This window comes from Exiguobacterium flavidum (assembly GCF_003344535.1).
Taxonomy (GTDB): Bacteria; Bacillota; Bacilli; order Exiguobacteriales; family Exiguobacteriaceae; genus Exiguobacterium_A; species Exiguobacterium_A flavidum.
On the sequence record NZ_QPKS01000001.1, the window covers coordinates 230,687 to 344,434 of the forward strand.

The 113,748-nt window shown below is 56.0% G+C and carries 109 protein-coding genes, 1 tRNA gene, 1 other RNA gene, 3 pseudogenes, 1 riboswitch and 3 other annotated features (2 of these 118 only partly in view); of the genes and pseudogenes, 20 read left to right on the forward strand and 94 right to left on the reverse strand.

From position 1 onward, the window contains the following. A protein-coding gene (gene cymR, locus DFG60_RS01140) for a cysteine metabolism transcriptional regulator CymR (RefSeq protein ID WP_157964465.1) crosses the window boundary here: on the reverse strand, window positions 1-16 show its 5' portion. It extends 392 nt beyond the left edge of the window; the window shows 16 of its 408 coding nt (coding positions 1-16); it begins with the start codon at window positions 14-16; its stop codon lies beyond the left edge, outside the window. Window positions 17-84: 68 nt separating this feature from the next. Between cymR and DFG60_RS01145 the strand changes: the two genes are divergently transcribed. Further along, window positions 85-1,398 (forward strand): replication-associated recombination protein A, encoded by a 1,314-nt coding sequence (locus tag DFG60_RS01145; protein WP_114569886.1) that lies wholly within the window; start codon window positions 85-87, stop codon window positions 1,396-1,398. A 33-nt stretch (window positions 1,399-1,431) separates the two neighbouring features. Here the strand turns inward: DFG60_RS01145 and DFG60_RS01150 are convergent, their stop codons facing one another. From DFG60_RS01150 to DFG60_RS01160, 3 genes are all read right to left on the reverse strand, one after another. Beyond that, the gene (locus DFG60_RS01150; RefSeq protein ID WP_114569887.1) at window positions 1,432-2,196 is read right to left on the reverse strand and encodes a tRNA threonylcarbamoyladenosine dehydratase; all 765 of its coding nucleotides are present in this window, start codon (window positions 2,194-2,196) and stop codon (window positions 1,432-1,434) included. A gap of 89 nt (window positions 2,197-2,285) precedes the next feature. Beyond that, window positions 2,286-2,474: non-coding RNA, 6S RNA (gene ssrS / locus DFG60_RS01155), on the reverse strand. Window positions 2,475-2,553: 79 nt separating this feature from the next. Next, a complete protein-coding gene (locus tag DFG60_RS01160) occupies window positions 2,554-3,768 on the reverse strand; it encodes a DASH family cryptochrome (protein ID WP_232818578.1) in 1,215 nt (404 codons plus the stop codon). Window positions 3,769-3,869: 101 nt separating this feature from the next. Here DFG60_RS01160 and DFG60_RS13700 point away from each other — a divergent pair, with 101 nt between their 5' ends. Then, window positions 3,870-4,022 (forward strand): hypothetical protein, encoded by a 153-nt coding sequence (locus DFG60_RS13700; RefSeq protein WP_198661520.1) that lies wholly within the window; start codon window positions 3,870-3,872, stop codon window positions 4,020-4,022. Window positions 4,023-4,030: 8 nt separating this feature from the next. Here DFG60_RS13700 and DFG60_RS01165 read toward each other — a convergent pair whose 3' ends face one another. The 13 genes and pseudogenes from DFG60_RS01165 to ruvA form a co-directional block, all read right to left on the reverse strand. Further along, a complete protein-coding gene (locus DFG60_RS01165; protein WP_114569889.1) occupies window positions 4,031-4,630 on the reverse strand; it encodes a DNA-3-methyladenine glycosylase in 600 nt (199 codons plus the stop codon). Window positions 4,631-4,728: 98 nt separating this feature from the next. Next, complete coding sequence (gene aspS, locus DFG60_RS01170; RefSeq protein WP_114569890.1) at window positions 4,729-6,492, reverse strand: aspartate--tRNA ligase; 1,764 nt, start codon at window positions 6,490-6,492, stop codon at window positions 4,729-4,731. After that, complete coding sequence (gene hisS / locus DFG60_RS01175) at window positions 6,489-7,769, reverse strand: histidine--tRNA ligase (RefSeq protein WP_114569891.1); 1,281 nt, start codon at window positions 7,767-7,769, stop codon at window positions 6,489-6,491. Before hisS ends, aspS begins: the two co-directional genes overlap by 4 nt. 41 nt (window positions 7,770-7,810) lie before the next feature. Next, window positions 7,811-8,034: a binding site (T-box leader), on the reverse strand. A 57-nt stretch (window positions 8,035-8,091) separates the two neighbouring features. Beyond that, window positions 8,092-8,529 carry a D-aminoacyl-tRNA deacylase gene (gene dtd, locus DFG60_RS01180; protein WP_114569892.1) on the reverse strand — a complete coding sequence of 146 codons (438 nt, stop codon included), beginning with the start codon at window positions 8,527-8,529 and terminating at the stop codon, window positions 8,092-8,094. A gap of 12 nt (window positions 8,530-8,541) precedes the next feature. Then, the gene (locus DFG60_RS01185) at window positions 8,542-10,740 is read right to left on the reverse strand and encodes a RelA/SpoT family protein (RefSeq protein ID WP_114569893.1); all 2,199 of its coding nucleotides are present in this window, start codon (window positions 10,738-10,740) and stop codon (window positions 8,542-8,544) included. A gap of 141 nt (window positions 10,741-10,881) precedes the next feature. After that, window positions 10,882-11,400 (reverse strand): adenine phosphoribosyltransferase, encoded by a 519-nt coding sequence (locus tag DFG60_RS01190; protein ID WP_114569894.1) that lies wholly within the window; start codon window positions 11,398-11,400, stop codon window positions 10,882-10,884. Continuing rightward, window positions 11,379-13,688: a single-stranded-DNA-specific exonuclease RecJ gene (gene recJ, locus DFG60_RS01195; protein WP_114569895.1), complete on the reverse strand. Its 2,310-nt coding sequence runs from the start codon at window positions 13,686-13,688 to the stop codon at window positions 11,379-11,381. Before recJ ends, DFG60_RS01190 begins: the two co-directional genes overlap by 22 nt. Before the next feature lie 71 nt (window positions 13,689-13,759). Next, window positions 13,760-15,971: pseudogene (secD, locus tag DFG60_RS13825) on the reverse strand (protein translocase subunit SecD). A 152-nt stretch (window positions 15,972-16,123) separates the two neighbouring features. After that, window positions 16,124-16,417, reverse strand: coding sequence for a preprotein translocase subunit YajC (yajC, locus tag DFG60_RS01205; protein WP_114569896.1), 294 nt, complete (start codon window positions 16,415-16,417; stop codon window positions 16,124-16,126). 60 nt (window positions 16,418-16,477) lie between these two features. Beyond that, window positions 16,478-17,623, reverse strand: coding sequence for a tRNA guanosine(34) transglycosylase Tgt (gene tgt / locus DFG60_RS01210; protein ID WP_114569897.1), 1,146 nt, complete (start codon window positions 17,621-17,623; stop codon window positions 16,478-16,480). A gap of 5 nt (window positions 17,624-17,628) precedes the next feature. Beyond that, window positions 17,629-18,663, reverse strand: coding sequence for a tRNA preQ1(34) S-adenosylmethionine ribosyltransferase-isomerase QueA (gene queA, locus DFG60_RS01215; protein ID WP_114569898.1), 1,035 nt, complete (start codon window positions 18,661-18,663; stop codon window positions 17,629-17,631). Window positions 18,664-18,666: 3 nt separating this feature from the next. Beyond that, complete coding sequence (gene ruvB / locus DFG60_RS01220) at window positions 18,667-19,662, reverse strand: Holliday junction branch migration DNA helicase RuvB (RefSeq protein WP_114569899.1); 996 nt, start codon at window positions 19,660-19,662, stop codon at window positions 18,667-18,669. Window positions 19,663-19,669: 7 nt separating this feature from the next. Beyond that, window positions 19,670-20,263 (reverse strand): Holliday junction branch migration protein RuvA, encoded by a 594-nt coding sequence (ruvA, locus tag DFG60_RS01225; RefSeq protein WP_114570019.1) that lies wholly within the window; start codon window positions 20,261-20,263, stop codon window positions 19,670-19,672. A 164-nt stretch (window positions 20,264-20,427) separates the two neighbouring features. Between ruvA and DFG60_RS01230 the strand changes: the two genes are divergently transcribed. Then, window positions 20,428-20,964, forward strand: a complete 537-nt coding sequence (locus DFG60_RS01230) for a transcription repressor NadR (RefSeq protein ID WP_114569900.1) — start codon at window positions 20,428-20,430, stop codon at window positions 20,962-20,964. Window positions 20,965-21,070: 106 nt separating this feature from the next. Here the strand turns inward: DFG60_RS01230 and DFG60_RS01235 are convergent, their stop codons facing one another. From DFG60_RS01235 to DFG60_RS01350, 24 genes are all read right to left on the reverse strand, one after another. Beyond that, the gene (locus DFG60_RS01235; RefSeq protein ID WP_114569901.1) at window positions 21,071-22,345 is read right to left on the reverse strand and encodes a hemolysin family protein; all 1,275 of its coding nucleotides are present in this window, start codon (window positions 22,343-22,345) and stop codon (window positions 21,071-21,073) included. Between the two features lie 33 nt (window positions 22,346-22,378). Next, a complete protein-coding gene (gene obgE / locus DFG60_RS01240; protein WP_114569902.1) occupies window positions 22,379-23,674 on the reverse strand; it encodes a GTPase ObgE in 1,296 nt (431 codons plus the stop codon). Window positions 23,675-23,689: 15 nt separating this feature from the next. Further along, entirely contained in the window at window positions 23,690-24,181 is a 492-nt protein-coding gene (locus DFG60_RS01245; RefSeq protein ID WP_114569903.1) for a Spo0B domain-containing protein, read from the reverse strand. A 65-nt stretch (window positions 24,182-24,246) separates the two neighbouring features. Beyond that, window positions 24,247-24,525: a 50S ribosomal protein L27 gene (gene rpmA / locus DFG60_RS01250; protein WP_114569904.1), complete on the reverse strand. Its 279-nt coding sequence runs from the start codon at window positions 24,523-24,525 to the stop codon at window positions 24,247-24,249. Between the two features lie 14 nt (window positions 24,526-24,539). Next, entirely contained in the window at window positions 24,540-24,875 is a 336-nt protein-coding gene (locus DFG60_RS01255) for a ribosomal-processing cysteine protease Prp (RefSeq protein ID WP_114569905.1), read from the reverse strand. A gap of 3 nt (window positions 24,876-24,878) precedes the next feature. Continuing rightward, window positions 24,879-25,187 (reverse strand): 50S ribosomal protein L21, encoded by a 309-nt coding sequence (rplU, locus tag DFG60_RS01260; RefSeq protein WP_114569906.1) that lies wholly within the window; start codon window positions 25,185-25,187, stop codon window positions 24,879-24,881. Between the two features lie 15 nt (window positions 25,188-25,202). Beyond that, window positions 25,203-25,273: a sequence feature (ribosomal protein L21 leader region), on the reverse strand. A 55-nt stretch (window positions 25,274-25,328) separates the two neighbouring features. Then, the gene (locus tag DFG60_RS01265; protein ID WP_114569907.1) at window positions 25,329-26,666 is read right to left on the reverse strand and encodes a ribonuclease E/G; all 1,338 of its coding nucleotides are present in this window, start codon (window positions 26,664-26,666) and stop codon (window positions 25,329-25,331) included. Window positions 26,667-26,736: 70 nt separating this feature from the next. After that, window positions 26,737-27,585: a septum site-determining protein MinD gene (gene minD, locus DFG60_RS01270; protein WP_114569908.1), complete on the reverse strand. Its 849-nt coding sequence runs from the start codon at window positions 27,583-27,585 to the stop codon at window positions 26,737-26,739. A 5-nt stretch (window positions 27,586-27,590) separates the two neighbouring features. Then, entirely contained in the window at window positions 27,591-28,265 is a 675-nt protein-coding gene (locus tag DFG60_RS01275) for a septum site-determining protein MinC (protein WP_114569909.1), read from the reverse strand. A gap of 3 nt (window positions 28,266-28,268) precedes the next feature. Next, window positions 28,269-28,772 carry a rod shape-determining protein MreD gene (gene mreD, locus DFG60_RS01280; RefSeq protein WP_114569910.1) on the reverse strand — a complete coding sequence of 168 codons (504 nt, stop codon included), beginning with the start codon at window positions 28,770-28,772 and terminating at the stop codon, window positions 28,269-28,271. Further along, on the reverse strand, window positions 28,765-29,649 hold the full coding sequence (gene mreC / locus DFG60_RS01285; protein WP_114569911.1) for a rod shape-determining protein MreC: 885 nt from the start codon (window positions 29,647-29,649) through the stop codon (window positions 28,765-28,767). Before mreC ends, mreD begins: the two co-directional genes overlap by 8 nt. Before the next feature lie 14 nt (window positions 29,650-29,663). Next, on the reverse strand, window positions 29,664-30,698 hold the full coding sequence (locus tag DFG60_RS01290) for a rod shape-determining protein (RefSeq protein WP_114569912.1): 1,035 nt from the start codon (window positions 30,696-30,698) through the stop codon (window positions 29,664-29,666). A 226-nt stretch (window positions 30,699-30,924) separates the two neighbouring features. Next, window positions 30,925-31,470 carry a GrpB family protein gene (locus DFG60_RS01295; protein ID WP_114569913.1) on the reverse strand — a complete coding sequence of 182 codons (546 nt, stop codon included), beginning with the start codon at window positions 31,468-31,470 and terminating at the stop codon, window positions 30,925-30,927. A gap of 30 nt (window positions 31,471-31,500) precedes the next feature. Continuing rightward, window positions 31,501-32,154, reverse strand: a complete 654-nt coding sequence (gene radC, locus DFG60_RS01300) for a RadC family protein (protein WP_114569914.1) — start codon at window positions 32,152-32,154, stop codon at window positions 31,501-31,503. A gap of 27 nt (window positions 32,155-32,181) precedes the next feature. Beyond that, window positions 32,182-32,757 carry a Maf family protein gene (locus DFG60_RS01305; protein ID WP_114569915.1) on the reverse strand — a complete coding sequence of 192 codons (576 nt, stop codon included), beginning with the start codon at window positions 32,755-32,757 and terminating at the stop codon, window positions 32,182-32,184. Between the two features lie 107 nt (window positions 32,758-32,864). After that, window positions 32,865-33,602, reverse strand: coding sequence for a hypothetical protein (locus DFG60_RS01310; protein ID WP_114569916.1), 738 nt, complete (start codon window positions 33,600-33,602; stop codon window positions 32,865-32,867). Continuing rightward, window positions 33,599-35,371, reverse strand: a complete 1,773-nt coding sequence (locus DFG60_RS01315; RefSeq protein ID WP_114569917.1) for a type IV pilus biogenesis protein PilM — start codon at window positions 35,369-35,371, stop codon at window positions 33,599-33,601. Before DFG60_RS01315 ends, DFG60_RS01310 begins: the two co-directional genes overlap by 4 nt. Window positions 35,372-35,387: 16 nt before the next feature. Beyond that, window positions 35,388-36,143 (reverse strand): prepilin peptidase, encoded by a 756-nt coding sequence (locus DFG60_RS01320; RefSeq protein ID WP_114569918.1) that lies wholly within the window; start codon window positions 36,141-36,143, stop codon window positions 35,388-35,390. A gap of 72 nt (window positions 36,144-36,215) precedes the next feature. Next, a complete protein-coding gene (locus DFG60_RS01325; protein WP_114569919.1) occupies window positions 36,216-36,695 on the reverse strand; it encodes a prepilin-type N-terminal cleavage/methylation domain-containing protein in 480 nt (159 codons plus the stop codon). A 142-nt stretch (window positions 36,696-36,837) separates the two neighbouring features. After that, window positions 36,838-38,052: a type II secretion system F family protein gene (locus tag DFG60_RS01330; protein ID WP_114569920.1), complete on the reverse strand. Its 1,215-nt coding sequence runs from the start codon at window positions 38,050-38,052 to the stop codon at window positions 36,838-36,840. A 4-nt stretch (window positions 38,053-38,056) separates the two neighbouring features. Beyond that, the gene (locus tag DFG60_RS01335) at window positions 38,057-39,091 is read right to left on the reverse strand and encodes a type IV pilus twitching motility protein PilT (RefSeq protein WP_198661524.1); all 1,035 of its coding nucleotides are present in this window, start codon (window positions 39,089-39,091) and stop codon (window positions 38,057-38,059) included. Between the two features lie 5 nt (window positions 39,092-39,096). Further along, window positions 39,097-40,758, reverse strand: coding sequence for a GspE/PulE family protein (locus DFG60_RS01340; RefSeq protein ID WP_114569922.1), 1,662 nt, complete (start codon window positions 40,756-40,758; stop codon window positions 39,097-39,099). A 6-nt stretch (window positions 40,759-40,764) separates the two neighbouring features. Then, on the reverse strand, window positions 40,765-41,079 hold the full coding sequence (locus tag DFG60_RS01345) for a hypothetical protein (RefSeq protein ID WP_114569923.1): 315 nt from the start codon (window positions 41,077-41,079) through the stop codon (window positions 40,765-40,767). Window positions 41,080-41,092: 13 nt separating this feature from the next. After that, window positions 41,093-42,337, reverse strand: coding sequence for a VanW family protein (locus DFG60_RS01350; RefSeq protein WP_157964462.1), 1,245 nt, complete (start codon window positions 42,335-42,337; stop codon window positions 41,093-41,095). A 153-nt stretch (window positions 42,338-42,490) separates the two neighbouring features. Here DFG60_RS01350 and DFG60_RS01355 point away from each other — a divergent pair, with 153 nt between their 5' ends. Genes DFG60_RS01355 through DFG60_RS01365 form a run of 3 tightly spaced genes read left to right on the forward strand, consistent with a single transcriptional unit; the run spans window position 42,491 to window position 45,258 of the window. Continuing rightward, the gene (locus DFG60_RS01355) at window positions 42,491-42,994 is read left to right on the forward strand and encodes a prepilin-type N-terminal cleavage/methylation domain-containing protein (protein WP_157964463.1); all 504 of its coding nucleotides are present in this window, start codon (window positions 42,491-42,493) and stop codon (window positions 42,992-42,994) included. Beyond that, window positions 42,951-43,535 (forward strand): type II secretion system protein, encoded by a 585-nt coding sequence (locus DFG60_RS01360; protein WP_114569925.1) that lies wholly within the window; start codon window positions 42,951-42,953, stop codon window positions 43,533-43,535. The genes DFG60_RS01355 and DFG60_RS01360 overlap by 44 nt, the downstream gene beginning before the upstream one ends. A gap of 13 nt (window positions 43,536-43,548) precedes the next feature. Further along, on the forward strand, window positions 43,549-45,258 hold the full coding sequence (locus DFG60_RS01365; protein WP_114569926.1) for a type II secretion system protein: 1,710 nt from the start codon (window positions 43,549-43,551) through the stop codon (window positions 45,256-45,258). A gap of 35 nt (window positions 45,259-45,293) precedes the next feature. Here the strand turns inward: DFG60_RS01365 and DFG60_RS01370 are convergent, their stop codons facing one another. From DFG60_RS01370 to DFG60_RS01505, 28 genes are all read right to left on the reverse strand, one after another. Next, complete coding sequence (locus DFG60_RS01370) at window positions 45,294-46,991, reverse strand: hypothetical protein (protein WP_114569927.1); 1,698 nt, start codon at window positions 46,989-46,991, stop codon at window positions 45,294-45,296. A 67-nt stretch (window positions 46,992-47,058) separates the two neighbouring features. Further along, the gene (locus tag DFG60_RS01375; RefSeq protein ID WP_114569928.1) at window positions 47,059-48,291 is read right to left on the reverse strand and encodes a bifunctional folylpolyglutamate synthase/dihydrofolate synthase; all 1,233 of its coding nucleotides are present in this window, start codon (window positions 48,289-48,291) and stop codon (window positions 47,059-47,061) included. A gap of 48 nt (window positions 48,292-48,339) precedes the next feature. Continuing rightward, the gene (locus DFG60_RS01380) at window positions 48,340-50,976 is read right to left on the reverse strand and encodes a valine--tRNA ligase (protein WP_114569929.1); all 2,637 of its coding nucleotides are present in this window, start codon (window positions 50,974-50,976) and stop codon (window positions 48,340-48,342) included. A gap of 49 nt (window positions 50,977-51,025) precedes the next feature. After that, window positions 51,026-51,249, reverse strand: a binding site (T-box leader). 49 nt (window positions 51,250-51,298) lie between these two features. Further along, window positions 51,299-52,609 (reverse strand): glutamate-1-semialdehyde 2,1-aminomutase, encoded by a 1,311-nt coding sequence (gene hemL / locus DFG60_RS01385; RefSeq protein ID WP_114569930.1) that lies wholly within the window; start codon window positions 52,607-52,609, stop codon window positions 51,299-51,301. Continuing rightward, complete coding sequence (gene hemB, locus DFG60_RS01390; protein WP_114569931.1) at window positions 52,606-53,595, reverse strand: porphobilinogen synthase; 990 nt, start codon at window positions 53,593-53,595, stop codon at window positions 52,606-52,608. The genes hemL and hemB overlap by 4 nt, the downstream gene beginning before the upstream one ends. Further along, window positions 53,592-54,272 (reverse strand): uroporphyrinogen-III synthase, encoded by a 681-nt coding sequence (locus tag DFG60_RS01395; RefSeq protein WP_114569932.1) that lies wholly within the window; start codon window positions 54,270-54,272, stop codon window positions 53,592-53,594. Before DFG60_RS01395 ends, hemB begins: the two co-directional genes overlap by 4 nt. Next, window positions 54,262-55,188, reverse strand: coding sequence for a hydroxymethylbilane synthase (gene hemC / locus DFG60_RS01400; protein ID WP_114569933.1), 927 nt, complete (start codon window positions 55,186-55,188; stop codon window positions 54,262-54,264). Before hemC ends, DFG60_RS01395 begins: the two co-directional genes overlap by 11 nt. An 85-nt stretch (window positions 55,189-55,273) precedes the next feature. Continuing rightward, window positions 55,274-56,611, reverse strand: a complete 1,338-nt coding sequence (hemA, locus tag DFG60_RS01405) for a glutamyl-tRNA reductase (protein ID WP_114569934.1) — start codon at window positions 56,609-56,611, stop codon at window positions 55,274-55,276. A 196-nt stretch (window positions 56,612-56,807) separates the two neighbouring features. Further along, window positions 56,808-57,956, reverse strand: a complete 1,149-nt coding sequence (locus DFG60_RS01410; protein ID WP_114569935.1) for an AI-2E family transporter — start codon at window positions 57,954-57,956, stop codon at window positions 56,808-56,810. Window positions 57,957-57,970: 14 nt separating this feature from the next. Further along, a complete protein-coding gene (locus DFG60_RS01415) occupies window positions 57,971-58,834 on the reverse strand; it encodes a polysaccharide deacetylase family protein (RefSeq protein ID WP_114569936.1) in 864 nt (287 codons plus the stop codon). Then, the gene (gene pgaD / locus DFG60_RS01420) at window positions 58,831-59,292 is read right to left on the reverse strand and encodes a poly-beta-1,6-N-acetyl-D-glucosamine biosynthesis protein PgaD (protein WP_114569937.1); all 462 of its coding nucleotides are present in this window, start codon (window positions 59,290-59,292) and stop codon (window positions 58,831-58,833) included. Before pgaD ends, DFG60_RS01415 begins: the two co-directional genes overlap by 4 nt. Continuing rightward, window positions 59,253-60,434: a poly-beta-1,6-N-acetyl-D-glucosamine synthase gene (gene pgaC / locus DFG60_RS01425; protein ID WP_232818579.1), complete on the reverse strand. Its 1,182-nt coding sequence runs from the start codon at window positions 60,432-60,434 to the stop codon at window positions 59,253-59,255. The genes pgaD and pgaC overlap by 40 nt, the downstream gene beginning before the upstream one ends. 298 nt (window positions 60,435-60,732) lie before the next feature. Further along, window positions 60,733-61,314, reverse strand: a complete 582-nt coding sequence (gene yihA, locus DFG60_RS01430) for a ribosome biogenesis GTP-binding protein YihA/YsxC (RefSeq protein ID WP_114569938.1) — start codon at window positions 61,312-61,314, stop codon at window positions 60,733-60,735. 1 nt (window position 61,315) lies between these two features. Continuing rightward, complete coding sequence (gene lon / locus DFG60_RS01435) at window positions 61,316-63,625, reverse strand: endopeptidase La (protein WP_114569939.1); 2,310 nt, start codon at window positions 63,623-63,625, stop codon at window positions 61,316-61,318. 71 nt (window positions 63,626-63,696) lie between these two features. Then, window positions 63,697-64,962 carry an ATP-dependent protease ATP-binding subunit ClpX gene (gene clpX, locus DFG60_RS01440; protein ID WP_114569940.1) on the reverse strand — a complete coding sequence of 422 codons (1,266 nt, stop codon included), beginning with the start codon at window positions 64,960-64,962 and terminating at the stop codon, window positions 63,697-63,699. Between the two features lie 225 nt (window positions 64,963-65,187). Further along, window positions 65,188-66,480 carry a trigger factor gene (gene tig, locus DFG60_RS01445; protein WP_114569941.1) on the reverse strand — a complete coding sequence of 431 codons (1,293 nt, stop codon included), beginning with the start codon at window positions 66,478-66,480 and terminating at the stop codon, window positions 65,188-65,190. A gap of 111 nt (window positions 66,481-66,591) precedes the next feature. Then, window positions 66,592-67,695, reverse strand: coding sequence for a hypothetical protein (locus tag DFG60_RS01450; protein WP_114569942.1), 1,104 nt, complete (start codon window positions 67,693-67,695; stop codon window positions 66,592-66,594). Window positions 67,696-67,726: 31 nt separating this feature from the next. Continuing rightward, window positions 67,727-68,254, reverse strand: coding sequence for a hypothetical protein (locus DFG60_RS01455; protein WP_114569943.1), 528 nt, complete (start codon window positions 68,252-68,254; stop codon window positions 67,727-67,729). Window positions 68,255-68,357: 103 nt separating this feature from the next. Next, window positions 68,358-68,431, reverse strand: a tRNA-Arg gene (locus tag DFG60_RS01460). Between the two features lie 55 nt (window positions 68,432-68,486). Continuing rightward, window positions 68,487-69,005 (reverse strand): metallophosphoesterase family protein, encoded by a 519-nt coding sequence (locus DFG60_RS01465; RefSeq protein ID WP_114569944.1) that lies wholly within the window; start codon window positions 69,003-69,005, stop codon window positions 68,487-68,489. A gap of 117 nt (window positions 69,006-69,122) precedes the next feature. Next, window positions 69,123-69,722: an XTP/dITP diphosphatase gene (locus DFG60_RS01470; RefSeq protein ID WP_114569945.1), complete on the reverse strand. Its 600-nt coding sequence runs from the start codon at window positions 69,720-69,722 to the stop codon at window positions 69,123-69,125. Further along, window positions 69,719-70,474, reverse strand: coding sequence for a ribonuclease PH (rph, locus tag DFG60_RS01475; RefSeq protein ID WP_114569946.1), 756 nt, complete (start codon window positions 70,472-70,474; stop codon window positions 69,719-69,721). Before rph ends, DFG60_RS01470 begins: the two co-directional genes overlap by 4 nt. Then, entirely contained in the window at window positions 70,461-71,285 is an 825-nt protein-coding gene (gene racE, locus DFG60_RS01480; protein ID WP_269801280.1) for a glutamate racemase, read from the reverse strand. The genes rph and racE overlap by 14 nt, the downstream gene beginning before the upstream one ends. An 80-nt stretch (window positions 71,286-71,365) precedes the next feature. After that, on the reverse strand, window positions 71,366-71,629 hold the full coding sequence (locus DFG60_RS01485; RefSeq protein ID WP_114569948.1) for a phosphocarrier protein HPr: 264 nt from the start codon (window positions 71,627-71,629) through the stop codon (window positions 71,366-71,368). A gap of 65 nt (window positions 71,630-71,694) precedes the next feature. Then, a complete protein-coding gene (locus tag DFG60_RS01490) occupies window positions 71,695-72,150 on the reverse strand; it encodes an acyl-CoA thioesterase (protein ID WP_114569949.1) in 456 nt (151 codons plus the stop codon). Between the two features lie 63 nt (window positions 72,151-72,213). After that, window positions 72,214-73,020: a succinate dehydrogenase iron-sulfur subunit gene (sdhB, locus tag DFG60_RS01495; RefSeq protein ID WP_114569950.1), complete on the reverse strand. Its 807-nt coding sequence runs from the start codon at window positions 73,018-73,020 to the stop codon at window positions 72,214-72,216. After that, complete coding sequence (gene sdhA / locus DFG60_RS01500; RefSeq protein ID WP_114569951.1) at window positions 73,020-74,783, reverse strand: succinate dehydrogenase flavoprotein subunit; 1,764 nt, start codon at window positions 74,781-74,783, stop codon at window positions 73,020-73,022. The genes sdhB and sdhA overlap by 1 nt, the downstream gene beginning before the upstream one ends. A gap of 19 nt (window positions 74,784-74,802) precedes the next feature. Further along, a complete protein-coding gene (locus DFG60_RS01505) occupies window positions 74,803-75,420 on the reverse strand; it encodes a succinate dehydrogenase cytochrome b558 subunit (RefSeq protein WP_114569952.1) in 618 nt (205 codons plus the stop codon). Between the two features lie 215 nt (window positions 75,421-75,635). On the opposite strand from DFG60_RS01505, the gene DFG60_RS01510 reads away from it, so the two are divergent. The 8 genes from DFG60_RS01510 to DFG60_RS01545 all read left to right on the forward strand — a co-directional run bounded on the left by DFG60_RS01510 (window position 75,636) and on the right by DFG60_RS01545 (window position 81,124). Next, window positions 75,636-76,040, forward strand: a complete 405-nt coding sequence (locus DFG60_RS01510) for a YslB family protein (protein ID WP_114569953.1) — start codon at window positions 75,636-75,638, stop codon at window positions 76,038-76,040. Between the two features lie 47 nt (window positions 76,041-76,087). Further along, window positions 76,088-76,199, forward strand: a riboswitch (TPP riboswitch). A gap of 91 nt (window positions 76,200-76,290) precedes the next feature. Further along, window positions 76,291-77,277 carry an ABC transporter substrate-binding protein gene (locus DFG60_RS01515; RefSeq protein WP_114569954.1) on the forward strand — a complete coding sequence of 329 codons (987 nt, stop codon included), beginning with the start codon at window positions 76,291-76,293 and terminating at the stop codon, window positions 77,275-77,277. A gap of 1 nt (window position 77,278) precedes the next feature. Beyond that, window positions 77,279-77,575 carry a thiamine-binding protein gene (locus DFG60_RS01520; RefSeq protein WP_114569955.1) on the forward strand — a complete coding sequence of 99 codons (297 nt, stop codon included), beginning with the start codon at window positions 77,279-77,281 and terminating at the stop codon, window positions 77,573-77,575. After that, the gene (locus tag DFG60_RS01525; protein WP_157964464.1) at window positions 77,568-78,314 is read left to right on the forward strand and encodes an ABC transporter permease; all 747 of its coding nucleotides are present in this window, start codon (window positions 77,568-77,570) and stop codon (window positions 78,312-78,314) included. The genes DFG60_RS01520 and DFG60_RS01525 overlap by 8 nt, the downstream gene beginning before the upstream one ends. Further along, a complete protein-coding gene (locus DFG60_RS01530; protein WP_114569957.1) occupies window positions 78,298-78,978 on the forward strand; it encodes an ABC transporter ATP-binding protein in 681 nt (226 codons plus the stop codon). The genes DFG60_RS01525 and DFG60_RS01530 overlap by 17 nt, the downstream gene beginning before the upstream one ends. Before the next feature lie 41 nt (window positions 78,979-79,019). Next, window positions 79,020-79,634: a PH domain-containing protein gene (locus DFG60_RS01535; protein ID WP_114569958.1), complete on the forward strand. Its 615-nt coding sequence runs from the start codon at window positions 79,020-79,022 to the stop codon at window positions 79,632-79,634. A gap of 163 nt (window positions 79,635-79,797) precedes the next feature. Next, entirely contained in the window at window positions 79,798-80,400 is a 603-nt protein-coding gene (locus DFG60_RS01540; RefSeq protein WP_114569959.1) for a hypothetical protein, read from the forward strand. Window positions 80,401-80,602: 202 nt separating this feature from the next. Then, window positions 80,603-81,124 (forward strand): DNA topology modulation protein, encoded by a 522-nt coding sequence (locus tag DFG60_RS01545; protein WP_114569960.1) that lies wholly within the window; start codon window positions 80,603-80,605, stop codon window positions 81,122-81,124. A 61-nt stretch (window positions 81,125-81,185) separates the two neighbouring features. Here the strand turns inward: DFG60_RS01545 and uvrC are convergent, their stop codons facing one another. After that, window positions 81,186-82,970 carry an excinuclease ABC subunit UvrC gene (uvrC, locus tag DFG60_RS01550; protein WP_114569961.1) on the reverse strand — a complete coding sequence of 595 codons (1,785 nt, stop codon included), beginning with the start codon at window positions 82,968-82,970 and terminating at the stop codon, window positions 81,186-81,188. A gap of 82 nt (window positions 82,971-83,052) precedes the next feature. Between uvrC and DFG60_RS01555 the strand changes: the two genes are divergently transcribed. The 3 genes from DFG60_RS01555 to DFG60_RS01565 all read left to right on the forward strand — a co-directional run bounded on the left by DFG60_RS01555 (window position 83,053) and on the right by DFG60_RS01565 (window position 85,762). Continuing rightward, a complete protein-coding gene (locus DFG60_RS01555) occupies window positions 83,053-84,381 on the forward strand; it encodes a dihydrolipoyl dehydrogenase family protein (protein ID WP_114569962.1) in 1,329 nt (442 codons plus the stop codon). An 11-nt stretch (window positions 84,382-84,392) separates the two neighbouring features. After that, entirely contained in the window at window positions 84,393-84,764 is a 372-nt protein-coding gene (locus tag DFG60_RS01560) for a VOC family protein (RefSeq protein WP_114569963.1), read from the forward strand. 113 nt (window positions 84,765-84,877) lie between these two features. Then, complete coding sequence (locus tag DFG60_RS01565; protein WP_114569964.1) at window positions 84,878-85,762, forward strand: SDR family oxidoreductase; 885 nt, start codon at window positions 84,878-84,880, stop codon at window positions 85,760-85,762. 96 nt (window positions 85,763-85,858) lie between these two features. On the opposite strand, the gene trxA is transcribed toward DFG60_RS01565, so the two are convergent. The 12 genes from trxA to zapA all read right to left on the reverse strand — a co-directional run bounded on the left by trxA (window position 85,859) and on the right by zapA (window position 97,854). Next, window positions 85,859-86,167 carry a thioredoxin gene (gene trxA / locus DFG60_RS01570; RefSeq protein WP_114569965.1) on the reverse strand — a complete coding sequence of 103 codons (309 nt, stop codon included), beginning with the start codon at window positions 86,165-86,167 and terminating at the stop codon, window positions 85,859-85,861. Between the two features lie 123 nt (window positions 86,168-86,290). After that, window positions 86,291-87,046: a glucose 1-dehydrogenase gene (locus DFG60_RS01575; protein WP_114570022.1), complete on the reverse strand. Its 756-nt coding sequence runs from the start codon at window positions 87,044-87,046 to the stop codon at window positions 86,291-86,293. Between the two features lie 138 nt (window positions 87,047-87,184). Beyond that, window positions 87,185-88,147: an electron transfer flavoprotein subunit alpha/FixB family protein gene (locus DFG60_RS01580; RefSeq protein WP_114569966.1), complete on the reverse strand. Its 963-nt coding sequence runs from the start codon at window positions 88,145-88,147 to the stop codon at window positions 87,185-87,187. A 13-nt stretch (window positions 88,148-88,160) separates the two neighbouring features. Next, complete coding sequence (locus DFG60_RS01585) at window positions 88,161-88,934, reverse strand: electron transfer flavoprotein subunit beta/FixA family protein (protein ID WP_114569967.1); 774 nt, start codon at window positions 88,932-88,934, stop codon at window positions 88,161-88,163. An 82-nt stretch (window positions 88,935-89,016) separates the two neighbouring features. Then, window positions 89,017-89,595, reverse strand: coding sequence for a TetR/AcrR family transcriptional regulator (locus tag DFG60_RS01590; protein WP_114569968.1), 579 nt, complete (start codon window positions 89,593-89,595; stop codon window positions 89,017-89,019). A gap of 71 nt (window positions 89,596-89,666) precedes the next feature. Beyond that, window positions 89,667-91,340, reverse strand: a complete 1,674-nt coding sequence (locus DFG60_RS01595; protein WP_114569969.1) for a long-chain-fatty-acid--CoA ligase — start codon at window positions 91,338-91,340, stop codon at window positions 89,667-89,669. 121 nt (window positions 91,341-91,461) lie between these two features. Next, window positions 91,462-92,358, reverse strand: a complete 897-nt coding sequence (locus DFG60_RS01600) for a YitT family protein (protein ID WP_114569970.1) — start codon at window positions 92,356-92,358, stop codon at window positions 91,462-91,464. Window positions 92,359-92,535: 177 nt separating this feature from the next. Then, a complete protein-coding gene (locus DFG60_RS01605) occupies window positions 92,536-92,943 on the reverse strand; it encodes a DUF350 domain-containing protein (protein ID WP_114569971.1) in 408 nt (135 codons plus the stop codon). 7 nt (window positions 92,944-92,950) lie between these two features. Continuing rightward, complete coding sequence (locus DFG60_RS01610; protein WP_114569972.1) at window positions 92,951-95,308, reverse strand: endonuclease MutS2; 2,358 nt, start codon at window positions 95,306-95,308, stop codon at window positions 92,951-92,953. A 2-nt stretch (window positions 95,309-95,310) separates the two neighbouring features. Further along, window positions 95,311-97,023, reverse strand: coding sequence for a DNA polymerase/3'-5' exonuclease PolX (gene polX, locus DFG60_RS01615; protein WP_114569973.1), 1,713 nt, complete (start codon window positions 97,021-97,023; stop codon window positions 95,311-95,313). 43 nt (window positions 97,024-97,066) lie between these two features. Beyond that, window positions 97,067-97,615, reverse strand: coding sequence for a CvpA family protein (locus tag DFG60_RS01620; RefSeq protein ID WP_114569974.1), 549 nt, complete (start codon window positions 97,613-97,615; stop codon window positions 97,067-97,069). Window positions 97,616-97,617: 2 nt separating this feature from the next. Beyond that, on the reverse strand, window positions 97,618-97,854 hold the full coding sequence (gene zapA, locus DFG60_RS01625) for a cell division protein ZapA (protein WP_114569975.1): 237 nt from the start codon (window positions 97,852-97,854) through the stop codon (window positions 97,618-97,620). Between the two features lie 115 nt (window positions 97,855-97,969). On the opposite strand from zapA, the gene rnhC reads away from it, so the two are divergent. Further along, entirely contained in the window at window positions 97,970-98,884 is a 915-nt protein-coding gene (gene rnhC / locus DFG60_RS01630; protein ID WP_114569976.1) for a ribonuclease HIII, read from the forward strand. Between the two features lie 131 nt (window positions 98,885-99,015). Here rnhC and DFG60_RS01635 read toward each other — a convergent pair whose 3' ends face one another. From DFG60_RS01635 to infC, 9 genes are all read right to left on the reverse strand, one after another. Next, window positions 99,016-100,473 carry a UDP-N-acetylmuramoyl-L-alanyl-D-glutamate--2,6-diaminopimelate ligase gene (locus tag DFG60_RS01635; protein ID WP_114569977.1) on the reverse strand — a complete coding sequence of 486 codons (1,458 nt, stop codon included), beginning with the start codon at window positions 100,471-100,473 and terminating at the stop codon, window positions 99,016-99,018. A 355-nt stretch (window positions 100,474-100,828) separates the two neighbouring features. Continuing rightward, on the reverse strand, window positions 100,829-103,225 hold the full coding sequence (gene pheT, locus DFG60_RS01640; protein WP_114569978.1) for a phenylalanine--tRNA ligase subunit beta: 2,397 nt from the start codon (window positions 103,223-103,225) through the stop codon (window positions 100,829-100,831). A 12-nt stretch (window positions 103,226-103,237) separates the two neighbouring features. Continuing rightward, on the reverse strand, window positions 103,238-104,260 hold the full coding sequence (gene pheS / locus DFG60_RS01645) for a phenylalanine--tRNA ligase subunit alpha (protein WP_114569979.1): 1,023 nt from the start codon (window positions 104,258-104,260) through the stop codon (window positions 103,238-103,240). Window positions 104,261-104,566: 306 nt separating this feature from the next. After that, entirely contained in the window at window positions 104,567-105,319 is a 753-nt protein-coding gene (locus DFG60_RS01650) for a TrmH family RNA methyltransferase (protein ID WP_114569980.1), read from the reverse strand. Window positions 105,320-105,324: 5 nt separating this feature from the next. After that, window positions 105,325-106,407 (reverse strand): M42 family metallopeptidase, encoded by a 1,083-nt coding sequence (locus tag DFG60_RS01655; RefSeq protein WP_114569981.1) that lies wholly within the window; start codon window positions 106,405-106,407, stop codon window positions 105,325-105,327. A gap of 13 nt (window positions 106,408-106,420) precedes the next feature. Continuing rightward, window positions 106,421-106,903 carry a dUTP diphosphatase gene (locus DFG60_RS01660; protein WP_114569982.1) on the reverse strand — a complete coding sequence of 161 codons (483 nt, stop codon included), beginning with the start codon at window positions 106,901-106,903 and terminating at the stop codon, window positions 106,421-106,423. 125 nt (window positions 106,904-107,028) lie between these two features. Beyond that, entirely contained in the window at window positions 107,029-107,388 is a 360-nt protein-coding gene (gene rplT, locus DFG60_RS01665) for a 50S ribosomal protein L20 (protein WP_114569983.1), read from the reverse strand. 29 nt (window positions 107,389-107,417) lie between these two features. Next, entirely contained in the window at window positions 107,418-107,612 is a 195-nt protein-coding gene (rpmI, locus tag DFG60_RS01670; protein WP_114569984.1) for a 50S ribosomal protein L35, read from the reverse strand. Window positions 107,613-107,639: 27 nt separating this feature from the next. Beyond that, window positions 107,640-108,170: a translation initiation factor IF-3 gene (infC, locus tag DFG60_RS01675; protein ID WP_114569985.1), complete on the reverse strand. Its 531-nt coding sequence runs from the start codon at window positions 108,168-108,170 to the stop codon at window positions 107,640-107,642. 458 nt (window positions 108,171-108,628) lie between these two features. On the opposite strand from infC, the pseudogene tnpA reads away from it, so the two are divergent. Both tnpA and DFG60_RS01685 read left to right on the forward strand, forming a co-directional pair. After that, window positions 108,629-109,024: pseudogene (tnpA, locus tag DFG60_RS01680) on the forward strand (IS200/IS605 family transposase). Window positions 109,025-109,029: 5 nt separating this feature from the next. Continuing rightward, window positions 109,030-109,239 (forward strand): annotated as a pseudogene (locus tag DFG60_RS01685) (helix-turn-helix domain-containing protein); the annotation flags it as partial. A 27-nt stretch (window positions 109,240-109,266) separates the two neighbouring features. On the opposite strand, the gene DFG60_RS01690 reads toward DFG60_RS01685, so the two are convergent. The 3 genes from DFG60_RS01690 to dnaI form a co-directional block, all read right to left on the reverse strand. Further along, entirely contained in the window at window positions 109,267-110,457 is a 1,191-nt protein-coding gene (locus DFG60_RS01690; RefSeq protein WP_232818580.1) for a glycoside hydrolase family protein, read from the reverse strand. A 189-nt stretch (window positions 110,458-110,646) separates the two neighbouring features. Beyond that, the gene (thrS, locus tag DFG60_RS01695) at window positions 110,647-112,587 is read right to left on the reverse strand and encodes a threonine--tRNA ligase (RefSeq protein WP_114569987.1); all 1,941 of its coding nucleotides are present in this window, start codon (window positions 112,585-112,587) and stop codon (window positions 110,647-110,649) included. A gap of 316 nt (window positions 112,588-112,903) precedes the next feature. Next, on the reverse strand, window positions 112,904-113,748 hold the 3' portion of the coding sequence (gene dnaI, locus DFG60_RS01700; protein WP_114569988.1) for a primosomal protein DnaI. The gene runs 73 nt beyond the window's last position; the window shows 845 of its 918 coding nt (coding positions 74-918); its start codon lies off the right edge, out of view; its stop codon occupies window positions 112,904-112,906.

Consider the following 113,748-nt stretch of genomic DNA (forward strand, 5'->3'; position numbering starts at 1 on the left):
TCGTCGATATCTTCATCATGCGTAAAAACACCCTTTCTAGTATAGTAGTAGCTGAATCCAACTGGAAGGAAGGAACGCTACGTTATGGCAAATCTATTTGAATCGCGTTACCCGAGCGGACCGCTCGCCAACCGGATGCGTCCGCAGACGCTCGATGAGATCGTCGGACAGCGTCACCTTGTCGGAGAGGGCACCCTTCTTCGTCGCGCCATCGAGGCGGACCGGCTCGGGACGGTCATCTTCTACGGCCCTCCCGGCACTGGAAAGACGACGCTCGCCCGTGTCATCTCGAACTATACGAAGTCTGCCTTCGAACAGCTGAACGCCGTCACGGCGAAGCTCGAACAGCTTCGAGAGGTCCTGAAGGCGGCAGAGTCGCGCCTCCAGTTCGACGACCAGAAAACGATTTTGTTCCTCGATGAGATTCATCGATTCAATAAACTGCAACAGGACGCCCTGCTTCCTGCCCTCGAGGCCGGCACGATCACGCTGATCGGCGCTACGACCGAAAATCCGAGCTTCGAGGTCAACGCCGCCCTGCTCTCCCGGGCGACCGTCTTCCGCTTCGAGCCTCCGACATCTGAAGACCTCCGTGTCGTCCTCGAGCGGACGCTTACCGATAAGGACCGCGGTCTCGGCAAATATCCGGTCGTCGTGACGCCTGAAGCGGCGGACCACTATGTCAAGCTCTCGGATGGCGATTACCGTTCCCTCCTGAATGCGCTCGAACTCGCCGTGCTGACGACCCCTGAAGTCGATGGTGCGATCACGATCGACCTCGCCGTCGCGGAGGAATCGATCCAGCAGAAAGCACTCAAGTATGACAAGGACGGTGACCGGCATTATGACGTCGTCTCCGCGTTCATCAAATCGATTCGCGGTTCTGATCCGGACGCCGCCCTCTACTGGCTCGCCGTCATGATCGAGGCCGGCGAAAGCCCGCGGTTCATCGTCCGGCGCCTCTATGTGCATGCGGCCGAGGACATCGGCCTGTCGGACCCGCAAGCGCTCCTGATCGTAGATGCATGTGCCCGCGCATGCGAGTACGTCGGATTCCCGGAAGCACGGATCCCGCTCGCCGAGACCGTACTTTATCTTGCGACTGCTCCGAAGTCGAACGCCGTCATCACGGCGATCGATGCGGCACTGACGCTCGTCCGGCGCTCGGACGGCGGCCCCGTCCCCCCTCACCTGAGAGACGCCCACCACCCTGGTGCCGCTGCGCTCGGCAACGGGGAGAGCTACCTCTATCCGCACAGTTTCGAGCATGCTTACGTCAAACAGAACTACTGGCCGGAAAACCTCGCCCGCAAGAAGCCTGTCTTCTATGAACCGAGCCCGCGCGGCTTCGAGAAGCAACTGAAGGCCCGTCTTGATTTTTGGAAACAACAGAAATGATAGCAGAAAAGCGACCGGAAACGGTCGCTTTTTTCAGCGAATGCGCTCGATTGCGACGCCGGCCTCCTTGATGATCTCGTTGATGACGTGGCTAGCAGCGATCAGCCCGCCGACCGAAGGTACGAACGCGTTCGAGCTCGGCGGCATCTTCGCCTTGCGGATGACGGCCGCGTCGTTGCCGACGACCTGACGCACTTCCTCGATCGTCTTGACCGGCGGCTCGTCCGAGAAGACGACCGGTACGCCTTTATGGATGCCTTCCTTGCGGAGCTTCGTCCGGATGACCTTCGCGAGCGGATCATATGACGTGTCCTTGATGTCGACGATCTTGATCCGCGTCGGATCCATCTTGTTCGCCATGCCCATGCTCGAGATGATCGGAATCTCACGGCGTTTGCATTCCTTGATCAAATGGATCTTGAACGATACCGTGTCCGATGCGTCTATGACGTAGTCCGGCTTCGCGTCGAAGAATTCCTCGAACGTCTCGTCCGTATAGAACATCTTCAGCTTGACGATCTCGAGTGACTCGTTGACCTGGACGAGACGGTCCGCCATCGCTTCGACCTTCGGCTGTCCGACGGTCGGCAGGAGGGCGTGGATCTGCCGGTTGACGTTAGTGATGTCGATGTCGTCCTTGTCGACGAGGATCAATCGCCCGACTCCGCTCCGCGCGAGGGCCTCTGCTGCGAATGAGCCGACCCCTCCGATTCCGAGGATGGCGACGGATTTACCTGCTAGGGCCTCAAGCCCGACTTGGCCGATGGCAAGTTCATTACGTGAAAATTGATGCAACATCTTATTAACCCCTTCATTTTCATACTGTTTTACTCGGAATTATAGCATAAAAAAAAACGTCAAGCGACGTATGTCTACAAATAATAACGATGGGACCCGAAGTGCCGTGTCGATACCTTATTTTTGAACCTGCTAGGCAGGTGGGTGTTCTGTCCGATTCCTTTTCACACTTCCTCCTGCACGTTGCGAGGCTTGTGCTACTAGTTGGAACGTCGAACTCCCGTTCAAAAAAGAGTGGCTCAAAGAATTAAGGCGGCTCTCGTACATTTCAGGAACCCCATCTGTTGCATTTAATATAGCATCCCTTGACCTGAATTGCAACTGAATCCGGAATCGGCGGAAAGAATTTTTGTCCTTTCAGATTCCCCATTTCCGGATGAATTTTTCTTCCGGATCATAACGTTCCTGCTGCCATACCGGGTCGAACCGCTTCGCCCCGCCCGGATGCAGCACACCTGCGATGTAAGCCCAGTTCCCGTAGTTCGACGCGACGTCGTAATCGACCAGCCGGCTCTCGAAATATTCTGCCCCGATCCGCCAGTCCTGCCCCAGATCATGGACGAGATAGCTTGCTGTGATCTGTCGGCCCCGGTTCGACATCCAGCCGGTCTCCGCAAACTCCCGCATGAAGGCGTCGACGAACGGCTGTCCGGTTCGCCCCTCGATCCAGCGCTCGATGACGGACCAGTCGACGGACCAGTTCCTCTTTTCTTCCAGCAATCCGTTCGAACGGAACAGGCCGTTTCCTGTGCTCCGCATCTTGTGGTGGAAATAGTCGCGCCAAAGCAGTTCTACGTACATCCAGTAGGTCGACGCATTCCCGCCGCGAAGTGTTTCTGCCATCTTGAGCTCCTGCATGACGCGGCGTGGAGAGAGAGAACCGTTCGCGAGCCAGGCGGAGAACTTCGAGGAGTCGTCAACCTGAAAACCGTTTCGCGTCTCCTTATAGCGGAATATGTCGTCCTTCATGTATTCCGCGATGCGCCCCCGTCCTGCCGCCTCACCTCCTGTAAACGGAAAAGCGCTCTTCGAAGAGATACCTTCCTTCCGATTCGGTACCTCTCTGTAGACGATGTGTCCCGGCGGATCGAGCGCTACCGGCACGACCGTTCGTTCAGCATTCTTCCGAAATCCGCTGAATCCCTGTCCGTCCTTCAGCATTCCGGCGTGCAGCGTCTGCGTCTCGAATACCCTCGACTCGAAATCCTCCCTGACCTTTCGTTCCAGATGTCGTTCTTCGACGCCTGTCATCCGGTGGAAATAGACAACATCCCCTTTCTCGTAGTGTTTCCCGATCCATTCTGCGGCGTCCCCCGTCACCCGGATCAGCGGGATGCTGAGCTGTCCGAGATTGTACTGAAGTTCGTCGAGCGTCTCCCGTTGAAATTCCAAGCGCTCTTTACCGGGTTCGAACAGTCTGTTCATCCTCGATTCAGGTGCAGCGTAAATCGCGATCACTTCGTCGTAAGTCCGACAGGCAGCTTGAAGCGCTTCGTGATCGTCCACTCGCAGGTCACTTCGAAACCAGACGATTCCTTTCACATTCACCACTCCTCCATTGAACTTTCTCATGTGGCGACATTCCTGGCAACGCCTCGATGTGTGCGAAATGTTTCAGTTTTTATTTTCGTGGAATATATTTATTAACACATCATTAAGGAGTGAATGAATCCATGGTCAAAAAAGGTAAATTCGGTTCGCTCGTCACGATTTTGACGACGGTCGGTCCAATCGCGTATAAATTCTATAAGCAACAGCAGGCGAAGAAAGCCGCTGCATCGAACCAAACAGTCAATCAACCGAATAAAAATAAGGGACTGCGCTAAGCAATCCCTTATTTTTTTGCCTTTTTACTCACCCCGATGCTGTCGCCATCATAGTATCGCCATGGGTAATGGGTCGCCTCTCCTGCGTTCGGGATACCGATCCGCGCGGCATGGACGACGTTCGCAGGAATCTCTCCGCGGTGTAGCTGGAACGGCGGATGATAGAGATCTTTTCCTGAGTCAGCTGTCGTCAAGCCGAACCCCTTACAGAGCTTTGCCGGACCGTTGACGAGATTTTTTTGCTCCGTCTTCGTCAATTCCGCATACGGTTTTCCGAAACGCCGCTCTGCGACGAGATCATGGCCCTCGACGACTTCAGCCCCACGCAAGAGCAGCGCGAATCCTTCCCCGACATCCCCGCAGACGATGTTCATGCAATGATGCATCCCGTAGGTGAAGTAGACATAGAGCAGTCCGGCCTCGCCGAACATCGGTGCCGTCCGTTTCGTCGGCACCCCGCTGTAGGAATGCGCCGCCCGGTCGAACGGCCCGAGATACGCTTCCGTCTCGACGATTCGCATCTTCACGTCACCGACCGTGACATAGCTACCTAGAAACTCCGGTCCTACCTCGAGCGGGGAACGTTTGAAAAAATCACGTTCTAGCATACTTCTCCTCCTAGTCAAAAGACGGACCTTCTCATCAGTGAGAAGATCCGTCTGTTTTGTTCATTCCATATTACCCCGAAACGCGTATTTTGTAACGTTTACTGTTTGACGGCTGTCTTGATCGACAACTCGACAAGCTGGTTGTCTGCGACCGGGCTCGGTGCTGACGTCAGCAAACAGCTCGCTGAAGCAGTTTTCGGGAACGCGATCGTGTCACGCAAGTTAGAGCGTCCCGCAAGCAACATGATCAGACGGTCGAGGCCGAGCGCGATACCGGCGTGCGGCGGCGTGCCGTATTCGAACGCTTCCATCAGGAAACCGAACTGGGCGTTCGCTTCCTCTTCCGTGAAGCCGAGCAGCTTGAACATGCGCTCCTGAATGTCACGTTCGTAGATCCGTTGCGATCCGCCGCCGAGCTCGTAACCGTTCAAGACGAGGTCATATGCGACGGCGAGCACGCTGCCCGGATCCGTCTCGAGCTTGTCGAGGTCTTCACGGCGCGGCATCGTGAACGGATGGTGGTTCGCGTAGAAACGGCCATCCTCTTCCTCGAACGTCACGAGCGGGAAGTCCGTCACCCAGAGGAAGTTGAATTGTGACTCGTCGATCAGACCGAGTTCCTTGCCGAGCTTCTGGCGGAGCGCACCGAGGCTGTCGGCGACGACTTGGGCTTTAGCCGCGACGAACAGGAGCAGGTCGCCCGCTTCCGCGCCAGTCGCAGCAAGCAGTTTCGCAGCGGCTGTCTCGTCGAAGAACTTCGCGATCGGTCCGTTCAAGCCTTCAGAAGTCACCTTGAGCCAAGCGAGGCCTTTCGCACCGTAGATCGCCGTGAACTCCTGCAGCTTGTCGATGTCCTTGCGCGAGAAGTTCTCGGCAGCTCCCTTGACGTTGAGCGCCTTGACTTCGCCGCCTGATTCGATCGCCATGTCGAACACTTTGAACCCTGCGCCAGTGACGGCTTCTGCGACGTTGATCAACTCGAGGCCGAAACGTGTGTCCGGCTTGTCCGAACCGAACCGGTCCATCGCTTCAGCGTACGGCATGCGCGGGAACGGCGTCGTGATCTCCTTGCCGAGCGTCTCTTTCATGACACGCGCCATCATCGCCTCCATCATCGCATAGAGGTCTTCGACGTCCATGAAGCTCGTCTCGATGTCGACTTGCGTGAACTCCGGCTGACGGTCAGCGCGCAAGTCCTCGTCACGGAAGCAGCGGGCGATTTGGAAGTAGCGCTCGAATCCGGATACCATCAGAAGCTGTTTGAACAGCTGCGGCGACTGCGGGAGGGCATAGAACTCACCTGGGTGGACACGGCTCGGGACGAGATAGTCGCGTGCGCCTTCCGGTGTCGATTTCGTCAGGATCGGTGTCTCGACTTCGAGGAAGTCCCACTCGTCGAGGAAGTTACGCATGATGTTCGAGGCTTTCGAACGAAGGCGGAACGTTTCTTGGAGCGACGGACGACGCAAGTCGAGATAACGGTATTTGAGGCGGAGATCTTCCGACGTGTTCTCCGCTTCCTCACTGATTGGGAACGGCGTCATCTTCGCCGCGTTCAGGATGTTGACTTCGTCCGCGACGACTTCGACTTGACCTGTCGGGATGTTCGGGTTCGGATTCTCACGCGTGACGACCTTCCCTTTGATGTCGAGCACGTACTCCGAGCGGATCGATTCAGCTGTCTTATGCGCCGTCTCGTTCTCCGGTTGGAAGACGACTTGGACGATCCCTGTCCGGTCACGGAGATCGAGGAAGATGAGTCCGCCGAGGTCACGGCGTTTCTGGACCCATCCTTTCAATTGCACTTCTTGGCCGACGAGTTCTTCCGTCACATGGCCGTTCATATGGGTACGTCCGATCATTTCGTTTCCTCCTTCAATTTTTCGACGATCGTGTCAGCGACGGCCGAGAGCGGCACGTCGATCTGTTCACCTGTCGTCATGTCCTTCAGTGCAGCTGCGCCGCGCTCGACCTCCTCGTCGCCGAGGATGACCGTGTATTTCGCCTTCAGGCGGTCGGCCGCCTTGAACTGGCCTTTGAACTTCCGACCGAGGTAGTCGCGGTCCGCGACGAGACCTTCGAGTCGCATCAGCTGCAACAGGCGCGTCGCAGTCTTTTCGACTTCGAGGCTTCCTTGGGCGACGATGAAGACGTCGAGCGAGTCGTCGACTTCAGGCAGCACACCTTCGTTCTCGAGCGCCATCAGGAGACGTTCGATGCCGATGCCGAACCCGATGCCCGGCGTCGTCGGTCCGCCGATCGCCTCGACGAGACCGTTGTAGCGTCCTCCGCCGCAAAGCGTCGTGATCGCGCCGAAACCTTCCGCTTCCGACATGATTTCGAATGCCGTGTGGTTGTAGTAGTCTAGTCCTCGCACGAGCGTCGGGTCGACGACGTACTCGATTCCGAGGGCGTCGAGGTGGAGCAGGACGTCCTCGAAGTACGCCTTCGATTCCGCGTTCAGGAAGTCGAGGATCGACGGCGCCGTCTTCATGCTCGGGTGGTCACGGTCGACCTTGCAGTCGAGGACGCGGAGCGGGTTCGTCTCGAGGCGGTTCTGGCAATCCTGGCACAACTCGCCCTTGACCGGCGTGAAGTGCGCGACGAGAGCGTCGCGGTGCGCCTGGCGGCTGTCCGCGTCGCCGAGTGAGTTGATGACAAGCTTGATTTTCTTCAGTCCGAAGCCGCGGTAGATGCTCATCGCGAGACTGATCACCTCGGCATCGATCGCCGGGTCCTCGCTGCCGAGCGCCTCGACCCCGTATTGGTGAAGCTGACGGAAGCGCCCGGCCTGCGGACGTTCGTAGCGGAACATCGGTCCGATGTAGAAGAGCTTCGTCGGCTGGTTCGGCAGACCGAACAGCTTGTTCGTCACGAACGAACGGACGACGGCAGCCGTCCCTTCCGGCCGGAGCGTGTACTGCTCCTTGCCGCGCTTCTCGAGCATGAACATCTCTTTTTGGACGATGTCGGTCGTTTCGCCGACGCCGCGTTTGAACAGTTCCGTCTCCTCGAAGATCGGTGTCCGGATCTCCTTGTAGTTATACCGCTTGCTGATCGCGCGAAGTTCCTGCTCGACGAACTGCCAGTTCTCGACCGTCCCGGGCAGGATATCAAAGGTGCCGCGTGGTAATTTCATGTTCATTCCTCCTTAATTGAATACAAAAAGGCCCTCGTCCGCAAAGGGACGAGAGCCTGAAGTTCCCGTGGTACCACCCTGGTTGCTGAAAACTGCTCAGCCACTCAACGCGGTTAACGCCCGCCTACGGCTTCCCCTACTGCATGCTTCAGGAAAGCACCTCGGAAGTGTCTTTCGAAAAGTTCGTCCGACCGCCCTTTCAGCCTATGGGGCGACTCTCTTGGCAGACGATGCCTCTCCTACTCCTCTTCGTCTCTGGTGTTCAATCGTTCTGTTACGTTTTATGATGCCCTGCCCCCGTCTTGATGTCAAGCCTTTGCTGTCACTTTTCGAGGATGAGCGTGACCGGTCCGTCGTTGACGAGCGCTACATCCATCATCGCGCCGAACGTTCCCGTCTCGACGTTCAGGCCGTGCGTCCGCAGGCGCTCATTGAACGCCTCGTACAGCTCGTTCGCATGAACCGGTTTCGCCGCGTCCGTGAAGGCCGGACGACGGCCCTTCTTGACGTCCCCGTAAAGGGTGAACTGGGAGACGGACAGGATCTCGCCGTCGACATCCGCAAGCGAACGGTTCATCCGTTCCTCGTCGTCCTCGAAGACGCGAAGACCGGCGATCTTGTCCGCGAGCCAGTTGACTTCATCGTTCGTATCCTCATGCGTCACGCCGACGAGAAGCATGAACCCTTTGCCGATCCGCCCGACGATTTTCCCTTCGACCGTGACGCTCGCTTCCTTGACACGCTGTAATACGACTTTCAAAACAATCGCTCCTTACGTCATCATGACGCGGTGGACCGCGTACACGTCTGAGATTTGCTTGATTTTATCGACGACCTTCTGGAGGTGGTTGACGTTGTTGATGGCGATCGTCATCGTGATCTTCGCCTGCTTGCTGTCGTCACCCTTCCCGCTGACCGCGACGATGTTCGTGTTCGTCGCGGAGACGGACTGGAGGACGTCGTTCAAGAGACCGGCTCGGTCGAATCCCGAGATCTCGATTTCGACGTTGTAGCTCTTGACCGTCTTCCCTTCATGCTCCCATTCGACTTCGAGCAGCCGTTCCGGGTTCTGTTCGTGGATGACGTTCAGGCAATCCGTCCGGTGAATCGAGACGCCGCGTCCGCGCGTGATATAGCCGATGATGTCGTCGCCCGGGACCGGGTTGCAGCAACGGCTCATCCGGACGAGCATGTTGTCGACACCTTTGACGCGGACACCTTCAGGGTTCGGCTTCGTCGGCTTGTCGAGCGTCTTCATGCCGCTGATCGCCTCGTTCAGCTCGAGATTCTTCGTCTCCTTGTCCTTGCGCAACTTCTCCGTCAGCTTGTGGGCGACCTGTGCCGCCGTCAGCCCATGGTACCCGACTGCCGCGTACATGTCTTCCTCATGACCGAAGTTGAACTTGCGCGTAACGTCCTCGAGCGTCTTCTCGTTGATGACTTCTTTCGGCTCGAAACCGAGCTTCTTCACTTCCGCCTCGATCAGCTCGCGCCCTTTCGTGACGTTCTCTTCCCGTTGCTGACGCTTGAACCATTGGCGAATCTTGTTCTTCGCCTGGCTCGAGACGCAGATCTTCAACCAGTCCTTACTCGGACCGTAGCTGTGCTTCGACGTGACGATCTCGATGATGTCGCCTGTCTTCAGCTTGTAGTCGATCGGGACCATCCGTCCGTTGACCTTCGCACCGATCGTCCGGTGACCGATCTCGGTATGGATCCGGTAGGCATAGTCGATCGGGACGGATCCCTTCGGCAACTCGATGACGTCGCCTTTAGGCGTGAAGACGTAGAGCATGTCGCTGAAGAAGTCGACCTTGACCGATTCCATGAACTCCTCGGCGTCCGCCGTATCCTTCTGCAACTCGAGGATCTCCCGGAAGTGCGCGATCTTCTCTTCGAAGCCGGACTTCGCCTCCGCCTCTTTCCCTTCCTTGTACGCCCAGTGTGCGGCGATTCCGTACTCGGCGATGAAGTGCATGTCACGGGTCCGGATCTGGACCTCGAGCGGCTCCCCCTTCGGACCGATCACGGTCGTGTGGAGTGACTGGTACATGTTCGGTTTCGGCATCGCGATATAGTCCTTGAAGCGTCCAGGCATCGGCTTGTACTGGGTGTGGATGATGCCGAGGACGGCGTAGCAATCCTTGATCGAATCGACGATGATCCGGACCGCCATCAAATCGTAGATTTCGCTGAAATCCTTCTTCGAGTTCTCCATCTTCCGGTAGATCGAATAGATGTGTTTCGGACGGCCGTCGACGTCCGCTGCGATCTCGACCTCGTCGAGGACCTCGTTCATCTCACTGATGACCGAGTTGACGAGCGCTTCCCGCTCCGTCCGCTTCTGCTTCATCATCGAGACGATCCGGTAATATTGCTGCGGATTGATGTAACGAAGGCTGATGTCCTCAAGCTCCCACTTGATCGTCGAGATACCGAGACGGTGCGCGAGAGGGGCGAAAATCTCGAGCGTCTCTTCCGCCTTTTGCACCTGTTTCTCCTTGACCATGTGCTGGAGTGTCCGCATGTTGTGAAGACGGTCCGCGAGCTTGATCAGGATGACCCGGATGTCCTCCGCCATCGCGATGAACATCTTGCGGTGGTTCTCAGCAAGTTCTTCCCGTTTCGACTTGTATTTGATTTTACCGAGCTTCGTCACGCCATCGACGAGCATGGCGACGTCTGCGCCAAACTTCTCTGCGAGTTCCTCGAGCGTGATGTCCGTGTCTTCTACGACATCGTGAAGAAGCGCGGCAACGATCGTCGTCGCGTCAAGGCCGATATCGACCAGGATTCCGGCGACCTGCACGGGATGGATGATATACGGCTCGCCCGAACGGCGAAATTGCCCGTCGTGCTCATCCTTCGCGAATTGATACGCCGCTTCGATTGATTGCACCTCGGCCGCGGTCATGTATTCCGCGCAGCGAGCGAGAAGGTCCTCTACGTTTACGATTTGTTTGTTGGTCATACCTCTTCCTCACCCAGTCCCCGGGATTTTTATACGCTCAATCCCTAAAATATATATCTTCTATTATCTTAAAATCTGAATGATATGTCAAAATAAAAAGCCAGCCGACAGGACCTATGTCCTATCGACCGGCTTAGCCGTTCAGTCTTCGTAACGGATGAGGGAAAGGATATCATACCCTTCGAGCTTCTCGCGACCACCGAGGCCATCGAGCTCGATCAGGAATCCGATTCCTGCGACCGTTCCGCCGAGCTTCTCGATCATTTCGATCGTCGCTTCGATCGTTCCGCCTGTCGCGAGCAAATCGTCGAGGATGACGACTTTCTGCCCCGGCTTGATCGCATCGTTGTGCATCGTCAGGACGTCCTTGCCGTATTCAAGACCGTACTCGACACGGACCGTTTCACGCGGGAGTTTCCCTTCTTTACGGACCGGCACGAAACCGACCTCGAGGGCATATGCCGCCGGACAACCGACGACGAATCCACGTGCTTCCGGTCCAGCGATGACGTCAGCACCGCGTTCGCGTGCGTACTCGACCAGTGCATCGATCGATTGTTTGTAGACCGGACCGTTCTGCATCAATGACGTGATGTCCTTGAAGCTGATTCCTTCTTTCGGCCAGTTCTCGACCTCTTTTATATGCTGTTTGAACTCCATGTCGTTTCCTCCTGCTTCGCCGCTTCCACTAAAGCATCGAATCGCTCCTTCAGCTGAGCGAGTGACGAATAAATGTATTGTTGCTCAAGACGCTGACGTTCCTCGTGACGCTTATACGTCGCTGCTTCCGTCAGGTCTCTTTTCGCAGCTTCCGGATTCACACCAGGAAGCCCGTCCTCCATTGTAACAAGAAAATCAAGTTCGGAAAATACCGAATGCATAAAGTTTATTGAACGTTTCGACCACTTCCGTTCCTTCGAAAGCCGAACGAGACCGATCCGCATGTCAGAACGTTCGCATGTAGCGAAATAATTGAAGTAGTGTTTGAAGTCCTCACGGCTCGGGATCGCCTCGAAATAATATCCCTCGTCCTTGAATGCGCAGTAGATGCGCTCGGCCTTGGCGATGTAAGGATAGAACGCCCCTTCCTCATCCGGCAGGTCGAGGAGGACGACGTTTTTCTTTCCATGCTCGTTCAATTTCCGTTCAGCGTAAGCATCTCGCGTCTTCTCGTTGAAAGCCACATAAGCTGTCGACTCCGCTTCCAAGGCGAACAGTTCGCTGATCGGTCTCTTGCCGCCCCGGTAGTCGAACAGTTGATAGTCGCTTACCGACAGATCCTGGATCATCAGTTGAGGTTTACGGAAACCGTTCCATTCGTTGACGTTCAGGCTGCCCATGATCGAGACGTCAGATAAAGTCGACAGCTCGTCGACCGCATCGCCGAAGCCGAAGCCGATCGCGTCAAGCTCCGTCTTGCCGTCCGAGAGCAGTGCCTTGAAATGTGTCAAGTCGCGCCCGATTCGTTTCATGTCGCGGATCCTGGCCGATTCGACGACGATGCGCGGAGCCGGGTTGCCCATCCCGAACGGCGACAGCTTGCCAATCTGTTCGATCAGCTTCAAATCGACGTCCGATACCTTCAGGCGCAGGTCGACCTCGATCGTCGGGATGAACGCATCGTCCGGCAAGGTGGCCGCCTGCTCGTTCAACCTCCGCCGCAACTCCTCGACGTCTGACGATGCGAGCGTCATTCCGGCAGCTGCCGGATGCCCGCCGAAGTGCGGCAGGATGTCCGCGCATTTGTTCAATTCATGGAACAGGTCGAACGCGGCGATTGACCGGCCGGACCCTTTCGCCGTCCCCTTCTCAACATCATGGCAGAGCATGATGACGGGACGGTAGTACTTCTCGACGAGACGTGAGGCGACGATTCCGACGACACCGGGGTTCCAGCCTTCGGCGTCGACGACGAGGACCCGGTCGTCCATGTGGTCGGATTCGACCTGCAGCGTCGCCTCCTCGGCGATTTGCTTGACGATATCTTGGCGTTCCTTATTTTGCTTGTCGAGCTGCTTCGCAAGCTGTTCCGCCTCTTCGAATGAATCGGACAGCAACATCTCGAGCGCAGGCATCGCCGAGTCGAGCCGACCTGCCGCGTTGATCCGCGGACCGAACGCGAAGCCGACCGACTCCTCGTTCAATTCGTCTTCCGCAAGGCTGCATACCTTGCGAAGGGCAAGAATCCCGGGACGTTCGCTCGCGTTCAGCGCCTCGATCCCCTTGACGGCGAGCAGGCGGTTCTCGTCGACGAGCGGCACGAGGTCCGCGATCGTCCCGAGGACGGCGAGGTCGAGCAGCTCTGCCGGGACACGTCCGAGCAAGGCATGCGCCACCTTGAAGGCGACGCCAGCGCCTGCGAGCTTCGAGAACGGATACTGTTCATCGATACCGGGATGAATCAACGCGAACGCATCCGGCAGTTCTTCCTTCGGTTCGTGGTGATCCGTGATGATCAAGTCGACACCGAGTTCCTTCAGCACTTGCGCTTCATGAATTCCCGAAATGCCGCAGTCGACCGTGATGACGAGGCTGAAACCCTCTTCAGCCGCCCAGCGGAAGGCAGACTCGTTAGGTCCATATCCTTCCGTGAATCGGTTCGGGATATAGCATTCCGCCATCGCCCCGATCTCCATCAATGCATTCCAAAGGATCGCCGACGCACTGACGCCATCGACGTCATAGTCGCCGTAGATCAGGATCATCTCACCTTGTTCGGCGGCACGCATGATCCGCTCGACGACTCTCTCCATGTCCTTGAACAAGAACGGATCGTGATAGTCCATCTTGTCCGCTTCAAGGAACGCCTTTGCCGCCTCAGGCGTGTCGAGACCACGCTGGACGAGCAGCCTTGCGACGAACGGAGACGTCGCCGCCTCCTTCTCGAGCACTTCTACTTTATGGTCATCAATGGGCTTGTCGACCCATGTTTTTTTCGAGTGATACATCGAACCCCTCCAATCAACTTTCTCATTATAAACAAATTCCGCGTTAGTGTCATAACTAACGCGGAACTTGATCAAGATGCCTGTTTAGTTTTCGAGAGGGTCTTCCCCTTCATGACGAGCCAGAGCTGAGCCGCGATGAAGATCGAAGAATACATGCCCATGACGAGTCCGACGAGAAGCGCGAGGCTGAACCCGCGAATCGATTCGCTTCCAAAAACGTAGAGCGCGATCGCCGTCATCAAGACCGTCACGACGGTGTTGATCGAGCGGACGATCGTCTGCTGGAGCGAGGCGTTGACGATTCTTCCGAGCTCCTCGAATCCGACTTTGCGTCCGCCCTTCTCGGCGAGTGCCAAGTTCTCCCGCACCCGGTCGAACGTGACGATCGTGTCGTTGACGGAATAACCGATGATCGTCAAGACGGCTGCGATGAAGTACAGGTTCACCTCGATCTGCAGCAGCGAGAAGAACGCGATGATCATCAGCACGTCATGCAGCAAGGCGACGACCGTCGCGATCCCGTAGAGGGGCTGGAAACGTACCGAGACGTAGAGGACGATCCCGAGCGATGCGAGCATCACCGCATAGATGGCGTTCCGCGCGATCTCGCGCCCGACTTGTGCCGATACGGTCGAGACACTCGGCTCCTTGCCGTACTTATCCTCGATGACCTGCTTCGTCTTCGCGATCTGTTCCTTCTCGAACACACCGACGAACGTCACGTTCGCAAGCTTTCCGCCCTGCGCGAACTGGATGCCGTCGATCTCATCCGCATCCAGACCGGACTGTTCGATGACGTCACGGACTTCCTGCTCTTTGAGCACCTGTTCCGACGCGATCTCGACACGTGTACCGGCAGCGAAGTCGATACCGAGGTTCAATCCGCGGAAGGTGATCAGCAAGACCGACACGAGCACGAGAGCGATCGTGATCGTGAAATAGAGTTTGCGGTGTTTAATATAATCGAACTTCGTTGGATTAAAGCTCACGGATTTCACTCTCCTTTACTCCGAACCAGCTCTTCTTCTTATCAAAGAGACGGCTTTCGACGAGCTGGCCTAAGAAGAAGCGTGAGACGAAGACGTTCGTGATGAATGTAACGAGGATCGACACCATCAACATGATGGCGAATCCTTTGACCGTGCTCGTCCCGAAGTAGTAGAGAACTCCTGCTGAGATGAGCGTCGTCAAGTTGGCATCAAGGATCGTTCCGAACGAACGGCGATTCCCTGCCTTGAACGAAGAAAGCACCGATTTCCCGCTGCGGAGCTCATCCTTGATCCGTTCCGCCGTGATGATGTTCGCATCGACGGCCATACCGACACCGAGGACGAGTGCCGCGATACCAGGCAGCGTCAAGACTGCGTTGATCCCGTTGAAGAAGATCATGACGAGATAGATATAGAAGAGAAGCGTAACGACCGCTACGACCCCGGACAAGCGATAGAACACGAGCATGAAGAGGGAGACGGCCGCGATCCCGATCATCGACGCGAAGAGCGTCTGATCGAGCGCATCCTTACCGAACGCCGCCGAGACGGACGTCGAATAGATCTCATCGAGCTTGACCGGGAGAGCTCCTGCATTCAAGATCGACGAGAGCTGCTTGCCATACTCGGCATCGATGCTTCCGCCTGAGATGATGGCTTTGTCCGAGTTGATCGGCTGGGAGACGAACGCGTCAGAGACGATCTTCGAGTTCTCCTTGCCCATCTCTTTTTCGTACGTGTCACCTTCCTCGTAATCGAGCCAGATGACGAGGCGATTCGTCGGCTCCGGCATCTGCGAGATTTGCTGCGTCACTTCGTAGAACTTCTCTTGCGATTTCATTGTCAGTTCGACGAGCGGCTCGTTCGTCTGCGGGTCATACCCGAGCTTAGCGCCTTTCGCCTTCAAATCCGCCCCATCGAGTAGCAGCTTGTCATTGACGTCACGGAACGAGAGTTGTGCCGTCGAGGAAAGAATCTGTCGTGCCTCGTTCTGGTCCTTGACTCCTGCGAGCTGGACGCGAATCCGATTTCCGCCCTCGATCCGGATGTCCGGTTCCGAGACGCCAAGTACGTTGACCCGGTTCTCGATTGCCGTAAGCGTCGCGCTCATGGCCGTTTCATCGATTTTGTCACCTTTTTTGAGCGGCTGTACTTCATACAGCACCTCGAATCCGCCCTTCAAGTCGAGTCCGAGCTTCGTGTCTTTGAAGAGCCACGAAGACGTCGTCCCGATCAAGATGAGCAGCGCGATGACCGTGATGAAGAATGTTGCGATTTTACCTTTCTTGATCATGGTGCACTGTCCTTTCTCTAGTTGTCGATATATTTTCAGACAACTTTCTTATCCTCCATTAGCTTACATAAGAAATGGTAAAATAAGCAATCACTTTTCTTATATAAAAAAAGAAAAGACGCTTTCCGATTGGAAAACGTCTTATTTCTGCCTTACTCGACGATTTCGTCGTCAGTCGTCACAGTCGTCGATTTCTTGACGACTTCTGCAACCGCGCTGCGGTTGAACGTGAGTTGCGCGTTTCCGCTCTTGAGCGTGACCGTCGTGTCATCGACCTTTTGGACCGTCCCGTGAAGACCGCCGATCGTCACGATGCTGTCACCGCGCGAAAGTTGGCTCTGCATCTCGCGTACTTGCTTCTGGCGCTTGTTCTGCGGACGAATCAACAAGAAGTAGAACACCACGAAGATCAAGATCATCGGGAGAAGTGTGTAAAGTTGCTCCATTCTTTCTCAACTCCTTTTCCATTCAAATCACGTTCATTATACCTTGAAATCGATGATTTGTCAGAAATTTTTCGCGTTTGGCAGGTTATACCCATAGTTTTCAAAGAATTCGTCCTTGAAATCGAGCAGGCGGTCCTCGCGAATCGCTTGACGGACCTGCTCCATCAGTTTGACGAGGAAGTGCAGGTTATGCGTCGAGCAGAGGTGGAGACCGAACGTCTCCTGCGCACGGATCAAGTGGTGGATGTAGGCGCGGCTGTAGTTCTTACACGCGTAGCAATCACACTTCTCGTCGAGCGGGCGGAAGTCGCGCGCATATTTCGCGTTGCGGACGACGAGGCGTCCGGCAGACGTCATGAGTGTACCATTCCGTGCGATTCGCGTCGGCAGGACACAGTCGAACATGTCGATTCCGCGGATCGCCCCTTCGATCAGAGCGTCAGGAGAGCCGACACCCATCAGGTAACGCGGCTTATTCTCCGGCATGAGCGGCGTCGTGAAATCGAGTGCCCGATACATGACATCCTTCGGCTCTCCGACCGACAGACCGCCGACCGCATAACCCGGGAAGTCGAGTGACGCGAGATCGCGTGCGCTTTGACGGCGCAGGTCCTCGTATTCCCCGCCTTGGATGATGCCGAACAGTGCCTGGTCCTCCGGACGCTCGTGCGCCTCGAGGCAGCGTTCCGCCCAGCGGCTCGTCCGTTCGACAGATGCCTTCATGTACTCGTGCGAAGCCGGATACGGCGGGCACTCATCAAACGCCATCATGATGTCTGAGCCGAGAGCGTTCTGGATCTCCATCGCCTTCTCAGGCGAGAGGAAGAGCTTGTCGCCGTTCAAGTGGTTGCGGAAGTGGACGCCCTCTTCCGTGATATTACGCAGGTCAGCAAGCGAGAAGACCTGGAAGCCGCCTGAATCGGTCAGGATCGCCCCGTCCCAGTTCATGAACTTATGAAGACCGCCTGCCTCCTTGATGACGTCGTGGCCCGGACGGACCCAGAGGTGGTACGTGTTCGCGAGGATGATGTTCGCGTTCATGTCCTTGATCTGTTCTGGCGCCATCGTCTTGACCGTCGCCTGTGTCCCGACAGGCATGAAGACCGGCGTCTCGAAACTGCCGTGCGGCGTATGGACGATTCCTAGCCGCGCCCCGGATTGTTTACATGTTTTGATGTGTTCGTATGTGACTGCATGTTTCGTCATGGTTCTTAGTCCTCTCTCGTCAAGAACATCGCGTCACCGAAACTGAAGAAACGGTAGTCGTTCGCGACGGCTTGTTCATATGCGTTCAAAATATGTTCCCGGCTCGACAATGCCGAGACGAGCATGATCAGTGTCGATTTCGGCAGATGGAAGTTCGTGATCAATCCGTCGATCGCCTTCACTTCCTGGCCCGGGTAGATGAAGATGTCCGTCCATCCGCTTGCCTCGACGAAGTCGCCATGATCGCGGATGACCGTCTCGAGCGTCCGGGTCGACGTCGTACCGACGGCGATGATCCGCCCGCCGTTCGCCCGTGTCTCGCGAAGCGTCTGCGCGGAAGATTCCGGCAACTCATAGTATTCACTGTGCATCTTGTGGCTGTCGACATCGTCGACGGACACCGGACGGAACGTCCCGAGTCCGACGTGGAGCGTCAGCGGCGCGATTCTGACGCCCTTCTCCTTCAGTGCCGCGAGCAGCTCCGGCGTGAAGTGCAGTCCGGCAGTCGGTGCCGCGGCACTTCCGCGTTCGCGGGCGTAGACCGTCTGATAGCGGTCCTTATCCTCGAGCTGTTCGTGGATGTACGGAGGCAGCGGCATCGTGCCGAGCTGGTCGAGCACCTCATAGAAGATTCCGTCATAACGGAACTTGAGGATCCGTCCGCCGTCCTCGAGCGACTCGAGGCATTCCGCGCGGAGCAACCCGTCACCGAACGTCAGGACGGTTCCCGGCTTGACGCGTTTCGCCGGTTTCGCGAGCGTCTCCCAGACGTCGTCCTCGGTTTGCTTGAGGAGGAGCAGCTCGATCTTGCCGCCCGTCTCCTCCTTGACGCCGAACAGGCGTGCCGGAAGGACTTTCGTGTCGTTGACGACGAGCGTGTCGCCTTCCTTGAAGTAATCCAATATGTCACGGAAATGGCCATGCGTCAGCTCTCCCGTATCACGGTTGACGACCATCAGCTTCGAGCTCGTCCGGTCTTCGAGCGGGACTTGTGCGATTTGTTCTTCTGGTAAATGAAAATCGAATAAGTTTACATCCATCGGTCAGTTTCCTTCTTTCAATCCTAAATGCTGCCGCGCGAACGGTGTCAGGACACGGCCGCGCGGTGTACGTTGTAGAAATCCTTGCTGCAGTAAGTACGGCTCATAGACGTCCTCGATCGTCTGGGCATCCTCGCCGATCGTCGCAGCAATCGTCTCGAGTCCGACCGGTCCGCCGGCGAAACGCTCAGCAAGCGAGCGGAGCAGACGATGGTCGACTTCATCGAGTCCGAGTGCATCGACATGCAGCCGGTCGAGCGCACTCGTCGCGAGCACGGCGTCGATCTCGGTCTGGTGGGCGACTTGCGCGAAGTCGCGAACACGCCGGAGCAGCCGGTTCGCGACTCGCGGCGTCCCGCGGGAACGAAGGGCGATCGCCTCTGCCGCCTGCCGGTCCGCCTCGAAACCGAACAGCCGGGATGTCCGCGAAACGATCGCTGATAGCTCGGGCGTCGTGTAATACTCAAGCTTGAGCGTGACGCCGAACCGGTCCCGCAGCGGTGCCGAAAGCATCCCTGCACGGGTCGTCGCTCCGACGAGCGTGAACGGCGGCAAATCGATCCGGACGCTTCGTGCGAGTTCTCCCTGGCCAATGACGATATCGAGGCAATAATCCTCCATCGCCGGATAGAGGATTTCCTCGATCGAGCGGCTCAGGCGGTGTATCTCGTCGATGAAGAGGACATCTCCCGGCTCGAGTGAGGACAGGATCGCCGCCAGGTCACCCGGCCGTTCGATCGCGGGGCCGGCCGTCGTCTTGATGCCGACCCCCATCTCGTTCGCGACGATCTGTGCGAGCGTCGTCTTCCCGAGACCAGGGGGACCATAGAGCAGGACATGGTCGAGCGTCTCGCGCCGGATCTTCGCCGCTTGGATGAAGACGCTCAGATTGCTCTTTGCCTTCTCTTGTCCGATATATTGGTCGAGGGTCTGTGGACGCAAGCTCCATTCTTCCTGGTCCTCGACTCCTGCTGCTTCCGATAGTAAGCGTTCATCCACTTTCCTGTCACCTCACATTCAATAACAACTGCAGTGCCCGTTTGACGTAAGCGTCGGTCGAAAGCACTTCGCCTTGAAGCGCCTTGCGCACCTTCTCGACCTCACGTTCGCTGTAGCCTAGTGCAGTCAGTGCTTCACATGCCTCGTTCAACTCGGCGTTTCCTTGCGCGAACAGTCCTTCGCTCGGTACATAGTCCGGCGCGAGTTCGGCAAGCTTGCCCTTCAGGTCGAGCGTCATCTGTTTCGCCGTCTTCTTCCCGACACCCGGGAACTTGACGAGGTAGCTTTCCTTCTCACCCTCGATCGCATCGACGAGCGCATCGACGTTTCCGGAAGCGACGATTGCGAGCGCTCCCTTCGGTCCGATTCCGGTCACACCGAGCAATTTCGTGAACAATGCGCGCTCGCGCCTTGATTTGAAACCATAGAGGATTTCCTGGTCTTCTCTTACATAATGGTACGTATATACGATGGTCTGTTCGTCTCCCGTCCGATAAAAAAACGGGTTCGGTGCTACGATCTTGTAGCCGATTCCCCCGACTTCCACCGTGACGAACTCCGCACAGACATAAGCGACTTGGCCGCGAATGAATTCTATCACTTTGAAACGCTCCTCACTATTTGCGAACTCTTGTGCCATTGTAGCATATTTCGATTCTGCCCGCACGGAGCTTTATGGGCCGTGAGGCGCCCTTCTCACCTGCTCTGATCCTTCCCGATTCATGTTATGCTAGGACAAACGAGAACAGAGAGGCCAGGGATACGATGGAACGAAAAAACACCGGCGAGGAGCGGCGAAAACAACTCCTCGGCTTACTGAAAAATAGTACTGCACCAATCACCGGAGCAGACCTCGCAGCGAGGAGCGGCGTCAGCAGACAGGTCATCGTCCAAGACCTGTCCCTCCTGAAGGCAGGCGGACAGTCTATCGTCGCAACTCCGCGCGGTTATCTGTATACGGCACACGAAGGTACCAGCTATCGCCGAAAGGTCGTCTGCCGCCATACACCGGACGAACTCGGGGCCGAATGTGACGCGATCGTCGACGAAGGGGTGACGGTTCTCGACGTCATCGTCGAACACCCCGTCTACGGCTTCCTGACCGGCGAGCTCATGCTGAGGAGCCGGCGCGACGTGCGCACGCTCATTGCCCGCCTGCAGGAAACGGATTCGCCCCCGCTGTCGAGCTTGACCGACGGCACCCATATCCATACACTCGAGTCGGACAGCGAGCAGGCACTCGATGCCGCCGTCGCGCGTCTTGCGGCACTCGGTATCCTGATCAGCGAGCTCGAGGCCTGAAAACGGCAGCTCCATTGAAGAGAATAATGATTACAGCGAAAAGGAGGAAGAACGCGAAATGCGGTCTCCCTCCTTTTTCTATGACGTCATCCGGCTTGATGTGCGATCAGCGGATTTCCATCTTCTCTTGCTCTTGTTTTTCCTGGAATATCGCGAGGACGCGGCGTACGCGCCGGTTCTCGACATGCAGGACGGTGAAGGTGACGTGTTCATACGTCATCCGTGCCCCGACCTCTGGAATGCGTCCGATGCCTTCGATGATCCATCCGCCTAGCGTTTGGGCATCCGTATCCGGCATCGTCAGCTCGAACTGCTCACAGAAATCCTCGATATCGTATTCTGCAAGACATTCGTATCGATTCGGTCCGATCTGTTTCGTATAGTCGAGCGACTCATCATGCTCATCCCAAATCTCTCCGACGATCTCCTCGAGGATGTCCTCGAGCGTGATCAATCCGGCCGTTCCTCCAAACTCGTCAAGGACGATCGCCATATGCGATTGCTTGATCCGGAGCTCCGGTAGCAAGTCGATCAGGCGCGTCTGCGGGACGACGAATGAGACCGGACGAATCAACTCGCGGATATCGACCTCGCCATTCTTGACGAGTTCGCGCAGGAAATCCCGCTCCGACAGGACACCGATGACGTGATCAATCGAATCCTTGTAGACAGGAAGACGGGAAAATCCGCCCTTTTGGACTTCCGCCAAAATCTCCTCGAACGTATCATCGATATCGATCGCCTGAATATCCATCCGGGGCGTCAGAGCCTCTTCGACGATCGTGTTTTTGAAGTCGACGGCGCTGTGGACGAGTTCAGCTTCGGACTCACCCATCACACCTTCCTCTTCACTGATGTCGACGAGCGCCTTGAGCTCCTGCTCGGTGACGAGCGGTCCTTTCGGATCCGCTCCGATCATCACGAGGGCAAGGCTTCTGAGCTTCAGGAAAATCCAGACGAGCGGCTTGAACAGCACGATCGCGAGTTGGAGCGGACGGCTGACGGCGAGCGCATATGTCTCCGCGTGTTCCCGAGCATATGACTTCGGCACGAGTTCACCGAAGACGAATATGAGCAGGAACGCCAGGGCGAGCACGAGAGCCTTCATCCAGAAGCTGTCGTATGCGAGAGCGAGCCAACCGCCAATCAGCGCTACGCTCAAGTTCGCGAGCGTATTGCCGATCAAGATCGTCGTCATCGTCTCCTCATACCGTTGTATCTGACGGAACGCCTGTTTCGCACGCCCGCTTCCGCCCTCTGCCTGATGCAGGATGCGGAGACGGTTCGCGCTCGAGAGCGCCGTTTCCGATGAAGAGAAGAAAGCCGATACGAAAAGCAGAATCAAAAACCAAATCAACTGCATCGCGGGAACTGGGTCCACGATATCCTCACACTCCATTTCGTTTGTACAAGTTTAGAATGACGATTCGACGAATTCGAACTCGAAGTCGTTGATGCGGACGACGTCCCCATCGATTGCGCCTTGTCTGCGCAGCTCTTCGTCGACGCCCATCTGACGAAGCGTCCGGGCGAAGCGCTTGATTGACTCTTCACGCATGAAGTTCGTCATCGTGAACAGTTTCTGGATCCGCTCGCCTTTGATGACGAAGCAATCGTCCTCGTCCTTCGTGACCGTGAAGCCGACTTCCGGCGCCTCGTATCCGTAGACGACACGCGGTGTCGCAGCCTTCTCCTCGAGCTCCTCGAGTCCGAACTCAGGAGTCGCGTCGACGAGGTCCGCGATGCGGAACAGCAAGTCACGCAAACCTTGGCGGGTCGCTGCCGAGATGGCGAACACTTCGAGTTCAGGGAACTCTTCCTTGAACTTCGCGAGGTTCTCCTCGGCTTCCGGCATGTCCATCTTGTTCGCGACGACGACTTGCGGACGCTCCGTCAAACGAAGGTTGTAGTCCGCGAGCTCCTTGTTGATGATGTTGTAGTCCTCGATCGGGTCGCGTCCTTCCATGCCGCTCATGTCGATGACGTGGACGATGACTTTCGTCCGCTCGACGTGGCGCAGGAACTGGTGACCGAGACCGACGCCTTCGCTCGCGCCTTCGATCAGACCTGGAAGGTCAGCCATGACGAAGCTGCGGCTGTCTTCCGTCTCGACGACACCGATGTTCGGTGTGATCGTCGTGAAGTGGTACGCTCCGATTTTCGGACGTGCCGATGAGACGATCGAGAGCATCGTCGACTTGCCGACGCTCGGGAAACCGACGAGACCGACATCAGCGAGCATCTTGAGTTCAAGCTTGAGATATTTCTCTTCGCCTGGCTCACCGTTCTCTGCGTGTTCAGGTGCCGGGTTGGCCGGCGTCGCGAAACGCATGTTACCGCGTCCGCCTCGTCCGCCTTTTGCGACGATCGCCTGTTGTCCATGATGGACGAGGTCGGCGACGACCGCGCCTGTGTCGTCGTCATAGACGACCGTACCAGGCGGAACCTTTACGATAAGATGTTCGGCTTTACGGCCGTGCATCCCTTTCGACATTCCGTTCTCACCTTGGATTGCCTTGAAGTGGCGCTTATAACGGAAATCCATCAACGTACGGAGTCCCTCGTCCACTTCGAGGACGACGTTCGCTCCACGACCGCCGTCACCACCTGCCGGACCACCGTCCGGTACGTATTTCTCGCGACGGAACGCTACTTGCCCGCGTCCACCGTCTCCTGCTTTGACATAAATATTTACCTGATCGACAAACATGTCAGATCCCTCCTCTTACTCTTGCCCGGTATCTCTCTTGAGTATACCTTGAATCTCAATCACACACTCACTGCTCGTCTGTGACTCGATCTCCATCGGCGTCACTAGATGGGTGATGCGCGACACATCTAGGTGATCCCGATAGATTTCGATGGTCACGCCCTCATGAAAGGTCAATGATACTTCTCCTTCGCCGATCGCGATCATTTGGATCGCCGCCTCCGTGATTTCCGCGAGACGTTCGTCGATGATGCCTTCCGGTTTGCGGATGACGTCGTAATCGATCGCAAGTCCGCTCCACTCGGCCCGCATCAACAGCAGGGCCGTCTTCGGCAGGTTCATCGTCGACAGAAGGCCTTCACGTGTCGCCTGCTCCCTGTACTTCGCGGAGAGGACGTCGATTGCCGCCTCGTCTCCGATCGCACCGTATGCGCGTACGAGCTGAAGGCGGTTCAACCACTCATGGCGAAGCGTCTTCAACAACTCAAGTACCTGCTCCTCTTCCATAGTCACGCCTCCCTAAAAAAAGAGACCCTAACCCCCGAAAGTGGCTAGAGTCTGCTTCAACGATCTTATACTGGGTAAACGCTGACTTGTTTCTTGTCGCGTCCGAGACGTTCGAAACGAACGACACCAGTTGCAGTTGCGAAGAGTGTATCATCGCCACCACGTCCGACGTTCATACCTGGGTGAATCTTCGTACCGCGTTGGCGGTAGAGGATTGAACCAGCAGAAACAGTTTGACCGTCTGCACGTTTAGCGCCAAGGCGTTTAGAGTGCGAGTCACGACCGTTCTTTGTCGAACCTACCCCTTTTTTCGATGCGAAGAACTGAAGATTAAGTTTCAACATGTGGAATCCACCTCCTATACTTGTTCAAGTTGGATATAATCACCGTAACTTTCGGCGATCGTCGCAAGTTGGACGAGCATCGCCTCAAGTAACAATTGGGTGCGTTCACTGACTTCCGGTGCTAAGTCGGCATACGGTTCTACGTAGAAGTAGCCACCCTCTCGTTTGTCTGCCATTTCAAGTAGAAGGACTTGACCGAGCAGTGATTCCATCGCGTTGTACGCGCCAAAAATCACTGCCGATGCGCCGGCACAGACGAGGTCTGAACCCGGTTCAGCGAATTCGGCATGCCCTGTCACTTCGACGGAGCGCACATGCGCCTCGTCACGTCTGACTTTGACACGAATCATGGCTTACGCTTCGATTTTCTCGATGCGGACCTTCGTGTAAGGCTGACGGTGACCTTGTTTACGACGGTAGTTCTTTTTAGCCTTCATTTTGAAGACAGTGATCTTTTTCGCGCGAGCGTGCTTGATGACCGTTGCTACGACCTTCGCACCTTCTACGAGTGGAGCTCCGACTTTAACGTCGTCGCCGCCTACGATCAAGACTTCACCGAATTCTACTGTGCTGTCGACGTCTGCGTTGAGTTTTTCAACGTAGATCTCTTGGCCAGCTTCAACTTTGACTTGTTTACCACCTGTTTTGATGATTGCGTACATTACGTGCACCTCCTCTTGGGAACTAAGACTCGCCATCGCGGGCAGCTTGCGCTTTAAAAACCCGGTCCGAGCGGTTGTAGTCATTTGGGTGCTTCCAAACGAACTAACGTTATTCAGAATAACAAAGGCGAACCCCATCTGTCAATGACGTTGGATAAAGTTTTTGCACTCCTCCTCCGTCCCCGTAAAGAGCACGCCCGGCTCTCCTTCGATGAGGGTGACGTCGAGCGGCTGGACGTTCGAGAAGTCCTTTCGCATCAAGGACAAGGGTGCCGAAACGACAGCCGCTTCAGCATGTACCGCGGCTTCCTTCAGTGCCGGCTCAAGCAGGCGGTGGACAGCGAGACGGCTCGCGGAGCCGTTCTTCCGCGACCTCTCGAGGAGCGATTTCCCCTGACGCTGGCGCGTCAGTTCGCAGACGCCCATCCGGGTGAATCCGAACACCTCGATCTGTTTCGTCTCCCGTGCGCCCCGCTCCTTCATCAGCTGGGTCACCCGCTTCTGACCGCCTGTCGTCCCGCGCAGGAAGTCGACGATGATCATCCCGCCGATGTTACGGAGGCGAAGCTGGCGCATGATTTCGAGCGCCGCCGCCTCGTTGATCTGGTCGAACGTCCGCTGCTGATCCTTGACTGTGAGCGTCTTCCCGCTGTTGACGTCGATCACGGTCATCGTCTCGACCTCCTCGATCAGCAGATAAGACCCTCCGTCGAGCCAGACGACGCGTTGCAACGCCTTCTCGATCGCCTGGTCGACCCGCTCCATCTCGGGGATCCTGCCTTTGCCGATGAACCGTTCGACACGAAGCCCGAGCTGCTCGAGCCGCCTCTTCTCGTCCGCGTCGCTGACGAGCGCCTCTTCGACATGCGGCAGACGCTTCGCCTCGGTGACGATCAACGGTTCATCCTGAGCCGCCTCTTCACCGCTTGCGGTTGCGGCATGTCTCGCCCGAAGCGTACCGAGTTCTTCCTTCAGCTCCTCCGCATTCGCATGAGCCGCCTCGGTCCGGTAGAGGATCCCTTCCTCGCCTTCGAGCACGAGGACGTTCGCGAGACGCTGCTGCGTCGGTAAGTCGAGCTTCCGGCTGAAGCGGACGCGCCGTCCGAACGGGAAGTAGACGACGTAGCGTCCCCCGTACGTGATGTTCTCCGTCACCTTATGCTGTTTCGGGGCTGCCCCTTCCTTCGTCACTTGGACGAGCAGGCGTTGTCCGACCTGGACGGCCTGCCCGATCGCCGGCTTTTCCGGGTACCGTTTCAGAGCCTCACGCGTCTCGCTGATCGGCAAATAGAGCGGCGTACCGTCGTCAGCCAGCAGAAATGCCGCGCCAAGCGTCGGGTGCAGCCGGTCGACCTTGGCATGGACGAGCGTACCGAGCTGGATTTCGTCGCACATCCGTTCATGATATTCGATGAGCCTTCCGCCCTCGATGAGCGCCACCCGTTCCATCGACGCTGTCTGTTCACTGACCCACTTCATTCGACCATCTCCTCACGACAAAAAAATAGACCGAAGTCGCCAAGCGCTCCCAGTCTATTTTTTCCCCTACTTATTTCAAGCCAAGCATCTTTTTCAGTTTCAAGAAGAATCCTTTTTCCTGCTTCGACGACAAATCGAGCAGCGGCACCGATTCGCCGAGGATCCGGCGCGTGATGTTGCGGTAGCCGAGCCCGGCCCGGTTGTCCGGGTTCATCGTGACCGGCACGCCACGGTGCGAGGCCGCGATGACCTCTTCGTCGTCGACGATCAGACCGAGCAGGTCGATCGACAGGATGCGCATGATCTCATCGATGTCGAGCATGTCGCCTGACTCCATCATGTGCGAACGGACTCGGTTGATGACGAGCTTCGGCGTGATGACACGATCCGAGCGTTCGAGCATGCCGATGATCCGGTCGGCGTCCTGGACGGCCGCCTTCTCAGGCGTCGTCACGACGATCGCCTCGTCCGCTCCGGCGATCGCGTTCATGAAGCCCTGCTCGATGCCGGCCGGGCAATCGATCAGGACGAAGTCATAGTCGCGCTTGAGCGTGTCGATGATCTCCTTCACCTGATCCGGCGTGACCGAGGACTTGTCCTTCGACTGCGCGGCCGGCAGAAGATACATCTCCTCGAAGCGCTTGTCGCGGACGAGCGCCTGGTGCAGCTTGCACTGGCCCGTGACGACGTCGACGATGTTGTAGATGCTGCGGTTATCGAGTCCGAGCACGATGTCGAGGTTCCGAAGTCCGATATCCGTATCGACGAGACAGACGGAATGTCCCATGAGGGCGAGCGCCGTGCCGATGTTCGCGGTCGTCGTCGTCTTGCCGACACCGCCTTTGCCAGACGTCACGACGATGGCACGCCCGACTTTCGTCTTCGCTTCTCTATGTACCTGTTCTTTTACTTGTTCCATATCTGTCACCCTCTTTCACTGTCGATCGCGAACTGATCCATCCTCGCCTGCGGGACGGTTTGCAGCCGTGAAAATTCAAGACCCGATTCTCCCAAGAACGCACAACCCATGTCAAGAGCCTCTGCCGGCTCCTCCTCGATTTCATGATAGACGATATCACAGATCGAGAGCCATTTCGGCTGCAGGATGCTCGCCGCGATGACGGCATCCTGATAGCCGGACTTGCCGGCGTGGACCGTACCGCGTAGCGCGCCGAGGCAGTAGATGCTGCCCGTCGCCCGGACGACCGCACCCGGATTGATGTCGCCGACGACGACGATCGATCCTTCCACGTCGAGCACCTGACCGCTTCGCGCGGTCCCGCCGAAGTAGTGGAACGTCCGGTCACCGTAGAGCGCCTTCGCCTCTTCCTTCGTGATGCAGTCACTCTCATATCCATTATACAAAAAGGAATCATGTCGAGCGACGATCGACTCGAGCGCCGTCAAGACACCTTCATCGACATACCGGCGTCCGAAGAAGAAAGTGATCGGGACGGCACGGCCGTTCTCGACAGACTTCTCTTCAAGCGTCAATTCCAAATCGTCGAGGAACTCTTCCACACTGCACCTTTCGTTGACATGCACCGCGAGACCGGTGCGATGTCCTTTCATCGTTACAAAACGCTTTCGCTCAATCATGATTCATCCTCTTTTCGCATCTAATGATGATTCCACCAAACGGCTCATCGGCCAGTACAGGACGAGTACGCCGATCAGTTGGGCAATCAAGCTTCCCGGAATGATCTGTGTCGCAAGCTCAGCAAGCGTCCGTTCCACTCCGACGACCGCAGACGTGAAGAAGTAGACGTCGAGTTCGAACAGCAACGCGCTGAATGTGAAGGTGACGGCAATCGTGAACACGTTCTCCTTCACATATTTTAGCACGAAGCTACTGAAGAGCGGAATGGCAGATAATGCAAATAAGTAAATGCCGACGATATCCGTATAGACGAGGTCGAACAGCAGTCCGAAGATCAGTCCGAAACCGAGCGCCTGCTCGATTTTCCCGTACCGTCCCAGGTACATCAGCCCGATCAGCGTCAAGTGGATCACGTACGGCGAACCGTCACCGAGCGGCATCGACAGGAGCGTCCCTTCCAGGATAAAAAGAAGGAACACGGCGAAAAACAGCTTGGCGTTATTCACTAGTGTCCCCTCCCGTCACAGATTCAGCGAAAGGTTCCTTCGCTTCCCGTTCGATCACGAAGACGTGACCGAACTGATCGAAGTCCGCTGCCGGTTTGACATATGCGATTTTCGAAGCCCCGTACTTATCCGATTCCAGTTTCTCGATCTTTCCGATGACGATCCCGCTCGGGTACTTCCCGCCGAGACCTGACGTCGTGACCGATTGACCGCGCTTCAGCTTGGCATCGTTCGGAATCTTCGTGAACTTGAGCAGCTTGCGCTCCTCGTCGAACCCTTCGATCGTCCCGAACACGCCTTTGCCCCTCGTGTCGTCCGCGACCGCAGAGACGTTGTTCGTGCGGCTCGTATCGGACAGGAGCTGTACGAGTGACGTATAGGCACTTGTCTGAATCACGCGCCCGATCAAGCCGTCAGCCGTGATCACGGCCATGTCAGCCTTGACGCCCTGTTCCTTGCCGATGTTGACCGTGACGTACCGGTGCCATTCGGATGGATTGCGGCCGATCATCTCGGCCGGCAGTAATGTATAGTCGCGGATCGATCCGTCGAGCCCGATCATATCCTTCAACTCTTCGTTCTCACGCTTCAAGTCCCTTACCTCTACAGCTGTGTCGGCATAGTCGTTGAGACGTGATTTTAAGTACTCATTTTCCTTGTAGACATCCCGGACTTCTTTGATCGAGGTGACCGTGTCATCGACCCAGCCTATCGGTGTCGCGAAGAGGCGCTGACCAACCCCCGCGGTATCGCGAGCGAAGCTCTGATACCAGTGGGACTGGTTGCGCCCCTGCAGCGTAACACCAATCAAAATCACCAAAAGGAGAAAACTAAGGAGTGTGATGAGCAGTTTTCGATTGTTAAGAAATCGTTTCATCGCTCATCCCGTCCTTATCTTTTTTGTGAGATACCCGATTTCGAACGAAGCACGTTCATCATCTCGAGCGATTTCCCTGTCCCGATCGCGACGCAATCGAGCGCATTCTCTGCGACGAGCGTCAGGATGCGTGTCTCGTCCTGGATGACCGCATCGAGATTTTTCAATAGAGCGCCACCGCCAGTGAGGACGATTCCTCGGTCCATGACGTCTGCTGAAAGTTCTGGTGGCGTCTGTTCGAGCGTATGCTTGACGCCTGCGAGAATCGCGTCGACCGTGTCGCTCAGCGCGTCCGAGATCTCGGCTGAAGTGACTTCGATCTGCTTCGGAAGGCCCGTCACGAGATCACGGCCACGGATTTCCATCGTTTCGTTCTCCGCTTCTTCGTCGATGCGGGCGTAGCCGATCGTCATCTTGAGCGTCTCAGCCGTCCGTTCCCCGATCATCAGGTTGTACTTCGACTTGATGTAGCGGATGATCGACTCGTCCATCTCGTCCCCGCCGACGCGGATCGATTGACTCGTGACGATGCCGCCGAGTGAGATGACTGCTACTTCCGTCGTACCGCCGCCGATGTCGACGACCATCGAACCAGTCGGCTCAGATACCGGAAGACCGGCTCCGATCGCTGCCGCGAACGGTTCTTCGATCGTATACGCTTCACGCGCGCCGGCGAGTTTCGCCGCGTCTTCGACCGCACGCTTCTCGACCGACGTGATGCCGCTCGGTACGCAGATCATGACGTTCGTCTTCGAGGAGAACAATCCTTTTTTCTTTGATGCCTGGTCCATGAAGTATTTGATCATCGTTGCAGTCGTCTCGTAATCCGCGATGACGCCGTCTTTCATCGGGCGTCGTGCCGTGACGTTGCCGGGCGTACGCCCGATCATATTCTTCGCCGCATTACCGACGGCCTCGATTTTTCCTGTATCTGTACGGAAAGCGACGACCGACGGCTCACGCACGACGATTCCTTGCCCCTTCACATATACGAGTGTATTAGCTGTACCTAAGTCAATGCCGATTTCACGGCTAAATGATCCAAACATGTTTCATAAACCCCTCTCTGAGAATGCACTTCACTAATTATAACGGAAAAGCACCTTTTGAAAACCGTTAAAACGTTACAGCTTGTTTACAGTGTTCCCCATTCGTTCAAAACAGGACGGATTTAGAAAATGCGAAAAAACGCCTGAAGAGGGATTTCCTCTCAGACGTTATTCTCACATACATCCTGACGTTTTCATAATGAAATCTTGCGTCAGGCTGGCGACTTCACCGTTCGACGTCCGCCCGGTTGTCGCTCTCACGGTCTTCCGCCCACTTCAGCGCCCTGCTTTCAAGCTCTGCTGCGAACCGTTCCTTCCCTGCGATATAGGCACCTACGTCGAAGGGATGGCGTGCGGACAGACTCATCTTCAAGTCTCCGTACTGCTTCGCCTCTTCCGGTTGATGACGGAGAAAATCCCGGAACGCGAGATGCCGCTTGATCTCCGGGCTATTCTTACCGTAGACATGGACGTGATGCGTCCTTGCGTCGCCGCCCTTTTGGAAATACCTGCGCCCGGGGATACCGTTCTCACCTTTAGGAGTGTATCCGGCCGCGCGCATCATCTCGTCGAAGCGATTGATTCGCTCGATGTCCTTGACGATCGGCAGGATGTCGATGACCGGCTTCGCGGCGAGTCCTGCGATCGACGTGCTGCCGATGTGGTGGATGTCTACCAGCTCTTCACCGAAAATCGAACGGAGCAGTCGTGCCTCCTCCTCGTAGCGCCGGTCCCATTGGGCGTCATATGGTATTAAGACCACCTTTCGCATGTCGTTCCCTCCATTCCCTGTCACGGACGTTCACATGAATCCGCGTTGTTTCATACTGATGAATTGGCCGTGTCCGATGATGATGTGATCGATGCAGCTGATCCCGATAAAGCGTCCTGCCTCGACCATCCGCTCCGACACCTCGATGTCCTCCCGGCTCGGCGTCGGATCGCCGGACGGATGGTTGTGGACGGCGATGAAGCTCGCCGCCGAGCAACGGATCGCCTCGCGGAAGATATCGCGCGGATGGACGATCGACGTGTTCAGCCCGCCGATGAAGAGCGTCTTCTTCGAGATGACCTCGTTCTTCGTATTGAGATAGAGACAGACGAAATGTTCTTGCTGGAACAAGCGCATCTCTTCGAGCAGCAATTCTGCCGCGTCGTCCGGCGAACGGACGACCGGGCGGACCCACTTCGGTTCCGTCACGAGCCGGCGTCCGAGTTCGAGACCGGCAAGTATTTGGAGCGCTTTCGCCTTGCCGACGCCGGGTGTCTTCTCGAGGCCCCCGACGCCTGCCTGTTCAAGCTCGATCAATGTCGGATAGGCGGCCATCAGCGACTCGCCGATATCAAGCGGGGTCTTGTCTCGCGTCCCTGTCCTGACGAGACAGGCGAGCAGTTCGACCGTCGTCGCCTCTGCCAGCCCCTTCAATTGGATGCGATCCTTCGGCAATTCGATCACTCACATCATACCTCTCCGCGTACTGTATTACGCAAACACCGGGTGGATCCCGAACGACTCGAGATACCGCGCTACGGGATGAATCGGCAGACCGACGACGTTGTAATAGTCACCGTCGATCGCTTCGACGAACAATCCGCCGAGCGACTGGATTCCATACCCGCCCGCCTTGTCATACGGCTCGCTCGTCTTGACGTATTGATCGATCCAGGCAGCCGGCAAATCGCCGAACCGGACCTTCGTCGTGACGGCGAACGTCTCCGTCCGCCCCTGATCCATCAGCGTCACACCGGTGATGACGAAATGCGTCCGACCGGACAGGAGGGCGAGCATTCGCCGTGCGTCCTCCTCGTCCGCCGGTTTTTCGAGGATATGTTCGTCGATCGCGACGACGGTGTCGGCCGCGAGGACGAGCGTCCCGTCGAAAACGGTCTTCGCCTTCTCCTCTGACAGATAGGTCACATATTCAGCCGGTGTCATGACGAACGGTGCCGCCTCCTCGATCGAAGCCGGGACGACTTCGTGCGGGATGCCGATTTGTGTCAATAGGGCCGTCCGCCTCGGAGAGGCCGAAGCGAGGACGAGCCGGGGTTGCGTTACCATCAGTATCACGTTCTTTCCTTATATTTTCGAATCCGCTTGGTTCGGACATTCCGTATTATAACGCAAAGAAGGGCGTCCTTCCCTGTCCGGAAGACGCCCCTCAAACTTCAGTTCGTTGCCGCATCGACAAAAGGATCCGACTTCGGCGTCGTCTCCTTGACCGGCGTCTTCTTCTCCTCTTGCAGCTGCGCGAGGTCCGGCCGGTAGTAGGACTCGATCTCGACCGTGAAGGCGAGCGGCTCGTCGAGCGTCACGAGCGCCTCGTTCGGTCCCGGTTCCTCCGGTCCGGTCAGCTGGATCTGACGCAGCACCGAGATCCGGTCCGTCCGCTCAAGCTGCTTCAAGAAGGCGAGCAGTTCAGCGTACGATGGCGCCTCGACCTGCAGCGACGCAGGAAGCGGCGTCGCGTCAGCGATCGGCATGTTCGGTGTCGCCGGCGGTGCTCCTTCCGTCTGGACGGCATCGATCGCAGGGGTCGTCGTCACGTCGCTGGCCGGTTCAACCGGCGCGACCGGAGTGACTGGCGTCTGCGCTGCGCTTCCCGTGAAGTTGACGCCCTTGAGCGTCACGCCGGCGATCTGGCTCGCGGCATCGATGCTGTCGACGATGTCGTCGATCGCCGGGATGACCGGCACCTTCTTCTGGAGGAAGCTCGATTCCGCGACGTCGACCTTGTTCTCGCTCGCCTTCGAAGCCTCGAGCGCCGTCTGTTCGCGTTCGAGAGTCTTCGCAGAAGCATCGAGCTGCTTTTTCGTGTCATAAGCCGTGTAGCCGAGATAGCCGAGCCCGCCAGCGACGAGCAGAATCGTCAAGAGGAGGAGGAGCGTCCCGAGTCGTCTTTTCAATTCGATTCTCCCCCTTCTTCTATCTCTTCCGTCTCTTCAGTGGCCGGTACCGCCGGCTCATCGACGAGCGTGTCGTCTTCGGTCAGTTCCGGCGACTCTCCGGTCTCATCAGCCGGTACTGCGGCGCCTTCTGCTTCAGGACTGGCGGTCCCGTCGCTCTCCGGCGCTTGTGTCTCGCCCGCCCGTTCCTCACCCTTGATGATTTCAAGCGGCAGGACGGTCAGGGCGAATTGTCCGATGTAGCGCGGTTCCTCATCGCCGTCGGTCATGATCGTATCGACGTCGAGCACTTCCCCGGTCACGGGATCCGTCGTCGTCGAGCTTGCGATGTCGAGGTCAGGCGCCATCTCCTGCGTGACGATGCTCGCGAGCTTGACGTTCGTAAACGACGTGTCCGTCAAGAGTTGGCGGTGGAACGCGTTCAATTCCTCGAGCGTCTCGAACTGGACGTTCATCGCGACCGCATGATCCGCGCTGTAGCTGTACTGCAAAACGTAACCGCGTTCAGGCAGATAGCGCGTGATGCGTTCGAGTGTCGGGACGGCCGGTCGCGGCGCGTCCTCGAGCGAATCGATCGTCGCCTGGAGCTCCGTGATCGCCTGTCCTGAACCGCCCTCCGACTGTGCAGCGATCTGTCTGACGATCTGAATCTGCTGCTCGTTCTTATCGAGCTGGTCCGCCCACGTGTCCGTCTGCCAGAACAGGTATCCGGCAGCGGCCCCGCCGATCAGGAGCAGAAGGAGCGACGCGAGGATCGGCAGTTTCGGAGCGACATCCTCGTCCGGCAGCAGGTTGATCCGCTTGCGTTTCGAGGAAGCCGTGCCGACAAGCGGCAAGTAGTCGACCGGGATTTTTTGATCCGATACGTCGATCACCGGACCGACTTCCTCGAGCGCGATCGTGAAGTTCTCGCGATACCGTGCGACGAGGCTTTCCATGTACGGGAAGTCTCCGGCAAGGATGATCCGGTCGATTTCGCGCGCGTCCTGTGCGAGCGAATAGCGATAGAAGTCGATGACGCGGGTCAGCTCGATCAGCATCTCCTCGACCGCCCGTTCGATTTCGCTGGCATGACCGACGTGGCGATAGACGACGCGGTCTTCGTTGATCTCGACGTCATAGCTCGACGCAGGAACCGTGTCGATCGAACGGATCAGGCGCGGGACGTGGTTCTCGATGATGACGAGCTGGTGATTCGTCGCCGTGACATGCCAAATCAGCAGATTGTCCGTGTCGGCGATCTCGTAGAGATGATCGATCCCCTGATAGACGGAGAGCGGCTGCGGTTCGGCTGCGACGAGCCGCAGATGCTTCCGTTTGAAGAGCGTCACGTACTGGGTCAACCCTTCGTGCGGTGCCGCGTACAGCATGATCTCGCGCTTGTCGCCTTCGTTCTCGAGGAAGTCGTAGTCGAAATACGGGTCCTCGAACGGCAGGACGATGCTGTGACCGAGCTCCATGAAGAGGTAGCCGCGGATCTCGGATTCCTGGATGCCAGGCGGAATTTCAAGTTTCCGGGCGAGGACGAGCGCGCCGTCGAGCGTCAGGACCGCTTGCGAAGCGCGCGGTACCTTCAGTTTCGTAAGCAGGCTGTCGAAGATCAGATCGAGCGAAGCTTCCGGCTGGAGCCAGCCGCCCTGCAGCGTACCCGCAGGCAACGAGACGACGGCATGACGTTTGACCTGGCCGTTCTTGACGACCGCCCCGAAAATCGCGACGTCAGTGAAATTGAAGTGGACGAACGTGCCCTTCAGGCGATGTTGCGCCATATGTATGTCATCCTTTCTAGAGGAAAAGTGCGAGATAATCCGCGATCCAGCTTTCCGCGAAATAGTATGTGAGCAATGCGCCGGCAGCGATCGACGGAACGAACGGGATCGGCTGTTTCCGGGCTACTTTCTTCGTCGCGAGCAACGCGATGCCGACGACCGACCCGACGAACGCCGCGACGAACAGGGCGATGACGACATGAAGCGGTCCGAGCAGGATACCGAGCACCCCGAACAGCTTGACGTCACCCGCTCCCATCCCCTGCCGTGACAGCAGGAAAATCAGGAAGAGGAGCAAGAAACCAGTCAGTCCACCAATAATTGGATTATACCAGTTTTCCGGTCCCGAGAGATAGCGCACAATGAGACTGATCGGTAAAAAGAACAACAGAATTTTATTCGGGACGAGCATGTAGGCGAGGTCCGACATGACGAGCGTGAGCAGCAGGCTCGTAAGAACGAGCGCGACGGCAAGTTCGATCGTCCAGCCGAAGCGGATGAATGCGTAGGCATAGAGCAATCCGCCGGTCAGCTCGATCAACGGATACTTGAGCGAGACGTGCGACTTGCATGTGCGGCACTTGCCCTGCAGCAGAAGATAGCTGACGACCGGTATCAGCTCCCAGCCGGACAGCTGGTGACCGCACTGCGGACAGCGCGAACGCGGACGGACGATCGATTCGCCGACCGGAATGCGCAATCCGACGACGTTCGTGAACGACGCCATGATCAGGCCGAGTAAGAAGAAGTAGATGGTGATGAGCGTCGTCATGAGTGCTCCTTTCAGGGATGGTTAGTTTATACATTTAGTCTAAATAAAAATCCCCCATGGAGGGGGATTTTTTTAAGGTAATTCGGCTCTCGTAGGAGTGGCATCAGTAGTAAAATAATTGCTTGCGCCACTTTTAGTAGATTTCATCGTTACTGCATATCCATATTTGTTACCTGTTTTTGTTACAGTCACGTAAGCATCTGCATACGGAGCATCATTGTTCATCGGATCCTTCATTTCATCAATATAATTAGTTAGGACATTTCCACCCGTTGAAGCAGTATCGCCAACATAATATAAACTAACTCCAGACGCCGAGGGAGTGACTGACTCTGATGAAACATATAACTTCGCAGCATTCACCAACTGCTTCGCATTCGCAACCTGTGCATCCTTACGCGAATTCTCAATCAAATTCCCTACTGCAATGACCGAAATCGCCGCGATGATTCCGAGGATGACGACGACGACGAGGAGTTCGACGAGCGTGAGTCCGCGCTCATCGCGCATTTGACGCGCATCCTGCCACATTTCTTTTAAGCGTTCTACCATGTTTCCCATTCCTCCTAGTACTTATAGACTATGAATAGTTCAAATTCCATATGTGCAACTTATAATATTATAGTAGCACCGGCATCTGACTGAGCTGTGATGTTTTTGTACGATAGGTAAATGATTTTACAGTTTGCGCTAGTCAGCCTTGGATGTCCGAATAGATCTTGAACATCGGGACGACGACGGCGATGACGATGACACCGACGATGACGGCGAGTGCGACGATCAGGAGCGGCTCGATGATCGACTTCAAGCGGTCCGTCGTCGTCTCGACTTCCGTCTCATAGAAGGAGGCGACCTCTGCGAGCATCGCGTCGAGTCTCCCCGACTCTTCCCCGATCGCAATCATCTGAGTGACGAGCGGCGGGAAGAACTTATTCTTCGAAAGCGGTTCGTTCATCGGGATGCCTCGGCCCATCGCCTCACGCGCCTTCGCGATCCCGTTCCGGATCATCCGGTTCGAGACGATCCGCTCCGTGATCTCGAGCGACGTCAGAATCGGCACCGATGCGGTAAGCAAGACGGACAATCCCCGTGTCATCAAGGCGATCTGCGACTTCTGGACGAGCGGGCCGAAGATCGGCAGACGAATGATGAAGGAATCGAACAGGACGCGTTGCCGTTCGTTCCTCAGGTTGAACCAGAGAAGCCCGACTGCCCCGAGTGCCGCGAGCAGCAGGACCCACCAGTAACCGATGACGAAGTCCGATATGCTCATGACGATCTTCGTGATCAACGGCAAGTCGCTGCCGAGCTGGTCAAAGATCGAGGCGAACGTCGGAACGACGTTCATCATCAGGAAGATGACGACGCCGACCGCGACGATCGAGACGACGGCCGGATAGATCAGGGCCGAGATGACCTTCTGCTTGATCTCGTACTGTTTCTGGAGCTGAATCGTGATGTTGTCGAGCGCTTCCTCCAAGTTCCCGCTCGCCTCCCCCGCCATCGCCATGCTGACGAAGAATGTATCGAAGACGCGGGGGTGCCGTTCGATCGCCTGAGAGAACTGCATCCCGTTCCGAAGGTCATCCTCGACCTCGACGAGCGCCCGCGCGAGCGGTTTTGATTCCGTCTGCAGACGCAGGATCTCTGTCGCCTTGATGATCGGTACGCCGGAGCGGACAAGCGTCGCGAACTGGCGCGCATACATGACGAGGTGTTCGATCTTCGGTTTCGCCTCGAACAAGGTGATCTCCGTGTTGAGTCCTTTCGATTCCTGCTTCTCGAGCCTGATGACGGCAATCTTGTCGGTGCGGAGCCGTTCTGCCGCCTCCCGTTTCGTCAGTGCCGTCACGCGGCCCTTCTTCTTCTTCCCGGACATCGTCCGGCCTTCGTAGATATAGACTGCCATGAGTTCACCCCGATATGTATGGTGTCGCGGCCGAAGCCGGAATCAATCCGCGGCTGACCAGATCCTGCAGTGCCGTCTGCATCGTCTGCATGCCGTGCTGCTTGCCGGTCTGGAGGACCGATTGAAGCTGATATTCCTTGCCGGTCCGGATCAGGTTCGAGACGGCAGGCGTCTCGACCATGATTTCGAGCGCTGCGATCCGCCCCTTGCCGTCCGTCCGCGGCATCAATCGCTGCGAGATGACGCCGGCGAGGACGTTCGAGAGCTGTGCCCGGATCTGATCCTGCTGATCGGACGGGAAGACGTCGATGATCCGGCTGACGGTCGATGCCGCCGTCGACGTATGGACGGTCGCGAAGACGAGATGACCCGTCTCGGCTGCCGTCACTGCGGTCGAGATCGTCTCGAGGTCACGCATCTCACCGAGCAGGATGACGTCCGGATCCTGCCGGAGCGCAGAGCGTAGGCCGGACGAGAAGCGCGGCGCGTCGATCCCGATTTCCCGCTGATCAATCAGGCTCTTGCCGTGGCTGTGCAGGTATTCGATCGGATCCTCGAGCGTGATGATCCGTTTGTACATCGTCTGATTGATTTCGTGGATCATCGCGGCGAGCGTCGTCGATTTCCCGGATCCGGTCGGCCCGGTGACGAGGACGAGCCCGTGCGGTCGTGTCAGGAAGCGCTTCAGGACGGGCGGAAGGCCGAGCGAATCGAGCGATGGGACCTCGGTCGGGATCGTCCGGAACGCCATCGAGAGCGTTCCCCGCTGATAGAAGCTGTTGACGCGGTAACGGGCGATTCCCGGAATGCCGAATGAGAAGTCGATGTCACGATTTTGTTTCAGTTCTTGATACATTTCCTCGGTAATAAGCGCCCGGACATAGCCTTCGATGTCGAGCGGCTTCAGTTTCCCGTAGCTCGACGCGACGAGGTTGCCGTTGATGCGGAACATCGGCGGCGATCCTGCCGTCAAATGGACATCCGAGGCGTTGAGGTCCTTCGACTCGCGAAGGATCTGTTCGATTTCATTTCGTTCCATCACTATCACTCCGTTATGACCGTTCGTAGTATTTCTTCAGTCGTCGTCACGCCGCTCGCAACCTTCGCGAGTCCGTCGGCGAGCAACAGACGGTGTCCTTGCGACTTGACGTACGCCGTCACTTCGCCCTCGCTCGCCTGATTCATGATCATCCGGCGCAATGCCTCGTCGATGACGATGACTTCCTGGATCGCGAGACGCCCGCGGTAACCTGTCATGTTACATGAGGAACAGCCGCTCCCCCGCATGACGAGTTCCGCCTCGATGCCTTCTTGCGCGAACAGTTCCGCCTCGCGCTTCGAGACGGGTTGCGGTTCCGAACAGTCGCGGCAGACTTTCCGGACGAGCCGCTGTGCGACGAGCCCGGTGACGGACGCCGCGACGAGGAACGGTTCGACCCCCATGTCGATCAGGCGGGTGATGGAGCTGACGGCCGAGTTCGTATGGAGCGTCGACAGGACGAGGTGCCCGGTCAGCGAGGCGCGGATGGCGATCTCAGCCGTCTCGATGTCACGGATCTCTCCGACCATGACGACGTTCGGATCCTGCCTGAGGATCGAGCGGAGTCCGCTCGCGAACGTCAATCCGATCTTCGAGTTGACCTGGACCTGATTGATGCCGTCGACCTGGTACTCGACCGGATCTTCGACCGTGATGATATTGCGCGTCTCATCGTTCAGTTCGTTCAGCGAGGCGTAGAGCGTCGATGATTTCCCGGATCCGGTCGGTCCCGTGATCAGGATGATACCGTTCGGACGCTTCAGCATCTCACGGAAGTGATGTTCGTTCTTCGCACTGAAGCCGATTTTCGACAGGCTGATGTTCGCGTTCGAGGCGTCAAGGATCCGGATGACGATTTTCTCTCCGTAGACGGTCGGCAGCGTAGAGACGCGGAAGTCGTAAGGGACCTCGTTGTGATAGTACTTGATCCGTCCGTCCTGCGGCAGCCGGGACTCGGTGATGTCGAGCTCGCTCATCACCTTCAGGCGGGTCGTGATGACGTTTTGAATCTTCTTCGGGTATGTATTCTCGGTCCGCAACTCACCGTCGATTCGGATCCGGACGGTGAGCGATCCTTCCTGCGGATCGAGATGGATGTCGGAAGCACGCTGTGTGATCGCGCTGTCGAGGATTTGGTTGACGAGACGGATGATCGGTGCGTCCTCACGCGCGACGACCTCTCGTTCGCTCAGCTCCGCGAACTCCTCGGAATCCAGCAATTCAAGAAGTGATTTGTCGACGTCGTAGTACTTCATGATCGTCCGGCGAATCTCTTCCCGCGTCGACAGCCCGACCTCGATCATCAGACCGGTCTGCAGGCGAAGGTCGTCGATCGCAAGCAAGTCCATCGGATCCGCCATCGCGATCAGAAGCCGGTTGTCCTCCCGGCTGACCGGGACGAGCTGGTGCCGTTGTGCGATATCCTTTGAGACGAGCTTCGTCACGCTGACGTCGAGCGGATAGTTGTAGAGGGTGATGATCGGAATCTTCAGTTGGTGATGCAGGGCCTCGATCAGTTGTTGTTCGGTCAGATGACCGAGCCGGAGCAGCGTATCTCCGAGCTTCTCCTGGTTCCGCTTCGCAGACAGCGCCTCGTCTACCTGCGCCGTCGTCACGAGCCCCTCTTCGATCAGCATCTCCCCTAGTCGTTTACGCTTAATCGCCATTCAAATTCATCCTTCCATGTGTCGTGCTTCGTCACGCTCGATTTCCGGTTCGATTTTCGCGGCTTCCTTTGCGTCGAGAATGCTCGTCCCAGCCGCAGCAAGTAGACCGAGCACGATGATTCCGATCAGGTACAACAGGTGTTCGCTCCAGTCGTCCTTGACGACGAGATGCAGCAGGACGACGATCGCCCCGGCACTCGCGGAAAGGATGATCTTCGCCTTCATCGATTCGACGAGCGGCAGTTGGATCGCGAACATCAGACCGCAGATGATGATCGTCATCCCTAAGATGACACCGAGTTCCATCGGCAGGTTCGTCATGGTTTCATCCCCCTCATTCTTCCGTCAACGTCGGATCGGTCAACCCGTCGTCGACCGGCACCTCTTCATCTAACGCCTCATCGAGCAGCTCCTCGTCCGTCATCTCATCGAGCGGATCATCGCTTGATTCGCCGGCCGGTTCCTCGATCGGCTCTTCGATGATCGGTTCCGGTTCTGCCTGGCTGCTCTTCGTGATGATTTCAGGCGTCGGTGCGTAGAAGTCGAGAGCGACCAATTCACGTCGCTCGCCTTCTGCTGATTGCGTGACGCGGTAGAGCTCGATCGATTTCCCTTCGATACCGGACTGCGTCGGCGTCGTCGTCCCGGGGGACAAGAGCGCCGAGTAGCGCGTGATCGTCCGGTACGGGATTGATTTCTCTGCTTCGAGGACGGCTTCGATCTTATCCGTCAAAGCTGGCCCCTTCAACTCGGCCGTCACGTCCGAACCGTTCGGTGTAAGGACGAGGCGGTATGGGCTCGCCGTCGTGTTACGGACTGCGAAGTCGATCTTCTCGTCGACCCGGACGTCGTAGCCGAGCGTGATGCCGTCCGGAAGCACATCGTTTTGCATCCGTTCGACGATTTCGAACGGCGTTTTCGCGAACAGTTCATAGAGCTTGCTACCGATGAACGAAGCGCCCGCGAAGTCATTGCCGAACGATTTCATGTTGAAGACGGCTCCCGGCTTGATCTCGATATCCGCCATCGCCTCGACCATCGTCTCCTCCCCGTCGGAGCGCGTCGAGAAGTTCACAGTCGCGATCGTCGTCTCCGTCGTCTCGACCTGCTCGCTCGGATCGAAAGTCGCCTCTGCGAGCACACTGCTCGAATCAGTCAGCCACCGTCTGAACGCAGTGCCTTGTTCTGGCGTATAGGCCGCTTGCGCGAGGTACGTTTCGACTTTCGTCTCATCGAGGACGACGACGAGCTTGCCGCCCTTCTTCGCATCCGCCCGTTCGACTGACTGTTTGACGTCGAACGAGACGAGTTCGGTCGGAATCGGTGTCGTCTCCTCACCTTGGCCGGTCGTCAGCGGCGTTTGCTTCGACCAAGCCGTGATTTCTTCACCGAGTTCCTTCTCCGCCTCTTCGTGGGACAACCCTCCGACAGGCACCGTACCGATCCGTGCACTTTCAGCAAACTGTTCGCCTGTCGCCTTACCCGTGAAGGAGATGAGCGCGACCGACGGAATGTAGATCATCGCGACCATCAGGATCAAAATCCCGATGTGCATGGCATAACGTTTAGGACTTGGCATGTTATGTATCCTCTCACAGTGAAATAAGTATTATACAGCTTTCTATTATTTCCATTATAATGAATCATGATAGGAAACATAAGACCTATCCTTACAATATCTTTCTTATCAGAAATATCTGAGCTTTTATATTACATAAGTCGAGGTGACATCATGCAGTTTCAGGAAGAACGTGGCTTTTCTCTAGTCGAAGTGCTGGTCAGCGTCGTCATCTTATCGATCGTCTCAGTGTCCTTGATCAGCATCTTCTCGCAATCCCTCCGTTCGACCCGGGAGAGTTCGAATGAGACCGTGGCGGCGAACCTGGCCTTCCACGCGGCATCCTATCTCCAGCAGGAAGCGATCGATGATGCCTCGCCATTGAAATACGCGACGCTGCAGACCCTCGTCGATGACGGGGAAGTGTCCCCGCCGTGTGCTGCGGATGCGTCGAACGCCTGTCAAAGCGTCTTCGAACCAGTCATCAACGGCAAGCCCTACTCCATCTCCATCCGTCTCACGGATTATACGAAAGACGGCGTGAAGGAGGCGCACCTCATCCGCTCAAAAATCGTCGTCCGGGACCCGCAACAAAACTCGGCCGAACTCGTCGCCATCGAAGGAGTGATCAGCAGTGCAGCCCTTAACGAAGAATTTCCGTTCACGCTTTCAGAATGACGGTTTCACGCTCGTCGAAGTGCTGCTCAGCCTCGTCATTGCGGCTATCTTCAGCGGTGTCGTCATGACCGTCTTCCTGATGAGCACGAAATCGTTCCAGACGGCGGAGTCGATGACCGATGTCAGGACCGAGGCGGACACGCTCGTCACCTCCCTGTTGACGACGGTGACGTCGAGCGGCTTCGACTACGCCCAGGTCAGCGCGGACGGCGCGGAACTGAAGCTGTTCGACGCACGGCCGACGACGATCGACCCCGTCTCGGGACTGCTCGTCCGCTCCGGAGGCAACACCTCCCTGCTCGATCCGGTCCCGATCCTGACGATCAAGCTTGGTGAAGGCGGACTGACGCTCGACAGTGAATCATCCGAACTCGTCCTGATGCCGGATGCCGGCGCGAGCCGCTTCGAGATCAAGAGTCCGGAATCGGTCACGGTCGACGGTGAGACCTACCATTCCCATGGCGTCCTTCAGGTGATGCTCGCCATCCAGTCGAAAAATGATGAGGAACGGATCACACTGAAGAGTGGGATCGGTTTCTGAGGAGGACCATTGAATGAAAAAGGAACAAGGTTATACACTCGTCTTCGTCCTCGTCACCATCGCGGTCGTCTCGACGCTCGCCCTCACCGTCATCGGCATGAACCTGCAGACGAAGAAGGCGACCGAGATCCGGAAGACGGAGACGAATCTCAGCTACGAGGCACGCTCACTCTTGAACGAGGCGGTCGCCCATGTCGCGAACACGTTTCCGGCAAACGAGGCGATCGGCGCCGATTCAGAGCAGTTCGAGACGAAGCTCGCCCAGCTGACAAGGACGGACGTGACGGACCCGGTCGATATCACCCGCAATGCTTTCAACAGCCAGCTCGTCCGCGACGGTCAATCAATCGGACGGTACTGGTATGACATCATCGAGGGGGACTCCCCGTACGTCAAGATCCTCCAGGTGACGGCAGAAGTCGCCTCGACCGCCGCGAACCAGCCCGTTCAAGAACGGACATATACGCAGCGCCTGTCGCTGTCGACGTTGCCGAGCTTCCTCTACCACGTGCTCGGCTCTGAAGGTCAACTGACGATCAACGGTGCTCCTGCGATCAAAGGCAACATATACTCGAACATGCCGGTCCGCGTTTCAGAGGCGCCGCTCTATACGTATAAGGGACAGACGAATCCGCAGGTCTGGTCAGAGAAGGCCGCGGTCGACGGGACGATCACGCTCGGCATCAAGGACGCGGCATCGCTTGAAAAGTCCGTCACGGTCTGTCCATCCGTCTGTCTGGAGGCGACGCCATCGTCCGCCTGGCGGATTCCGCTCGCACAGGAGAAGGTCTTCGCCGACCAGGAGAAGACGCGCTTCAATGCAGCACCGGAAACGTTCGCTTCGCTTGACTACCGGTACTCGCTTCTCGAGTATTTGAACCGGGAAGGGATAAATCTTGCGCCACAAAACGTCTCTGATCCGGACGGTACGCTCAACCTCACGAAGCTCCGCACACAGCTTGCTGGCAGCGCCCAGCTCGCGAAACGGACCGTCGACAAGGTGACCGTCTTCGACAAGGACCTCGGTCTTCTGAGTGCGACCCAAGCCCGGATGATCATCAATGACAGCTTCTTCCCGATCAAAGCCGTCCTGATGGACACGGACATCTCGGAGTCCCCTCACCCGCTCGTCGTCGACGGCGACCTGTCGATCCAGTCGGTCCGTCCGGCTGACGATCCGCTGCTGATCATGCGTCCGTTGATCGTCCTCGGCAACTTGTCGATCAGCGGCAACGTCTCGTTCGACACGACGATCTTCACGCTCGGCCGGACGACGATCGATGACGCGAACATCAAGGCGATCACGACCGGTGGACGAAAAAACACCGTCGTCCTGCTCAGCAAGGAAGAGATCCTGATCAACCGGCTCGACCAGTTCACATCGACTCAACGCGATGATTCCCATGTCATCGAGGCGTTTCTTTACAGTGATTCCGCGAACCTGAATCGTGTCTACGCCGTCGGCTCGAACGTGACGATCGATGGCGGATTGTTCTCACGCGGGCCTCTGATGGTCAATGCCTTCCGCGGTGACTTCAGACAGTCTACGCCCCCAGCCGACCTGGCAAGTTTCCAGGCGGCGATGATCCAGTCGAATGAGATCGCACACTCCCGTCTCAAGATCAACTATGATGCGAGCGTCATCAAAAACCGGCAGCAGACATTGCCCGTGACGAACCGGGTTCATCTGTATGTCGAGGCGCCAAAACGCCAATTACGCTAAACGAATGGCCTGCCGCTGCTGCGACAGGCCATTTTTTAATAGAGATCGTTTGTCGGCAATTCGTTCGGAGCGTCGTGGACATAGACATTGAATTCTGCCTCGACCCGTCCTGCACTCGTCACCTTATCAACGGTCTTCGGGTTTCGTTCATCTGTTCGGTCGATCGTCTGGGCGACGAAACGCACCCGCGCCTTGCCTTTTTTAAGCGGGCTCACCTTGCCGTCCCTCAACTCGACGACTCCATTCCCGCTGACGAGTTCGAGACGATAACCTGAGTACCACGTCGGGGTCGCGCTTGTATCCGTCCCCTTCGTCCAAGTGTATAGAGGCGCCGCCCCTGTCGAACCGGACTGAACCCACATATCCGACACTTGCAACGTCACTGCGTCATCATAGATCGAGAACAACTTCGTGCCCGCGACATGGTTCTCGAATCCGCCGAAGCCGATTTTCACTTCGACATTTCCACTCGTCGCGCCTGCGGCTGTTACCGGGATACTTCGGGTAGTGAAGGTGCTGGCCGCACTCACTTTCGACGAGTCACTGCTCGTCGCAGTGTAGGTGAACATCTTGCTGAGCGTGATCTGTCCTCCGTTCCGGTCGACGACCTCAAACGGTATCGACAGCCGGTCTCCGACCGTCATCTGAACGGTTTTCGTTCCTTCATATGGAGCTGTGAACTTGATGATCGGCATCCGGACGCTAAACGGATGGGAAGATGTAAGGACGACCGGTCTTTTGTTCAAATCAAGGATTTCCTGATAGGTCGTCGAGAGCCTGATCAGCTCCTGCTCTCCCGGTTTCAGCCCTTCGATATCGGCTTGGATCGTTGAGCTCGTCGTCCCGCCAGTCTTCGTGAGCGCGATCGTATCGACCCCACCAGTTCTCTTCGTGTAGCTGACGTTCGTGTCGACTTTCCCGATCGCGCTGTCGAACGGTGTCAGTGAGTATTTGGCTGTTACTTTCTGATTCACATATACTTCATCGAAGCTCGTCACGACAGCCGGTTTCTCAAACAGTCTTAGATCCAGCGGAGAAGCGAATGAAGAATTGAATGCCGTGAACCCGGATTTCCCGCAATTTTTCTGCGTACCGTACTTGCAGTATCCCCAGGCATTCCCGTAAGGCGGACCGACTCTGCCGTCCGTCGAGATCGACGTCTTGAACTGTCCGTCCTCTGCTTGGAATCTCGTCGTTCGGGGTCCGGTGCGCGGCGTCTCAAGGACGATTCGCCATTTCAACGTCGAGCCGGATAACTTGTTCAATGATTCCCCGGTCGAATTCGAAACATATAAAGTAGGTGACCATGCCTTACTCTTCTTGTCCGTTCTGCTGAATTCGACGACGTGCGGAAAATGGATTTTCACGGATTCAGGATTTGCAGTCGTCACATTTTCCGTCTCGAGCGGATAATCCACACCTTCGACTTTGATGCTGACGATCTTATAGTCCGCCGGAAGTTTCTCTTCATAGGACATTAAACCCATGGCGATTTTCGTCAAATCCCCATTCCCGCAGTTCCCGACGAGTTCCTTTTGACCGATTGCCGTCAATTGCGCCGTATAATCGATGGCCACCTGATCTCCGAGGAATGCTTTCTTCGTGGTCAGCTGGCGGTTCAATAGCGTGCTCCCGCTGTCGTGGCAATCGTTCTGGGCATTGGAATAGGTGAATCCTCCAATGAGGGCAAGCAACAATATGATAAGAGAAGCGAACAGCTTATAGCGTTTCATCGTAAACACTCCTCGTCCGGATAGTAGATTGTACCTAAAGTGTAATACCTTCCCCTATCCCTTTCCCTTATTTAGAAAATTCCTTCCGCTTATTTCGCACATTACTGATGAAATAGAGCGATCCGGTGACGATGAGTGTCCCGTCTTCTTCCTTCCACTCGTCAAGGAACGTCTCCCAGTCGACGAAATTCGCCCCGTCTTCAAGCAGCTCCTGTTTCGTCCGCGCACGCGGATAGTCGAACGTCGTCTCCTTGATCGTCACGGCGACGGTCCGCATCTGATCGAGCATCGCGGTTCGGTCTTTATCGCGCAAAATCGCACAGAGGATCGTCACGGGCTGCTTCTCTTCCTTCAGCCGTTCGACGAGTGCTGCTATCCCTTCAGGGTTGTGTGCGCCGTCAAGAATGATACGCGGTTTCCGTGAAATGACCTCGAACCTTCCCGGATGTTTCGCGTCACGCAGACCACGCCGGATCGCCTTCTCCGACCAGCCGAGCTGGCGGGCACAGACGACGGCGTTCGCCGCGTTATGGACCTGATGGATCCCTTCGAGCCCAAGGCGGGTCTCAGGAATTCCTTCATATGTCGCCCATGTACCGCTATCCTTCAACCGGTAGGACTGAATGACTTCCTGGCTCCACGTCAGCGTCGCCTTGCGGTCACCGCAATAGGCCATGAGCGGTACCGTCAGCTCCTCCTGCAGCTTGCCGGAGATGACGGCCGTCCCTTCCTTGATGACGCCGAACTTCTGCAATGCGATCTCCTGGATCGTCTCGCCGAGAATCGCCTGATGGTCATGTCCGATTGACGTGATGATCGCAGCGAGCGGGTGTTTCAGGACGTTCGTCGAATCGTAGAGCCCCCCGAGCCCGACCTCATAGATGACGAGGTCCGGCTTGATCTTCGCGAAATGATGGAACGCCATCGCGGTCAAGGCCTCGAACTCGGTCGGCTGGCCGATCGTCTCGCGCATCTCCTCGATTGCCTGGGCGACGGCATTCGCCGACTCGACGAGGTCCGCTTCCCCGATTGGGACCCCGTTCAGCATGATCCGTTCCTCGAACTGGATGATATACGGCGAGATGAACGTACCGATTCGCAATCCCTGATGAATCCCCATCTCCCGCAGGAATGAGACCGTCGACCCTTTGCCGTTCGTCCCGGCGACGTGGACGGCCGGAACTGCGTCCGGGTCGACTCCGAGCGCTTCAAGCAAACCGTCCATCCGCCTGAGACCCGGCTTGATTCCGAACGCCAGCAAACCTGACAACCATTGTATGACATCTTCTCTCGTTTCCATTTCCCCTGCCCCTTTAAAAAAGGCGGCTCATTGAGCCGCCGCTTGAAATTATTTTGAAAGCTCGGCGATGCGTGCTTCGACAGCCGCGCGTTTGTCCGAGTAATCCTGTGCTTTTGCTTTCTCTTCGTCGATGACGTGTGCCGGTGCCTTGCCGACGAAGCCCGGATTGCCGAGCTTCTTCTCGACGCGCTCGACTTCCTTCGTATACTTGTCGAGTTCCTTCTTCAGGCGGGCGATCTCCTCATCGATGTTGATGAGGTCCGCGAGCGGGATGAACAGTTCCGCTCCCGTGACGATCGCGCTCATCGCCTTCTCTGGCGCCTTCATGCTGCGTTCGACGGCAAGTTCAGACGCGTTCGTGAACTTCTTCAAGTACGACAAGTTGCTTGCGAGGTCACGCTGGACGGCATCGTCGCTCGTCGAGATGAACAGCTGGATCTCCTTCGACATCGGTGCGTTCACTTCCGCACGGATGTTCCGGACTGAACGGATGACGTTCTGGACCGCCTCGAATGCCGGGACAGCGGCCGGGAAGTCGAACTCGTCGTTGCGTGTCGGCCATGCGGCGCGCGTGATCGATTCGCCTTCGTGCGGCAAGTGCTGCCAGATTTCTTCCGTGATGAACGGCATGAACGGGTGCATGAGACGCATGATCCGGTCGAGCACGTACGCGAGGATCGAACGCGTCGTCTTCTTCGCCGCCTCGTCCTCCCCGTAGAGCGGCAGCTTCGCCATCTCGATGTACCAGTTGCAGAAGTCTTCCCAGATGAAGTTGTAGAGGACTCGTCCTGCCTCACCGAACTCATACTTGTCCGACAAACGTGTCACGTCGTCGATCGTTACGTTCAGGCGTGTCAGAATCCATTCGTCCGCGAGCGACTTCTCGCCTGACAGGTCGATCTCGTCGTACGTCAATCCTTCCATGTTCATCAGCGCGAAACGGCTCGCGTTCCAGAGCTTGTTCGAGAAGTTCCACGTCGATTCGATCTTCTCCCAGTAGAAGCGGAGATCGTTCCCTGGCGTCGATCCCGTCGCGAGGAACCAGCGGAGCGAGTCCGCGCCGTATTTTTCGATGACATCCATCGGATCGATCCCGTTACCGAGCGATTTCGACATCTTGCGGCCTTCCGAGTCGCGGATCAGACCGTGGATGAGGACGTCCTGGAACGGACGCTCGCCCGTGAATTCGATCGATTGGAAGATCATCCGGGAGACCCAGAAGAAGATGATGTCGTAGCCCGTCACGAGCGTCGACGTCGGGAAGTACTTCTTGAAGTCCGGCGCTTCAGTGTCCGGCCAGCCCATCGTCGAGAACGGCCAGAGCGCGGACGAGAACCATGTATCGAGGACGTCTTCGTCCTGCGTCCAGTTCTCGATGTCCTTCGGCGCGTCCTTGCCGACGTAGATCTCTTTCGTCTCGTTATGATACCAGGCAGGAATACGGTGTCCCCACCAGAGCTGACGGCTGATGCACCAGTCGCGGATGTTGTCCATCCAGCGCAGGTACGTCTTCTCGAACCGCTCCGGTACGAAGTTGACCTTTCCTTCGCCTGCTTGCATCTCGACTGCCGCTTGCGCGAGCGGGTCCATCTTGACGAACCACTGCATCGAGAGGTACGGCTCGATGATCGCGTCCGAACGTTCCGAATGGCCGACTGAATGGAGGTGCGGCTCGATCTTGACGAGGACGCCCTGTTCCTTCAGGTCCTCGACGATCTGCTTGCGGCACTCGAACCGGTCGAGACCTGCGTACTTGCCTGCATTCTCGTTCATCGTCCCGTCTTCGTTCATGACGAGGACGCGCGGCAGGTCATGGCGGTTACCGACTTCGAAGTCGTTCGGGTCATGCGCCGGCGTGATCTTGACGACACCTGTACCGAACTCCATGTCGACGTAATCATCCGCGACGATCGGAATCTCGCGACCTACGATCGGCAGCGTGATCGTCTTGCCGACGAGATGCGCGTAACGCTCGTCCTTCGGGTTGACGGCGATCGCCGTATCCCCGAGCATCGTCTCAGGACGCGTCGTCGCGAGACCGACCGTGCCGGAGCCGTCCGTCAACGGATATTCGAAGTGGTAGAACGCACCCTCGATGTCCTTGTAGATGACCTCGATGTCAGAAACTGCCGTCTTCGTCTGCGGATCCCAGTTGACGATGTACTCGCCGCGGTAGATGAGTCCCTTCTCGTACAGGTTGATGAACACTTCCTGGACCGCATCGGACAATCCTTCGTCGAGCGTGAAACGCTCACGGGAGTAGTCGAGACCGAGACCGAGCTTCGACCACTGCTCGCGGATCGTCGCTGCGTACTCTTCCTTCCATTCCCATGATTGCTCGAGGAACTTCTCGCGTCCGAGTTCGTGGCGCGACTTGCCTTCAGCGCGAAGCTTCTGTTCGACCTTCGCCTGCGTCGCGATCCCTGCGTGGTCCATCCCCGGAAGATAGAGGACGTCGTAGCCCTGCATCCGCTTCATCCGTGTCAGCATGTCCTGGAGCGTCGTGTCCCAAGCGTGACCGAGGTGCAGTTTACCTGTTACGTTCGGCGGCGGGATGACGATCGTGTACGGCTCCTTCGAGTCATCCTCGTCCGCTTTGAAATAACCGCCCTTCACCCAAAACTCATACCATTTCTCTTCCGTCGCCTGCGGGTCGTACTTCGTCGGCATAGACAATTCTTGCATCGCAATCGCTCCTTTTTCTTTCCAAAATAAAAACGGCTTCTTTCGTCCAGCTAAGGACGAAAGAAGCCGTGCTCTTCCGCGGTACCACCTTAGTTCACTCGAGATGAGTGCACTCAAAGCCGCGTAACGTGCGGGGGACGGACGTCTCTACTTCGTTCAAGACGCCAGCTCGTGGGGTGACCTTCATCCGTCCTCACCTGCCGCACCTTCCAGCCAAGGGCGCGTTCTCTCATCCAGGCGCGAAACGACTACTCTCCCCGTCATCGCTGTTTCCTATTCTATACTGTATCTTATCCGAAAATCGCTGATTGCGTCAAGATGATTAGAGACCGAACTCGACCTGTAACTCCTTGAACGTCAGCTCGACCGCCGTGATCGTCTTCTCGATGTCTTCGTCCGAATGGACTGTCGACAGGAAGAGTCCCTCGAACTGTGAAGGCGGCAGGAAGACGCCGCGTGCAGCCATCTTCTGATAGTACGAGCGGAACATGTCGAGGTTCGATGATTTCGCGTCCTCGAAGTTCTTGACCGGACGATCCGTGAAGAAGACCCCGAACATCGCGCCGGCACGGTTCGTCGAGAGCGGGATGTTGTACGTCTTCGCAGCGTCCAGGTAGCCTTCCGCTAAACGGTCCGCCTTGCGGTCGAACTCCTCGTAGTGCTCCGGCTTGAGCTGCGACAGCGTCGCGATCCCGGCAGCCATCGCGAGCGGGTTTCCGGACAGCGTGCCCGCCTGATAGATCGGTCCTTGCGGCGCGATCTGCTCCATGATGTCACGGCGTCCGCCGTATGCACCGACAGGGAGTCCGCCGCCGATGACCTTGCCGAGGCAAGTCAGGTCAGGTGTGACGCCGAAGTAGCCTTGCGCACAGTTGTAGCCGACACGGAAGCCGGTCATGACCTCGTCGAAGATGAGGAGTGCCCCGTTCTCGCGCGTGATGTCGCGCAAGCCTTCAAGAAATCCTTTCTCAGGCGGGACGAAGCCCATGTTTCCAGCCGCCGGCTCGACGATGACGCCAGCGATGTCGTCGCCGTACTTCTCGAACGCGAGACGGACGGCGTCGAGGTCGTTATATGGAACCGTCAACGTCATGCTTGCGATCTGTGCAGGTACTCCAGGCGAATCCGGCAAACCGAGCGTCGCGACGCCAGAACCTGCCTTAATCAGGAGTGAATCTCCGTGACCGTGGTAGCAGCCTTCGAACTTGAGAATCTTCGTCCGGCCCGTGAACCCGCGCGCAAGGCGGAGTGCAGCCATCGTCGCTTCCGTTCCCGAGTTGACCATCCGGACGACTTCGACTGAAGGGACACGGCTGATGACGAGTTCCGCCATGTCCGATTCGAGTTCCGTCGGCGTACCGAAGCTCGAGCCGCGTACTGCCTGGTCCTGGATCGCCTTCGTGACGACCGGATCGGCATGACCGAGGATCAGAGGTCCCCATGAGAGGACGTAGTCGATGTATTCTTTGCCATCGATGTCGTACAGTTTCGACCCATTTCCGCGCTCCGCGAAAATCGGGGTCATTCCGACGGACTTATAAGCGCGAACCGGACTGTTGACGCCACCCGGCATGAGCGGGAGTGCCCGTTCGAACGCTTTTTTCGATTTTGAATTCTGGTTGATCAAGCTCATCGTGATCCCTCCAAGTATCGGCAAATGTCTTTCGCGAAGTAGGTGATGATCAAATCTGCACCTGCGCGCTTGAATCCGATCATCGTCTCCATGACGATCCGTTCTTCGTCGATCCAGCCGTTGAGCGCTGCCGCCTTGACCATCGCGTACTCGCCAGAGACGTTATAGGCGACGACTGGCAGGTCGACGCGCTCGCGCACGTCGCGGATGATATCCATGAAGGCGAGCGCCGGTTTGACGATCATGAAGTCAGCGCCTTGCGCGACGTCTGCGTCCGCTTCCCGGAACGCTTCGCGACGGTTCGCAGGGTCCATCTGGTAGCCTTTGCGGTCTCCTTCACCCGGTGCCGAGTTCGCGGCGTCACGGAACGGGCCATAGTAGGCAGAGGCATACTTGACGCCGTAGCTCATGACCGGGATATGGCTGAAGCCGTTCTCATCGAGTCCTTTTCGGATCGCGGCGACGAACCCGTCCATCATCGAAGAAGGCGCGATGATGTCCGCGCCTGCCTTAGCTTGCGAGACTGCCGTCGCGACGTGGAGCGGGAGCGACGCATCGTTGTCGACCGTGCCGTCCGCGACGATGCCGCAGTGCCCTGTCGACGTATATTCGCACAGGCATGTGTCAGCGATGACCGTCAACTGAGGCGCGACGCGCTTGACGAGACGTGTCGCTTCCTGGACGATGCCGTGGTCAGCGAACGCACCGCTTCCTTCTTCGTCCTTCAAGTGATCATGCGGAACACCGAACAGGATGACCGATTCGATTCCGAGCTCGACGACTTCCTTGATCTCCGCTTCGAGGTGGTCGAGCGAGAGATTGAATACGCCCGGCATCGAGCTGACTTCCCGTTTGATGTTCTCGCCTTCAGCGACGAAGATCGGATAGATGAGATCCGTCTTGTTCAGTTGGTTCTCGCGGACGAGTGAGCGCAGCGATGCGCTGTTGCGCAGTCTGCGGTGGCGTGCAAATTCAATCGTGTTCATGAGTTCTCCTCCTGTATGACTCGCTCAATCAAACCGTCGAGCGTATATTCCGTTGAGTGACATATGGTCGTAAGACCTAAAACCGTCGCCGCCTCGACCGTGACCGGTCCGATCGCGGCGTATACCGCGTTCGTCTCTCGCGCGTATGGGGCGAGGACACGGACGGCGGACGGGCTGAGCAGTGCGATGTAGTCGGATGCGAGCAGTTCTTCTCGAACAGGCAAGCTGATCGTCTCGTAGGTGACGACGTCCTCAACGACGGCACCTGCCGCGCGCAAGGCGTCAAGCGGTCCTTTGCGAGCCAGATTGCCGCGCGCAAGACACACCCGCGCCCCCGGTGCGAGTTCAGGCGCCAGTTCACGCGTCAGGTCATCGCCCGTGAAGGCGGACGGAATGAAATCCGCTTGCCTGCCGTGATGTGCCAAGCGTTTCGCCGTCTTCGTACCCACGACGGCGATTTTGACGTCCCGCAGCCGTCCGAGAAGAGGTGCGATCCGTTCGACGCCGGGGATGCTCGTGACGATCAGCCAGTCGATCCGCTCGGGCAGTTCGAACGGGACTTCGCGCACTGCGATCAGCGGCTGGTGGATACAGTCGATGCCTGCCTCCTGCAGTCGCTTTCGCTGCGTCTCGGTCGCGTCACGACTACCAGTCAACCAGAGCTGCTTACGCTTCATCCGGCAGCGAGGCGAGGATTTCGCGCCCGCCTGATTCGAGCAGCTTTTGTGCGACATGTTGTCCGAGCGCAAGCGGATCGAGTGACGTCTCCTTCTCAATCAGAATCTCTTGTCCGTCGACCGAACCGATGAATCCGCGAAGCGTCGTCGTCATGTCTTCGTTGATGACGGCGAAACCGCCGACCGGCACATGACAGCTTCCTTCGATCGCAGCGAGAAACGAACGCTCGGCGAATGCAACCTTCTCCGTCCATTCGTCGTGGATCGTATTGAGCAGATCACGCACTTCCGTGTCGTGTTCGCGGCATTCGATCGCAAGGATCCCTTGCCCGACGGCCGGAATCATGTCTTCTGTCGAAAGGTACTCGGAGACGACCTCGTCCGACCAGCCCATCCGCTGCAGCCCCGCGGCAGCGAGGAGGATACCGTCGAACGGTCCTGTCTTCAGTTTCTCAAGACGTGTATCGATGTTCCCGCGGATCGGTTCGATCACGAGGTCAGGACGCATCTTCAAGAGTTGCGACGCACGGCGCAGACTGCTCGTGCCGACGACCGCCCCTTGCGGCAGCGTCTCGAGTCCGCCGCCTGTCTTCGTGATCAGCACATCGCGTGCGTCGACTCGCGCCGGCGTCGCACCGATGATGAGCCCTTCCGGCAATTCAGACGGAAGGTCCTTCATGCTATGGACGGCGATGTCGATTTCCGAATCGATCATCTGCTGTTCGATTTCCTTGACGAAGAGGCCTTTCCCGCCTACCTTCGACAACGTGACGTCGAGAATCCGGTCGCCCTTCGTGATGATGTTCTTGATTTCGAATTCATATGGCGCGCCTGCCTTCTTCAACTGATCGATGACCCATTTCGTCTGTGTCATCGCAAGTTTCGAGCTGCGTGATCCAACAATGATTTTACGCATTTAAAAGTCCCCCTATGCCAATAATAAAAGGGGCGGCACAAGTCCGCCCCATGCATATCCTATTGTATCATAAATCCAAATTTGTTCACCGATTCACAGCCTTCTTCGTCTCTTCCTCGGAAGTTACGATTTCGAACGGGGTTGCCGGCTCGAACAGTTCCTCGCTCAAGCCGAACGTGTCCATGAACTGGCCGATCCGCTCGTCCGCGTCCGGCTTCGCCGCCGCATCCTTGATGTAGGAGAGCGGTTCTCTCAGCAACTGGTTGATGATCGACTTCATATGCTTCCCGATGACGACCTTGTCCCGGTCAGACATCTCAGGCAGCTTCCGCTCGAGGCTCTTCATCGTCTCGAGCTGGATGGTCAGTGCCTGGTCGCGGAGTTCCGTGATGATCGGGACGACGCCGAGCGTCGTCATCCAGCCTTCGAACTCGGCAATCGCCGATTCGATCCGGAGCTCGATCTTTGCCGCTTCCTTCATCCGTTCCGCCATGTTCTGCTGAACGATCGACGTCAGGTCATCGACGTCGTACAGATGGACGAACGGAAGGTCTCCGACCGCAGGTTCGATATCGCGCGGTACTGCGATGTCGATGAACAGGAACGGGCGGTCACGCCGGAACAGCTGTGCTGCCGCGACGTCCTCTCGCTTGATGATGGCACGTTTCGCGCCGGTCGATGAGATAACGATGTCTGCCCGCAGCAGTCCGCATTGCATCTCGTTGATCGAGTGTGCCGTCCCTTCGAACCGGTTCGCGACTTCCTCCGCCTTAGCGAGCGTCCGGTTGAACACCGTGATGTCGCGCGCTCCTGCCTCATACAGGTTGAGCGTCGTCAGCTCACCCGTCTCGCCCGCGCCGATGACGACGATCGATTTGTCCTCGAGCGAACCGAGCAACTGCTCAGCAAGCGTGACGGCTGCTGCCGAGACCGATACTGCACTCTCGCCGATGCCCGTCTCCGCGTGCGCACGCTTTGCGAGCGTGATCGCTTCCTTGAACAACTTGTTGAAGACCGTCCCCGTCGTCTCAAGTTTTTGGGCCATGAAGAAGCTCGTCTTCACCTGTCCGAGGATCTGTGTCTCACCGATGATCATCGAGTCGAGACCGCTCGTGACCCGGAACAGGTGCTTCATCGCGTCGAACCCTTCGTGGATGAATAAGTACGGTTCGATTTCTTCCATCGTCAAACCGAACCAGTTGGAAAGGAACCGCTTCGTATAATAACGCCCAGTATGAGGTTGATCCGTGACGACGTAGAGTTCCGTCCGGTTGCAAGTCGAGACGATGACACTCTCGAAGATGCTCTTTTCGTCCCGAAGCGCCACCACCGCGCCCTTCATCTCATGTTCCCCGAATGAGACTTGTTCGCGGATCGATACCGGTGCCGTCTTATTGTTCAATCCGACCACTACAATGTGCATACGCTCTACTCCTTACGTCGAAAGATTCGCAATCCCCGTGCTGCATCTTTTCGTTCTCTACCTAACATTATAAAGAGATTCCGAATCGGTTTACAAACTAAAATGAGTCTAATCTGTGAAACTTCCTCTCCTACCTTATCCCTCATCCATCGAAAACACAAACAACCCGCTCAAATCGTGAGCGGGTCGTCGCGCATCACTGGTTCTCAGGGATGATGATGCGTTCCTCGGTCGAGAGGACGGTCTTCTGTTGACGCAGCCGGTAGATGCGCGCGATGTTCTGGATGACGACCTTCGACACGGCATATGTCGGCACAGCGAGGATGACGCCGGCGATGCCGCCGATCTTGCCTGCGACGAGCAGGACGATGATGATCGTCAGCGGATGGACCTTGAGCGTCTTTCCTTGGACGTAAGGAGAAATCAGGTTCGACTCGATCTGCTGGGCGACGACGATCGTGATGATCGCATAGAGCGCCTTGACCGGATCATCGATGAATCCGACGATCACGGCAGGTACCGCTCCGATATATGGTCCGAGGTACGGAATGATGTTCGTCACTGTACAGAACAGCGCAAGGAGCAGCGCATACTGGATATCCGAGATGAAGAAGCCGATTAGCGACATCAAGCCGACGCAAAGCGAAACGATGACCTGCCCATTGACATAGTGCTTCACCGTCACGTGCATGTCGTGCAGGATATGACGCGTCTCCGTCTCGTAGCTCTTCGGCAACAACTTGACGACCGAGTCCGGGAACTTATATCCGTCGAGCAGCATATAGACGAGGATGAACGGGACGAGGACGATGATCAGGACCGCAGACGAGATGACACCGAAAATCGTCCCGACTGATGCCGAAACCGATTTGAACAGCGAACCGATATACGATGTCGCATCGTTCGTCCACTGGTCGAACATGCCTGAGTTCTCCTGCACCCAGTTCGAGACGAAGCGGTTGTTCATCAGCTGGTCACGCAAGTTGAGCGTCTGATCGCGCAGCTCGACGACGAGGTTCGGGATGCTCGTCGCGAAATCCGTGATCTGCTTGACGAGAATCGGTCCGATCGAAGCGACGGCGATCGTGATGATCCCGACGAACGCGAGCAGGACGATCAAGACAGCGAGCCCCCGCTTCTTCACTCTTTTTTGCAACGTGTCGACGATGCCGAGCGTGAAATAATAGAAGATACCCGCGATGATGAGTGGCGGGAAAATCAGGGCGAGCATGACCTTGATCGGTTGGAACAGGAACGAAATCTTCGTACCGATCCAGATGACCAGGAAAATCAACAGCACCCAGATCAATGCCTTGAACCATTTGTTTTGCAATAACGTATTCATCTGATAACATCTCCTCATTTCAGGGTCTGCTGTTCAATCCAAGGAAGCACGGTACGTGTGAAGGTCTCAGAATCGACGAGCACCCTGTTTTGGTAAAAGGCATTCGTTTCTTGCGTGATCGCTGAAGGGTTGAGTATGAAAGCTGTCTTGAAACCGGTCTGCTCGACGATTTGCGTCGTCTTCGCATCTGCATTGCCAAATGGGTAAGCAAACGACAGCGGAGCCGCACCGAGTTCCCGCTTCATGACGGTCCTGCTCCTCTCAAGGTCGGCCGCGAATTTCTCTGCGCCCTCCTCATCCAAAAACACAGCTTTGTCTTCTTTCAGGTAGTGCATATCGAAGGTGTGAGAACCGAACGTGACGAGTCCGCTTTCCTGCATCTCCCTCAATTCAGCCCAGCCTGCAAGCCGCATGTTTTGAAAGTCTTCTGCACCGACATGACCGGCAATCAAAAAGACCGAGAACGGGACATCATTCTCTCTCAGTACCGGATAAGCGTTCTTGACCAGCGTCTCATCCCCATCGTCGAAGGACAGCCACACACATCTATCCGGGAACGTCCCTGTTTTGCGGTGGTCTTCGAGCTCGGATTCCGAAACGAACTTCACTCCTCTGTCCTTCATCGCCTTGATCTGCTGTTCGAATTCATCTGTGTAGACCGTGTATCGCTTCAACTCGTCCGAAGCCGTCAGCCTTTCGACCGTCCTGTTCCAAAAAGTCGGCTCCTGGATGCGATGGTAGTTCAAGCCGAGACATGCCTGTTCGGATGTAATGGCACTTGCATCGACGTCTTCCGTCTTCCCCTCGAGAGTCGCCCATTTGAAGGCGAATAGTCCGGCGACGACTAACAGCAACAGTGGAATCGTGTAACCCTTCATACCTTGCGCTCCACTTTCGCCAAATCCTTGACGGGGTTGCTCTCGAAGACGATGACTCGTTCGGATTGCAGGCGGAGGATCGTCTCCTCTGGAATCAGTCCAAGTTCCGCAAGCTCTTCCATCGTGACCGGAGCCGGATAAGTCCTGCGTTTTCGACTTCCGAAATGTTTCTTGTTATACAGCTTCCAAAAATATAGGACGATGAAGGCAAAGAGGAATAGAGCTGTGCCGAGCAGGAGAAAGTTTCTCAATTCTGCATTGTTGACCTTGAATGCCGTCTTGACGCTCGATATCCACGGATCGTTCAAACCAATGACGGCACTCATAAAAAGCCAGACGACGACAGCCGTATAAAGCCACATGACACCCGTGAAAAACGTCGCAATGATCCGTCTTGCGACACCTTGTTCAGAATGAATCACAAACTGCTTCGTTTCCCTCGATCCGGACTGGTCCATGTCGCATAGCCTCCTCTCATGCGTGCATTGACTGCTTTAGGCGCCGCAGCGATCACGACGAACGTGTTGAGCATCCAGTAGATCGCTGGATACCAGGCAGCCCATAGATAGTATTTCAGTACATTGTCATACTTCGCATCGTTCTTCAAGGAGACCAGCAACTGCAAATGGCTGAGCAGGACGAGGACGAATGAAGTGAACGTGAACCAGATCAGCATCTGCTGGAACGTCTCAGCCGTTGCGAACAGATACGCCGTGACAAGAACCCAGGCGAACGCCCAAAGCACGCTGACGACTTGTTCGATATAAATCGGCCAGAGTCTTCTCTGACGCCAATCGAGGAAGATATCCCAGTGCCGTAAAATCACTTCTTGTCCGCCTTGAGACCATCTGACGCGCTGATTCCAGATCCCGGATATCGTCTCAGGGACGAGCATCCAGCAGAGGGCCCTCGGCTCATAGCGCACATCGAAGAAGTTTCGCTGCAATTTCCACGACACGGCGATGTCCTCCGTCACCATGTCCCGGTCCCATAGTCCCACCTTAACGAGCGCTTTCTTTCTGAAGGCGACGATGACGCCTGACACTGTCATCACCTTTCCGAGAATGCGTTGTGTGCGTTTGATTGATCCGATGATTGAAGCATACTCGACGATCTGCATCCGGCTGAGTAGCGTATCACGATTTCGGATACGCGGATTTCCCGTCACAGCACCGACACGTTCGCCATCCTTCAAAAAATGCTGTATCAAGTAAAATGGGGCGTCCGGGTCAAGCAACGCATCTGAGTCGACACAGAGTAAAAACTCTGAACGAGCGGCATGTGTCGCGATATGTAAGGCATTCGCCTTCCCTTTGTTCTCCTGACAGTCGATCACCCGAAGTGCCGGATAGCGCGCTGAGAGCTCGACAAGCAATTCCCCTGTCCGGTCGCTGCTTCCGTCGTTGATGGCGATGATCTCATATCGAGGATAATGGAGCTGATCCAGATTCGCTATTGTTTCCTCGATCGTCTCCTCTTCGTTATAGCACGGGACAAGAATACTGATTTCCGGCCATTCGACTTCCTCAAAATCCTCGATTCGCCTACGTTCCCGGTAAACCGAAAACAGAAGTGCGCCGGCCATCCATAAGAGGGACATAAGGAACGGATACCAGAACACGAATTCCGCAAGCACTCGCATAAAAGGTGAAAACGTATCAAAGAAATCCAATGTTATGTTCCCCTTTCTTTTCCAAGATAGTATGTCAATCTTACATTTTCGCCCTTCAAAATGGAAGTCCCTCCGCACATCGCCTTTCGGCACCTTCCACGCTTCCAGGCTTCCGCTGAAAGTCGAGAAAAAAAGCCGCCGTTCCTGTTTAGAAAAACAGAAACAGACAGCTAATTATTCTTCGCTATCGCTATCGGCCGCTTCGAATCGAGTCAGGACGATTTTTTCAGAGCAGACGATAGATCGCTTCCCACGCTTCATCGCGTCCTTCGCCCGTCTCGGCGGAGAAGGTGATGAAGACGTCCTGTCCATCGAACTGGAGCTTCCGCTTGATTGCAGAGATATGCTTGTCGCGCTGGCTCCGTTTGATCTTGTCGAGCTTCGTCGCGACGAGGATGACCGGGATGTTGTAGTACTTCAGGAAATCGTACATCGTCACATCGTCAGCGGACGGTTCGTGACGGAAGTCGACGAGCAGGACGACACCTTTAAGGATTTCCCGCGAGGTGAAGTACTTCTCCATCATCTTGCCCCATGCTTCGCGTTCCGTCTTCGAGACTTTCGCGTAGCCGTAACCCGGGACATCGACGAACGTCACTTCATCATTGATGTTGAAGAAGTTGAGCGTCTGCGTCTTCCCCGGTTTCGAGGACGTGCGGGCGAGCGCCTTCCGCTGGACGAGCTTGTTGATGAACGACGATTTACCGACGTTCGATCGGCCTGCAAGCGCAATCTCAGGGAAAAGCGGTTCCGGATAATGTTCCGGCGTCACACCGCTCGTAATAAAATCAGCTTTGTAAATTTTCATGTCAATCTCCTTTAAATGCGTGCTTCAGCACTTCTTCCATCTTACTGACGGGCACGAACGTCATCGTCTGACGGACGCTTTCCGGGATATCGTCGATGTCACGTTCGTTGTCCTTCGGCAAGAGGACCGTCGTCAAGCCTGCACGGTGTGCGGCAAGCGACTTCTCCTTCAATCCGCCGATCGGCAGGACGCGTCCGCGAAGCGTGATCTCACCGGTCATCCCGACGTCACGCCGGACCGGGCGCTTCGTCAGTGCCGAGATGAGCGCCGTCGCGATCGTGATACCGGCTGACGGCCCGTCTTTAGGCACTGCGCCTTCCGGGACGTGGATGTGGACATCGCGTGATTCATAGAAGTCCGGATCGATTCCGAACTTCTCCGCGTTGGCACGGACGTAGCTGTAGGCCGTCTGCGCAGACTCCTGCATGACGTCGCCAAGCTTACCGGTCAGTTGCAGTTTTCCTTTGCCTGGCGCAAGGCTGACCTCGATCGTCAGCGTGTCGCCTCCAAATGCAGTATACGCTAATCCGGTCACCGCGCCAACCGTATCCTCAAGTTCCCCCTGCCCGTAACGGTAACGCGGCTTGCCGAGGAAATCGACGAGGTTGCGCTTCGTCACCGTGACACGCTTCTTCTCGCCCATCGCGATCTGCTTCGCTGCCTTTCGGCAAATCGCGCCGATCACACGTTCAAGATTACGGACACCGGCTTCCCGCGTGTAGCGGCGGACAGCTTCCTGCAACGCTTCCGGCTTCACCGTCAGCTGGCTCTTCTTCAAGCCGTGTTCCTTCAGCTGCTTACTGAGGAGATGGCGAATCGCGATCTCTGTCTTCTCCTGTTCCGTGTATCCACCGATCTGGATCAACTCCATCCGGTCGAGCAGAGGGCCTGGAATGTTCGACACATCGTTCGCCGTCGCGATGAACAGGACGTTCGACAGGTCGAACGGCTCCTCGATATAGTGGTCGGAGAACGAGTTGTTCTGTTCCGGATCAAGCACTTCGAGCATGGCGGACGAAGGATCGCCTCTGAAATCGTTTGACATCTTGTCGATCTCATCGAGCAGGAAGACCGGATTGTTCGTCCCCGCCTGCTTGATGCCGCGGATGATCCGGCCAGGCATCGCACCGATATACGTCCGGCGATGACCGCGGATCTCCGCTTCGTCCCGCACCCCGCCGAGCGAGACACGGACGAATTTTCGTTCGAGCGCCGTCGCGATCGAGCGGGCGAGTGACGTCTTCCCGACTCCCGGAGGTCCGGCGAGACAGAGGATCGGTCCACGGAGCGAGTCCGTCAGCTGGCGGACGGCGAGGTATTCGAGAATCCGCTCTTTGACCTTCTCGAGGCCGTAATGGTCCTCATCGAGCTGTTCCGAAGCCGAAGCGACGTTCAGGAAGTCTTCCGTCGCGTCATTCCACGGCAAGGAGAAGAACCACTCGAGGTAGTTCCGGATGACACCGTGCTCCGGGCTCGTCGCCGGGACGACGGCAAGCCGGTTGATCTCCTTCTCGATGTTCGCGACCGTCGTCTCAGGTAAGTCGAGCAAGGCGAGCTTCTCTTTGTAGTTCGCGGCATCACTCTCCGCCGAGACGGACTCTCCGCCGAGTTCCTGCTGGATCGTCTTGAGCTGTTCACGCAAGTAATACTCGCGCTGCGACTGTTCGATCGTCTTCTTCGTCCGCTCCCGCATCTCCCGTTCGAGTTCGACGACCTCGTATTCATGCTTCATCACTTCAAGGAGCATCAGACCGCGTTCGACAGGGTCCTGTTCCTCGAGGAACTCCTGCTTCTTCGCGACGTCGACCGGAAGCTTCGACGTGATGTAGTCCGTCAATGCGTCAAGCCGCTCATACGTCTCGTAACGGCGGCGCTCATCCGTCCCGATTCCCTTGATCCGGGTGACGAGCTGACCGAACTGTTCCTTGATGATGCGGACGAGTGCCTCCTGCTTCGCGCCTTTGACTTCCGGACGCTCGATCGGCTCGACTTCAGCGACAAGGCCGTCTTCCGTCTCCTCGACATGTTTGATCTTGACCCGTTCCTTTCCGATGACACGTACACGGACCGTCTCATTCCCGAGTTCGCTCATCTTCGCGATTTGAACGATCGTACCGACCCCGTAAAGTCCTTTCGCCGACGGTTCTTCTTCCGCATCGATTTGCGTCGCGACGACGAGGTCGATGTTCTGCTCCTTCGAGGCGAGCAACGCCTTGAGCGAGATCGGGCGCCCGACATCGATCGTCAAACCGATCAATGGGTAGGCGACCACTCCACGAAGCGGGAGCAATGGATATTGTTTCGTCTTCATCAAAAATCCCTCCTAAACAAAAAGGCTCAGAAGGCAGCCAACATTAGCCTCCGAGCCCGTCTGTCACGGTGTTACGCCGTTTCTTTTTCCGTTCCGTGTTCAATCGTGCCGTCTTTGAGCTCGAGCGTCGGACCGCGTTTACCGGTCATCGTCTCAGCTGTGATGACGACTTTCGCGATGTCATCGCGCGACGGGATTTCGAACATGATCTCAAGCATCGTCTCCTCGATGATCGAGCGCAGTCCGCGTGCCCCAGTCTTGCGCAAGATGGCAAGCTTCGCGATTTCGATCAATGCCTCGTCCGTGAAGTCGAGTTCGACATCGTCGAGTTGAAGCATCTTCTTGTATTGTTTGATCAGGGCGTTCTTCGGTTTCGTCAAAATTTCGACGAGAGCGTGCTCATCGAGCGGCTCAAGCGTCGCCATGACAGGCAGACGACCGATGAACTCCGGAATCAATCCGAACTTCTGCAAATCTTCAGGAAGCGCCGCTTGAAGGATCTCCTTCTGCGTAAGCGAACGGTTCTCCGAATCATGACCGAAACCGATGACTTTCTTACCGAGACGGCGTTTGATCGCCTGCTCGATGCCGTCGAATGCTCCACCGACGATGAAGAGGATGTTCGTCGTATCGATCTGGATGAATTCTTGATGCGGGTGCTTACGTCCGCCTTGTGGCGGTACGCTTGCGACAGTACCCTCGAGGATTTTCAGCAGCGCTTGCTGCACACCTTCACCTGAGACGTCACGCGTGATCGAAGGGTTCTCCGACTTGCGCGCGATTTTATCGATCTCATCGATGTAGATGATACCTTTTTCAGCCTTCTCGACGTCATAGTCGGCAGCCTGGATCAATTTGAGCAGGATGTTCTCGACATCCTCCCCGACATAACCAGCTTCCGTCAGACTTGTCGCGTCAGCGATCGCGAACGGGACGTTCAAGATGCGTGCCATCGTCTGAGCGAGGAGCGTCTTACCGCTACCTGTCGGCCCGATCATGACGATGTTCGACTTCGACAGCTCGACGTCATCCGCGCGCCCGCCGGCGTTGATACGCTTATAGTGATTGTACATCGCGACGGACAAGGCTTTTTTCGCCTTTTCCTGCCCGATGACATAATCGTTCAATGTCGCCCGGATCTCTTGCGGTTTCGGGACATTCTTCAGCTCTACTTCTTCTTCTGTGCCAAGCTCTTCTTCGACGATCTCATTGCAAAGCTCGATACACTCATCACAAATGTAAACGCCAGGTCCAGCCACAAGTTTTCTCACTTGTTCTTGTGTCTTTCCACAGAAAGAACACTTCAACTGACCTTTTTCTTCGTTGAATTTAAACATAAAGGTCCACCCCTTCAACGTGGAAATTGTGCGGACACCTCTAGCGTCCGATCTCACGTTTTACTAATACTGATTGTAGCATGAACAGCGAATCGCTTTCAAATCTTGGACTGACCAAAATGTACCACGCAGCAGATTCGATTCTGTCCTTCTTTGACCTATATCGTACAAAAAAAACGACTCCTTGACCAGAAATTGGTCTTGGAGTCGCCATTTGAACAGGAATTACTTCGCTTTCGCGTTGTCGACGAGAACGTCGATCGCTTTACGGAATTGAAGATCTCCTTTGAGTGTATCGAGTCCGCCTTGTGGTGCAAGCATCGTCTCGAGTTGATCCGCAGGGATGTTGTAGAGCTCAGACATCGAAGCAAGTTCAGCTTTCGCTTCTTCTTCCGTCACTTCGATCTTCTCTTCAGTGACGATCTGCTTGAGGACGAGGCGTGCTTTGACGCGCTCTTCCGCTTGCTCTTTCATCTCTTCGCGCATTGCCTCTTCCGTCGAACCAGTCAACTGGAAGTACATGTCGAGGTTGATGCCTTGCGACTGGATGCGTTGTGTGAACTCTTGGATCATGCGCTCCACTTCGTTCTCGACCATCACTTCAGGAAGGTCGACCTTCGCGTTCTTCGTCGCAGCTTCTACGAGCTCATCGCGCATCGAAGCGTCTGCTTCTTGCTTGCGTGAGTTCTCGAGACGTGTACGGATTTTTGCTTTCAACTCGTCGAGTGAAGACACTTCTTCGTCCATGTCCTTCGCGAACTCGTCGTTCAGCTCAGGAAGCTCTTGCGATTTGATTTCGTGGATCGTCACTTTGAATGTGACAGCCTCTCCAGCGAGATCTTCTGCATGGTACTCAGCAGGGAAAGTGACGTCGAGGTCTTTTTGATCGCCTGCTTTGAGACCGATCATTTGCTCTTCGAAGCCTGGGATGAAGTTTCCAGAACCGATGACGAGCGTGTAGTTCTCAGCTGTGCCGCCTTCGAACTGCTCTTCACCTTTGAATCCTGCGAAGTCGAATACGACTGTGTCGCCTTCTTCGATCGCACCGTCTTCTTTGACGACGAGCTCAGCGCCGCGCTCTTGAAGCGTCTTGAGTTCAGCGTCTACATCTTCGTCAGAAACGTTCGTTTCGACAGCTGTATACTCGAGGCCTTTGTACTCACCGAGTTCTGCCTCAGGTTCGATGACGAATGTCACCTTGAAAGCGACCGGTTTGCCTTTTTCAAGTGTCTCGACATCGATGTTGTCGAGTGCGATTGGCTCCATGCCAGACTCGACGACAGCTTGTTCGATCGTGTCTTTGTAGAGGATGTCGAGTGCATCTTGGTAGAGTGCCTCTTCACCGTACATTTTGTTGAACATTGCGCGTGGCATTTTCCCTTTACGGAATCCAGGCGTGTTGAGTGTCTTGACGACCTTCTTGAACGCTTGGTCTACCGCTTTATCGAATGCTTCAGCAGGCGCTTCATACGTGAGGACGCCGAGGCTACCTGATTGTTTTTCCCATTTTGCAGTCATGCTAAGTCCCTCCAAAATTGTCAATTAGCGTACGTTTGTGTACAACAAGACACATTATAGCACAGACGTCACTTTCATTTCCACTTGATTACTTGCCCGGATTCATTCCACTTAGGCGGTCTGCCAGAAGTACCGGAATTCTTCCAGGACAGCCGACAAGGCCTGCTCGAAATAGGCGAGGTCATCGCCTTCCTTCCGGCGCTTCTTCTTCGTCAATTCATCGAGTCCCATGAACATCTCGAGCGCAAACGCGAACTCCATCATGTTCTGTCCCGAAAGGTCGATCACTTCAGGGAACAGGTAAGTTTCGAGCATGTCGTACATCACGATCACCCGCGAGGATTCTTCCTCCGCCTCTTCCTCGTCGAAGTTCCCGTCCTCGATCTCTTCCTGCATCTCCTCTTCGACGCGTTCCTCGACTTCGACACGCTGCATCATCGAACCAAAGAGGTGTTCCTGCAGGTCCTCGGCGGATTTGAATTCGTATCTGAGCCCGGAATGGCGGCGCTTAAGATTGATCGGCCCGGCATATTCCGTGTACGACAGTGCGAACAGGAGATGCCGCAGCACGAGGAGCGACTGTTTGCTGATACCGGCGTCTGCGACATAGCGCTTGACGATGAAATCCGTGAACGCCTCGCCTCTTAAACGGAGGTCCATGCTGTTCAGATAGAGCACCTGCACCTCGATCGGCTCCTCGGCCAGAACGCGCATCAGCTCCTCGTCCGAGATGTCCCGGACCGGTTTTGACGGGTCGAACAGCAACGGCCCGTCGAGCAGATCCCGTTCAACCTCCGTCAGCTCATGGTCCGTCATCCCGTCGAAAGGATTGTGATCGACAGAGCGCGAAGTATCGGGTTTTTCCGCCCACTCAAGTGCCCGCTCGACTTCAAGCGCTAAGGCGTAAGGAAGATGTAGACCGTGGTTCATCAGGAGCGCCCGGGTCGAACGTTTCTCGAAACGCTCGCGCGCGAGCAACCCCTCGATGATCGTCCGTCCGTAAAAATCCCCCTGCCGGTCGATGAGTTCTTCGTACTCCTCGAACAAGTCGTTCGTCTCGTAGAAGGGACGGATGATGCTCAAGATATAGAGCCGGTCATCATCGCTCACCTCTGCGTCGAGCGATGCGATGAACATATCCTTCTCCGCCGTCGAGAACATACTCGCTCTCATGCACTCCGTTGCATAAGCTTCGGGCATCCATCTCTTTCCCATATCAAAAACCTCCTGGTCGGTTACGTCATAGTCAGTTCATGAACGGGCTGAGCAGGTCGGTCCACTTGCTGATCGATTCCTTCAGCTGCCCCGCCTGTTCGAGTCCCATCTGGTTGAGCGAATCGAGCGAGACCGGATTTTCAAACAGGTTCGAGATGTCCTGCGCCTGATTGACGTATCCTTCGAGCTGTCCGCTCAACTCCTGGAGTTCGGCCGGAGGACTCTCCAGTCCTTGCAGGCGTTCATCGATCTTCGCCAGTTCCGTGTTGAACGACTCGACCGTCCCGTTCTGCTTCAGCTTGTCAAGTTGCGCCTCGAATGCGGCTTGCGGATCATTCGACTGGCGCGCGCTCTCAGCAGCCTGCTCGAGCTCTGCCGCCATCTCGCCCGTCAGTCGCAGTGTATCGTTCGCGATGTCCTTCAAGTCCCCGGCGTAGCCGAAGCTTTCCTTCGCGTTCGTGACCTTCTCCTTCGCATCGTCTACCGTCTGAGTCACCTCACCGCATCCCGCGAGCATCGCCGACACGGCAAGAACAGCGCCTAATTGCTTCCACCTCATTGATCGGTCTCCCTTCAAGAAAAAGCTGTTTGATACCCTCATCATAACAGAAAAACAAAAAAAGAGGCTGCCTCCGTAAAGGCAACCTCTATTTTAATTATAGCGTCCCAAGAGGGATTCGAACCCCCGACCGACGGCTTAGAAGGCCGTTGCTCTATCCGGCTGAGCTATTGGGACGTGTCAACACGAATAAACTATACTAGAACAATTGTTTCGTGTCAATCACTTGGCGTCATTTCGTAAGCGGCCAATCTCCATCTAAGTAAAGCGCATTGATTTCCTCGCCTGTCGTGTCAAAGAAATGGACTGTGAATCGTCCGTCCTTCACCTCGAGCAACGCATGCGTCTTGTCCGGACGATGACGGGGCATCCGGATCGATCCCGGGTTGATGAAAAGGACACCGTCTTGCACCGCGGCACCGGCGACATGGGTATGTCCGAACAGGACGACGTCCGCACCGCGTTCGAGCGCCTTGTAACGGAGCGTGTTCAAGTCGTACTTGACGTCCTGGCGATGTCCGTGGATGCAGAAAATCTTCCCGAAATCCGTCTCTTCGACCAGCTCGTCCGGGAAATCGTTGCCGTAGTCACAGTTTCCTTTGACGACGCGGTATGGATAAAGGCATTCCGCTCCCCCGTGCAGCTGCGAGTCACCGCAATGGAAGGCGAGATCCGCATCACGGTGTAGCTCGAATACATCTTTCAGTTCCTGTTCAAGGCCATGGCTGTCGCTGACGATCAATACTTTCATCAGAAGTCGGGCGTCTCAAGTTCTGCGCACAGAAGAGAACGCCCGCACCTCCTTTCTAGTCGGAGTATTTTAGAAAAACGATTCGTCTGGCTGTACACATGATACTAAAAAGTTGGATCAGTTCTCTTCGAGGAACGGACGCAATTGGTCTCCGAGCAGTCGCAGCGCGTTGCCGCGATGGCTGATCGCCGCTTTCTCATCCTTATTCAATTCCCCCGCCGTCCGTCCAAGAAACGGGATATCGAATAAAGGATCGTAGCCGAATCCGTTTGAGCCGCGCGGCTCCTCATTGATCCGTCCCTCGAGCGTCCCGCGCACCGTCAACGTCTCACCGGTCGGCTTCGCAAGTGACAGCACACAAACGAAGCGGGCCGAACGGGCCTCACCTTCGACTCCTGCAAGCTTCTCGAGCAATAAGGCGTTGTTCGCCGCATCCGATTTCGCTTCTCCCGCGAAGCGGGCCGAGTATACTCCAGGCGCACCGTCAAGCGCATCGACTTCCAGCCCCGAGTCGTCCGAGAGTACAGGCACGCCGAAATAGCGGGCCGCCTCACGGGATTTCAGTTCCGCATTCTCCTCGAAGGTGACACCTGTCTCGTCCGTCTCCGGCGCGTCCGGATGGTCCAGAAGCGATTCGACCGTATAGCCGAGCTGTCCGAGCATAGCCTCGAGCTCTCTCACTTTCCCGGCATTCCTTGTCGCTACGATGATCTTCATGGTGTCTCCCCCAATTCTTCACCGACGTACCACCAGGATGCGCCTAGCGCCGCTTGTCCAGCTTCTAGGAGCGCCGTGACTCCTTGCTCCCCGAGATCGAGCATCTCGAGCATCTCACGGCGCGTGAACGTCGCTTCCTCGCCTGTCCCTTGGACCTCGACGAACTTGCCGGACGACGTCATGACGACATTCATGTCGACTTCTGCCATCGCGTCCTCCTCGTAGGAAAGATCAAGCAGGATTTCACCTGCATGCTTCCCGACGGAGACGGCTGCGATTCCCTCCCTGATCGGTGTATCAGCAAGCTTTCCGCTCTGTATGAGTCGGTCGACTGCCAGCACTAACGCGAAGAATCCGCCCGTGATCGCCGCCGTGCGTGTACCGCCATCGGCCTGCACGACATCACAATCGACCCAGACCGTCCGTTCGCCGAGCCGTTCGAGATCGACTACCGAGCGAAGAGCGCGGCTGATCAGACGCTGGATTTCCATCGTGCGCCCCGTCTGCTTGCCGCGGACGGATTCGCGTGCCGTCCGCTGTTCCGTCGCCCGGGGCAGCATGGCGTACTCAGCATTGATCCAGCCCTGTTTCTTTCCACGAAGAAACGGAGGAATCTTCTCCTCGACCGTCGCCGTACAGATGACACGCGTATCCCCGATCGAGATGAGAACGGATCCTTCCGCATGTTTGTTGATATGAGGGATGATCTCGACCTTCCTCATCTCGTCTCTGTTTCTGTTATCTGAACGCATTCACATCGCCTTCTTTCCCTAGTTTCAAGCGCTTCGCCCGGACGGTTCGACCGAGCCAGTCCGATGCGATCCGGTCGAACGCCTCGACGTCGCCTGTCGCATGGAAGTCATGTTCCGGAACGTCGAGCCGTTCCGCCTCCATGTCGCTGTAATCAAGCAACGCCGCTGCTTCGAGCGCTGTCTCGTCGCCTGACGAAATCAACTTGATGTCCGGTCCCATCACCTTGCCGATGACTGGCGCAAGGATCGGATAATGGGTGCATCCGAGGATGAGCGTATCCATCGGTTGACCGATCAGCGGCGCGAGCGTGCTGCGGACGACGCGCTCGACGTAATCCCCTTCGATCTGTCCGGACTCGACGAGCGGGACGAACGGAGGGCACGCGAGTGAGCGCACTTCGATTTGCCCCTCGACGTGTTTGAGCGACCGGACATAGGAATTGCTTTCGACCGTCATCTTCGTTCCGATGACGCCGATCTTTTTCGAACGCGTCACTTTGACGGCGGCGCGCGCACCGGGATCGATGACACCGATGACCGGGATGTCGAGCTTCGCCCTCGCCTCTTTCAGGACGACCGCGGTCGCTGTGTTACAGGCGATGACGATCAGCTTGACGTCCGCGGCGACGAGGAAGTCGATCATCTCCCACGTGAATTCCCTGATTTCGTCTTCAGGGCGCGGTCCGTACGGACACCGCAATGTATCTCCGACATAAATGATCTGTTCGTGCGGGAGTTGCCGCATCAATTCACGGGCGACGGTCAGACCGCCGACTCCGGAATCGAGCACCCCGATAGCCCTGTTCTTCACAAGCGTCACACCTTTCACTTTCAATCCTAACAAAAAAGGACGACGGTGCAAGACCGGCGTCCAAAAGGTTTAAAAAAGAATTACTGTGCAAGACCTTCGCTTGTCAGCATGTCTGAAAGTGTGTTGACTGCTTCAGAAGCGTCGTCGCCGTTAGCAACGATTTTGATTTCTGAATCCTTCGCGATTCCGAGTGAGAGAACACCCATGATCGACTTGAGGTTTACAGTCTTCCCGTTGTACTCCAAGTTGATGTCTGATTGGAATTTAGAAGCTGTATTGACGAGTTGGGTTGCTGGACGAGCGTGAATGCCTGAATCAGCGATGACTTTGAATGTTTTTTCCATGGTTAAGAAATCTCCCTCCACTAATAACGTACTAGTGAGTCGTTTTCGTATTTGTGAACTCATTATCAAATGTTAACGGATTCGAACCGATTCTGCAAGGAATTTTTATACTCGGTCCGCCATGGAACTGCTTTTCCAGAAGTGTCGATTTGAACCATCGATGTCCGGCCCGTGAAGGCGAGTTCGCCCTTCTCGTCGAACGCCGCGTAGTGGACGTCGCACGAAGCCTTCCCGACTTGCATCGGATAAGCATAGACCGCTAGACGGGCCCGCGGATAGACTTGCTGGATGTAGTTGCACTGGGCGTCAGCGACGACGACGATCCCGTCGTCCTCGATCGAGTAGCCCGTCTCTTCGAGCATCAATGTCCGGACGTCCTCGAAGTAGACGAACGGGACCCGGTTATTCATATGACCGTAGGCGTCGGTCTCGGCGAAGCGTACGGCGACGTCGAGACGCGTCCCCGTCTTCAGTCTTTCAAGCCAGACCGGAAAATCTTCGATATATGCAGGTATGCGCATCTGTATCCTCCTAACTGAAAGAGGAGCCTACCATGACAGTATGCTCCTCCGTTCTCTTGTTGATCAATGACGGCCGACTGGCTCGCCAGTCCGTCCTTCGTCACTGCCGAAGAACTTCTTGAATGAGTGGAGCGTCGTAGAGCGGTTCATCGCTGCGATCGACGTCGTAAGCGGGATGCCTTTCGGGCACACCTCGACACAGTTCTGCGCGTTACCGCACTGCATGATCCCGCCATCCTCCATCAGCGCCTCAAGGCGGTCTTCCTTATGGAAGGCACCTGTCGGATGCGTGTTGAAAAGACGGACTTGTGAAATCGCGGCAGGACCGATGAAGCTCTCACGGTCGTTGACGTTCGGGCAGGCTTCGAGGCAGACGCCGCACGTCATGCATTTCGACAGCTCATACGCCCACTGGCGCTTGTTCTCAGGCATACGCGGTCCAGGACCGAGATCATACGTACCGTCGATCGGCACCCATGCCTTGACCTTCTTGAGCGCGTCGAACATGCGCTGACGGTCGACTTGGAGATCGCGGACGACCGGGAACGTCTTCATCGGTTGCAGACGGATCGGCTGTTCGAGCTGATCGACGAGTGCCGTACACGACTGGCGCGGCTTGCCGTTGATGATCATCGAACAGGCACCGCACACTTCCTCGAGACAGTTCATGTCCCACGTGATCGGTGTCGTCTTCTCGCCGGCAGCGTTGACCGGGTTACGGCGAATCTCCATCAATGCCGAGATGACGTTCATGTTCGGGCGGTACGGGACTTCGAAGGCTTCATCATATGATTTACCGTCCGGACCGTCCTGACGCGTGATCAGGAACTGGACCGGCTTCTGGTTCGTCTTCTCAAGTGGTGTCGCCATTATGATTTCACCTCTTTCTTCGACTTCTTGCTGTAATCGCGCTTACGCGGCGGGATGAGCGAGACGTCGACTTCTTCGTAGCTGATTTCCGCATGTCCATTGACGTAGCGGGCGATCGTCGTCTTCAGGAAACGCTCGTCGTCGCGTTCCGGGAAGTCCGGCTTATAGTGGGCACCGCGGCTTTCGTCACGCTTGAGCGCACCGAGCGTGATCGCTTCCGCGAGGTCGAGCATATGGTCAAGCTGGCGGATGAACGATGCACCCTGGTTGCTCCAGCGCGCCGTATCCGTCGTCGAGATGCGGTTGTAACGGTCACGCAGCTCCGCGATCTTCTTGAGGGTCGCTTCGAGCTTGTCATTGTACCGGACGACCGTGACGTTGTCCGTCATGATCTCACCGAGTTCGCGGTGGATCTGGTAGGCGTTCTCCGTTCCGTCCATCGCGAGGATGTCATTGAAACGCTCGATCTCAGCGATCTTATGCTGTTCGAAGACGTCTTCCGGCATGTCGCTGACCAGCTTGTCGAGTCCGTTGATGTAGCTGATGGCTGAAGGTCCGGCCACCATACCGCCGTAGACGGCAGACAGAAGCGAGTTCGCGCCGAGGCGGTTCGCCCCGTGCATCGAGTAGTCGCATTCGCCTGAAGCGAACAGCCCCGGAATGTTCGTCATCTGATCGTAGTCGACCCATAGTCCGCCCATCGAATAGTGGACAGCCGGGAAGATCTTCATCGGCACTTTGCGCGGATCGTCACCGACGAACTTCTCATAGATCTCGAGGATCCCGCCGAGCTTGACGTCGAGTTCCTTCGCGTCCTTGTGTGACAGGTCGAGGTAGACCATGTTCTCGCCGTTGACGCCGAGCTTCTGGTTGACACAGACGTCGAAAATCTCACGTGTCGCGATGTCACGCGGCACGAGGTTTCCGTATGCCGGATACTTCTCTTCGAGGAAGTACCAAGGCTTTCCGTCCTTATACGTCCAGACGCGTCCGCCTTCACCGCGGGCAGACTCGCTCATGAGACGAAGCTTGTCGTCGCCTGGGATCGCCGTCGGGTGGATCTGGATGAACTCACCGTTCGCATAGACAGCACCTTGACGGTAGACGGCCGCAGCCGCTTGCCCCGTGTTGATGACGGAGTTCGTCGACTTGCCGAAGATGACGCCAGGACCGCCCGTCGCGAGGATGACCGCGTCAGCTGGGAACGACTCGATCTCCATCGAACGGAGGTCTTGGCAGACCGCACCGCGGCAGACACCCTCCTCGTCGATGATCGCCCGAAGGAATTCCCATCCTTCGAACTTCTCTACCAAACCTTGCGCCTCGAACTTCCGGACCTGCTCGTCGAGTGCGTAGAGCAGCTGCTGTCCTGTCGTCGCGCCGGCGTATGCCGTCCGGTGGTGAAGTGTACCCCCGAAACGACGGAAGTCAAGCAGTCCTTCCGGCGTCCGGTTGAACATGACGCCCATCCGGTCGAACATGTGAATGATCTTCGGTGCCGCTTCCGCCATCTTTTCTACAGGCGGCTGGTTCGCAAGGAAGTCTCCCCCGTAGACCGTGTCATCGAAATGCTGGTAAGGCGAATCGCCCTCCCCTTTCGTGTTGACCGCTCCGTTGATCCCGCCTTGCGCACAGACCGAGTGCGAGCGTTTGACCGGCACGAGCGAGAACAACTTGACCGGGACACCTTGTTCTGCTGCTTTTATGGTAGCCATCAAGCCGGCGAGTCCGCCGCCGATGATGACGATATTCTTATTTGCCATGGATTTCTTTCCCCTTTCCTTACATCACGCCTGCAAACGTCAAAATCGAGCGAACGCCTACATACGAGAGTCCGATGAATACGAGGGCCGCAACATACGACATCGCCCGCTGTGAAGCAGGTGACTGTGTGATGCCCCACGTGATCGCGAATGTCCAGAGACCGTTCGCGAGATGGAATGTCGTCGCAAGGATTCCGACGATGTAGAACGCGAGCATGAAGCCGTTGTCGACGATGTTCTGCATCATCGCAGCATCGACCGGCGTGCCCATAGCCGCAGCGATTCGCGTCTCCCATACATGCCAGCTGATGAAGATGACAAGGAAAACGCCCGTGAAACGTTGCAGGACATACATCCAGTTCCGGAAGTATGTATAACGTCCCGTGTTGACGGATCCCGTGAACGCGATGTAGACCCCGTAGACGCCGTGTAGGATGATTGGAATGAAAATCACGAAGACCTCAAGGAATAGACGGTACGGAACGCTCCCCACGATTTCCGCAGCCTTGTTGAAATCCTCCTCACCCCGGACGATGAAATAGTTCGTCGTCAAGTGAGAAAGTAAGAATAACCCGATTGGAATGACGCCGAGTAGTGAGTGCACTTTGCGACTCACGAAATCACGATGATTCGCCATCCAAATCCCCCCTTTTGTTTGCCAAGCAACCGCTGGCGCATTTTGGTAGAAAAGCGCTTTCATAAGGAAATTCACCTTTTCATCACTTATTCTACTCCTGTAGTTTTTATAAGACAACCCGAGCCGGCGCATTTCACCGGAAATGTTTTCTTAAAAAACGATGACCGATAGGAATTAGCCCGCTATAATAGTTTCAGAGACGGGAGTGAGTACAATTGGAACAATCATCTAAGTCTGCCTTCAGCACGGAGCTGATCCGCGACTACGTCCTGTCCGACCTTCTCGGCAGTGACTACCGCCATGTCATTTACTGGGCAGGAAAGCGCCTCGCCCGTCAATTTCCGATTATGACGGAGGAGGAGCTCTCCTCGTTCTTCAGCGAAGCACAATTCGGTCACTTGACGCTGACGAAATCGAAGGGTAACAAACGCCTGTTCACCCTCATCCCGCCGGCATCGACACGGTCGGAGCGGCCGAATGGATATTTCCAGCTCGAGGCCGGTTTCCTCGCAGAGCAATATGCGAAATGGAACGGCTGCGTCGCCGAGGCCTATGCCGAACCCGACACGGAAGAAGTCGTCATCACCGTCCAGCTTGATCCAAAAGATCTTCTCGATTAAGGGTTGCCATGGGCAGTCGTTGTCGAGTACAGTTACATCGAATCGAATAACGCGTCGCAGAGTGCTGGGATTGGCCGGCTGAGAGGATGTGCCTCAAACACATCGATCTGTATACTTGATCCGGGTAATACCGGCGGAAGGACGACGCAAGACCTCGGGACGCGTCGTACATGTCCCCTGGTGTTTGCGCGCCTTCGTCCATCGAAGGCGCGTTTTTCGTTCGTCCAGAAAACTGAAGGAGGAACTGCACATGCGTAAGAAATGGTTGTCCCTGATGTTGCCGCCGCTCATCCTCGCCGGATGCGCGACAGGTGCCGAAGAAGAGAAGAAGGAGAAGGAATTGACCGTCGTACTCGACTGGACGCCGAACACGAACCATACAGGTCTCTATGTCGCGTCAAAGAAGGGCTATTTCGCGAAAAAAGGACTCAAGGTGAGAATCATCCAACCCGGCGAGACCGGAGCGGAACAGCTCGTCGCGAGCGGGCGGGCGCAGTTCGGCGTCAGCGGACAGGAAGCACTGACGAACGCGCGCGCAAGCGGCGTCAAGATCAAGGCCGTCGCGGCGATCATCCAGCACAACACGTCCGGTTTCGCTTCGCCTAAGAACCGTGACATCCGCTCACCACAGGATTATGAAGGCAAGACGTACGGCGGATACGGCGGACCGATCGAGAAATCAATGATCGGCGCCCTCATGAAGAGCGACGGTGGTGACGTCGAGCAGGTCGACATCAAAAACATCGGATCAGCCGACTATTTCACGGCAGTCAAGAAAGGGATCGACTTCACGTGGATCTACTATGGCTGGACCGGCGTCGAGGCGGAGCTTCGCGGCGAGCCGTTGAACATACAATACGTCAAGGACTACGCGAAGGAGCTCGACTATTACACGCCTGTCCTCGTCTCTTCAGAATCCTACCTGAAGCAGGACCCGGAGACGGCGAAAGCGTTCCTCTCGGCGGTCTCGGAAGGGTACACCTATGCGATCGACCACCCGGAAGACGCGGCAAGAATCCTGTCGAAGGCGGAACCGACGCTCGATGCGAAGCTCGTCGAGAAGAGCCAGGAGTACTTGGCGAAGGAATATCAGGCGGACGCACCGCGCTGGGGTGAGATGAAGACATCAGTCTACAAGGCGTTTAGCGACTGGCTCGCCAAGGAGAAGCTCCTGAAAACACCGGTCGACCCGGAAAGTATGTATACGAACGATTTCCTTCCGAAAGGAGCGAATTAAGATGACGAACACACTGCTCAGCCTGCAGGTCATCCCGCAAAACCAACCGACGCGGGAGGCGACCTACGCACTCGTCGATGAGGCGATCCGACTGATCGACGCTTCCGGTTATCCGTACCGCGTCTCCGCTCTCGACACGACGATCGAAGGCGACCTCGAAGGACTGCTCCGTCTCGTCGCAGACGTGCAGCAGCGTCTGATTGAACTCGGCGCGCCGGGTATCCTGTCTCAAATCAAGCTGCTTCATGTCAAAGACGGGATCGCGATGACGGATTTGACCGGGAAATATGATGCGTGACCGCTTGATTGCCGGACCTGCCATCCTCTTCCTGATCGAGGCTGCCGTCCGGGTGTTCAAGATCGAACCGTGGATGTTCCCCACCCCTTCAGCAGTCGCGCTGCAATGGTGGACGGCGACGCCGCAACTGCTGCCTGATCTGCTCGCGACGGCGTCAGCGGCCATCGCAGGATTCCTGCTGTCCGCTCTATTCGGTGCAGCTGTCGCCACCGCGCTCTTCCTGTCTCCCCGGGCGGACCGTCTGTTGACACCGTTCCTGACGATGACACAAAACATCCCGATGATCGCCCTTGCTCCGCTCTTTGCCGTCTGGTTCGGTTTCGGACTGTTGCCGAAGCTGCTCATCATCCTGCTGTTCGGCTTCTTCCCTGTCGCCATCTCGGCACTGAGCGGTCTGAAGAGCACTCCGGCCGAGACGAGCCGGACGTTCATCATCCTCGGGGCGACAAGGATGTTCAGGCTTCGCCATCTCGACTGGCCACATGCGCTCCCCGCCTATTTCGCCGGTCTCCGGCTCGCTGCGACGTACGCCATCATGGGTGCGATCGTCGCGGAGTGGCTCGGATCGGAGCATGGTCTCGGTCAAGCGCTGACGATGGCAGCGAAATCGTTCCAAACCCCGCTCCTGTTCGCGATCATCCTCTGGATCGTCCTGCTCGCGAACATCGCGGTCGCGGCTTGCCGGATGCTCGAAAAAATGCTCATCAAAGGAGGACAAAGCGATGCTCCAGTGCATTGACCTCGGCTTCGATTATAATGGACGAACGCTCTATCGTGACCTTTCGCTCACCGTCTCGCCAGGCGAGACCGTCGCCATCCTCGGACGCTCCGGCTGCGGCAAGTCGACGCTCCTGCGGCAGGTCGCAGGATTGCTCGAAGGCGATGGCGACAGCAGTTGGGACGGTATCCGCATCTCTCCTGATCTTCGATTGACGAGTTATGTCCCGCAAGACGCGGGATTGCTTCCGCATTTGACGGTCTTTGAGAATGTCGCACTCGCCGCGAAGCTCGGCGGACGCGGCGACATCACGGAGCACCTGGAACAGGTCGGTTTACGAGACGCGGCCTCGCGCTACCCGTCCGCCTTATCCGGCGGCATGCGCGCCCGCGTCGCATTCGCCCGTGCGATGATGCTCGCGCGACCGATCCTGTTGCTCGACGAGCCGTTCGCCTCACTCGATGCGAGGACACGCAGTGAGATGCAGAACTGGCTGCAGCAGTTGTTGCAGACTTCCGAAATGGCGACATTGCTCGTCACGCACAGCATCGACGAGGCGTTTCTGCTCGCAGAACATGTCTACTTCCTGGACGGAACGAACGCATCGTTCAAACGGTGTGCTGACCGGACAGCCGCCGAAAAATATTTCGGTCTTCTTGAAACCTTTCCGGACGAGCTGGCGTAGAACACAGGGAATCATTTCAATTCGCTTGAGGAGGAATCTTGATGTTCAAGAAACTAGCAGCAGATCTAACAGGCTTCAGTGATATCGGTCAGGTCATCCATCCGGACGACTTCGACAAGGCGGCGGCGGACGATTACGTCCTGCATGAAGACGGTGAAAAAATCTACTTCCTGATCAAGTCGAAATCGGACGAGTACTGCTTCACGAACCTCGCCCTCATCCATCTTGACGGTGCTAGCGCGGTCAGCTCGAAGCGCGTGCTCTATCGTTATCCGTACGCGCACTATCCGGTCCGCCACGTCATGTTCGAGACGGCCGGAACAGTCGACCTCGACGTCGAGATCAAGTTCGAGATCGGCGGCAAGCATTACTCGATCGACGTCGACAAGAAGCAGCTCGAACACGTCAAAGACCTCTACAAAGCGCTCCTGTCGATCGCCGAGAAGCAATTCGAAGGACAGAAGATGCTCGAATTCGCGAACAGTTCGCTCAACCACTCGGTGACGGTGCTCGGCGGTCTACGCCAAGGCGACATGAACGTGCCGCAGACGTTCAAGGACCTGTCGCAGGAATCGTTCAACTGGCTGCAAGGCCACTACTATGAATGGAACCGGAAAGACTTCGGGGACGTCTACGAAAAGTACATCAACAACTGATGATTAATTGACTTTAACCGCCCTCTCGCACTGGGGCGGTTTTTTGATTCCAACGTCCTAACGATCACCTTCACCTCTACCTGGATTCGAAACATATTGCCACTATCTGATTCATCATGTATTCTGGAGTAATTTGAAAATCTACTGATTTGGAGTGAACCTCATGGAAGTGTTGAAGCGAGCGAGACATAAAAGAAGGGTTGCTGAAGGTATTTTAGACGAACTGGAGCTTTTGCAGAAATGGTCGGAAATCGGTGACCCTCATCTTGTAGGGGCAGTCGCCTATGATTTGATTGTCAGCCCGGACATAGATATCGAGACCTTTTGTTCCGACCCTCGCCCAGATCAAGCAATGGCGTTCTTAAGCGAGCTGTCTGGCCATCCGAATGTCATAGAAATCAAATATCGAAACTACTTGGACTCCCCATTCGATGGTCTTTATTTTAAGTTACTCTACACCAGTGACGACAACACGACCTGGAACATAGACATGTGGCTGTTCGCTTCAAGTCGAAAAGGTGCCCTCTCCCGGGATTTAGTAGCAGACATGACTCAATCCTTGACGAAGGAGACGCAAGCGCTAATTTTGTTGATCAAAGAAGATTTGATTGAGAGAAGGGTGACGTACCCCTCCATCTTCATCTATCAAGCTGTGATGGACGGTCACGTGCGAAGCGTGAGCGAGTTCCAGACCTGGATTCAACATCAGGACACGGCCGGACTGACGACGTGGCGACCTTCGAATCGAGCGTCGCTGACACAGTAAGTTCCTTCATTCAAAAGAAGTGTGATGCCGCACGCCCCGGAGAATGGCTCTTTTTTTGATAGTCAGTCCTAGCTGCTCGCTGTCTTTCGATTTGAATGCACGCGCACACAAAAGAGTTTTCCCTAAAAAACGCATGCACTGAACGAATATTCATGTTAACATTGGAAGATATTTCTAAAATCCATACAAACAGGAGAAAACTATGCGAAGAATCATGCTGATCGGCTCGGGCGGCTCGGGTAAATCGACCCTTGCCCGAAAACTCGGCGACCGTCTCGCCCTCCCCGTCCATCACCTCGATATGCTCATGTGGCGCCCGGGATGGGAACTCTTGCCTAGAAGTGAACAAACAGCAGTCCAGTCCCGACTGATCGATGAGAAACAATGGATCATCGACGGCAACTACAGCGGCTCGATGGACATGCGAATCGCAGCGGCCGATACGGTCATCCTGCTCGACATCAACCGGGTGATCTGTGTGTACCGTGCGCTCAAGCGGACGTGGACTTATCGCAACACATCCAGACCGGACATGAACCCGGGATGCGAGGAACGATTCGACCTTCACTTCCTCAAGTGGATCTGGGACTACAAAAAAAGAAATCTTCCGGCTGTGCTTGAGATGCTCGGACAATTACCCGCGGACAAACGTGTCATCATCTTGAGGTCGGCGAAGGAAGTTGATTCCTTCCTCGAAGACGTCGAGAAGCGTGAAGCGGGATGAAACAAAGAAAAAGCGGTCGCGTTCCTTTTCGGGACGCGACCGCTTTTCATATGAAGACGATTCATTCCTCGTTCGACTGACTCAAATACTCGGCGACCGTCTCCGCTAGCTTCTGCGGAAGTCCCGATTCGACAAGCTGATCGATCGACGCCTTCTTCAGGCTTCGCATCGATCCGAAATGCCGGATCAGCTGCTGACGACGCTTCGGTCCTACCCCGGGGATTTCGTCAAGCAGTGACTTCGTCATCCCTTTCGAGCGGAGCGAACGGTGGAAGGTGATTGCGAACCGGTGGACTTCATCCTGCATCCGTTGCAGCAAATAGAAGGCGTTCGAACGGGGATTCAGTTCGACGACTTCCCCCTTCTCGCCGAACAGGAGCTGGCTCGTCCGGTGCTTGTCGTCCTTCTTGAGCGAACCGACCGGAACGCTCATGCCGAGCTCATCCTGAATGACCTCGAGTGCGGCGTTCAACTGTCCGATCCCGCCATCGATCAGCACGAGATCCGGTAGCCGGCTTCCGTCGAGCAGAAGTCTCCGGTAACGGCGCCGGACGATTTCGCGCATCGATTCATAGTCATCCGGTCCTTGTACGGTCCGGATCTTGAACTTGCGGTACTCCTTCTTCAGCGGCTTTCCGTCTTCGAACACGACGAGTGCCGATACGGCGTCAGCCCCCTGGATGTTCGCGTTATCGATGATTTCGATTCGAGACAGCGGTTTGATCCCGATTGCTTCGCCGAGCTCCTCGACCGCCTGGATCGTCCGCTTGTCATCGCGCGCGAGCAATTCGAACCGTTCTCCGATTGCGTTCGCGGCATTTTTCGTCGCGAGATCGATCAACTTCTTCTTCTGCCCGCGCATTGGTGCATGGACCCGCACCTTGAGCGCCTCCCGGATCAATTCCTGATTGATGGCTGGCGGCACGTAGATTTCGCTCGGCAACATGTTCTTTTCATAGAACTGGACGATGAAGCTCTCGAGCTCCTCCTCCGCGCTTCCGTAGATCGGGAACAAGGAGACGTCACGCTCGATCATCTTCCCGCCGCGCAGGAAGAAGACCTGGACGCACATCCACCCTTTGTCGACGTATATGCCGAAGACGTCGCGCGCCGTCAGGTCGGCCGTGATCATGTTCTGTTTGTTCATGATCGATTCGATCGAGCGGATCTGATCGCGCAACTCCCCTGCCCGTTCGAATTCCATCTCCTCCGCGGCAGTCGCCATCCGTGATTTCAAGGAGCTGACGAGTTCCTTCGTCTCTCCTGACAGGAACTTGCGAATTTCTGCGACGATCTCCTTTTGCTCCGGTTCGGTCCCGACAATCTCGCATGGTCCGAGGCACTGCCCGATGTGATAGTAGAGACAGAGCTTCTTCGGCATCGGTTGGCATTTCCGAAGCGGGTAGAGGCGATCGAGCAGACGCTTCGTCTCGTTCGCCGCGTAGGCGTTCGGGTAAGGCCCGAAATAATGTCCTCCGTCTTTCTTCAGTTTTCGTGTCGTGATCAGGCGCGGGTACGTCTCGTTCGTGATTTTCAAATAGGGATAGGATTTGTCGTCCTTGAGCATGATGTTGTACTTCGGGTCGTGCTTCTTGATCAGCGTCATCTCGAGCAGCAACGCCTCGAGTTCGCTCGCCGTGATGATATATTCGAAATCGCGGATGTCCGCGACGAGCCGTTCCGTCTTTAGATCGTGTGCCCCCGTGAAGTAAGAGCGGACTCGATTCTTGAGATTTTTCGCTTTTCCGACGTATATGACCTCGCCGAACTCGTTCTTGTGCAAATAACAGCCCGGTTCGTCAGGTAACAAGGCAAGTTTCGCCTTGATATGTTCTTGATGTCCCATGAAGCTCTCTCCTTTCACCGTTTTCGACGTTGCGAAACAGGGTACATATCCTACAATGATTATGACATAAGGAGGCACGAAGATGCGTACATATGATTGCATCATCATCGGGACAGGGGCTGCCGGAACTCAGGCAGCCTATAAATTTGCAGAAAGAGGAAAGAAGGTCGCGGTCATCGAAAACTGGACACCAGGGGGAACATGTCCGCAACGCGGCTGTGATCCAAAGAAAATCCTGCTGTCTGCGAGCGAGGCGAAGGCCTCCGTCGAACGCATTCTCGGTTACGGACTGAAAGGACTCGTCTCGGTCGATTGGCGCCAGCTGATGGAGCGTAAGAATGAGTATACCCAGCCGGTACCGGAACAGACGACAGAAAAGTTGAAGGCGAACGGCATCGACCTCCTGTCGGCTTCTCCCCGCTTCCTATCGCCACAAGTCATCGAAGTCGACGGGGAGCAGCTGACCGCAGACCGCTTCCTGATCGCGACTGGTCTCAGACCACGTACGCTCGACATACCCGGCAGTGAGCGCATGATCACGAGCAATGAATTTCTCGATTTGAAGGAACTGCCTAGACGGCTCGTCTGCATCGGCGGCGGATACATCTCGTTCGAGTTCGCACATCTCGCAAGAATCGCTGGCGCCGATGTGACGATGTTGATTCGCTCGGAAGCGCTCAAGCAGTTCGACAAGGAGCTCGTCGGCGTCCTCGTCGAGGCGACTCGTTCACTCGGGATAGACGTCCGTTTCGAAGTCGAGCCTGTAAGCTATGAAGGGAATGAATTGACGCTATCGACCGGGGAGGTTCTTCTAGCGGACGCCGTCTTGAATGCGACCGGCCGCGTCCCGAGCGTCGACGGGCTCGATCTCGAGAAGGCCGGCGTCGAGATGGGCAAGAGAGGCATCCGCGTCAATGAGCATCTCCAGACGTCAGTTGAACATATCTATGCTGCCGGTGATGTCGCTGAGAGCGGCAACCCTGCCCTGACGCCATTCTCTGGTACAGAAGGTCGGCTCGCTGCTGACAATATGCTTGAAGGCAACAAGCGGGAACGTGAGTTGATTCCTGTTCCGAGCCTCGTCTTCACCTCTCCGAACCTCGCAAAACTCGGCAAGTCGGAAGAAGAACTGAAGAAGGAAGGAATTCCATACTCCGGGAAATTTCTTGATACCTCAGATTGGCAGGAGAACAAACGGATCAAGGATCAATGGTCGCGCGCCAAGATTCTGACCGGTGAGAACGAGGAGATTCTCGGCGCCCATTTCCTCGGTGTCAACGCAGCAGAACTCGCGAACCACTTCGCCTTCGCGATGCAGCACCGCATTCCCCGCTCCGCCATGAAACAGACGAGCTTCGCCTATCCGACCCCGGCGTCGGATATCGCGATGCTGCTAGAACAAAGTGAATGAGAGGTGTTCGTATGAAATATGGCTACACGATCCTCTATGTCGAGGACGCTGACCGGACGAAACATTTTTACCGCGACCTGCTCGGCCTGTCGATTCGCGCCGAGCATGGCTCGTACGTCGAATTCGAGACCGGTTCGACCGTTCTCGCCTTCAATACCCGCGCCGAGGCGAAAGGCATCGTCCCGTACGATTTACCGGAAGGTCCCGCCAGGCAGACGCTCGAACTCGGATTCGTCACGGATCAGGTCGACGGGACGTATGACCGGTTGATCGAAGACGGTGTCGAGAGTGTGCTCGCACCTACTGACAAGCCGTGGGGACAACGCGTCGCCTATGTTCTTGATCCGGACGGTCATCTGATCGAGCTCTGCAGCCCGATGTGACCGTATGAAAAAAAGCTCCAGTGCCGAGATAAGCACTGGAGCTTTTGTGCTTTAAAGGTTTAACAGAGCAGAGATAGGGAACAATTTTCATATTGAAAAAGGAGGAATCAGTCATGACTCAATCCAGCAACCCGCTCGACAAGTTCTACAATGAGAAGTTCCCGAAGCAGTACCAGGAGGCACCGGCCGTTCAGGCGAAGATGGAACCTGTCCCGGACTGCGGCGAGGAGAGCTACGTCGGCTCAGGCAAGCTGACCGGCAAGAAAGCGCTCGTCACGGGCGGCGACTCCGGCATCGGACGCGCGGCGGCAATCGCCTATGCACGTGAAGGCGCGGACGTTGCACTCAACTACTTAGCGGAGGAGCAGCAGGACGCTGAAGAAGTGAAAGCGCTGATCGAAGCCGAAGGACGAAATGCCGTCCTCATCCCGGGCGATCTGAGTGACGAGGCGTTCTGTGCGGAACTCGTCGAGCGCGCGAACGCGGAACTCGGCGGAATCGATATCCTCGCCCTCGTCGCAGGCAAGCAACAGGCGGTCGAAGATATCCTCGACCTGTCGACGGAACAGCTCCGCAAGACGTTCGAAATCAATGTCTTCTCCCTATTCTGGGTCGTCAAGGCCGCACTCCCCCTCCTGAAGGAAGGTGCCTCGATCATCACGACGAGCTCCGTCCAAGGGTACAACCCGAGCGAGAACCTGCTCGACTACGCGTCGACGAAGTTCGCGATCAACGGCTTCACGCGCGGTCTCGCGAAACAAGTCGCGAAAAAAGGAATCCGCGTCAACTCGGTCGCTCCCGGACCGATCTGGACGCCGCTCCAAATCTCTGGCGGACAGCCGAGCGAGAACATCCCGGAGTTCGGTCAGGAGACACCGCTCAAACGAAGCGGACAGCCGGTCGAGCTTTCGAACGTCTATGTCTTCCTCGCAAGCGACGATGCAAGCTACGTGACTGCGCAGGTATATGGCGTCACGGGCGGGATCGAACTCGCCTGAATGTTCATATCGCCCCTCCTCGCGAGGGGTTTTTTAGTTCCAGGAACAAAAAAATCGGACAGACCCTTGAAGGGACTGCCCGATTGTATTTGATGATTATGCTTGCTCGACGAACTCTTTCAAAGCGTCCTTCGGCATGAAGCCCATCGTCTTACTGACAGGTTGGCCGTTTTTGAAGAGGACGAGCGTCGGGATGCTTTGGACTTGGAATTGTCCAGCGACCGCAGGATGCTCATCGACGTCGACTTTGACGATTTTGAGATCTGCCATGTCAGCGTCGAGTTCTTCAAGAACTGGCGCGATCATGCGGCAAGGTCCGCACCATGGTGCCCAGAAATCAACGAGTACTGTACCTTCAGAAACATCTTGTGCGAATGATTGACTAGTTGCGTGTACGATTGCCATTTAAAAAAACCTCCTAAATGTATGGATACGATGGTGCGTATCCGTTGTTGTTCTGACCTGAGTATAGCATACCCGGAAATAGAGCCCAACGAAACTGCTCACACCATCGTCCCCGGCCTTACGTCACCGCGCCGTCCATCCCCCGTCGGCTACGATGATGTGGCCGTTGACGAAGCTTGCGTCGTTGCTCGCGAGGAACAAGGCGACGCCAGCAATCTGATCAGCTTCCGCCGTCAGCGACTGTCCAGTCTGCTGGATGATTTCCATCCCGAGCGGATCCGGTGCTGTGATCGTCTCTCCGATATGGGTGTTGACAGCACCTGGCGCGATCCCATTGACACGGATCTTCCCGTCCTTGCCATGGGTAACCGCCATGTTTTTCGTCAAGCCGATCAGTCCGTGTTTCGACGCGACATAGGCAGCCCCCCCGCGCGCCCCGAACAGGCCACCAATCGAGGCATTGTTGATGATGACGCCTTCCTGAGCCTCCGTCATCACCTTGAGCGCAGCACGCGACAGCTTCATCGGTCCGGTCAGGTTGACCGCGATGACCTTGTCCCACGTCTCGTCATCGAGCGATCCGACCGTCTTGAAATTATCCATGATGCCGGCGTTGTTGACGAGGATCGAGAGCTTTCCGTATGCCTTCATCGTCTCATCGACGAGACGCTCTACGTCCTCCTCTTTCGCGACGTTCGCGAGCACTCCGATTGCAACTCCTCCGGCTTCCTCGATTTCCGAGACGACACGCTTCAGGTTCGCCTCATTCAAATCGGCTAAGACGACCTTCGCCCCTTCCTTCGCGTAGCGTTTCGCGATCGCTTCTCCCATGCCTGAACCCGCGCCTGTGACGATTGCGACCTTGTCCTGTAGCTTCATGATTTTTCCTCCCATGACGAATGGCACGACACGATGAACATCACTTTCTTCTTCCCTGAAAAATTCAGCCGCTAACAGGATCAGGAAATTTTCACGAGAAAATGAAAAACTCCCCGGCGTTTGCCAGGGAGCAGAGAATCAATGGACGAGCATTTTCTTGAACTCGGCAGTCAGGAGAGGAACGACGTCGAACAGATCTCCGACGATACCGTAATCCGCTACCGAGAAGATGTTCGCTTCCGGATCCTTGTTGATTGCGACGATCACCTTCGCGTTCGACATACCGGCGAGATGCTGGATTGCTCCCGAGATGCCGCATGCGATGTAGAGGTCAGGTGTGACGACCTTGCCAGTCTGCCCGATTTGGAGTGCATAGTCGCAGTAGTCCGCGTCACACGCGCCGCGTGAAGCACCGACTGCCCCGCCGAGAAGGTCCGCAAGCTCCTGAAGCGGCGCGAAACCATCTGCGCTCTTGACGCCGCGTCCGCCGGCGACGATGATTTTCGCTTCCGACAGGTCGACTCCGCCTGTCGCTTTCCGGACGACTTCCTGAACGATCGTCCGAAGGTCCTTCAGCTCGACATCGACTTTCTCGATCGCCGCATCAGAAGTCCCTTCCGGAAGCGCATCGATGTTGTTCGGACGGACCGTGAAGAGAAGACGGCCTTCTGATACTTTCACCTTCTCGAACGCTTTACCTGAATAGATCGGACGGACGAACATCGCGTCTGCGCCAGAGCCTTCGATCGTCGTGACGTCACTGATCAGACCGGCCTGCAGTTTCGCGGCGATCTTCGGCGAGAGATCCTTGCCGAGCGCAGTGTGTCCGAAGACGATCACTTCCGGGTTCTCGCGTTCGATCAGCTGAAGGAACACTTGCCCGTATCCGTCCGGTGTATAGTGCGCGAGCTTCGCATCCTCGACGACGAGGATTTTTGACGCGCCGCGCGTCTTGATTTCGTTTGCGAATGATTCGACCTGCTCTCCGACGAGTGCGACGACGACGTCGTCCGCCACCTGCTTCGCAGCAGCGATTGCTTCTAGAGATACATTACGAAGACTTCCATCACGCGTTTCCGCGAGTACGAGTGCTTTTGTCATCTTGAATTCCCCCTTAGACTACTTTCGCTTCATTCCGAAGCAAGGATGCGAGTTCTGCCGCTTGTGCCGCCAAGTCACCTGACAGGATCTTTCCTGCCGCCTTCGCAGGCGGGAGGAAGCGCTCGACCGTCTCGATGCGCGGTGCGAGTTCATCCTCATCCATGTCGAGGTCCGACAGTTCGAGTTCCTCGAGCGGTTTCTTCTTCGCCTTCATGATGCCGGGAAGGCTCGGATAGCGCGGCTCATTGAGTCCCTGCTGTGCCGTGACGAGCAATGGGAGCGACGTCTTGATGACTTCCGTGTCCCCTTCCGAATCCCGTGTGATGACAGCGTCCGTTCCGTTCAATTCAAGCTTCGTGATCGTCGTGACGTAAGGAATATCAAGAAGTTCCGCGACGCGAGGTGCTACTTGCCCGCTTCCTCCGTCGATCGCGACGTTACCTGCGATGATCAGGTCGACCGTTTGCTCCTTCAGGTAGCCGGCGATGACTTCTGAGATCGTGAAGTGATCCGCTTCTTCGATGTCATCCTCGATCGAGATCCGAACCGCCTTGTCAGCCCCCATCGCAAGCGCCGTCCGAAGCTCCTTGTCCGCGTCCTCCGGCCCGACGGTCAGCACCGTCACTTCGCCGCCTTCCGCGTCACGTACGCGAATCGCTTCCTCGACTGCATATTCGTCATACGGGTTGATGATGAATTCAGCACCGTCCTCGTCGATGCGCCCACCGTCGAGCTGGATCGCCTCTTCCGTATCGAACGTTCTCTTCAGAAGTACATAGATCTCCATTTGAATAATCCCCCTTTGATCAGTTAGCTTGACCATCATTCATCGTTGTATCCGCTTACATCTTTTCTTCAAGGAAAAGGGCTTAACTCAGCCCTTTGACAAGCATGCGGTGGATTCCCGCCTTCGTGTCCATCAAGTCATATTTGAAGCCGCTTGCCATCCAGCTCGTGACGACCTCATCGATCGTCCCGAACACCATCTGGCGTGCTAATCGGTGATCGAGATCCTGTGCAAACTCCCCTGCCTTCATCCCATGCAGGATGACCCGGTCGATCAAACGCAAATAAGGTTTCAGGACGCCCGCGATTTTCAAGCGCATCTCCTGATTCGATTGTCTCAGTTCGATCTGCGTCACCACCGCCAGATCATAGTCGGCAGACAGTTGTTCGAGATGAGACTCGATCAATGCTTCCAGCTGAGATGTCGCCTTCTCTTCCTTTGCGATTTGGGCTTCCGAGTACTCGATGAAACTACCCATCTTCGCTTCGAACAAGGAGATCAGGAGATGTTCCTTGTTCTTGAAATAAAGATAGATCGTACCGTCCGCGACGCCTGCTTCCTTCGCGATAGCTGTCACCCGCGCTCCATGATACCCATGTTCTGCGATGACCTTCACTGCCGCATCGATGATACGGTCACTCTTTGAAATGCTTCTCTTCATGACGTTAGCTCCTAACAAGAAAAATGAATGATGGTTCATTCATATTTATTCTACCACGGCACACCCTGCTGTCAACTGCTTTCTTCCAAGAGTTTTGCCCGTTCCTCTTCGACCAGGACGCGGCGGAGAATCTTACCGACGAATGTCTTCGGCAGCTCGGCACGGAATTCATAACTTCTTGGCACTTTATACGAGGCGAGGCGCTCGCGGCAGAATACGTCGAGCTCATCCGTCGAGACGCTGGTCTCATCCTTCAACACGATGAACGCCTTGACGGTCTCTCCACGGTATGGATCCGGGACGCCGATGACGACCGCTTCCTTGACAGCCGGATGCTCGTACAGCACTTCCTCGACTTCACGCGGATAGATGTTGAAGCCGGAAGCGATGATCAAGTCCTTCTTCCGATCGACGATATGGAAGAACCCGTCCTCTCCCATGTAACCGAGATCTCCCGTGAACAACCAACCGTCGCGCAGGACGGCCGTCGTATCCTCAGGACGTTTCCAATAACCCTTCATCACTTGCGGACCTTTGACGGCGATCTCACCGATTTCGCCGACCTCTGCCTCCGTCTCCCCGTCGCCGAGGACGACCTTCGCATAAGTGTCCGGTACCGGGATACCGACCGAACCAGTCTCGCGCTTGTCCCAAATACAGTTCGTATGCGTCACGGGACTCGTCTCCGACAAACCGTATCCTTCGACGATCCGTCCGCCTGTGATCCGCTCGAACTTTTCCTGCACCTCGATCGGAAGCGGTGCTGACCCCGAAATACATGCCTCGATCGACGAAAGGTCGTACTTCTTAAGCTTCGGATGGTTCAGCAGACCGACATACATCGTCGGTGCGCCCGGGAACAGATGCGGCTTTTCCTTATCGATCGTCTTGAGAACCTGATCGATCTCGAACTTCGGCAGCATGATCTGCTCGTACGCATTGAACATGCCGAAGTTGAGGTTACACGTCATGCCGTAGACGTGGAAGTATGGGACGACAGCGAGCAGCTTGCGTCCGTCTCCGCGCGTGTATTTGTAGAACCACTCATCAATCTGCTGCACGTTCGCCGTCAGGTTGAAGTGCGTCAGCATGACACCTTTAGGAAGACCGGTCGTTCCGCCCGTATATTGGAGCACGGCGACGTCCTCTTTCGGGTCGACTGCTACCGCATCGGCCGGCTCCGTTCCTCTCAGCGAGAGGAACGGGACCGAACCTGTCGTATCGATGATGATGTTGTTGTCCTTGCGCGACTTGATCGGATAGAGCTTGTTCTTCGGGAAAGGCAGGTAGTCCGCGATACTCGTCGTGATGACCGTCGTAAGGCCTGCCGCCTTCCGGATCCGGCACGATTTCGGATAGAGGAGGTCGAGTGTGATCAGGCGAGTCGCGCCTGAATCGAGCAGAATCTGTTCGAGCTCGCGTTCCGTATAAAGAGGATTGATTTGGACGACCGTCCCGCCTGCATAGAGCACTGCGAAATAACTGATCATGTATTGCGGGCAGTTCGGGAGCATGATTCCGACTCGGTCCCCTTTTTCCACTCCTGCCTCACGCAAAATCGTCGAAAGACGCAGCGCATCCTGCTGTACTTCGAAGAACGTCATCCGCTTCCCTAAGAAGCTGAGCGCCCTGCCTTCAGGAAAATCACGTGCTGCTTCGTCGAGCATTTGATAGAGCGGAATCTCCCGATAGTCGATCGAATGGGGTACCGCCTCCGGATAATCTTGCAGCCAAACCGGCTTCATCCAAATCCCTCCTCCTAAAAAATGAATTACTATTCACTTTAATTATACGGGCAGTCACACCTGCAGGGCTAGTCCTGTTTTCAGAAAAAAAAGACAGCCTGCACGGCTGTCCTTTCTGAAGTCAGCGGGATGGATAGGTGAACCCTTCCCCGATGACCTCCCTGACTTTATGGATGACGACGAAGGCGCGAGGATCGGCCGCTTCGACGATCTGCTTGAGCGGTGCGAGCTGGCGCTTGTCGACGATGATGTAGAGCATGTTGTTCTGCTGCTTCGTGAAGTGTCCATGACTGTGGATGACCGTCGCACTCCGCCCGAGCGTCTCCGTCAGGACGGCTGCGATCTCGCTTTGCCGGTGGCTGATGATCGTCACGGCTTCCCTGACGTTCAAGCCTTCACTGACGAAATCGATCAACCATGATCCGATGAAGATGGCGATCAGCGTGTAGAGCATCGTCTCTTCTCCGAACAGGAGACCAGACGCCCCGACGACGGCGACGTCGATCAGGAACATCGAGACGGCGATGCTCAAGTGGAGGTATTTGTGCATCAGACGTGCCAGGATGACACCGCCCCCGGTTGTTCCGCCGACACGGATGACGAGCCCGATCCCGACGCCGATCAGGATACCGGCATAGACGGCACCGATCAGGCGGTTGTCGACCCCTGTCGCGAGCGGCTTCGTCACCGACAGGACGAACGACGTGACACCGACGGAGATGACCGAATAGATCATCGTCCGTCTGCTGAGGAAGCGATAACCGATCACGAACAGGAGCATGTTCGCGATCAGCGAGACGAGTCCCATGTCCCATTCGAACAGATAGTAGAGGATGACGGTAACCCCGATCAGTCCTCCTTCCGACAAGTCGTTCGGGATCGTGAAGTAGTTGATGCCGAAGGCGAGGATGAAGGATCCGACGACGATCCAGAGGATATCCTTGAACGAAATCAACTGGAGCGCCTCGAAGGCTCTCCGCCGTATTTCGTTCCGTGTCTCGATTTTTCTTTCGTTCATTTTCATTCTCCTTTCCGCTGTGCCAAATAAAAATTCCGCACTGAATCGTTCTCAGTACGGAATGATCACAGGCCGCGCCTGTTCTTTTGTCAGTTGAAGATCACCCAGAGGACGCCGACGACCAAAAAGAGCGTCGAGACGATGAACATGATCTTTGCGAGCCGTTCTAACATTGCTTCACCCCACTAGCGCCGAACCGATGACGAAAGACATGCCGATCGAGAGCGCGCAGGAGATGATGCCGACTGCGATGTTCCCTCTCTCGATTTCCTTATCGACGGGCAGGTTCGGTGTCAAAAACTCAAAAATCCAATAGGTCGAAATCAGCAAGAAGAACCCGAACGCGCTCTCGAGGAAAATCGAGATGACATGCTCCTCACCCCGGACGGTGAAGTGGACGATGTTCGCGAGTCCGATGATCTTGCCTCCGGTCGCAAGCGCGACCGCGATGTTGCCGTTCCTTATATGTTCCCAGTTCTTGTACCGTGTTGTCAACTCAAAGAGCGCGAGCCCGAGGATGATCAACAGACCGGCCACGGAATAGAGGGCTGTCGTGTAGACGTAGACGTTGTCGAAGATGTTCATGAATACCTCACTTCAGCTCGACGACCGTCACGCCGAGTCCGCCTTCGCCCATGCCGCCCGGACGCTGCGATTTGACGTTGCGGTGTCCGCGCAAGTATTCCTGGACGCCTTGGCGCATCGCACCAGTCCCCATGCCGTGGATGATGCGCAGCTGGTCGTAGTTCGAGAGCAGCGCCTGGTCCATGAAGCGTTCGAGCTTCGACAGCCCTTCCTCGACCCGCACGCCGCGCAGGTCGAGCTCTGCCGACGGCGTCGACTGCTTCGTCAGCGATGAACCGCGCGTCGGTTTCGGTACCTTCTTCGGCTGACCGACCTTGACGAGGTCGGATGCCTTGACGTTCACTTTCATGATGCCGACCTGGACCGTATACTCACCGTTCGATGCCTGATTGACGATATAGCCTTTTTGGTTGAAAGTCGTCACCTTGACTTCCTCGCCCTTCGCGAACGTCTCTTCCTTCGCGAACTTCGATTTCACCTTGGCGATTTTCTTGTCTTGTAGCGTCGGTTTCGCCGATTCAAGCTGTTTTCGCGCATCGATCAGTTCGTGTTCCTTGACGATTCCCTCGTCACGCAACTGTTTCAGACGTTTGATGACAGCATCTGCTTCTTTCTGTGCCCGTTCGACGGCACGCGCAGCCCGTTCTTCTGCCTTAGCAAGAATCTCGTTGCGTTCCGCTTCGAGCACTTCACGTTCCGAATCGAACGCTTCCCTCTCCTGCTCGAGTTCGAGACGCTCCACTTTCAACTTCTCCTCGAGGTGTTCTGCCCGTTGTTTCGCTTCCTCGAGCTGCGCGATCATCGTCTCGACCGACTTCGCATCGGTCCCGATCTGTCCGCGTGCCGCTTCGATGACGAGGTCGGATAATCCGAGACGCTTCGAGATCTCGAAGGCATTCGAACGGCCCGGCACACCGATCAGCAGACGATACGTCGGACTGAGCGACTCGACGTCGAACTCCATCGACGCATTGACGACGCCTTCCCGGTTGTAGCCGTATGCTTTCAACTCGGAGTAATGGGTCGTCGCCGCTACACGTGCCCCGCGCCGCTTCACTTCATCGAGGATGGCGATCGCGAGAGCGGCACCTTCCGTCGGGTCGGTACCGGCTCCGAGCTCATCGAACAGGACAAGACTCATGAAGTCGATCTTCTCCATCATCGAGACGATGTTCGTCATATGCGAGCTGAACGTAGACAGGTTCTGCTCGATCGACTGCTCGTCACCGATATCGGCATAGATCGCGTCAAAGACACCGAGTTCCGTCTCGTCTGCGGCAGGGACATAGAGCCCCGATTGCGCCATCAGCTGAAGCAGGCCGATCGTCTTGAGCGTCACCGTCTTACCACCGGTGTTCGGACCGGTGATGACGAGAGAGGTGAACTCTCCGCCAAGCGAGACCGTGATCGGTACGACTGCCTCGTCCGGGATGAATGGATGGCGCGCTTCCTTCAGGATGATTCGGCGCTCATCGTTGAGGAGAGGTGCGACGGCACGAAGGGCATGTCCGTAGAGTGCCTTCGCCATGATGAAATCGAGCTCTGCGAGTGCGTCGAGATTCGCTCGCAGTGCTTCACCGACCGAACCGACGATGGCCGACAGCTCTGCGAGAATCCGCTCGATCTCAGCCCGCTCTTTCAGACGGGCCTCCTGAATCTCGTTGTTCGTCGTCACGACCGCCTGCGGCTCGATGAAGAGCGTCGCGCCGGACGCCGACTGATCATGGACGATCCCGCCGAACGCTTGCCGGTATTCCTGCTTGACCGGAACGCAGTAGCGGTCGTTCCGGATCGTGACGATCGCGTCCGACAGCATCTTCGAATTGCTGCGGAGGACACCGTCAAGCTTCGAGCGTACGCCTCCTTCGAGTGAACGGAGTTGCGTCCGCAATCCGCGGAGTTTATCGCTCGCGGAATCCTGGACCGTTCCTTGATCGTCGATCGCATGGCGGATCGACTGTTCGACCTCGACGAGTTTCGTGATCAGCGCGATCCGTTCGTCGAGTTCCGGGAGATGCAGATCCTGGTGGTCCTCATGGAGCCGTTCCTGGAACGCCTTCACCTGGCGTCCCGAATAGACGACATCCGCGATGGCGAGCAATTCGCTCGTCGAGAGGACCGAACCGATCTCAGCCCGCTTCACCTCGCTGCGCACATCCGTCAGCCCGCCGAACGGGTAGCGGTCACGCAAGCGATAGACCGTCGTAGCCTCCGTCGTCAGAGCGAGAAGCTCTGTCACTTCCTCATATGATTCGGACGGTTGCATCTTGTGCACGAGTCCGGCACCGAGCGAGCTCGCCGTGTGCCGAGCGAGAGTTTGTTTCAATTTATCGTATTCCAATACGCGTAAAGCGTTCGCATTCAAAATTAATTGCCCCCTTGACGTTTCCGGTCAAAGAAAGCCCGCGCCTCCTCTGCCGTCCACGTGTTGATCACATCACTTGGCTCCAAATACGCTTTACGGGCGTGAAGGACTCCAAGTTTCATGTCTTCTAGCATATCAGGACGGTGTGCATCCGTGTTGATCATGAGCTTGACCCCTGCCGCCTTCGCCTTTGCGAGCGTCGACGCGGTCAAATCGAATCGCGCCGGATTCGCATTGAGCTCAAGAGCCGTCCCGGTCTCTTGCGCAAGCTCGATCAGCTGATCGACGTCGACCGCATATCCGTCCCTCCGGCCGATCAGCCGCCCTGTCGGATGAGCGATCAGGGAGACGTATTGGTTGCGGCAAGCATTCGCGAAGCGATACATGATCTCTTCCGTCGTCTGGTCGAACTTCGAGTGGATCGAAGCGATGACGAAATCCATCTCGGCGAGGAATTCATCCTCGTAATCGAGAGACCCGTCAGGCAGGATGTCCATCTCTACCCCGCAAAGAATCATCATGTCGGGATGCTGTGTGCGCGCTGCCTCGATTTCTTCCCGTTGCGAACGCAGGCGTTCGACCGTCAGGCCGTTGACGAACTTCATGTATTGACTGTGGTCCGTGATCGCCATCCACTCGTATCCGCGGCTTTCGCAGGCATCGACGAGTTCATCGACCGACAGGGTGCCGTCCGACCATTTCGTATGCATATGCGCATCCGCCTTGATGTCTTCGAACGTGATCAGACGGCTCAAGTCCTCTTCGAATTCCCGGTGACCGGCCCGAAGCTCTGGCGAGATGTAAGGAAGACCGTATCGTTCGAACAGTTCTTCTTCCGTCTCAGGCTGCCATAGACCGTCCTTCGTCTCGACACCGTATTCCGAGATGCTTTCGCCACGCTCCTTCGCAAGCTGGCGCATCCGGACATTGTGTTCCTTCGATCCCGTGAAATGGTGGAGCGTCGACGCGAATGCCGCGTCCTCGACCAGACGGAAATCGACCGGGATGTACTCTTCCCGTTTGAGGACGAGTGATATCTTCGTATCGCCCGCTGCGACGACCTCGTCGATCAGTTCGATCGCGAGGAGCGCCTGCTTGACCTGTTCCGGCTCGTTCGTCGAGATGATGAAGTCGAGGTCCTTGCACGTCTCTTCCGCGCGCCGGAAACTCCCGCCGACCTCAAAACGGATGATGTCCGGCAGGTCCTGCAAGTATCGTAAGATTTCAGCGACAGTTTTTCGCATGACGCCATAGGGCAGCCGTTCCGGTCGTGTCTGGAAGGATTCGAGCGCCTTCGCATACTTCTCGACCGTCTTCTTCCCGAAGCCCGGCATCTCCTCGACCGTACCGTCGGCAAGTTTTTCTGCGAACGTCCCTGCGTCGACGACGCCGACCGCATGGAGCTTCGCGAGTTTCTTCCCGCCAAGCCCTGGTATTTTAAGAAGCGCGATGAGTCCTTCCGGAACCTCCGACTCGAGCTCGGTCATCGCCGTGCTCGTCCCGGTCGAGCGGAATTCCTCAAGGACGGTCGCCGTCCCTTTTCCGATTCCCTTGAGCGTAGTGAAGTCCTCGATTTGATCGAACGCTTCTCCTGCATTCTCAAGGATTGCCGCCGCCTTACGGAAAGCATTGATTTTGAACGGATTTTCACCCTTCACCTCAAGATAGACCGAGATGCGTTCTAAATGACGAATTGCCTCCTGTGTCGTTCTCATCGGATATCTCCCCTCAAAAAAAGCTCCCACGCCTGGGAGCCGATTAGTTTGTCAAACCTACTTTTTCCATCAGCCAGTCCGCGAGCAGCGGTGTGTTCGTGACGATGTAGTTCGCGAGCCCTGAGTCCGCAAGCGCGTCCTGAACCGATTGGACCGGAACGAAAGCAGCAAGGAACAGCAGGAAGAATACGAAGATGTACATCTCGATGAACCCGAGCACTCCTCCGAGCAGCCCCTTCAGCTGCTTCAGGATCGGCGCATTCGTCAGGAAATCGAACATCGATAGGATGATCGAAAGGACGATTTTCGTGACGAAGAACAGGACGATGAACCAGAATACCTTATAGAAGATATCATCGAGGCTTCCGGCCTGCGTGACATCGAACATCTTCAGGTCGATACCTGCATCGTCGAGCGTCGACGGATATGGAATCCAAAGCTTGAACTTCTCTGCAAGATCGTCGTAGAACGTGATCGCCACGAGGAATGCGATGATCAGACTGAGGAGATGCCCCGCCTGCAGGATGAATCCGCGGCGTACCCCCGTCATGACTCCGAGCGCAAGCAGCAGAAGGATTATGAAAGTCACCATCTTTACGCGTCACCCAAATTCTTTTTTATTTTTAAATAGTCACTCCCGATGTTAAGCGCAGCTAACACGGCGATCTGCCGGACGTCGAGTTGCGGTGCCTGGTCCCGGATTTCACGGATTTTCGTGTCCACGAGGAGACCTACTTCACGAACGTGTTCGGGCGACTCCGTTCCGACGATCGTATAGTCGCTTCCTGCGATATGGATCGTCGTTCGGTTCAGTGCTTCTGAATCAGCCATTTTTTCTCCTCCCCAACCTTTGCTTCCTTCATATAGTACCATCAATTCTGAAATAGGAAAAGAAGTCCACTGAATGCTGATCAGGTGGTATGCTAGTTCCGAAAGGATGAGATGCATGGCCACAGTCGTACTTCAATTACCAACAGCCGTCCAAGATGAAATCATGACGGCGTATGCCACGGGCAAAGTAAACTCCCCGCCCCATGCGCGTTTCCAGGCGAAAGTGCCCGGTTGCGTCGTTACTGTCTATAATTCCGGAAAAGTGATGTTCCAGGGAAATGCCGCAGAGTCCGAAGCAGCGAAGTATGGGACTGCCCTTCCTAAAAAAACGAGTACACCGTCAGGGTCACTCCCTGAAGGCTTCGCGAATTGGTCCGTAGTCGGCAGCGACGAGGTCGGAAAAGGCGATTTCTTCGGTCCGCTCGTCGTCGTCGCGGCCTATGTGCCGAAAGAGAAAATCGCACTCGTCCGGGAGCTCGGCGTGCGGGACTCGAAGGCTCTGAATGATACCGAGATTCGTAAAATCGCCCGCGACCTGCATTCCGTCATTCCGTATGAATTCAAGATTCTCGATAACCCTCGCTATAACGAGATGCAAAGAACGATGACCCAAGGGAAGATGACGGCCATCCTCCACAACGCGGCACTCGGAGGACTGCTCGAGCGGCTCGAGGATAAGCCCGACGCGATCCTGATCGATCAGTTCGCGGAGCGTTCCGTCTATTTGAAACATATATCCGGTGAGACACGCCAAGTCAAAGACCTGCTCCATTTCTCGACGAAGGCAGAAGGTTTGCATGTCGCAGTCGCCGCCGCATCGATCATCGCCCGGGCCATCTTCCTGAAAGAGATGGACAAGCTGAGCAGCGAAGCGGGCATCACGATTCCAAAAGGAGCTGGCAGACAAGTGGACGAAGCGGCAGCGAAACTGATTCGCCGAATCGGCGAAGAGCAGTTGGCCCGTTATACGAAGCGCCATTTCGCGAACACGAAGAAAGCAGTCGGAATCGCTTCAAAGATCAAACGATGACGTACATGAATCAAAAGTCGAAAATTCGCCCTTCTCTTTTAACAGAGGTTCGGCGAATTTCCGACTTTTTTCTGTCTGCAGTTGAACACTTCAGCACCTTGAGAAAAGCTACGTTCCTATCATCATCCGAATCAGACGGCAGGCTCCTGTCCGCGCAGACGGTGCAGTTCATTCAAGATGATCTCCGCCTCATTGAACGGGATCGTCTCCTGCCCGATTCGTTGTACGCGTTCGTGCCCTTTCCCGATCACGACCACCCGGCGTCCGGCAAGCGCATATTGTGCCGCATGATGCAAAGCATCGGTCCGGTCCGGATAGGACGACGTCTTGACGCCTTCCGGAATCCCTTGGATCAGGTCATCGATCACCTGGTTCGGATCCTCCGACCTTGCGTCGTGGACAGTGACGATGACCTCCTTGCAATACGCTCCTGCGATCCGTCCCATCTCGGCACGCTTCGTCCGGTCACGGTCTCCTGCGGCGCTGAGGACGACGACGAGCTCCATGTCATCCGAATCAAGCGCCTTCAGACACTTATCGAGACCGTCCGGCGTATGGGCGTAGTCGATATAGATCTCGCATTGCTCGAAGTCTACCCGTTCGAGCCGCCCGGTCGGAAGTGTCAGTTTCGGGATGTTTTCGAGCAGCTGCTCGAACGTCAACTCCCCCGTCGAAGCGAGCGCACTCGCTGCCGCGATGTTAGCGGCGTTGAAGTCACCGAGGAAATGGACCTTTGCTTGCCCGGTCTTACCATCCTTGCGTACAGTCACTCCATCCCCGTCCCACGTCACGACGCAATCCGCTTTCGATGAACCGGACGTCCCGTACCATACGACGCGGGTCCGAGGAGCCTCGCGGCGCATCACCTCACTCGCCTCAGCGTCCTCGTTCAAGACGATAGCCTCTCCGCTCGTCAACTCGACTTGCCTAAAGAGCAGTGCCTTCGCATCCGCATATTCCTCCATCGTCGCATGATAATCGAGATGGTCATGCGTCAGGTTCGTGAATGCTGCAGCATAGAAGGAGATTCCTTCGACACGCCCTTCGATCAGCGCATGGGATGAGACCTCGAGGACGCAGTCCGTGACACCTGCTTCGACCATATCTGCGAGTATGCGTTGAAGGACGACCGCTTCAGGCGTCGTGTTCGGTGTGTCGAGCTCTCTCGACGCATATACCGCCCCCGTCGTACTGACCATGCCGCTGACTCGTCCGGCAAGGCGGAACAAATCATAAGTCATCTTCGTCGTCGTCGTCTTCCCGTTCGTTCCCGTCACGCCGTAAACTCGCATGCGGCGGCTCGGATGATCATAGAAGATACTCGCGAGGCGACCGATTTCCTGTTTCGTACTGACAAGGACGATGTTCGGGACAGTGAGGTGCGGCAACGGTATCTCGGACAGGACCGCGACTGCGCCACGCTCGACCGCGTCCTCCGCAAAGAGGTGCCCGTCCACCGTATAACCGCGGATGCATACGAAGACGTCACCTTCCGTCACCCGCCTCGAATCCGTCTCTATCCCTGTCACCCATGGATTTCCTGTCACATCGTGCCCTGGCAAGAGGGTTGCTAATCGTTTGCGCCTCATGGTGTCATCTTCCCTTCCGTCTCTCGGTCTGTCTCGTTATCTGAACGCTGTTCATGAATCAGCGCCACATTATCCTATCCATCCTATTCGAGGTCTGCTCGTTGATTTCCTTTACGGCTACTGTCTATCAAACACTGTATAGGAAAAAGTCCGCTCTTCCGAAAATTACCCTCTATTTGAATCGCTGTAACGTCTTTGATGTATTTCTAACATTTTTACTCTCCTGCATATTATATATGCCACATGTTTTTCAGGAGACAGACGGCTATCCACCTATTCGAGATAACAGGAAAAGGACGAAAGGCAGATGCTTTCGTCCTGATAGTAGCGGATGTTTCTGAAAAGCAAAGGCCGATCAACCGCGAAGTTCAGCGTCGAAGCGAGCGACGAGCGCGTCGGTGACCGCCGTATGGGCAGCCGTCACTTCCTCGTCGACGAGCGTACGCTCTGCGTCCTGATAACGGAGCGAGAAGGCGAACGATTTCTTGTCCGCTGCGACATTTTCACCTGTATAGACATCGAACAACTCGACATGCTTCAGAAGCGGGCCTGCCGCCTGACGAATCTCCTGCTCGACGTCGCTTGCCGGAACGTCACGTCCGAGGACGATCGCGAGGTCGCGGCTCGTCGATGGGAAACGGTTGATTCCTTCATACAGAACGGTCGCATCACTCGAGAAGGCAGATGCCTCAAGCTCGAAGACGTAGACTTCCTTCAGGCCATACTGCTCCTTCGAGAGGACCGGATGGACTTGACCGACGAAGCCGATCACCTTGCCATCCTTCAAGACGTTCGCTGTCCGTCCCGGGTGCATCGAGCGACGTACCGCCGCCTCGAACGTAAGAGACGAACCGGTCGCGCGAGCGAGCGTCTCGACGATTCCCTTCGCGACGAAGAAGTCCGTTTTGATGAGGACGCCTTGTGAGCGATGCTGCTCCTGAAGTCCCGTCATGACGCCTGCGATATGCTCCTGTTCGAGCGGGAGCTCCTCGAAGGAAGCATCCCGTTGCAGATAGACGCTTCCGAGTTCATAGAACGCGAGATCCGCATGCTGGCGGGCGATGTTGTGCTGTGCCACTTCCAAAAGACCTGGGATGATCGACGTCCGGAGCGTCGAACGCGCCTCACTGATCGGCATCGCGAGCTTGACCGCATGCAGGTCCTGTTGTTCGTTGAACTGCATCGCCCGCTCTTCGCTCGTCAACGAATACGTGATCGCTTGCGAGAGTCCAGCTCCTTGAAGGGTGCGGCGTACGAGACGGCGCTGTATGTTGCGCTTCGGCAGATAACCGCGGCTCGCTTCGGCTGGAAGGCGCGACTCGAGCGCATCATAGCCATACAGTCGTGCGACTTCTTCCGACAGATCCGCCGGAATCGTCAAGTCCCCGCGACGCGAAGGGATGCTCACTGTCAACGCATCGCCCGACAGTTCGACACCAAGCCCGAGGCGCTCAAGCAATTCGCGCATCAGCTCGCCCGGCAACTCCATCCCGAGGCGGTGATTGATATAAGAAACGCTCGCCTCGATCAGACGATCTTCCGTATTCAGTGAACCTGCCTGTGCGACCCCTGCGAGTACGCGTCCTCCTGCAAGTTCTGCGATCATACCGGCAGCACGGTCGAGCGCGAGAAGGACGCGGTTCGGATCGACGCCTTTCTCGAAGCGTGCGCTCGAGTCCGAACGGAGACCGAGCACGCGGCTCGTCTTACGGACGGAAGCCGGTGCGAAGTAGGCCGACTCGAGGATGATCGAAGTCGTCGCTTGATCGACTTCCGTGTTCGCGCCGCCCATGACGCCGGCAAGCGCGACCGGACGTACGCCGTCCGTGATGACGAGCATCGACGGGTCAAGTGTCCGTTCGACTTCGTCGAGCGTGACGAAACGCTCACCTTCCGCCGCTTGACGGACGACGATCTTTTCACCGAGTTTCGCGGCATCGAACGAATGGAGCGGTTGTCCAGTTTCGAGCAGGACGAAGTTCGTCACATCGACGACGTTGTTGATCGGGCGGATGCCGTTCGCAATCAGTCGGTTCTTCAGCCAAGCCGGCGATTCGCCGATCGTCACGCCCGTGATTTCACGCGCCGCGTAGAACGGACATTCCTCTGACTCGAGGCTGACTGAGACGTTCGTCTTCTCGCCTTCTTCGTTGACGCTCACCGGGGAGAATGACGGTTTCGTCTGCAGGATCGCCGCCACCTCATGCGCGACGCCATACATGCTGAGGCAGTCGGAACGGTTCGGCGTCAATCCGAGTTCAAGCACCTCGTCGTGCAGCCCGAGCAGCTCGAGGACGTCCTGCCCAGGAGTGACCGGTTCACGGAACGTGTGGATGCCGTCCTGTTCGTCTTCGCGGATGTACTTCTTCTCAAATCCAAGTTCTTCAAGTGAGCAGATCATCCCTTCCGAGACGACGCCGCGCAGTTTTGCCCGTTTGATCTTGATGCCCGGCAGGCGTGCGCCGACCCGAGCGACGATGACGTGCTGTCCCGCATCGACGTTCGGCGCGCCGCAGACGATTTGGACCGGCTCTTCTTCACCGATGTCTACCGTCGTCACGTTCAACTTGTCCGCTTCCGGATGCTTCTCCTTCGACAGGACGTGCCCGACGACGATGTTTTTCAACTCGACGTCACGTACGTCGACACCCTCTACCTCGATCCCGTTCTTCGTGATCAGATCCGCCAACTCTTCACCGGACAGCTTGCTGACGTCGACGAACTCATTCAACCATTTTTTTGAGACTAACATCCAGATTCCCCCTTAAAACTGTTCGCTGAAGCGAACGTCATTCGTATAGAAATGGCGAATATCATCTACGCCGTGTTTGAGCATCGCAATCCGTTCGATTCCCATCCCGAAGGCGAAACCGGACATGACCGTGCTGTCATATCCTGCCATCTCGAGGACGTGCGGGTGAACCATGCCGCCGCCGAGAATCTCGATCCAACCTGTCTGTTTACAGATGTTGCAGCCTTTACCACCGCACTTGAAGCATGAGACGTCGACTTCGACAGACGGCTCTGTGAACGGGAAGAAGCTTGGACGGAGGCGGATCTCACGTGCCTCACCGAACATGCGCTTGACGAACGCCTCGAGCGTCCCCTTCAGGTCTGCCATCGAGATCTCCTCACCGACGACGAGCCCTTCGACCTGCATGAACTGGTGAGAGTGCGTCGCGTCGTCCTCGTCCCGACGATAGACCTTCCCCGGACAGATGACGCGGATCGGCGCACCTTTCGCAGCGAGCATCGTCCGCGCCTGGACAGGTGACGTATGCGTACGCATCAGGATCTCATCCGTGATGTAGAACGAATCCTGCATGTCGCGTGCCGGATGATCTTTTGGCAAGTTGAGCATCTCGAAGTTGAACAAATCCTGTTCGACTTCCGGACCTTCTGCGATCGTATAACCGAGTCCGACGAAGATATCCTCCATCTCATCGGTCACTTGCTGGAGCAAGTGCGGACGTCCGACGCGCTTGATGCGTCCCGGAAGTGTCACATCGATCGTCTCAGACGCGAGCTTCGCAGCCATTTCCTCTTCCTTGACCTGTTCAAGACGGGCTTCGAGGCGTTCCTGGATCGCTCCGCGGACGCTGTTCGCGATCTCACCGACGACAGGACGTTCCTCCGCCGACAGCTTGCCCATCCCACGTAATACTTCCGTGATTGGCCCCTTCTTCCCCAAATACTTGATGCGAACATCATTCAATTCCTTCTGCGTCGTCGCCTGTTCGACGAGTCCGATCGCTTCTTGCTGCAATGTCTCCAATTGCTCGCGCATATCTACACTTCCTTTTCCGTAGAAATTAAAAAAAGTCCCTCCGGCAAATGCCGAAGGGACGAATTCATCGTGGTACCACCCTGTTTCGATCCTCTCACATGGAAAGAATCCTCTAGAGCGCGATATCGGGCGCTGCCCGTTGCGATCTCTCGCAAGACTCCGGAGTGAATTCAGCGAACAAATCCATGGATGAGCTTTCAGTCTGCGGCTCGTCCTCCCTGATTGGATCTTTCTATCGCCTACTCTGTTCCTTCAACGTCACATGATATCCATTTGTTCCACTTTAGCACGAAGGTTGCCCTTCCATCAATCCGCTGGCGCAAAATGATAGAGGAGAATTCCTGCTGCGACAGCCGCATTGAGCGACTCCGCTTTCCCGCGAATCGGGATATAGGCCTTGGCGTCACAGTGGTCAAGCAATTCGGCCGCTACTCCTTGGGCCTCATTTCCGATCAGCAAGCCGACCGGTCCCGCAGCTTCGATGCCTGTATAAAGTTCAGCACCTTCGAGCGCAGTCCCGATGACCTTCACACCTTCTTCGTGAAGTGCTTGGATCGCTTCCGTCAACTCCATCTGAATGATCGGCAGGTGGAAGACCGAACCTTGCGTCGAACGCAACACTTTGCTGTTGAAGACGTCAACCGTTCCTTGACCGATGATGACACCGGCGAATCCGGCGGCATCCGCCGTCCGGATCATCGTTCCGACGTTGCCCGGATCCTGGATGCGATCAAGCAGAAGGTAGGAACCTCTACTGATCGCGGCATCCGATTTCATCTGACAGACAGCGAAGATTCCTTGAGCCGTCTCTGTTTCAGACAACGCTTCCGCGACCGATTCAGTCACTTCGATCACATCGATTTCGTCCGCCTTCCATGCGTGCGGAATCTCGTAACCTTCCCGGACGATTAGCTCCCGGGTTGCGCCCGCGCGGAGTGCTTCTTCGACGAGGTGTTCACCCTCGACGAGGAAACGTCCAGTTTGCATCCGGCCCTTCTTCGTCAACAGCTTCTTCCACTGCTTAACGATTTCGTTCTTTGCTGAAGAAATTTTCTTCATTCTGATTACCCCTCGTAAATCTTTTGGACAGTCTGAGCATCAAGGCGTTTCGTCACGGCGACGACGAGGTCGACTGCCGCTTCGAAGTCCGCTTTGTGCATGATCGAGACGTTCGTGTGCAAGTAACGGATCGGTACGGTCAGGGCAAGTGAAGGCACCCCGTGATTCGACAAGTGGAAGCTCGCCGCGTCCGTGCCGCCGCCTGGCGTCAGGTCCAATTGATATTTGATGTTTTCTTCGTCAGCGACTTTCGTCACGAAATCGATCAAACCGCGATGAGCGATCATTCGCGCGTCGAACATGATCACCTGCACACCCTCACCGAGCTTCGAGAGCGCTTCGCGATCCGTCATCCCAGGCGTGTCGCCAGGGATTCCCGTATCGACGGCGAATGCGATCGTAGGTTTCAACATGTTGGCAGAGGTCTGCGCTCCGCGGACTCCGACTTCTTCCTGGACGGTCGCCCCGGATAGGATCGTGTTCGGGTGTCCGTCCGCTTTCAGGCGTTTGAGCGCCTCGATCGCGATTGCACAGCCGACCCGGTTGTCCCAGGCTTTTGCCATCAGGAAGTTCTCATTTTTCATCACAGTAAATTCGCAATGTGGAACGACCGTGTCGCCGGGACGAATGCCCCAAGACACGACCTCCTCCTTCGAGGATGCACCGATATCGACGAACATATCTTTGATATCGACCGGTTTATTGCGCGCTTCCGGTGGTAAAACATGAGGCGGTTTCGCCCCGATGACACCAGGAATGACTTCACCAGATGAAGTGACGATGTTCATACGCTGGGCGAGGAGAACTTGACCCCACCAGCCTCCAAGCGGTTGGAAACGGAGAAAGCCTTTGTCGTCGATCTTCGTCACCATGAAGCCGACTTCGTCGAGATGGCCTGCGATCATGACGCGCGGTGCATCTTCTCCGGCACCTTGATGCTCCGCGAACAAGCTTCCGAGCCCGTCCTGGTGGAAACGGTCGGCATGCGGCGCAAGATATTCGCGCATGATGTCCCGCACTTCCTTCTCATTCCCCGGAACACCGGTCGCATCCGTCAAGCGTTTCAGCATATGTAATTGTTCATTCATCTGATTTTCCTCCTCAGTAACCGCTGTCTTGGCGAACGTGGTTCGCTTCATTCTTCGATACGTATGCTTCGAAAATCATTTCTTGTGTGAAACCAAGTGTTGCCCCAAGAGCAAGAAAAGCTCCCATCAATGTTTCATAGCTCTGTTCTGTACGCGAGATCGCGAAGACGTTCGTCTTATTATAGACGTCAAGGAAACCATCCGTCGCCGTCAAGTAAGCGTCACCCTCGTCGAACGAAGAGCGCTCGAGATTGAGTGCCAGTCCTAGAGAAAGCAGGAAATGTACACCGTCGACGTATTCCTCAAGAATCGTCTCTTGCGGTGCCGGTCCTTTGCGCGACCAGAACTTGAAACAACGGGTCTCGTTCGCAAGCTCTCCCAGTTCAACCAGAAGGGCGAGCAGACGATCATCGAACTGATTGCCGTTCAAGCCGTGTTCAGCCTGTATTCGTTTGTCGAGCTGGTCTTGCATTTCGAAAAGTGTTACCCAGTCCATCCGTAATTCTCCTTTGTTCATCAAAAATGTGCACGAGACGCGTCGAACGCACCGTTCTTCACTATTTCATTTTACCACAAAACAAAAAACGCCGGAGAATCAGATTCCCCGGCGATTCATTGAACTTAAGCGTTCAATTTTCCTTTTGCTGTGTCAGCGAGTGAAGCGAATGCAGCTGCATCCGTTACTGCGAGATCAGCGAGCATCTTGCGGTTCACGTCGATACCAGCAAGCTTGAGGCCGTGCATCATGCGGCTGTAAGAAAGACCGTTGATACGTGCAGCCGCATTGATCCGAGTGATCCAGAGGCGACGGAAGTCACGTTTCTTTTGACGACGGTCACGGTAAGCGTACATGAGCGATTTCATGACTTGCTGTTTCGCTACCTTGAAGAGTGTATGTTTCGAGCCGTAGTAGCCCTTAGCTAATTTGAGTTGTTTTTTACGACGTTGACGAGTCGTATATCCGCCTTTTACGCGTGGCATATTAATTCCCTCCTAAATCTGTGCGCGAATTACTTCGCGATCATGTTACGGATGCGTTTGAAGTCACCCGATGTTACGATTGCAGCTTTACGCAAGTGGCGTTTAGCTTTTGTTGATTTGTTACCGAACAAGTGGCTCGTGTAAGCACGGCCGCGTTTCAATTTACCTGTACCAGTACGTTTGAAACGTTTTGAAGCACCGCGGTGCGATTTCATTTTAGGCATGAGAGATTCCCTCCTACTTCGTTTCGATTAGTCTTCTTTCTTAGGAGCAAGCACTAGGAACATGCTGCGTCCTTCCATCTTCGGTCTCTGTTCAATCGTGCTGTACGGCTCGAGTTCTGCCGCAAGACGGTCGAGTACACGTTTCCCGATTTCCGAGTGTGTGATTGCGCGTCCGCGGAAACGGATGCTTGCTTTCACTTTGTTGCCTTTTTCAAGGAACTTCTGAGCATTCCGGAGTTTCGTCTGGAAGTCATTGTCCTCGATAGTCGGGCTCAGACGGACTTCTTTCATCTGAATCACTTTCTGATTCTTCCGAGTTTCCTTGTCCTTCTTCTGCAACTCGAAACGGTATTTACCGTAGTCCATGATCTTACAAACCGGCGGAGTCGCTTGTGGCGCGACCATGACGAGGTCAAGCTCAGCTTCTTCCGCGAGGCGAAGCGCCTCGTTGCGTGATTGGACTCCAAGTTGTGCACCATCCGCACCGATTAGACGAACTTCACGGGCGCGAATGCTTTCGTTGATTAACAGATCTTTGCTAATGGTTAGCACCTCCATCGTGCAGAGCACGAAAAATGAATGAGTAAAAAACGCTATAAAAAAAGCGTCGGCAGTTTTTCCCGCCCACACTCATAAAGCACACGAATCCCACAAAAAAGTGTATCCTCGTGTTGCATCATGATTGACCAGTACGGCATTCCATACATGGTGAGAAGCGGGATGCTTCTGCTTGATTGTCATTTCACTTTGCTATCATAGCACTTACAAGACCGAAGTGTCAAGCCGCTTTCATAGAACGTTGCTCACACACTTGATAATAATAGCAATCACCTTACCGCTTGGCAAGAAGTTTCTTGAAGTTCTCCATTTTTAACTAAACTAGGCGAGAATTCTCCCATCTCTAAACGCCCAGGACGAAGTCCAGTGTAGGAGGGAGAATTCTCGCCCATCTCGAAAAAAAGAACTAACGTTCGGTATAATCAGTTTAACGAATAAACGTACTGGTAATCAGTGAAATGGATATGAACAAACATTCCGTCTCCCTTCTGAATTCCTACCTTGTTCTAGTGGTCAAATACAGAAGAAAGGTGATCAACGACACCATCTCAGAGTTCGCGAGACAGACGTGGGAACGAAACGGTAAATCTTACCACGTCACAGTCGTCGAGTGAAATCATGACGGCGACCCCATCCATGTGTGGTTCAAAGACTAACCGAACACAGAGATGTCAAAGTTCTTGAACGCCTACAAGAGCGCGAGCAGCCGACTGATCAAGCGGGATTTTCCGCACGTCAGGAAACAACTGTGGAACGAGATGTTCTGGTCTCGAAGTTCCTGCCTCGTGACGACCGGTGGTGCGACGCTCGACGCCATCAAACGATACATCGAGAGACAACAAGGAGAGGAGTGATCGTCTTGCTGAAGGCGTACAAATTTCGACTGTACCCGACGAAATCGCAACGCGACTATTTCCTGAAGACGTTCGGTTGTGTGCGCTTCGTCTACAACATGATGCTCGAAGAACGGATCCGTCTGTACGAAGAATCGAAACTAAACCCTGACGCGAAGCAGAAACTCCCGATCCCTGCAAAATACAAACCCGAGTTCCCCTTCTTGAAGGAAGTCGGTGGATACTTCTCTCTGGAATTACTGTCAAGGAATGAAATTGAATCGTTCGGACGTCTCGGTCGAGTAGACGTTCAGCTTCGAGAACAGGACGATTTGATTGATCGCCGTTCCGTTTACGGTGTTTTTCCGCAGCGCAAGCTTCTCGGCATCGGTCATCTTGTTGTAGACGGGACGAAATCCATATAACTGGATCGGCTGGAACTGCATAGCCCGGTCTGCAAGCTCGATGCGATTCCTCTGGATGACCGGGTTCGAGACGCCGCGTCCAAGAATGGCAATCGCCTTTTTGTCCGCCTTCCTGACATTTTTGATGACATTATCCGTCACGGTCGGTTTCGTCCAGTTCGTCATCCAAATCGCATGATCCTTCGTCCCATCGATCGTGTTTCCGATGATTTTGATTGATTGGTGCGGTCTGCCCTCCGAATACTGGTGCGTTCCGATTGCCGCATTGACGTTCTTGAACAGGTTGTTCCGAATCAGTACATTGACGTTCGGTGTACGGTCCTGCTTCGACCATTTCCAAGGAAATCCTTTCGTCACCGGATCCGGAGTATCGAGATTGATCACCTCGTTCGGTCCTGTGTTCGGAACTGCTGTTGCGTTAATGAACTTCATGTTCTCGATCACAGCATTGCGGGAAGCGTCCAGTTCAATCGAATGGGACCCCAATTGGTTTTTGACTGTGATGCCGCTGATTTTCAAATTATCCGTATGGGCCACCGCAAAAGCAGAAGCACGCGTCACCTTATTCAGATCGATCGTCGCATTTCCTTTTCCGATGATCTTCACATTTTTCGAACCATTGTATCCTCCGACCGTCTTGCCGCCATGGACGACCGAAGGGGGAGCAAGTTCAATCACACTCGTCGTCGGTGTGGCCGGTCCCCCCGTGTCCATCGACTTCTTCAAAACGACCCCGTCTTCGAGAACGATCGTCGTGTTCGAAGGAATTGCCATTCGCATCGGAAGTATGTATGTCCCTTTCGAGAGTGTCAAAGTTCCGCCGCCATCCGCCTCGAGCTTTTCAAGATATGATCTTAACATATAGTGCTGCTTCGTCTTTCCATTATACGTCGACCACTTTTTCATCGCCGCATCCCGCGGCTCCGTTGCGGGCGAGACCCGATATGCAGTGGCTGTTTCCGCCGGCTTCACGGATGTCAGGACTACCGTCATCGCAAGCAATCCTACAATCAAACCTTTTCTATTCATCATAACCCCTCCTTATTTCTTCATCGGCAAATCGGGAGGATTATTCCACCAACTATCAACATTCTCTCGATTATTTTTAATTATGTTTACATTAAATCAAATACTGATTGACGCGGAATGCTAAATCAAAAAAGGAGCATAAAAAAGTGCCGGTCTCTATCAGACCGGCACCACTTGGGAAAACTCAATTCACTTCGATCGGTTCGCGATCTCTTCCTTCAGGTCGCTCAAGAACTGTTCGAGCGAGGCGTTCGAAGAATCCTTAGCGCCGTAACGGCGGATGTTGACTTCCCGGCCTTCGACTTCCTTGTCACCGAGGACGAGCATGATCGGGACCTTGTTGACCTGTGCTTCACGGATTTTGTATCCGAGCTTCTCGTCCCGGAAATCCGTCTCGACACGGACGCCGAGCTTAAGGAGCGCCGCTTTGATTTCACGGGCATAGTCCTCATGGACACCTGAGACCGGGATCAGTTTCACCTGGACAGGTGCGAGCCATGTCGGGAAGGCCCCTTTGTATTCCTCAATCAGGTAAGCGACGAAACGTTCCATCGTCGAGACGACGCCGCGGTGCAGGACGACCGGTCGATGATCTTGACCGTCGGATCCCTTGTACGTCAATTCGAAGCGCTCAGGCAGGAGGAAGTCGAGCTGAACCGTCGAGAGCGTCTCATCCTTGCCGAGTGCTGTCCGGACCTGTACGTCGAGCTTCGGTCCGTAGAAGGCTGCTTCGCCTTCTGCCTCGAAGTAGTCGAGTCCTAGTTCGTCCATCGTCTCTTTGAGTTCACGCTGCGCCATCTCCCAGATCGCATCGTTGTCGAAGTACTTCTCCTTGTCGGCAGGATCACGGTACGACAGGCGGAACTTGTAGTCCGTGATGCCGAAGTCGGCATAGACTTCCTGGATCAAGTGGACGATCGCCTTGAACTCGTCCTTCATCTGATCAGGGCGGACGAACGTGTGACCGTCGTTGAGCACCATGTAGCGCACGCGCTGGAGACCAGTCAATGCACCAGACATCTCGTAGCGGTGCATACCGCCGAGCTCTGCTACACGAAGCGGCAGGTCACGGTATGACCGCGGCTCGTTTTTGTAGATCATCATGTGGTGCGGGCAGTTCATCGGACGGAGGACGAGCTCTTCGTTGTCCATCTCCATTTTCGGGAACATGTCGTCCTGATAGTGATCCCAGTGTCCTGAAGTCTTATACAGCTCCACTGAACCGAGTACCGGCGTGTAGACGTGCTCATAGCCGAGCTCGAGCTCCTTGTCGACGATATAGCGTTCGACAGTACGGCGGATCGATGCGCCTTTCGGGAGCCACATCGGAAGACCTTGGCCGACTTCTTGCGACGTAAAGAACAAGCCGAGTTCTTTTCCGAGCTTACGGTGGTCGCGTTCCTTCGCCTCCTCGAGCAGGCGGAGGTGTTCCTTCAACTGATCCTTGTTCGCGAAGGCCGTCCCATAGATGCGCTGCAGCATCTTGTTGTCCGAGTCACCGCGCCAGTAGGCACCGGCGATGCTCATCAGCTTGAAGACCGTCAACTTCGATGTCGCCGGCACGTGCGGTCCGCGGCACAGGTCGAAGAACTCGCCTTGGCGATAGATCGTCAGCTGCTGATCCGCAGGGATGTCCTCGATCAATTCGATTTTGAGCGGGTCGTCGAGTTCCTTGTAGATGGCGAGCGCCTCGTCGCGTGAGACGACTTCGCGCTCGATCGGCAGGTTCTCGCCAGAGATCTTGTTCATCATCTTCTCGATTTCCGGCAGGTCCTCTTCCGTCAGGCGGCGCTCCATGTCGATGTCATAGTAGAAACCGTTCTCGATGACCGGACCGATTCCGAGATGAATCACCTCGTCCGGATAGAGACGCTTGAGCGCCTGGGCCATCAAGTGGGCAGACGAATGGCGGATGAGCGCGATTCCGTCTTCTGAGTCAGGCATGACGAGCTCGATTTTTCCGTCCTCTTCGATCGGGCGGCGGTAGTCGATGACTTCACCGTTCAGTTTGGCAGCGAACGCCTTCTTGCGTAGTCCCGGGCTGATCGATGCGGCTACCTCTTCAGCCGTCGTACCGGCCGCGAATTCCTTGACGGCGCCATCCGGAAAAGTTAATGCGATGTTTGACATGATACGTTCCCCCTTTTTCAATAAAAAAAGACCCATCCCTATGAAAGGGACGAGTCTTCATTCTCGTGGTACCACCCTCGTTCCCGATGCGCCTGGCGCAAACGGCTCGAACACGCTGTAACGGGCGTGACTCCGCGGATGGATTGGCCCCATCCGTGCTATGAGGGAGTAACTCGGCGAACCGTCACCTGAGAAGCTCACACCGTCCTTCTCTCGCTTTAGGTCGTTTTCGCGAATCGTATCCTCAATCTCTGCATCTGTCAGATTGACTTACTTCTAACTATAAATCGTCTGGAAGTTCCTTGGCAAGTATTTCTTAATAGCGACGTCGATTCTCTCCGAGAAACTCGATCGGGTTCGTCGTCGTCCGAATCCGTTCCATTAAGCGCATCGCCTTCAACTTGTCCCCTGCGTCATTCGTGATCCCGAAATGGAGCTCTAGCTCGTCATACGACAAGTTCGAGCTGAACAGCGTCGGCAGGCGATGCATCATTCGATACTGCAGGATGATCCCGAACAATTCGTCCCTCACCCACGGACTGATCGATTCCGCACCGATGTCATCGATCAACAGGACGGGGACGGTCTGGAATCCTTCAAGGAAGGAATCGAAACTATCGGTCCGGATGCGGCGCTTCGCCTCCGAGACGAAACCGGGAGCATGAACGAGGATCGCAGCGACCTTCTCCTTCTTGAGCGCATTGCCGATCGCAGCGAGCAAGTAGGTCTTCCCTACCCCGAAGCTGCCGTGGAGATAGAGACCGCGCACCGGCTGCTTCGTCCGGATCGAGTTCAAAAACTGCGACGCGGCACGGAGAGCTAGTTTCCGGTCCGTCGTCGACAGATCGAAGTCACTGAAATTCGCGTCGCGAACCTCGTCCGGAAGGAACAGACTCTTGAACCGTTTTTCGAGAGCGCGTTCATTCTCGCGTTCGCGCGTCTCTTCCGTCTTTTCATAGGCGACGGTGATCTGCCCCTTCTCGAGATGCAAAACGGGCTGATACCCTTCGATGACGGCCTTTTCCGGGATGATCCGGTTCCCGTCCATCTGCTCAGCGTACTCATTGAGCTTCAGCATGCCCCGCTCGATCATGCGCTGATCGATTTCAGGATGGCTGCGCAGGAAGATGACGACCCCGGGATGACTGAGCACCCGCTGTT

What these genes read in the sequence shown, in the direction of transcription:
- DFG60_RS01145 (WP_114569886.1), top strand. Translation starts at nt 85, where the DNA reads ATGGCAAATCTATTTGAATCGCGTTACCCGAGCGGACCGCTCGCCAAC.
- DFG60_RS01150 (WP_114569887.1), bottom strand. Translation starts at nt 2,196, where the DNA reads ATGTTGCATCAATTTTCACGTAATGAACTTGCCATCGGCCAAGTCGGG.
- DFG60_RS01160 (WP_232818578.1), bottom strand. Translation starts at nt 3,768, where the DNA reads ATGAGAAAGTTCAATGGAGGAGTGGTGAATGTGAAAGGAATCGTCTGG.
- DFG60_RS13700 (WP_198661520.1), top strand. Translation starts at nt 3,870, where the DNA reads ATGGTCAAAAAAGGTAAATTCGGTTCGCTCGTCACGATTTTGACGACG.
- DFG60_RS01165 (WP_114569889.1), bottom strand. Translation starts at nt 4,630, where the DNA reads ATGCTAGAACGTGATTTTTTCAAACGTTCCCCGCTCGAGGTAGGACCG.
- aspS (WP_114569890.1), bottom strand. Translation starts at nt 6,492, where the DNA reads ATGATCGGACGTACCCATATGAACGGCCATGTGACGGAAGAACTCGTC.
- hisS (WP_114569891.1), bottom strand. Translation starts at nt 7,769, where the DNA reads ATGAAATTACCACGCGGCACCTTTGATATCCTGCCCGGGACGGTCGAG.
- DFG60_RS01185 (WP_114569893.1), bottom strand. Translation starts at nt 10,740, where the DNA reads ATGACCAACAAACAAATCGTAAACGTAGAGGACCTTCTCGCTCGCTGC.
- DFG60_RS01190 (WP_114569894.1), bottom strand. Translation starts at nt 11,400, where the DNA reads ATGGAGTTCAAACAGCATATAAAAGAGGTCGAGAACTGGCCGAAAGAA.
- recJ (WP_114569895.1), bottom strand. Translation starts at nt 13,688, where the DNA reads ATGTATCACTCGAAAAAAACATGGGTCGACAAGCCCATTGATGACCAT.
- yajC (WP_114569896.1), bottom strand. Translation starts at nt 16,417, where the DNA reads ATGGAGCAACTTTACACACTTCTCCCGATGATCTTGATCTTCGTGGTG.
- tgt (WP_114569897.1), bottom strand. Translation starts at nt 17,623, where the DNA reads ATGACGAAACATGCAGTCACATACGAACACATCAAAACATGTAAACAA.
- queA (WP_114569898.1), bottom strand. Translation starts at nt 18,663, where the DNA reads ATGGATGTAAACTTATTCGATTTTCATTTACCAGAAGAACAAATCGCA.
- DFG60_RS01230 (WP_114569900.1), top strand. Translation starts at nt 20,428, where the DNA reads ATGGAACGAAAAAACACCGGCGAGGAGCGGCGAAAACAACTCCTCGGC.
- obgE (WP_114569902.1), bottom strand. Translation starts at nt 23,674, where the DNA reads ATGTTTGTCGATCAGGTAAATATTTATGTCAAAGCAGGAGACGGTGGA.
- DFG60_RS01245 (WP_114569903.1), bottom strand. Translation starts at nt 24,181, where the DNA reads ATGGAAGAGGAGCAGGTACTTGAGTTGTTGAAGACGCTTCGCCATGAG.
- rpmA (WP_114569904.1), bottom strand. Translation starts at nt 24,525, where the DNA reads ATGTTGAAACTTAATCTTCAGTTCTTCGCATCGAAAAAAGGGGTAGGT.
- DFG60_RS01255 (WP_114569905.1), bottom strand. Translation starts at nt 24,875, where the DNA reads ATGATTCGTGTCAAAGTCAGACGTGACGAGGCGCATGTGCGCTCCGTC.
- rplU (WP_114569906.1), bottom strand. Translation starts at nt 25,187, where the DNA reads ATGTACGCAATCATCAAAACAGGTGGTAAACAAGTCAAAGTTGAAGCT.
- DFG60_RS01265 (WP_114569907.1), bottom strand. Translation starts at nt 26,666, where the DNA reads ATGAAGTGGGTCAGTGAACAGACAGCGTCGATGGAACGGGTGGCGCTC.
- minD (WP_114569908.1), bottom strand. Translation starts at nt 27,585, where the DNA reads ATGGAACAAGTAAAAGAACAGGTACATAGAGAAGCGAAGACGAAAGTC.
- DFG60_RS01275 (WP_114569909.1), bottom strand. Translation starts at nt 28,265, where the DNA reads ATGATTGAGCGAAAGCGTTTTGTAACGATGAAAGGACATCGCACCGGT.
- mreC (WP_114569911.1), bottom strand. Translation starts at nt 29,649, where the DNA reads ATGAAACGATTTCTTAACAATCGAAAACTGCTCATCACACTCCTTAGT.
- DFG60_RS01290 (WP_114569912.1), bottom strand. Translation starts at nt 30,698, where the DNA reads ATGTTTGGATCATTTAGCCGTGAAATCGGCATTGACTTAGGTACAGCT.
- DFG60_RS01295 (WP_114569913.1), bottom strand. Translation starts at nt 31,470, where the DNA reads ATGCGAAAGGTGGTCTTAATACCATATGACGCCCAATGGGACCGGCGC.
- DFG60_RS01305 (WP_114569915.1), bottom strand. Translation starts at nt 32,757, where the DNA reads ATGGTAACGCAACCCCGGCTCGTCCTCGCTTCGGCCTCTCCGAGGCGG.
- DFG60_RS01315 (WP_114569917.1), bottom strand. Translation starts at nt 35,371, where the DNA reads ATGGCGCAACATCGCCTGAAGGGCACGTTCGTCCACTTCAATTTCACT.
- DFG60_RS01320 (WP_114569918.1), bottom strand. Translation starts at nt 36,143, where the DNA reads ATGACGACGCTCATCACCATCTACTTCTTCTTACTCGGCCTGATCATG.
- DFG60_RS01325 (WP_114569919.1), bottom strand. Translation starts at nt 36,695, where the DNA reads ATGGTAGAACGCTTAAAAGAAATGTGGCAGGATGCGCGTCAAATGCGC.
- DFG60_RS01330 (WP_114569920.1), bottom strand. Translation starts at nt 38,052, where the DNA reads ATGGCAGTCTATATCTACGAAGGCCGGACGATGTCCGGGAAGAAGAAG.
- DFG60_RS01335 (WP_198661524.1), bottom strand. Translation starts at nt 39,091, where the DNA reads ATGGAACGAAATGAAATCGAACAGATCCTTCGCGAGTCGAAGGACCTC.
- DFG60_RS01340 (WP_114569922.1), bottom strand. Translation starts at nt 40,758, where the DNA reads ATGGCGATTAAGCGTAAACGACTAGGGGAGATGCTGATCGAAGAGGGG.
- DFG60_RS01345 (WP_114569923.1), bottom strand. Translation starts at nt 41,079, where the DNA reads ATGACGAACCTGCCGATGGAACTCGGTGTCATCTTAGGGATGACGATC.
- DFG60_RS01350 (WP_157964462.1), bottom strand. Translation starts at nt 42,337, where the DNA reads ATGCCAAGTCCTAAACGTTATGCCATGCACATCGGGATTTTGATCCTG.
- DFG60_RS01355 (WP_157964463.1), top strand. Translation starts at nt 42,491, where the DNA reads ATGCAGTTTCAGGAAGAACGTGGCTTTTCTCTAGTCGAAGTGCTGGTC.
- DFG60_RS01365 (WP_114569926.1), top strand. Translation starts at nt 43,549, where the DNA reads ATGAAAAAGGAACAAGGTTATACACTCGTCTTCGTCCTCGTCACCATC.
- DFG60_RS01370 (WP_114569927.1), bottom strand. Translation starts at nt 46,991, where the DNA reads ATGAAACGCTATAAGCTGTTCGCTTCTCTTATCATATTGTTGCTTGCC.
- DFG60_RS01375 (WP_114569928.1), bottom strand. Translation starts at nt 48,291, where the DNA reads ATGGAAACGAGAGAAGATGTCATACAATGGTTGTCAGGTTTGCTGGCG.
- DFG60_RS01380 (WP_114569929.1), bottom strand. Translation starts at nt 50,976, where the DNA reads ATGCAAGAATTGTCTATGCCGACGAAGTACGACCCGCAGGCGACGGAA.
- hemL (WP_114569930.1), bottom strand. Translation starts at nt 52,609, where the DNA reads ATGAGCTTGATCAACCAGAATTCAAAATCGAAAAAAGCGTTCGAACGG.
- hemB (WP_114569931.1), bottom strand. Translation starts at nt 53,595, where the DNA reads ATGAACACGATTGAATTTGCACGCCACCGCAGACTGCGCAACAGCGCA.
- DFG60_RS01395 (WP_114569932.1), bottom strand. Translation starts at nt 54,272, where the DNA reads ATGAAGCGTAAGCAGCTCTGGTTGACTGGTAGTCGTGACGCGACCGAG.
- hemC (WP_114569933.1), bottom strand. Translation starts at nt 55,188, where the DNA reads ATGCGTAAAATCATTGTTGGATCACGCAGCTCGAAACTTGCGATGACA.
- hemA (WP_114569934.1), bottom strand. Translation starts at nt 56,611, where the DNA reads ATGCACATTGTAGTGGTCGGATTGAACAATAAGACGGCACCGGTATCG.
- DFG60_RS01410 (WP_114569935.1), bottom strand. Translation starts at nt 57,956, where the DNA reads ATGAATACGTTATTGCAAAACAAATGGTTCAAGGCATTGATCTGGGTG.
- DFG60_RS01415 (WP_114569936.1), bottom strand. Translation starts at nt 58,834, where the DNA reads ATGAAGGGTTACACGATTCCACTGTTGCTGTTAGTCGTCGCCGGACTA.
- pgaD (WP_114569937.1), bottom strand. Translation starts at nt 59,292, where the DNA reads ATGGACCAGTCCGGATCGAGGGAAACGAAGCAGTTTGTGATTCATTCT.
- pgaC (WP_232818579.1), bottom strand. Translation starts at nt 60,434, where the DNA reads ATGTCCCTCTTATGGATGGCCGGCGCACTTCTGTTTTCGGTTTACCGG.
- yihA (WP_114569938.1), bottom strand. Translation starts at nt 61,314, where the DNA reads ATGAAAATTTACAAAGCTGATTTTATTACGAGCGGTGTGACGCCGGAA.
- lon (WP_114569939.1), bottom strand. Translation starts at nt 63,625, where the DNA reads ATGAAGACGAAACAATATCCATTGCTCCCGCTTCGTGGAGTGGTCGCC.
- clpX (WP_114569940.1), bottom strand. Translation starts at nt 64,962, where the DNA reads ATGTTTAAATTCAACGAAGAAAAAGGTCAGTTGAAGTGTTCTTTCTGT.
- tig (WP_114569941.1), bottom strand. Translation starts at nt 66,480, where the DNA reads ATGACTGCAAAATGGGAAAAACAATCAGGTAGCCTCGGCGTCCTCACG.
- DFG60_RS01450 (WP_114569942.1), bottom strand. Translation starts at nt 67,695, where the DNA reads ATGGGAAAGAGATGGATGCCCGAAGCTTATGCAACGGAGTGCATGAGA.
- DFG60_RS01455 (WP_114569943.1), bottom strand. Translation starts at nt 68,254, where the DNA reads ATGAGGTGGAAGCAATTAGGCGCTGTTCTTGCCGTGTCGGCGATGCTC.
- DFG60_RS01465 (WP_114569944.1), bottom strand. Translation starts at nt 69,005, where the DNA reads ATGAAAGTATTGATCGTCAGCGACAGCCATGGCCTTGAACAGGAACTG.
- DFG60_RS01470 (WP_114569945.1), bottom strand. Translation starts at nt 69,722, where the DNA reads ATGAAGATCATCGTAGCGACAAGGAATGCCGGGAAAGTGAGAGAGCTC.
- rph (WP_114569946.1), bottom strand. Translation starts at nt 70,474, where the DNA reads ATGCGTTCAGATAACAGAAACAGAGACGAGATGAGGAAGGTCGAGATC.
- DFG60_RS01485 (WP_114569948.1), bottom strand. Translation starts at nt 71,629, where the DNA reads ATGGAAAAAACATTCAAAGTCATCGCTGATTCAGGCATTCACGCTCGT.
- DFG60_RS01490 (WP_114569949.1), bottom strand. Translation starts at nt 72,150, where the DNA reads ATGCGCATACCTGCATATATCGAAGATTTTCCGGTCTGGCTTGAAAGA.
- sdhB (WP_114569950.1), bottom strand. Translation starts at nt 73,020, where the DNA reads ATGGCGACACCACTTGAGAAGACGAACCAGAAGCCGGTCCAGTTCCTG.
- sdhA (WP_114569951.1), bottom strand. Translation starts at nt 74,783, where the DNA reads ATGGCAAATAAGAATATCGTCATCATCGGCGGCGGACTCGCCGGCTTG.
- DFG60_RS01505 (WP_114569952.1), bottom strand. Translation starts at nt 75,420, where the DNA reads ATGGCGAATCATCGTGATTTCGTGAGTCGCAAAGTGCACTCACTACTC.
- DFG60_RS01515 (WP_114569954.1), top strand. Translation starts at nt 76,291, where the DNA reads ATGCGTAAGAAATGGTTGTCCCTGATGTTGCCGCCGCTCATCCTCGCC.
- DFG60_RS01520 (WP_114569955.1), top strand. Translation starts at nt 77,279, where the DNA reads ATGACGAACACACTGCTCAGCCTGCAGGTCATCCCGCAAAACCAACCG.
- DFG60_RS01525 (WP_157964464.1), top strand. Translation starts at nt 77,568, where the DNA reads ATGCGTGACCGCTTGATTGCCGGACCTGCCATCCTCTTCCTGATCGAG.
- DFG60_RS01530 (WP_114569957.1), top strand. Translation starts at nt 78,298, where the DNA reads ATGCTCCAGTGCATTGACCTCGGCTTCGATTATAATGGACGAACGCTC.
- DFG60_RS01535 (WP_114569958.1), top strand. Translation starts at nt 79,020, where the DNA reads ATGTTCAAGAAACTAGCAGCAGATCTAACAGGCTTCAGTGATATCGGT.
- DFG60_RS01540 (WP_114569959.1), top strand. Translation starts at nt 79,798, where the DNA reads ATGGAAGTGTTGAAGCGAGCGAGACATAAAAGAAGGGTTGCTGAAGGT.
- DFG60_RS01545 (WP_114569960.1), top strand. Translation starts at nt 80,603, where the DNA reads ATGCGAAGAATCATGCTGATCGGCTCGGGCGGCTCGGGTAAATCGACC.
- uvrC (WP_114569961.1), bottom strand. Translation starts at nt 82,970, where the DNA reads ATGGGACATCAAGAACATATCAAGGCGAAACTTGCCTTGTTACCTGAC.
- DFG60_RS01555 (WP_114569962.1), top strand. Translation starts at nt 83,053, where the DNA reads ATGCGTACATATGATTGCATCATCATCGGGACAGGGGCTGCCGGAACT.
- DFG60_RS01560 (WP_114569963.1), top strand. Translation starts at nt 84,393, where the DNA reads ATGAAATATGGCTACACGATCCTCTATGTCGAGGACGCTGACCGGACG.
- DFG60_RS01565 (WP_114569964.1), top strand. Translation starts at nt 84,878, where the DNA reads ATGACTCAATCCAGCAACCCGCTCGACAAGTTCTACAATGAGAAGTTC.
- trxA (WP_114569965.1), bottom strand. Translation starts at nt 86,167, where the DNA reads ATGGCAATCGTACACGCAACTAGTCAATCATTCGCACAAGATGTTTCT.
- DFG60_RS01575 (WP_114570022.1), bottom strand. Translation starts at nt 87,046, where the DNA reads ATGAAGCTACAGGACAAGGTCGCAATCGTCACAGGCGCGGGTTCAGGC.
- DFG60_RS01580 (WP_114569966.1), bottom strand. Translation starts at nt 88,147, where the DNA reads ATGACAAAAGCACTCGTACTCGCGGAAACGCGTGATGGAAGTCTTCGT.
- DFG60_RS01585 (WP_114569967.1), bottom strand. Translation starts at nt 88,934, where the DNA reads ATGGAGATCTATGTACTTCTGAAGAGAACGTTCGATACGGAAGAGGCG.
- DFG60_RS01590 (WP_114569968.1), bottom strand. Translation starts at nt 89,595, where the DNA reads ATGAAGAGAAGCATTTCAAAGAGTGACCGTATCATCGATGCGGCAGTG.
- DFG60_RS01595 (WP_114569969.1), bottom strand. Translation starts at nt 91,340, where the DNA reads ATGAAGCCGGTTTGGCTGCAAGATTATCCGGAGGCGGTACCCCATTCG.
- DFG60_RS01600 (WP_114569970.1), bottom strand. Translation starts at nt 92,358, where the DNA reads ATGAACGAAAGAAAAATCGAGACACGGAACGAAATACGGCGGAGAGCC.
- DFG60_RS01605 (WP_114569971.1), bottom strand. Translation starts at nt 92,943, where the DNA reads ATGAACATCTTCGACAACGTCTACGTCTACACGACAGCCCTCTATTCC.
- polX (WP_114569973.1), bottom strand. Translation starts at nt 97,023, where the DNA reads ATGAGAACGACACAGGAGGCAATTCGTCATTTAGAACGCATCTCGGTC.
- DFG60_RS01620 (WP_114569974.1), bottom strand. Translation starts at nt 97,615, where the DNA reads ATGGTGACTTTCATAATCCTTCTGCTGCTTGCGCTCGGAGTCATGACG.
- zapA (WP_114569975.1), bottom strand. Translation starts at nt 97,854, where the DNA reads ATGGCTGATTCAGAAGCACTGAACCGAACGACGATCCATATCGCAGGA.
- rnhC (WP_114569976.1), top strand. Translation starts at nt 97,970, where the DNA reads ATGGCCACAGTCGTACTTCAATTACCAACAGCCGTCCAAGATGAAATC.
- DFG60_RS01635 (WP_114569977.1), bottom strand. Translation starts at nt 100,473, where the DNA reads ATGAGGCGCAAACGATTAGCAACCCTCTTGCCAGGGCACGATGTGACA.
- pheT (WP_114569978.1), bottom strand. Translation starts at nt 103,225, where the DNA reads ATGTTAGTCTCAAAAAAATGGTTGAATGAGTTCGTCGACGTCAGCAAG.
- pheS (WP_114569979.1), bottom strand. Translation starts at nt 104,260, where the DNA reads ATGCGCGAGCAATTGGAGACATTGCAGCAAGAAGCGATCGGACTCGTC.
- DFG60_RS01650 (WP_114569980.1), bottom strand. Translation starts at nt 105,319, where the DNA reads ATGAAGAAAATTTCTTCAGCAAAGAACGAAATCGTTAAGCAGTGGAAG.
- DFG60_RS01655 (WP_114569981.1), bottom strand. Translation starts at nt 106,407, where the DNA reads ATGAATGAACAATTACATATGCTGAAACGCTTGACGGATGCGACCGGT.
- DFG60_RS01660 (WP_114569982.1), bottom strand. Translation starts at nt 106,903, where the DNA reads ATGGACTGGGTAACACTTTTCGAAATGCAAGACCAGCTCGACAAACGA.
- rplT (WP_114569983.1), bottom strand. Translation starts at nt 107,388, where the DNA reads ATGCCACGCGTAAAAGGCGGATATACGACTCGTCAACGTCGTAAAAAA.
- rpmI (WP_114569984.1), bottom strand. Translation starts at nt 107,612, where the DNA reads ATGCCTAAAATGAAATCGCACCGCGGTGCTTCAAAACGTTTCAAACGT.
- infC (WP_114569985.1), bottom strand. Translation starts at nt 108,170, where the DNA reads ATGGAGGTGCTAACCATTAGCAAAGATCTGTTAATCAACGAAAGCATT.
- DFG60_RS01690 (WP_232818580.1), bottom strand. Translation starts at nt 110,457, where the DNA reads ATGAATAGAAAAGGTTTGATTGTAGGATTGCTTGCGATGACGGTAGTC.
- thrS (WP_114569987.1), bottom strand. Translation starts at nt 112,587, where the DNA reads ATGTCAAACATCGCATTAACTTTTCCGGATGGCGCCGTCAAGGAATTC.